Here is a 113,358-nt window from a genome sequence, read left to right as displayed (position 1 = left end):
AGCCCACGCCCGGATTGCCGAGGAGTACGGCGGCACTTGGAATGACGAACTCGCCGCCGGGATGCACGGCTTGGCCTGGCCGGCCGCGGCCCGGTACCTGCTGGACTGGGTCGGAGCCGGCGACGAACCGGTGCAGCAGGTTTATCAGCGATGGCTGGACATCGTCCCGGCCGGGCTGCGCGAGGGCGTCACCTGGGTGCCGGGTGCCCGCGAACTGCTGGCCGAGATGCGTGCCGAGGGCATCACCTGCGCGGTGGTCTCGGCCTCCTACCGCGAGATTCTGGACGCGGTGGTGGACGGCATGCCGACCGACACCTTCGCCACGATGATCGCCGGCGATGACGTCACCCGGGGCAAACCTCACCCCGAGCCCTACCTGCTGGCGGCCGAACGCCTCGGCGTCGACCCGCGCGATTGCCTGGTGATCGAAGACTCCGTGGGTGGCTGCGAGGCCGGCAATGCCGCCGGGGCGGTCGTACTGGCCGTTCCCTCGGAGCACCCGGTGCCACCCGCACCACGCCGCGTACAGTTGCCTGATCTGGCCGGGGTTCGGTGGCGCGATGTTCTCGCCACCACCGCACCGGCCTGGGACGAGTGATCAGGAACCGATGAGATTCAAGCGTGTGGGCATGCTGGCGGCCGCGATGGCGCTGGCGTTATCGGCCTGCACCGACGAGCCCGGCCCACCCGAACCGCCGCCCTCGCAGGAGCCACCCGCTTTCGTGGTGGCCACCACCGTGCCGGTGCGCAATACCGACCCGGTGACGGCCGCCGGTGGGGCCGACCAGGATTTCGTGGTCAACGTCTTCCAAACCCTGATGAAGGTGCCCCCCGGAGCCCAGGTGTTGAAACCCGACCTGGCCACCGACTGCGGCTTCTTCGACGGCGTGTTGATCTACACCTGCACGCTGGATCCGGAGGCGAAGTTCGCCGACGGCAAACCGCTGACCGCCGACGATGTCGCCTTCTCGATCGAACGATCCCGCCGCCTGCACCCCGTCGACGGCCCCGGTTCACTGTGGGGCTCGCTGGACAAGATCGAGGTGGTCGACAAGACCACCGTGCGGTTCCGACTGACCCGGCCCGACTCCCAGTTCGGTTTCGCCCTGGCCACCCCCGGTGCGGCGATCGTGCCGAAGGCGGTGTATCCGCCCGACAAGGTGCTGGACAACCCGGCCCAGACCCTCGGGTCGGGGCCCTACCGGGTGACTTCCTACCGGGCCGACCGGGTCGAGTACGAGGCCAACGAGCATTACGCCGGCGACACCCCAGCCCGGGTGTTGCGGGTCGAGGTTCCGGTCTACCCCGATTCGGCCTCGGTCGAGGAAGCGATGCGGGCCGGCGAGGTGCAGGCGGTCTGGCGCGGGTTGAGTTCCCAGGCGCACACCCGAATGGCACGCCAGATCGAGGCCAATGGTGAACACACCGACGGTGGCTTCGCACGCATCACAATCGCCGGGGGACGGGTGCACCGGCTGATGTGGCAGGACTCCTCGTCCCTGGGTGGTGACCCGGTGGTGCGCCGACTGGTGCGAGACGCCCTGCAGGACGAACGCACCCTCGACTCGATCGTGCCACCCCAACTGCCCGGCCACCGCAGCAGCTTCGTCGAAGGCGGGCAACCCGACTTGGCGGTGCCCCCCGGCGAGCCCCGCGAACTGCGGCTGGTGGTCGAACCGACCGCCCCCGACGCCACCGACCAGGCCTCCACCGTCCGCAGCCGACTCGAGGAGACCGGGGCGCTGCGGGTGACAGTGGTCGATCCGGGGGAGCCCGCCGACCTGGTGCTCACCGACGACCCGGCCCCCAACTCCACCGCGATCGCGTGGGCGCGTCCGTACCTCGACCGTCCCACGCACACCACGGTGACGCCGTTGATGCTGCTGCGCATCGCCTACGGTGAGGCCACCGACGAGGCCACCCGAGACACGTTGATGGGCCGGATTCAGGCGATGGCTGCGCTGGATGCGACCGTGGTGCCGGTGTGGCAGAGCGATGAGCACCTGTACATCGGGCAGGGTTATGTCTACGACACCGGGGAGATCCAACCCGGGTGGCAACTTGGATTCTGGGGGTTCCGCACCATTGGCTGAGCAGGACTGGACGGGAGTACGCACCGGAGACCTGATGGCCGGCGAACGGGTGACCCTGTCGGACAACAAGGGCCGCACCCACTCGGTGGTACTCGAACCCGGGGGGGTCTTCCACACCGCCAAGGGTGCAATCAGCCATGACGACCTGATCGGCGGATCCGAAGGTGTGGTGGTGACCTCCAGCGGGGGGTCCTGGTATCTGGTGATGCGCCCCTTGCTGGAGGAGTTCACCGTCACCATGAAACGTGGCGCCGCGGTGATTTATCCCAAGGATGCGATGCACATCCTGATGCAGGCCGACATCTTTCCCGGAGCGCGAGTGCTCGAGGCCGGGGTCGGGTCGGGAGCCCTGACGATCAGCCTGCTGCGTGCGATCGGGGAACGCGGCACCCTGTATTCCTACGAACGTCGCGACGACTTCGCCGCGATCGCCGCCCGCAACGTCGACGGCTTCTACGGTGGCCGGCATCCGGCCTGGCAGTTGCGAGTGGGCGACCTGAACGAGGCGATCGGCCCCGAACCGGTCGACCGGGCGATTCTGGACATGCTCGCCCCCTGGGAATGCATCGACGCGGTCGCCGAACGACTCGTACCCGGTGGGGTGCTGTGTTGCTACGTGGCCACCACCACCCAACTCGGTCTGGTGATGGACACCTTGCGGGCACACCGGGGATTCACCGAACCGCAGGCCACCGAAACCACCGTCCGCCGCTGGCATGCCGAAGGTCTGGCGATCCGACCGTCCCACACCACATCGGGGCACACCGGTTTCCTGATCTTCACCCGTCGGCTGGCACCGGGAGTGCATGCTCCGGCGCGGCGCCGCCGTCCGGCCCCCGGCGCCTACGGCCCCGACTACACCGGCCCCCGACCGCCCGGGGTGGAGGCGGTCGACACCGAGGACGGGGAACAGCAGTGAGCCGCGAGACCGAACTGTCGGCGCAGGTGTACCGGTTGAGCGAGGAACTCGATCAACTGCGGCTGCGCGACGAGCGACAGCGCAGCGAGATCGACCGGCTCGAACGACGCCTCGCCGAGGCCCGGGAGAAGGCCCGCGCCACCGCCAACCGCGGCGATCGGCTCCAGGAACTGCTCACCGAGGCCCGGGAACGGTTGGTGAAGCTGCGCGAGGAGGTCGAATCCCTCGGTCTGCCGCCGAACACCTTCGGCACCTTCCTGGGGCTGGTAGCCGAAGGGGTCGCCGACGTGTGGTCGCAGAGCCGCAAACTGCGCGTGCAGATCGCCCCCGACCTGGACACCGCCGAGTTGGAGCCCGGCCGGGAGGTGCTGCTCAACGACACCATGTTGCTGGTCGGGGTGCTGCCGACCACCGAGGTCGGGGAGGTGCTCACCTTGAAGGACACCCTGCCCGACGGCAAACGCGCGGTGGTGGTGGCCCCCGGCGATGACGAGACCGTGGTGCGGCTGTCCGAAGCGGTGCTGGCCGGGCCGTTGCGTCCGGGGGATTCGCTGTTGGTCGACCGCAAGGTGCAGATGGCCTACGAGCGGGTACCGAAGATCGACGTCGAGGATCTGGTCCTCGAAGAGGTGCCCGACATCGGCTACGGCGACATCGGTGGCCTGGGCACCCAGATCGAAATGATCCGCGATGCGGTCGAACTGCCCTTCCTGCACCGGGAACTGTTCGCCGACTACGACCTGGAACCCCCCAAGGGAATCCTGCTGTACGGGCCGCCCGGATGCGGCAAGACGATGATCGCCAAGGCGGTGGCCAACTCGCTGGCCACCTCTGTGCGCGACCGGGGTCAGGCCAATGCCCGCTCCTTCTTCTTCAACATCAAGGGCCCCGAACTGTTGAACAAGTACGTGGGGGAGACCGAACGCCAGATCCGGTTGATCTTCCAACGGGCCCGGGAACGTGCCGCCGACGGCATGCCGGTGATCGTGTTCTTCGACGAGATGGACTCGCTGTTCCGCACGCGCGGCACCGGGGTGTCCTCCGATGTCGAGAACACCATCGTGCCGCAGTTGCTCAGTGAGATCGACGGGGTGGAACGACTCGCGAACGTGATCATCATCGGTGCCTCGAACCGTGAGGACATGATCGACCCGGCGATCCTGCGCCCCGGTCGCTTGGACGTGAAGATCAAGATCGAACGCCCCAACGAACCGTCGGCCCGCGACATCATCGGAAAGTACCTCACCGACCGGTTGCCGGTGGCCGAGGGCCACACCCGCGAGGAACTGATCGACGCGGTGGTGAATGACATCTACGCCGAATCCGACGAGAACCGCTTCCTCGAAGTGACCTACGCCAGCGGTGACAAGGAAGTGTTGTTCTTCCGGGACTTCGCCTCGGGGGCGATGTTGCAGAACATCATCAGCCGGGCCAAGAAGATGGCGATCAAGGATCGCCTGGAAACCGGCCGGGGCGGCATCTCACCGACCCACCTGCGTCAGGCCTGCCGCGACGAGTTCAGCGAGAACGAAGACCTGCCGAACACCACCAACCCCGACGACTGGGCCCGTATCTCGGGCAAGAAGGGGGAACGGATCGTCTACGTGCGCACTCTGGTTTCCACCGGGGGTTCGGGACGCACCATCGACACGGTGGGCAACACCGGCCAATACCTCTGAGCCACCCCGGGGTGGATGAAAACGCACCCCTCGGCCCGGTATGCGGTGCGTTTGAGGTCTGTGGGAGGTCGTGGGGTGCGTTTTCATCCGGGCAGGTTGGTTCATCCAGGCAGGTGGCGCATTCCGTCACAGAGTGGCCGCGAAGACCATCAGCGCGATGGCAATGCCCATCAGGCTGAGGGCGAAGCCGATCATCACCGAGAAGAAGACGATCCCCTTCGGCTCCTGCTCGACCAACCCCATGTTGCCGTCGGTGAACTGGTGCAGCGGCGGGGCGTAATAGACCCTCACGAGTTCACCGGGTCGCACATCGACATCCAGCGCAGCCTGGCCATAGCGGCGCAACAATCGGGTGTGGGCCTCGATGCGGTGGCGACCGGGCGGTACCGGAACGGTGACCGGGGAACCGAGGCGTGCCCCGGAGATGCGGCGGCCGTCGATGGTGACCACCGGAGGGATCATGCTGGGCGCGAACACATTGCCCTGTACGACGAAATCGATATGGCCGACCGGTGCAACCTGCCCACCGGGCACCTGTCCGTAGGATGCCGGTCCACCCGGTACCGATGGTGCGGGTACCTGTGCGTAGGGCGGTTCTGGGTAGGGGGTTTGTGCGTTGGGCGCCCCGCCGAGCCAGTGGTCACCGGGCTGCTGGGCAGGCGGAAAACCCGGGCCCTGGGGAGGCTGTGTCATGGTCGTGATCGTACTGATGGACGGGTCCGGGTCCGCCCGGTGAAGCTAGGTCGTGGCCGCGGCGCGTCGGCGCAGCAGGAGCAGCGCGATCAGGCGCCAGCCGGCCAACAGCGCGGCCAGCACCAGCACGGTGACGGTGATGAAGGTCCAGTGGGTGGAGTCCTGAGCGACGAAGACCCGCAGCAGGTTGCCGAGCACCACCGTCACCACCAGCAGCAGCACGGCCCGGTTCAGCCGCAGGGGCGCCTGCCAGACCCGCACCACCAACCAGCCGATCACCAGGGCGGCCAGGAAAGGCCACGTGGTCTGCGCGATCCCGCCGGGGGTGAGCGCTTCGCTGTGGGCGGCGCGACCGAGCACGCCGAAGACGACGACGGCAAGCAGGTCGATCAAGAGGGCGATCGGCCAACTCAGGACGGGGGTACTACGCATGGGCGCGACTTTACCGTCGTCGCTTCGCGCCGATCACGACAGCAGGAACGGAATCAGGACGACCGCCAACACGGCCACAACGATGAAGAGGATCACCGCGATCAAACAGCCGAGGCCCTTCATCTCCTGCCGCTCCAGCCCCATGTTGCCGGTGGCGAACTGGTGCAGGGGCGGGGCGTAGTACACCCGGACGAGCTCGCCGGGGCGCACGTCGACATCGAGGGAAGCCTGGCCGTAGCGGCGCAGCCACTGGCTGTACGCCTCGATGTGGCGGCGTCCGGGTGGCACCGGAACGGTCACCGGGGCGGAGACACCCACCCCCTGAATCTTGTGCCCGTCGATGGTGACCGTGGGCGGCACGAAGTTGGAGAGCAGCACGTGACCCTGCACGGTGATCTCGATGTTGCCGGGTGCGCCGGGACCACCGGGCGGCTGCGCACCGGGGTGCGGGGGAGGCTGGTGACCCGGCGGAGGAGGCATGCCCGGGCCTTGGGGAGGAGGCATACCCGGGCCTTGAGGAGGCTGTGTCATGGCAGTGATCGTACTGATGCGGGGGTCGGGCGCCGGGGCGTCCTCAGACGTTCAGGTAGTTGAGATAAATGACGAACACCGTTGTCACCAGCGCGACGATGCCGATCAGACCCACGATGATCGGGGTGCTGTCGCCGGACCGTGGCGCCGGCGGCTGGGCCTGGGCCGGTGCGGTGCCCGGCCAGGCGGGGCCGGGTTGTTGCCCCTGCGGCCATTGGGGGCCGGGCTGCTGTGGCGCCGGCTGACCACCCCAGACACCCGAAGACGGCCACTGTGGTGCAGGTTGGGACACTTTTGCCTCCGTCGGGTCGCGTCTATCGGTCATGGTAGACCGGGGCCGGGGCTACAGTATCCGGCAGTAGTCCAGAAGATTTTGAGGTTTCGCGTGTCCGGTTCGAATCCTTTCGACTTCAGCGAGTATGGGATGGGGTCGGCATCCGGGGGAGGAGCCCCAGGCGCCGATGACCCTTTTGCCCGACCCGCGGCCCCGTCGAGCGCCCCCGCACCGCAGGCACCCGCGGCACCTTCGGGACAGCCCTCGGCTCGGTCTGCCGGCAGCGACCCGTTCGCTTCGGGGGGTGGCAACCCCTTCGTCCCGGCCGGCAGCGATCCCTTCGCTTCGACCGGGGGAGACCCCTTCGCCGCCGCCCCGGCGAGCACTGATCCCTTCGCGCGCACCCCCGAGCCCGCGATGCAACTGGTCGGTGCGGGCACATCCTCGTCGCTGGTGGCCGCCACACCGCCCTTCCCGATCCTGCTGGTTGCCCTGGTGCTGGCCATCGCCGCCGGAGTGGTGGCGTTACTGGTGAACCAACCCGTGGTGGCCGGAATCTGCTGGCTGGTGGCCGGACCGATCGGAATCGGCCTGATTGCGATGTATGTCCGCAAGGACACCTACGCCCGCTCGGCCGGGCTCTACGCAGCACCGGGCTTCGTCCGGCCGCTCTACTGGCTGGCCGTGGTCGGTTGCCTGCTGGCGATCCTGGCCCCGGCCTGGCGGATCGCCGATTGGGTGGGACGCCTGTGAACCGCACACACTCGCGGTGGGCCCTCCCCGCCGCGCTGGCCTGCGCCCTGCTGATGGTGACCCAGGTGCTGGCCGGCGTCTTCGCGCCCAGCGCCCGGGCGGCCGACGAATCGGCCGTCGACAACTACGGGGCCTGCCTGGCCAAGGAGAAAAAGGGCGACTTGCTGGTGCTGGTCGACACCTCGGCCAGCCTGAAATCCACCGACGCCGCCGGCGCCCGGGTGAAGGCCGGCAAGTACCTGTTGAGCCAGTTGGCCGACTTCGCCGACCAGGCCGATGTCGAGTTGACCGTCAACGTCAGCGGGTTCGCCAACCGCTACGAGCCGGGCGGAAGCTGGGACGCCCTCAACCCCTCCAGCGTCGACAAGGCACTGGCCAAGGTCGATGCCTTCGCCGACCGCAACACCGGCGAGGGCACCGACTACTGGCTCGGTCTGGACGGGTCCCGCCGCGACCTCGCGACCCGCGCCCAACAGCGCCCCACGAAGTGTCAGGCCATCCTGTTCTTCTCCGACGGCACCCTGGACATCGACCGGGCCCCCGACGAGGCCGACAAGCCGATCGACCGGCCCTACGACCCGGAGAACCGACTCAACAGCGACCAGGACCGGGCCCGGGCGAAGGAACGCGCCGCCGCCGACATGTGCCGCGACGGTGGTCTGGCCGATCAGATTCGGGCCGGACATGTCGTGATCCTGGCCGTGGGGCTCACCCCGGACGAAGCCGGCGCCCAGGACTTCGACCTGATGAAACGGGTCGCGACCGGTCAGGGCGAAGCCGGGCCGTGCGGCAAGATCCAGAAACCGCCGCCGGGCAAGTTCACCCTGGTCTCCGACATCGACGACATGCTCTTCGAGTTCGACAAGTACACCAATCCCGGCCAGGAGCCCCGGGTGCAGGAACGCAAGGTGTGCCAGGGCGGGGTGTGCCCCGACGGCGCCCACGCCTTCGTGTTGGACGATTCGATCACCCGAATCCGGATTCTCGGACAGGCCACCATCGACCAGGCCCAGGTATTCCTGGTCGCCCCCAGCGGCGCCGAGGTCGAACTGAAACAGAGCCAGGCCCCGGTCAAGGCCGAACTGGACGGGGCAACCCTGAGCTACCAGTGGCCCTCGCAGCGCAGCTTCGCGCTGACGGCCGATCGCGGCTCCTCCAAGGCGTGGGCGGGGCAGTGGCAGGTCGTGTTCGTCGACCCGAAGTCGGATTCACCGACCGGGGTCTCGCGCACCAGCCTGCACCTGTACGGCGACCTCTTCCCGGCCTGGCCCAAGGCCGAGGAGACCGAGATCCGGGCCGGGGAACCCACCGAGATCATCCTGGGCCTGCAGCGCAGCGACGGCACGGCGGTGGACCCCACCACGTTGTTGGGCAAGGTGAGCATGGACGTCTCCCTGGTCAGCGACGGCCTGGTCAAGGACCTCGCCACCGGGCTGACCAAGGACCAGATCACCAAGCCGTTGAAACTCGACGGCGAGGACCTCACCCCCGGTAGCTACAGCCTGCGGCTGCGGCTGAATGTGACCACCGCCGACAGCAAGGACGGCCAGGGCAAGGCGATCCCGGGCACCCAACTGGCACCCCAGGTGGTCGATGTGCCCCTCGAGGTACTTGCCCCCTACGGCTACCCGACGGTCGCCGAATCGGTGAACTTCGGGGCCGCCGATGGTGAGGTCAATCTGAGCGGCACTTTATCGGTCAACGGCCCCGGCTGTGTCTGGGTGGGCAGCCAGCAGCCGGAGATTTTGGCCGGCCCCGAGGGTGTCACCGAACTGAACGTCTCGTCCCAGCACGGCCGGGCCGAGGACTGCCTGCGGGTGGAAGAGGGCCAGACCGCCGAACTGCCGGTGCAACTGACCTCGCCGCAGACCGGCACCGGCGGACTGTCGGGCACCTTCGTGGCCCGGATCGCCCCGCTGGATGCCCCCGACCGGGCCGAGGACGTCGAGGTCGAGTACCGCGCCGACCTGACCCGTCCGTTGAACACCCGCAACTTCGTGCTGACGCTGATTCTGGCGCTGATTCTCGGCCCCGGCATTCCGCTCGCCCTGCTGTGGCTCACCAAGCGGGCCAACGCCAAGATTCCGGATCGGCCATTGTTGTACCAGGAGATCCCGGTGCAGGTTCAGCGCGATGTGCAGCGCGACGGCGGTCCGCTGGCCTTCGCCGACGGTGATCTGCGACAGATGGCCCAGATTCCCAGCGGCGGCACCCGTAACCTGCCCCTGGGCGGGGTGGAACTGGTTGCGAAGACCGGTGCCTCACCCTTCGGGGAGGGCTCGGTGCAGGTCAGTGCGCCGCCGCGTTGGGTGGGAACCACCGAAGGGGTGGGCGCGTCGGCCTCACTGCCGTTGGCGGTACACAACAACTGGGTACTGCTGCACGATCCGACCGGCCCGGCGGATCAAGCGGCCCTGCTGTTCCTGGTTGCCGGTGAGGCAACCCCGGCCCGCCGCGAGGAGTTGCTGATCGATGCCAGTCGCAAGGCACCCGATCTGCTCGCCCGGATCCGGGCCGCGGCGGCCGAGGCCGGGATCGCGGGTCCACCCGCACCACCACCCGGCGGCGGCACACCCTTCGGCGACGGCCCCGGGCCGGCCGCGCCCAACCCCTTCGGCGCGCCGGGTGACCCCAACGCCTTCGGCGGGCCCGGTCCTTTCGGCGGACCCCCGGGATCGGCACCCCCGTCCGGAGGTCCGACGGGTGGCTCGCCCTTCGGCGGATGATGAGACAGTGACACGGCGGGAACAACCCGGAAATGAAGGAGAAGGTCGATGAAGCGGTTCCTGGTACTGGGCTACGGCGGCTCAGGCGGATCCACCTTGGCGTACATGATGGATCAACTGCGCTCCGACTTGGCCGCGGAAGGCATCGACCGGATACCCGCCGGCTGGCAGTTCGTGCACGTCGACGTCCCCAGCGGTGAAGAGAACGGCCCCGACGGGCTGGGCAATGTCGAACAACAGGGCGGTCGCTACATCGGCCTGGGCCCCAAGGCGGGCTCCTACGCCGATCTCGACCACACCGTGAGCCGCCGCCTCGGCGGCAACCGCGCGCTGGACACCATCGGTACCTGGGCCCCGCGCAACCCCGCCTCGATCGCCACCCCGATCTCGGTCGGCGCCGGCCAGTACCGCGCGGTCGGCCGGATCATCACGCTGTCGAAGGTGGAGCAGATCCGCAACGATCTGCAGGCCGCCTGGGATGACCTGCACCGCAACGAGACCCACACCGAGATGGCTCAGGCGGCACGGATCCTGAACATGGACGGCTACTCCCAACAGGAGGTGCCGATCGTCCTGGTGGTGTCGTCGATGGCCGGCGGTGCCGGTGCCTCGATGGCGCTGGACGTGTGCCGCCTGCTCACCACCATCCCGGGCCTGGACCCGAAGCTGATGGCGGTGTTCATGGTCTCGGCCGACATCTTCGATTCCTTGCCCGAATCGGCCCGCAGCGGGGTGCGCTCCAACGCCCTGGCCATGCTCGGTGAGATCGTGGCCAGTCAGACCGGTGTGGCCGCCGCCCACGACATGCGGATGCTGGACGCCCTGGGCGCCACCTTCGGGTCGATCCCGGAGATCCCGTTCGCCCGCGTGTTCCCGGTCGGACGTTTCGTCGGCTCCCAACGCACCATGTTCGGCGACGGCTCCCCGAAGGCGATCTACCGCGGCCTGGCCCGCGGTTTGGCCGGGATGATGATGTCGGAACAAGCCACCGGCCAGTTCGTCTCCTACGATCTGGGCAACACCGGTTCGGTACCGCCGGATTCGCGATACCTCGGCTGGGGCGCCCAGGCCGACGCGCTGCCGTGGGGATCCTTCGGGTTCGCCTCCCTGTCGATGGGACGCGACCGCTACGCCGAATACGCCGCCCAGCGCATCGCCCGCTCGGCGGTCGACCGTCTGTTGGACGGGCACCTCCAGGAGGGCAACACCGCCTCGGGCACCGAACAGGTCAAGGCCCTGGTGCACAGCCAGTGGCGCCGCACCTGCGCCGATTTCGGTCTCTTCGAGGGATCCGGGTCGAAGGACTTCGGACCCCTGGCGAACTGGTTGCAGTCCTCGGCGCTGCCGCGCCAGACCGTCGACCAGGTCGGCCGTGGCGTGATCTCGTCCTACGTGATCGGGCAACTGCCACCACCGGACGGGCACGAGGCCCAGCAGTGGGTGCCGATTCTGTCGCAGGTATTGGCCGCCCAACGAGGCGCGCTGACCGAGGCCACTGCCCAACAGGCCTACACCTGGAGTTTCGAGTTCGCCCAGGGCCTGCAACAGCGCACCGTGCACGCGGTGGGCCAGGCCATCGCCCAACTCGGCCTGACCTATGCCGCCGCAGTGCTGCAGCGGATGGAAGCCCACCTCAAGGAGTCGGTGATCCCGGCCGCCCAGGAACTCAGCCGCTTCGATAACACCGACATCGTCGCCCTGCCGCCTGAGGTCACCAACGCGATCGCCGGGATGCGCGGCAAGATCGTCAACGGTGGGCAGATCATCGACCGGATCGCCTCGGCGCTGCTGAACAACTTCCACAACCACATGTACGCCAAGGCGTCCGGACGCCTGGCCGAGGTGCTCGGGTCGTACTGCACCGACGTGATCGGCCCGCTGTTGGAGGCGATCAACGAACAGCGGCGGTTGCTGGAACAGGCCCGTGATTCGGCGGTGCGCCACGACGGGCTGGCCCGGTTGGCCACCGACCAGTACAACGCCTGGCCCTCCGACGAGGACATCCGCGCCCCGGAACGCTTCGACGAGGCCAACAACGAGGTGCTGCTGACCAACTCGGCGCAGTTCCTGGGCCAGTACGTCGCCGACCTGCAGGCCTCGGTGCAGACCCAGACCCAGGGCTTCCCGGCCGCCCGCAGTGCGGTCACCCAGCGGGTGATCCAGGGGCTGTGGGAGACCACCGGTGGGGTGCAGCCCCCGGGTGGGCTGATCGAGATCACCACCGGCTGGCAGTCGCGGGTGTTCTCCACCAACCCGCACAACGGCGAATCGATCGTGCCGAGCCGGGCCCGGTTCGACGTGCACGCCCGGCCCGCCGAACTGTTGGAGCGGGCCCGGTTGTTCGTCGCCCGTCCGGAACAGTCCTTCCACCGTTTCTGCTCGCTGTCACTGCGCGACTACGTGCGCGGGGTGGGGGCGATGGAGTCGGAGCGTGCCCAGCGCAGTACCGACATCTCCGACAAATTCCAGCAGGCCCTCACCCTGGCCCTGCCGTTGATCAGCGCCAACGACGGGCTGGTGCAGTTGCTGCATGGCGGCAATGCCGCCGAATACCGGTTCAAGTTCTCGTCGGTGCCGTTCGCGAACCTGCCGGTGGCCGAGGACCTGGAACGGGTGCTGGTCAACAACCCGCAGATCGACCAGTCGAGCCGCGACAACTACCTGCGCTCGGTGGGCGACTCCGATCAGGTGCGCCGCATCGACGTGTTCGGGTCGTACCCGCTGTACGCCCCGGTGTGTTTCGATTCGATGCTGCGGCCGGTCTCGGAACAGTGGGCGACCACCCCGCCGGCCGCACGGGAGGCCTTCTGGGCGAACCGGCGCACCCGGCCGCTGGACGCCGCCCTGCCGATGGGCACCGAGGAGCGTCGAGCGATGGTGGCCGGCTGGTTCCTGGGCCAGGTGGTCGGTGCGGTGCAACTGCCCGAACCGCCCTTCGACCAGGCCGCGCAGGTGTTCGACATCGAGAAGCGGGCCTGGCAGCCCTTCCCGCACCCGCTGCTCACCCCGCCGGAACGATTCAAGGCTCCCTATGACTGGTTGCCGGCAGTACTGGAATCGATCCTGCTGGCCCTGTCGCGCAGCCACGAACGTCCGGTGATGGGTTCGATGGCGCCGTACCATGCGCTGCGCAGCCTGTTCGACGCCAGCCCGCTGGGGCCGGCCTCGGGCATCGTGGAGCGATCGGGCAAGCAACTGCTGCTCACCTGGCTGCGCGACGGTGACATCGGATCGGGCCGCACCACCCGGGTGGCTGCCGCGGCGGCCGCGTCGACCCCGGAGGAGCGGGCCGAGGCGGCCAAGGAGTTCCTGCACAACATCTCCGAGCTGGCCTCGGTGCACTTCATGGCCCCCGGCGAATCGGGCGCCCCCGGTGGCGGCACCTTCTCGGTGATCGAAGACCGCGACACCGCCTCGCAGACGCCGATCTTCCGGGACCTGGCACCGGACGTGTTCTGGGCGACCCGGCAGTTGTCCGGCATGGTCGACGAGGCCTTGGCCCGGGTGAACGCCCCGGCCGGCCAACCCCTGGGCGGCAGCGGTCCGGCCCAGCCGGAACAGAAGACCGTGCACATCCCCGATGGTGGGGTGTTCTGAGTGAGCGACAGCCTGGTCGTGCTGGTGGCACCACCCGGCCCCGCCGACGGCGTGGTGGAAACCCTCGTCGACTGGTCGGCGGCCGGGCTGGTTGCTCCCTTCGCGGTGGTCGACCCGAGCTCGATGGGTTCGGGCATGATCGCGGCGACGGTGGTCGACAACGGTCACCGCACCGGCATGGGCCTGGACGATGTGGTGACGGTACGACGCTGGCGCCGGGTGCGACTGTGTGTGCTGGTGCCGGTGCTCGGCGAAGCCCCCGCGGCCTCGTCCCGGATCGAGCACGCCGTGCACGAGGTGGTGTTGCGCACCGGCGCGGTACCGCAGGTCGAGCTGTTGCGCTGCCTGATCACCCGTCCCGCCTCGGGTACCGGACGCGGTGAGTTCGCCCGGGAGGGCTGGCACAACCTGCTGATCGCCCCCGAGGAATCCCGCGGCCCCGGACGCGGCCAGACCCTGCTCGACCCGGCCACCGACCCGGTCACGATCGGCCCCGACGCGGCCGCCGCGATCGCCGGGGTGACCGGCCTGTGGTCGGGACTGAGCGAAGCACCCCTGGACGGGGTCACCCCCGACCCGGGCCGCACCATCCGGCTGGTGCGTTCCTTCCACCGCCGGCTCGATGCCCGTGAGGTCGCCGACCGGGTACGCCAAGAGGTGATCAACACCGGTGAGGTGCCTCGGCCCCGGCTGCACGGCACCGAGGCCGTCTACATCGACGACGCCGCGATGGCCACTCATGACATGGCGATGGCGGTGTTGCGCAAGCACGCCCCCTTGTTCCGGGGCCAGCGGGTGCAGCCCGCGGCGACTCCCGCCGAGAAGGTCGGCATCGGACGTGCGCTGTCGATGCTGTTCTCGTTCATCTGGGCCTCGATCACCCTGGCCCCGATGAAGTGGTACTCGATGGTGGTGGGCAACGTCTCGGCCGCTGCCGCCCGCGGCGCGCAGGCCCTAGTCTTCGGCTCGGATCCGTCGGCCTTCAACGTGGTCGCCAAGGGTGAACTGGCCAGCGGCGACGCCGACTGGCAGGACATCGCCCGGGCCTCGGCCGATCTGGAGAACGCCCTGGAAGGCGGCGGCCCCCGTCGCCATGAGTCCAGCGGCGACTTCTCCCCGGTGTGGCGTGACTATGTCGAGGTCGGCCTGACTCTGATCGACGCCGGTGACCGCTCCCACGCGTTGCCGCCGGTGCAGGTCGGTACCGACCGTGGCGTGCTGCGCCACCCCGGCCTGGTGGCGCCGTCCCCGGACGATGCCTTCACCGCGATCCCGCCGCGGGTGTCCAATGCGGTCAAGATCACCACCGTGCGCGCCGGCGATCCGCTCGGCACCCACACCCTGCAGCAGCGGCTGCTGGCGCTGTCGAATCAGCCCAGCCTGGCCCGTGAGGTCGACCAGACCCTGCGCGACCTGGCCGACTGGCAGCAGCGCCACAACAACTCTTACGCCGCCCGCACCGGCGCCCTGCTCGGTAAGCAGTTGATGGACACCAGCAACGAGGTGCGCACCCTGATGTCCAAGGCCTCCCAGGCCGCCCCGGTCGACCTGGACACCGGCACCGCCGAACGCCAGAAGTCGATCGCGGCCTGGATGCGCGCGGTACTGATCGTCTTCCTGGTCTCGGTCGCCGCCCTGATCCTGGGTGGGGCCCGGGATTGGCTGAACTGGCTGCCGGCCGGCATCGGCATCGCGATCAACCTCGTGCTGTGGGCGGTCACCTCGATGGTGCTGTTCATGCTCAGCCAGCGCGAACTGTTCCGGGATCTGCACCGACGCAAGGTCGCGGTCTCCCAGGCCGAAGCCGACCGGGAGAACCTGCGGATCGCCACCCGTGACCTGCGCCGCCAGACCGAGGCCTACGGCCAGCTCCAGGAATGGACCCGGGTGCTGGGCGTGGTGGTGCACGAACCCTTCGGACGCAGTGGGGGACGCGATGCCGGGGTCGCCGCCCTGGAATCCGGTCTACCGCTGAACGCCCAGGTCGGCTTCGCGGTACCCGAACCGCGGGCCACCGGCGAGGTGGTCGCCCACCTGCGCCGAACCGTGTTCGTGCCCGGTTGGCTCTCCGCGCCGTGGGAGCGCGCCCTGGCCGATGCCGGTGCCCGACTCGGCCCGCAGGCCTTCGACCTCAGCGAAGATCCGCGCCGGATGTTCGGGCAGCGGGCCGGGGTCAGCGAATCCTGGCTGACCCGCTGGTCGGCGCTGCTGGAACGCGATGGGGCCGGGGAGGCAGCCGCCGAGGAACTGTGGCGCAGGGTATTGGACGAACTCAGCCACGGCTCGTCCGACCTGCGTGGCCGACTGATCTCCGATGTGCGGGTGATCGGGCAGCGTGACCCGGTTCCGGTCGCCGACTTCCTCGGCGGCCTCGGTGACGAAGCCGACCAGACCCGCCGCTTCGACGAACGCGTCCTGAGCCGCGAGGCCCGGCTGGCCGACCGGGCCCGGGTGGCCACCCGCTGGCCGCGCAGCGTGGCCGACGGCCTGTCCAGCGCGGTGGTGCTCACCGAGTTGTCGGCCGGAATCGCAGAGTACGACATCGACCTCACCGGGGTCGCGACCGCTCCCGCGTCGTCGGCCACCACCGACTGGGCCGAGCCCGCCCCGGTAGCCTCCGAATCGTCGGTCCCGGCCCCGGGAACCGACCGGACGAACCCGCCGCCGCAGATGCCGGGGGGTTCGGGGATGGTGTTCTGAGTGATGACCCCAGCCGAACGCCGACGTCAGGTACTGCTGCAGTGGGCCGCGGAATCCCGGGCCCGGGGCATGGCGGTGCCCAACGACCTGGAACTGGGCCGCATCGCCCTGCACCGCGGCATCCCGGCCGGCGCCAACTCACCCCTGGTCGCCCGCTGGCGTCAGGTGATGATGGATCTGATGTGGCTGGCCGACACCGGCCACCGCGACCCCGTGGGCCAGGTGCGGCAACGCTCCACACCACCGCCGCCCAGCTCCGGCCCGGGGTATCCGCCGCCCGGTCCGCAAGCGTGGCCACCACCGACCGGGCAGCCCCGCCAGATGCCCTCGGCCGGCCGCCCCCAGATGCCGGGCCCCTATCCCGCCCCCGGTCCCGGACTGGGACAACCGCCGTCTGCCCGGCCACCCCAGGTGCAGGTGCCGCCACCCAGCCCCGGTGGCCCGCCCCCGGGCAGCGCCGCGTCCGCCCCCGGATGGCAGTTGGTCGGTGGTCATCCCAGCAGTGGCAGTTCCGCCTCGATGCCCTCGGATGCGGTGATGCCCTCCGGCGGATCGCTGATCGTGCCGAACCAGGGCCGTCCCGGGCCGGGGCAACAGCCCGCCCAGCCGCCGGGACAACAGCCACCACCGCAGCAGCAACCCCCAGCACAGACCGGGGGAGACCAGCAGGTCGCGCCCCGTCGGGGCACCGAGCCGGCACCCGCACCGGACACCGATGACGGCGAGGACGACCTGATCACCCGGCTGCGGGCCTGGCGCGACGACGAGAACGTCGACGAGGTCAAGGACCGGCATCTGCGGATGGTGGTCGCCAACGACAGCCGCACGGTGGAGGAGATCGCCGCCGTACTACCGGCCTCGGCCCGCGCCCGGGCCACCGACATCCTGCGGGTGGTCAATGCCTTCCACGCCACCGCCCGCCGGGCCAAACCCGAACCCACCCCGGCTGCCGCCGCACCCGCAGTATCCGGGCTCTCGGCTCCCGAGCGACCCGCCGACCCCAACGAGGTACACGTCTCCTGGGACGAGCCGGACAAGATCGCCCCCCTGCTGGACAGCTTCGCCCCGGTCGACTTCAGCGAGGAGATCAACCCCGATCCGCTGCCGATCCGTGCCAGCGGCCAGGGCAACGAGTTGTTGTTGCGCTGGCCCGCATGGCGCAACACCGACCGCGACCGCGACGGGCGTCCTGATGACGACAGGCTGGCCAAGGCCGATTGGTTCGTGATCTACCGGCTGGTGGCCAGCGACGACATGACCCCCTACTCACCCGATGTCGGCCAGGTGGTCGCGGTTACCACCCGGCTGGGTGCCACCGACGTGCGCCCACCCACCGGCCCGGTGCGCCGATACCAGGTATGGGTCAACGACGGCCCGACCCAGGAGGATGCCTGGGCCAACCAGCCCCGCCTGCACGCCCAGGCCGCAGTGGTGGCCAAGCCCACCGCGGTCGACATCCGTGAGGACGAGGGCCGGGTGATCGGCCAATGGGGTGTCGCCCCCGGTGTCCGCGGGGTACGGGTTTTCCGGGTGCCCGCCGACATGGCCCACGGCGGCACCGGCGATCCCCAGTACCGGATTCTGACCAACGAGGCCAATATCGGCGGCTTCGTCGACGACGGCGCCGAACCCGGCCGCCACTACGTCTACCAACTGCTGGTCGAAGCCGATGTGGACGGGGCCCTGCAACTGTCGCTGCCCACGGTGGTGCCGCTGACCACCAAAGCGATCCTGGATCCGATCAACGACCTCACCTGCACGCTGGAGGAAGGCGAGGACGGCGCCAAGTTCGACCTCACCTGGACCCCGCCCAAGATCGGCCGGGTGGTGATCTTCCGCACCACCCTCGGCCCGCTGCCCGGTGCCGAGGCCGAAACCGTGGCCGCCGACGCCCTTCCCCAGATGCGGCTGCCCGCCGACGAACGTTTGGCCCATCCGATCGCCGCCACCGCCGACGGCAAGGCGATCATGCAGGACGTGCCGTGGCCGCGCGATTGGGTACGCACCTACTTCACCCCGGTCGTGCTGCACGGCGACCAGGCCCGGGTGGGACGCACGATCCCGCAGGTGCGCACCCGGTCGGTGCGGGACGCGAAGATCTTCGAGCGGGTGACCCAGCAGGTGCTCACCATGCCCTGGCCGGACGGGGCGGCCACCGTCCAGGTGTTCATGTCCCCGCCCGGGGAGCCGGCCGAACTGGCGATCGGCGGCACTCCCTTCGCCGAGATCTCGGCCGCTGCCTACAAGCGGTTCGGCGGGCTGCATTTCCCCCAACTGCTCGATGCCACCGGCTGCGACCTGCACCTGGTGCCGCTGTCGTTCGCCGGCGGCGAGAAGATCGTCGGACGCCCGACCACGGTGCGATACCCCGGCCTGATGCGCCTGTACTACGGCTGTGAACAACTGGGCAACGGGCTGATGATGGTGCGGGTGCGCAGTGAGTTCGACAACCCGACCGCGCCCCCGTTCGTGCTGGTACACAACCCGACCCGCCTGCCGCTGGACGTCAACGACGGCAGCACGGTGCAGGTGCGGGCCGAGATGGCCGGCCCCAACGGCCCGCTGATGGCCAGGTTCGCCCCGGCCGGATTGAGTTCTCAGTGGTCGACCGGCTGGGTGGCCGAGATCGCCTCCCTGGGCCCGGGCTACCTGCGGGTGTTCGCCGATGTGCGCGTCGACGACCTCAAGGCGGTCGCCGTGCTCGACCCGCCGATGGAGTATCTGCGCCTGGGTGGTGTTCGGTGACCCGGTACGGCCAGCTCACCTACACGTCCTTCGACGCCCGCAATGGTCTACCCGGCGGCTGGCAGGTGAAACAGACGATCGGCGGGCTCAACCCCGACGAGGTGCAGTACCTGAGCGCCCGCGTCGCCACCCAACTCGATGCCGGCGCGGAGTTGCCCCGGTTCCCGACTCCGGAACAGATCGCCGCCCTGCCACGGCGGATGCGCCATGCCGGGGCCGGGGCGCTGGCGCCGGGCACCATCACCTGGCACACCGCCCCGGCCGGTTTCGACGCGTCGGGACGACCCGGCAATGTCTTCGCCCACGTGCTGCTGGATCGCGACGGAACCCCCGCTGGGGTCCGGCCGATCCTGACCTGGCGCAGCCCCGACTGGCTCACCCCCTACGGAGCCGAGCAGGTGCTGGCCGCCGAACTGCAGCGGCCCGAACCACCCCGTCCCGGTGTGCTCACCCCCGAGGCGGTCGCCGACCTGTTGTTCGCCCCCCGCACCGGACACCTCGCCGTGCTGCAGGTGTTGCTGGACGCCACCATGGCCGCTCTCGAAGGTGGCCCGATGGTGGTGTTGGGGGTGTCCGACCTGGAACAAGCCGCCACCTGGATCGCCGCGGTACAACTGATGATGGCTCCGGGCACCGCGGCACGGCACGGGTTCTCGACCCTGGAACGGGCCGACACCCTGACCGATGCCCGCGTGCTGGGCCTGCATCTGGTCGCGGTACCGGTGGCCGACCTGGACGCCCTGGAACGCACGAAGAACCTGGTGGTGCTGGACGCCGGGGAACCGGTCGAGGTCGGTGACCTCGACGGGGCCCCACACCGCACCGACCGCGGTGACGCGGTGCGGGTCACCCCCTGGTCGGTGATGGTCGCCGAGGTGCTGGAGGATGCAGATGCCTTCGTCCGGGTCACCGAAGCCATCGACCGGGCCTGCACCGGCATCGACGACGGCACCCTGCACCCGGCCTGGCCGCTGGCCAAGCTGGTCGCCGATGGTTGGGACCTGGACGTGCTCACCGAAGCACACCGCGTTCTGGAGTGGTATTCCCCGGCCGGTTTCGTCGACGAATCCGACCTGCGATCCCGCACCGGCCGGGCCCTGCGCCGGGCCGCCGGTGGCGACCTGGAACGAGCCTGGGCCGCCGCGACGGCCGACGGGGCCACCACCTTGGACGCCGAGGTCTACGCAGACCTGGCCTTCTGCGACGACGCCTGGCTCACCGCTCCCGGACCGACCCGAATCCCACCGGCCACCGGGTCGAAACCGGCGCCCGAGATGGCCGACACCACCGCCGAGGCGGCGCAACGGGTGATGCGCCTCGACACCGACCCCGTCACCAGGCTGAGCGCCGGTCTGCACGTGCTGGAGTTGGCGCTGGCAGTGGGCGCCGGCTGGCATGACAAGGCCAACCAGGCTCTGGTGCGGTTGTGCACCGACCTGTTGTTGCCCGGCCTGTTGTCCGACGACGCGGCCGGGCTGCTCGCGGCGGTGCAGTACACGATCACCGACCCGGCCCGCACCTGGTTGTGGACCCTGCTGGACCGCAGTGAAACACCGGTCGAAGGAATCAACCCCGACGTGGTCGAGTGGCTCGCACCCCGTCCGGAACTGGGGGAGCCCGACCCGTTGCCGACAGCCTCGCCCTTCGACGACCCGGACCACCGTCCGTCCGCGTTGACGGTGGAGTTGATCCGGTCGCGGCTACGGCACGGCCAGGCCACCCCCGAGCAGGTGGCCTGGCTGGTGGTGACCGACCTGGATCGGCACCCGAAGGCTTCACCCGGTTATTTGCCGGACACCGTGGCCGATTGGCCACTGCCCTGGGTGCAGGAGCTTGTCGTCCGGTACCCGCACCTGCCGGCCGACGGGTTCACTGCGGTCGCAGTGCGCCATGACGACCCCCGACTGTGGCAGGCCCTGGCCGAGCGCCGCGACGGCAAGGTGGCGCGCAGCCGCCTGCGGCTGGCCGATGCCGCCTGGGTGACCGGTACCGATCCCGACGAGGTGGTGCGGATGCTCGGGCGGTTGCTGGAGGCCGTCCCGGAACTGCCGCCGGGCACTGTGCACCCGATGCGCAACGACGCCGGACGTGCCCTGGCGATCGCAGTGCTGGCCCGACGCCCGGTCGACCCCGCCTGGTTCACCCGCATCGGGGCTGTGCGGATTCGTGGCTTCGAGGCCGTGAACCGGTGGGCCGAGCCAAGGCTTCCCGAGGCGGTCCTGTTGTGGTGGCTGCTGCACGGCCAACCGGATCTGGACCTGCCGCATAGCGCCGAGGCACGTTGGCTGCACGGGGTCGAGGTGGCCGATGCCGAAACGGGTGAGGCGTCCCTGATCGAGGCGATCATGGTCCGACGTTGGCAGCAGGAACCGCGCACCCCTCAGCAGTACGCCGAGCACCTGCTGTCCGAGGCCGATCAAGCCGGTGCCAGGCTCGACCGACGCACCGACCGCTGGTTGCGGGCCTGGGCTCAGCAACGCCACCGAAAGGAAGGTTCCGATGCCCACGTACGTACTTGAGGGTGGCGCCCATGCGATGTTGCCGGCCCAGCCACTGACGGTGCGCATTCGGGGCGCCCAGGTTCAGGCCCGGGCCCGACGCGCGGACGGCTCGGATGCCCCCGGGGTGCTGAATCCCGGCGGCGGCATCCTGGTCATCCCCACCCTCACCGACGAGGTCGTGGTGCGGGCCGAACCCGGCAGCGGACAGTTCAGCCCCGGCAGCGTGCTCGACATCTCGGTGGCGCCCGAATCCCGCGCCGAGATCGACCCCGATCAGGCCACCGTCAGTGGGGTGGATGTCTCGGGACTGTCCGGCCGCGACCTGCTGCGGCTCGAACCCCACAGCGGACGGGTACGGGTCACCGCCCTGGGAATCCGCGTGGACACCCCACTGCCGCCACTGGCCGCCGCGGTGCGGGACGCCGCCCGCCGGTTGCTGCGGGTGGAAGCGGTCGCCGATCACGAGGCGGTCGGCCTGCAGGTGGTCGTCGACGCCTCGGCCTCCACCAGGGCGCTGGCCGAGGCCGGTGACCTCACCGCGGCGATGGAAGTGCTGCTCGGTCTCTCCCGGGTGATCAGCGGCGACCGCGAGTTCACCGCGATCGTCGGCACCACCGGACACACCCCGGCGACGGGGGAGGCGGTCACCCTGCCCGGCACCGTCACCGACCTGGTCGCCGGTGCCGCCCTGCGCACCGGTTTCCGGCCGCCGGCCTCCGCTCCGTCCGGAACCGTCCAGATCGTCCTCAGCGACGCACCCGCCCTCACCGCACCCGACCCTGGTACCCGCCGGCACGGGGTACTGATGGCTCCGCGCAGCACGTGGCCGGCCCTGCACGGGCGTCGCAGCGGACACACCCTGGTACCGGTCGCCGAACACATCGGCCCACACGCCGGTGGGCCCGGACTGGCCGATCAGTTGTTGCAGGACGAGAATCTGCTGCACTCGATCACCGAAAGCCTGGTGCGCGGCATCGTCGGCAACCACACCGTGGACGCGATGGCGGGGGTGACGCGGTGACGAAATGCCCGCACTGTTTCGTCAACCTGCCGCCCCAACAACTCACCTTCATGTGCGTGGGGGCGTGCAAGCCCGAACCCGACCAGATCGCCAGCCGGTGGCACGGCGCCCCGGTGACCTGGCGTCCGATGCTGAACGCCGCCCCGCAGGCCGCCGTCCGCGGTGTGATCTGCCCACGCTGCCAGGGCCCCACCCGGGAGTGCTGCCCGCGCTGCCACTACCACCTGCCGGACGAATGGCGGCACGGTCAGGCCACCTGTGTGGCGCTGGCCGGCGCCCGGGCCACCGGCAAGTCGATCTACATCGGTGTGCTGATCAAGCAGTTGGAGTTGCTGGCCGAGGCGATGGAGACCACGGTCAGGTTCGTCACCAGCACCAGCCGGGAGATCTACGAGCGGGTCTACGAACGTCCGTTGTACGAGGCGCGCGGCATCATCCCGCCCACGCCGCGGGCGAACCTGTCCGACTCCTATCAGCGCGAACCGCTGATTCTGGGGCTGGGCACGATCCGCGGCGTGCCGCGGTACCTGGTGCTGCGCGATGTCGCGGGGGAGGACCTGGAGAATCCGCCGGACAATCAGCCTCACCTCGGTTTCTTCCAGGACGCCTCGGCGGTGTTGTTCCTTTTCGACCCGACCCAGGTCTCGGAAGTGCGCGACCAATTGCGCGACCTGATTCCGGCCCAGTTGCACGAGGGTGGTGATCCGGCTCTGGTGTTGGAGAACCTGCACCGCCTGATCGGGCCGGGCCAGCCCCGGCTCGGGGTGGTGTTGTCGAAGTTCGACACCATGCAGGCCCTGCGCGATGTGGAGGGCACGCAACTGTCGCGGATCATGTCGAACTCCGGGGCGGCCTTCATCCGTGACTCCGGCCTCACGCTGGGGCCCGCGCTGAACCCGGTGGATGCCGATCAACTCCACGCCGAGGTGCGCTCCCTGCTGCAACGCCTGGGTGCCGGTCACATCGTGACCGCGGTGGAACGTCCCCATTCGGGCCGCAGCCTGGATCACCGCTTCTTCGTGGTGTCGGCACTCGGTGCCCCGACCGACGGTCAGAACCTTCATGATCACGGCATCGCCTCCTTCCGGGTGCTCGACCCGATCCGCTGGGCCCTGCAACGCGAAGGCGTGTTGTGAGCGTTCCCGCCGGAGGAATCGAAACCGAGTACGGCATCGCCCTGCTCGGGGACGACCCGAGCGACCCGCTGCACCCGATGTACCTGTCCCACCACGTCCTCAAGGCCTGGCTCGACGCCCACGCCGCGGGCCGCACCGGCTGGGATTTCAGCTCCGAGGAACCACTCAGCGACGCCCGCGGTCACCGGTTGGGCCGCAGCGAAGCACATCCCGATCAACTCACCGACATCGAAACCGGGCTGGTGAACACGATCCTGCCCAACGGGGCCCGGCTCTATGTCGACCACGCCCACCCCGAGTACTCCGGACCCGAGGTGACCACCGCCAGAGATGCGGTGGCCTGGGATGTCGCCGGGGACACGATCGTCGCCGAGGCCGGACGGCTCGCCGAGGCCCGGCTGGGACGTCCGGTGCGGTTGTACAAGAACAACACCGACGGCAAGGGCCAGGCCTACGGGTGCCACGAGAACTACCTGTTGCACCGCGAGACGCCCTTCCACCGGGTGGTCACCCAGTTCACGGGTTTCCTGGTCACCCGGCAGGTCTTCACCGGTGCCGGACGGGTCGGGATCGGCCAGGGCTCGGAGGTCGCCGGCTTCCAGATCGCGCAACGCGCGGACTTCTTCGAACGCGAAGTGGGCCTGGAAACCACCATGTTGCGCCCGATCATCAACACCCGCGATGAGCCGCACGCCGACCCGAAGATCTACCGACGGCTGCATGTGATCACCGGTGATGCCAACCGCAGTGAGGTGGCCACCTGGTTGAAGTTCGGCACCGCGGCCCTGGTCTTGCGCGCGATCAGTGCCGGCCTGCTGCCGCGCTCGCGGGCCGAGGAACTGAAACTTGCCCACCCGGTCGCGGCGATGCACCTGGTGAGCCACGACCTGACCTGTACCGCGCCGCTGGAACTGGCCGACGGCAGCACCTGCACCGCGCTCGACTTCCAGCAACGCTGGCTGGAACTGTGCCGGCAGTATCTGGCCGACCACGCCGCCGATCTGACCGACGCCCAACGCAGCGAATCAGCCGAGGTCTGCGACCGCTGGCAGCAGGTGCTCGACGGTCTGCGCGCCGACCCGTACACGTTGTCCGATCAACTCGACTGGGTGGCCAAGCTCCGCCTGTTGGAGTCGTACCGGGCCCGCGACGACCTGGCGTGGGATGCGGCCAAACTCGCTCTGATCGACCTGCAGTACGCCGACGTCGATCCCGCCCGCAGTCTGTACCGGAGGTTGACCGAACGCGGCCGGATGCAACGGATCGTCGACGATGCCGCGGTGCGGAACGCCCGCGACCATCCGCCTCCCGACACCCGGGCCTGGTTCCGGGGCCGGGTGATGGCGAAGTTCGGTGACCGGGTGCGCGCCGCGTCCTGGGATTCGCTGATTCTGGCAACTGGGGACGGAGCTCTGCACCGGGTGGAGATGATCGAACCTCTGCGCGGTACCCGCGAGCTCACCGAGCAGCTTGTGCATCGTTGTGACACGGTCGAGGAACTGCTGCGGGCGCTGTCCGGCGGCTAACCCGGGTAGGCTGGCCTGCGACATCGACAGGAGGTGGGGCAGTGGCGCAGGAATATCAGCAACGGCCGCGGCGCGGCGACGATGCCGACGAGCAGGCCGATCAGCAGCAAACCGTGCAGGCCCGGCCCAGTGACGAGGCCTTCGACAGCTTGTTGGACGAAATCGATGACGTGTTGGAGTCCAATGCCGAGGAGTTCGTCCGTTCGTTCGTGCAGAAAGGTGGCCAGTGAGCCGTCCCGAAGTTCTGCCCGCCGCCTACCTGCGCGCGGGCACCTCATCGTTCAGCGAGTTCGTCTCGCAGGTGGCACCCGAGGTGCTGCCCTTCCGGCATGCGGGGCAACCCATGGGTGAGCTTTCCCCACACGGCACCACGATCGTGTCGGCGACCTTCCCCGACGGGGTGGTGATGGCCGGTGACCGCCGCGCCACGATGGGCAACCTGATCGCTCAGCGCGACATCCAGAAGGTCTACGCCTCCGACGAGTACTCGCTGATCGGCATCGCCGGGGCGGCCGGCCTGGCGGTCGAAATGGTGCGGCTGTTCCGGGTCGAACTGGAGCACTACGAGAAGATCGAGGGCGCCCCGCTGTCGTTGGACGGCAAGGCGAACCGGCTCTCGGCCCTGATCCGGCAGAACCTGCCGATGGCCCTGCAAGGGTTGGCCGTGCTGCCGCTGTTCGCCGGCTGGGACCACTCCGCGGAGTTGGGCCGGATCTTCTCCTACGACGCCACCGGCGGTCGGTACGAGGAGACGTCCTTCCATTCGGTCGGCTCGGGCTCGATCTTCGCCCGCGGCACGCTGAAGAAGCTCTACCGTCCCGATCTGGACCTGCGCGGGATCGCCACCGCGATCGTGCAAGCCCTGTTCGACGCGGCCGACGACGATGCCGCCACCGGTGGGCCCGACCTGATGCGCAAGATCTACCCGATCGTGATGGTGGCCGGCCCCGACGGGGTGAGCGAGTTGTCCGAGGACCTGATGACCGAGATCACCGATGAGGTGATCGCCGGGCGTCGCGAACGTCCCGATGGTCCCGCCGCACCCCTGACCTGACAGGAAAGAAGTACCCATGAGCTCGCCGTTCTACGTCGCCCCCGAACAGCAAATGAAAGACCGGGCCGACTTCGCCCGCAAGGGCATCGCCCGAGGTCGTTCGGTGGTGGTGTTGCAGTATGCCGACGGCATCTGCATGGTGGCCGAGAACCGTTCGCAGACCCTGCACAAGATCTCGGAGATCTACGACCGGATCGGCTTCGCCGCGGTCGGCAAGTACAACGAGTTCGAGAACCTGCGGATCGCGGGCATCCGGCACGCCGACATGCGCGGCTATTCCTACGACCGGGCCGATGTCACCGGCCGCGGGCTGGCCAACGCCTACGCCCAGTTGCTCGGCACGATCTTCTCCAGTGGTGGTGAGAAGCCCTACGAGGTCGAGTTGATCGTCGCCGAATTGGGCTCCGATCCCGGCCACGACGAGATCTACCGACTCACCTACGACGGGTCGGTGGCCGATGAGGCGAACTTCGCGGTGATGGGCGGTGCCACCGAGGCGATCAGCGCGGTGGTGGCCGAGGGTTACCACGACGACATCGCCCTCGACGACGCGGTGCGCCTGGCGGTACATGCTCTGGGCAGCGACAGTGCCGAACACCGCACCCTGGACGTGGATTCCCTCGAGGTCGCCGTCCTCGACCGCACCCGGGTGGCCCCGCGCAAGTTCCGCCGGCTGAATGACCGGACCCTGGCCGAGATGCTGGAACAGGCCTCGTGAACCAGCCCGCTCTGGGCCCGGTGGTGGTGATCGGTACCGGGCTGTTGGGTGCCTCGGTGGGTGCCGCGCTGACCGAGTTCGGCGAACGCGTGCAATTGCGCGATCGCATCGTCAGCCATGCCCGGGTCGCGGCCACCCTGGGCGCCGGATCACTGGTGCCGATCCCCGAGGGTGAGGTGAAGCTGGTGGTGGTCGCGGTGCCGCCGACCGCCCTGGCCTCGGTGGTCGCCGAGGCGCTCCTGGAGTACCCCTCGGCCGTGGTCACCGATGTCGGATCGGTCAAGGGCACCGTGCTGCGGCAACTCGCCGAACACTTCGGTGATGTCAGCCTGACCCGCTACGTCGGCTGCCACCCGATGGCCGGTTCCCACCTGTCCGGGCCGGTCACCGCCCGTCCCGACCTGTTCGTGGATCGCACCTGGGCGATCACCCCGCACCGGGAAGCGACCCCGGAGGCCCTGGACACCGTGCACCGGCTGGGGGAGGCCTGCGGTGGACGGGTGATCTTCCTCGACCCCGACGATCACGACGCAGCCGTCGCCCGGATTTCGCATCTGCCGCATCTGATGTCGGTGCTGATGGCCGATCATCTGCTGGACGTACCGCGGGAACACCTGTGGTTGGCCGGTCAGGGGGTGCGTGATGTCACTCGGATCGCCGGTTCGGATCCGGTGCTGTGGGAACAGATCATCACCACCAATGCCCGGGCCCTGCGTCCGGAACTGGAAGGGGTGCGCGAACGCCTCAACGAGGTGATCGAGGCCCTGGACAACCCGCCCTCGGACCGGGTGCGTAGCGTGTTGGAGGGAGCCCGGGCCGGAACCCGGCGAATCCCCGGCAAACACGGCGCCCCGCTGGTCGATTACGCCCAGGTCGTGGTGGAGATTCCCGACAGCCCGGGTGCGCTGGCCAAGCTGTTCACCGACATCTCCCAAGCCGGGGTGAACATCGAGGACGTGTCGATCGAACACGATCCGGTGCGTCGGGTGGGTTCGCTGTCGGTCGCGGTCGACCCCGAACGCCGGGGCGAGTTGGAGCGGCTGATGCGCGAGGCCGGCTGGTTCGTCGGCTGAACCGGCCCCCAGTGGACCGCAGCCTGTTACCGACACGTTGCCCGGACGCCACGGTTTCTTCGATTTGCCGGTTGTAGTGTGACTTTCGTGAGTGAACTGGTCGTGGCCATGGACGGCCCCAGCGGGTCGGGTAAATCATCGACGTCACGCGGGGTGGCGACCAGATTCGGATTCGAGTACCTCGACACCGGCGCAATGTACCGGGCGATGACCTGGGCGGTGCTGGAGGCGGGACTGATCGACGCCGGTCCCGAGGAGATCACCCGGGTGGTGCGCGAGGCCGACCTGGTGATGACCCGCGACCCGAACAATCCCCGGGTCGAGATCAACGGGCACGACGTCACCGAAGCGATCCGTGACCCGCGGGTGTCGGAGTCGGTATCGGTGGTGGCCACCATCCCGGCGGTGCGCGAGATCCTGATCGCCCGCCAGCAGGCCGAGATCGCCGAAAGCCCCGGCGGCATCGTCGCCGAGGGCCGCGACATCACCACGGTCGTGGCACCCGACGCCGATGTGCGGGTGCTGCTGGTCGCCGACCCCGAGGCTCGGGTCGCGCGCCGGCAGGCCGAACTGGACGGGGTCGACCAGGCCGACGTCACCGATCAGGTGCTGCGTCGCGACCGGGACGACTCGAAGGTCGCGGAGTTCCAGACCGCCGCCGACGGCGTACACGTCATCGATTCCACCTTCATCAATCTGGATCAGGTCATCGACCTGGTCTCCGAACTGGTTAGCGCAGCCCGCGACAGAAAGACGTAACCCGACCATGAGCCTCCTGACCCACCCCCATCAGCGCTCACTCGTCACCACCCGCCCCGCAGGAACCGGTCTGTTGACCGCCCTGCGTCCCTGGGCCGACTTCGGCCTGCGCCGGTGGTTCGACATCAGCACCGAAGGCACCCATCTGGTGCCGCCCGAGGGCCCGGCCCTGCTGGCGGTCAACCACCTCGGCGTGCTGGACGGCCCCCTGGCGGTGATCACCGCACCCCGGCCGACGATCGCCCTGGCCAAGGCCGATCTCTTCCGTGGCCTGGTCGGCCGAGTACTGACCTCGATGGGGCAGATCCCGGTGGACCGCAACACGCTCGACGTGGGCGCGATCCGCCGCTGTCTGGACGTGCTCGAGCGCGGCTACGCGTTGACGATCTTCCCCGAGGGCCGCCGCGCCACCGGTGACATGACCCGGCTGATGGGTGGCATCACCTACCTGGCGATGGTCACCGGTGCCCCGATCATTCCGGTGACCCTGCTCGGTACCCGGCTGCCCGGCCAAACCGCCAAGGAACTCCCCGGCCGCGGGGCCCGGATCCACATCGAGTACGGCGCGCCGATCACCGACGTACCCGAGCTGGCCTGGCCGCGCACCAGGCAATCGGTGGCGCAGTGGACCGGTGTGCTGGCCGACCGCCTCTCGGCCGAGGTGCGCCGGGTGGAGCTCAGCAGCGGGATGCGCTTACCGGGCGAACCCCTGCCACACTGAGCCGTACCGGGGTCAGTCGAGCTCGGTGGACTGCACCTTGCGGAAACGCTCGAGTTCGCCCCTCCAGTGCTGACGTTCTTCGTCGCTGAGGTCGTCGGCGGCGAGCATCTTCTCGATCCGGTCGGCCTCACGCTTGCTCAGGTCCTGCAACTGCTTGTTCAGGGCACGCAACTCCGCACCCAGGTCACGGCCGACAATCGGGGGAGGAATACGCGGATCCATGACCGCGAGTCTAGGCAGCGGATGGGTCGCAGCGGGCGTGTAGCCTGAGGGGTCGATTCGATCGAAGGAAATGTGATGAACGACAACCTGGACGCCCCGGGCTGGCACGACACCGAAGAAGCGGGCGCACTCGCACTGAAACCGGTCGTGGCGGTGGTCGGGCGTCCCAACGTCGGCAAGTCCACCCTGGTGAACCGCATCATCGGACGCCGCGCCGCGGTCGTCCAGGATGTGCCGGGAGTGACCCGCGACCGGGTCTCCTACGACGCGAACTGGAACGGACGCGAGTTCGTGCTGGTCGACACCGGAGGCTGGGTCTCCGATGCCCAGGGGATGGCCGCCCAGATCGCCGAACAGGCCGAGTTGGCGATCGCCGCCGCCGATGCGGTGCTGTTCGTGGTGGACGCCACCGTCGGCACCCTCGATGAGGACGAGGCGGTCGTCCAGGTGCTGCGCCGCTCGCACAAGCCGGTGGTTCTGGCTGCCAACAAGGTCGACGACCAGCGCACCGAGGCCGAGGCCGCGTCCATGTGGAACCTCGGCCTGGGGGAGCCGCACCCGGTTTCGGCCCTGCACGGGCGCGGGTCGGGCGACCTGCTGGACGCCCTGATGGAGGTCATCCCCGACGCCCCGACCGAAAGCGCCCCGGCCCCCGGTGGCCCCCGGCGGGTCGCCATTGTCGGTCGGCCGAATGTGGGCAAATCGAGCCTGTTGAACAAGCTGGCCCGCCAGGAGCGTTCGGTGGTCTCCGATGTCGCCGGCACCACCGTCGACCCGGTCGACGAGCTGGTCGAGATCGCCGGTGAGACCTTCCAGTTGATCGACACCGCCGGCATCCGGCGCCGGGTGAAGGAGGCCTCCGGGCACGAGTACTACGCCAGCCTGCGCACCGCGGCTGCGATCGAACGCGCCGAGGTGTGCATCGTGGTGATCGACGCCTCCGAACCGATCAGCGAACAGGACACCCGCATCCTGTCGATGGTCGAGGACGCCGGCCGTGCCCTGGTGATCGCCTTCAACAAGTGGGATCTGACCGATGAGGAACGCCGCCGCTACCTGGAACGCGAGATGGAACGCGACCTGGTGCAGTTCGGCTGGGCCGGACACGTGAACATCTCCGCGCTCACCGGCCGCAATGTCGACAAGCTGCAACGCGGCATCAACGAAGCCCTCGAATCGTGGGGCACCCGGATCACCACCGGCAAACTCAACGCTTTCCTCGGCCGGGTGGTGGCCGCCCACCCGCACCCGGTGCGCAGCGGCAAGCAACCTCGGGTGCTGTTCGGCACCCAGGCCCACGCCTGCCCGCCCACCTTCGCCCTGTTCACTTCCGGCACCATCGAACCGGGCTACCTGCGCTTCATCGAACGCCGCCTGCGCGAAGATTTCGGCTTCCGCGGCACCCCGGTGCACCTGGAGGTCCGCGCCAGGGAGAAACGCGGCAACAAGTCCGGAGGTAACCGGTGACCCCACAGGAGGATTCACAGATGGACGCACACGCCTGGGACGATCGCTACGCCGGCACCGAATCGGTGTGGAGCCCGATCCCCAATGTGTGGATCGCCGAACTGCTCGGCGAGCGCACCCCCGGCACCGCGGTCGATCTGGCCGCCGGTGAGGGCCGCCACGCCCTGTGGCTGGCCGGTTTGGGCTGGACGGTGACCGCGGTCGATTTCTCCGCCCAGGGCCTGACCAAGGGACGCGAAACCGCCGAACAGGTCGGGCTGGCCGACCGGCTCGACTGGGTGGTGGCCGATGTGGTGCACCAGGACTGGCCGGCCGGCCCCTACGACGCCGTGGTGCTCAGCTACCTGCAGGTACCGGCCGCCGAGCGGGCCATCGCGATGCAGCGGGCCGCTGCAGCCGTCGCCGAAGGGGGAGTCATGGTGGTGGTCGGCCATGACACCGCCAACCCCGAACACGGTCACGGTGGCCCGCAGAACCCCGAGGTGCTCTACAACGCCGACGACCTGTTGGCCGACCTGGCCGATACCGGCCTCACCGTGCAGATCGCCGAGATCCGCAAACGCAGCATCGAGGGGGCCCCGCGTCCGGCCCTGGACGTGGTGCTGCTCGCCACCCGCTGAGGTTCGATCGAGTTCAATCCGCAGCAGTGTCGAACTGGCTGCGGTACAAGGTGGCGTAGACGCCGTCGGCGGCCAGCAGATCGTCGTGACTGCCCGACTCGACCACATCGCCCCGGTCGAGCACCAGAATCCGGTCGGCGTCGCGAATCGTCGACAGCCGGTGCGCGATCACGAAGGACGTACGGCCCTCGGTCAACTCGGCCATCGCCTGTTGCACCAACACCTCGGTGCGGGTGTCGACCGAACTGGTCGCCTCGTCCAGGATCAGCATCGGGGCGTTGTGCACGATCGATCGCGCGATGGTCAGCAACTGCCGTTGCCCGGCCGACAGGGTGGTGGCATCGGTGAGCACCGTGTCCAAGCCCTCGGGCAGGGTGTTCACGTAGTGGTCCAGACCGATGTCGCGGCAGGCGCGTTCGATCTGTTCCCGGGTGGCGCCGGCGGTGTTGAAGGCGATGTTTTCTTCGATGGTGCCCTCGAACAGCCAGGTGTCCTGCAGCACCATGTCGAACATCGACCGCACCTCGGCCCGGGTCATCGCCGTGATCGGAACCCCGTCGATCCGGATCTCACCGGCATCGACCTCGTAGAACCGCATCAGCAGGTTCACCAAAGTGGTTTTCCCGGCCCCGGTGGGTCCGACGATCGCGATCGTCTCGCCCGGGACGAAGGATTCGGTGAAATCATGAATCACCGGACGGTCGGGGTCGTAACCGAAACGGACGTGGTCGAACTCCACCGCGCCGCGCACCGGGTCGGGCCGGGTCGCAGTGGGGTGTTCGGGCGGAAGCTCCTCGGCGTCCAGATACTCGAAAACCCGCTCCGAGGCCGCCGCGGTCGATTGCAGGTTGGTCGCGGCCTGGGCCAACTGCATCATCGGCTGGGTGAACAACCGGATGTAGAGCATGAAGGCCACGATCGTGCCGAAGGTGATCGACCCATCCAACACCAGCACCGCGCCGACCACGCAGACCGCGACATAGCCCAGGTTGCCCATGAACATCATCAGCGGCTGCATCAGCCCGGACACGAACTGCGAGCGCCATTCGGCTTCGGCGACCTCGTCATTGAGCCGGTCGAACTCGGCCCGTTCCCGGCCGACACCGTTGAAGGCCTTCACCACCAGATGCCCGGTATAGGTCTCCTCGACATGGCCGTTCAACTTGCCGAGCCAGCGTTGCCGGCCCCGGAAGTACTGCTGGGAGCGGCGCATGATCACCGACATGAAGGCGAAGCCGATCACCGAGGCCCCGACCGCGGCCAGGGTCATCCGCCATTCGGTGAAGGCCATCGCGAAGAACGCGCCGACGAACAGCACCGTCGAGGACACCAGGCCGATCAGGCTGTTCTGCATCGTTTGGCCGATGGTGTCGATGTCGTTGGTCAACCTCGACAGCAGATCACCGGTGCTGGAACGTTGGAAATACCGCACCGACAGCCGATTGGTCTTGGTCGCGATGCCGGTGCGCAGCGAACGGGTGGCGCGTTGGGTGAGCTGGGTGAGCAGCAAACCGCTGACCAGACTGAACACCGCACCGATCGCGAAGATGATCACCAGGAACCGGACGATGTCCATGATCGAGGGCATATCGATGTCGGCGCCCAACCCGGCCACGATCAGGTCGGTGATCTCGCTGATCTTGCCCGGCCCGATCAGGCGGGTGATCATGCTGACCGTCTCCAGGATCAGCGCCGCCACCATCATCGGCAGGAACGGTCGGGCGAAACGCACCAGCCGACGCATCGCGGTACCGAAACTCTTCGGTTTCTCACCACCCATCGCCATGCCGTGCGGGCCCCGACCGAACTGGCGGTCGGGTTCCTTCTGCACCTTCTCCGGGGCACTCATCGATCCAGCTCCTCGGCGCTGAGCTGGGACTCGGCGATCTCGCGGTAAACCGCGCAGGTTTCCATCAGCTCGTCATGGGTACCGACCCCGACCGTCCGGCCGAAATCGAGCACCACGATCCGATCGGCATGACGGATGGTGCCGATCCGTTGGGCCACCACCAGAGTGGTCACATCACCGGTCTCACGTTCCAGGGCGTCGCGCAACCCCCGTTCGGTGCGAAAGTCCAGCGCCGAGAAGGAATCGTCGAAGAGGTAGATCTGCGGATCGGAGGCCACTGCGCGGGCGATCGACAGGCGTTGGCGCTGCCCACCCGAGAAGGTGGTGCCGCCCTGGGCGACCTCACCGTCGTAGCCGATGTCGTCGCGGTCGACCAGATCGCGGGCCTGGGCGATCGCCACGGCCCTTTCCAGATCGGCCCGGGAGGCATTCGGTTTGCCGTAGCCGACGTTGTCGGTGATCGTGCCGGCGAACAGCACCGCCTTCTGCGGGACGTAGCCGATGGTTTCGCGCAGCGCCTCCTGGGTGTACTCGCGCACGTCCACCCCGTTCACCAACACCTGCCCGGAGGTGACGTCGTAGAACCGCGGCACCAGGTTCAGCACGGTGGTCTTGCCCGAGCCGGTGGCCCCGATGATCGCCACCGTCTCGCCCGGGTGGGCGATGAACGAGATGTCGTGCAGCACGTCCTCGGCGGCGCCGGGAAAGCGGAAACCGACATTGCGGAACTCCACGGTTCCGGCTCGATCGGGGTTCCCGGCGGTACGGGTGCCGTCGACGATGGTGGCCCGGGTGTTGAGCACCTCACCGATCCGGTTCGCCGACACCAGAGCACGCGGAGCCATCATGAACACCATCAGCAGCAGCATGAAAGCCATCACGACCTGCATCGCGTAGGCCATGAACACCACCATGTTGGAGAACACCGTCAACCGGTCGTTGAAGTCGGCGGGGCCGGTGATCGCGATGTCGCTGATCAGCAGCGCCCCGATCCAGTAGATGCCCAGGGTGAGGCCGTTCATCACCAGGAACATCGTCGGGTTCATCACCGTCAACGCCATATTGGCCTGCAGGGTGTTGCGGGTGAGGCGCTTGTTGGCGACGTCGAACTTCGCCTCCTGGAAATCCTCGGCCCGGTAGGCGCGCACCACTTGCAGGCCGGTGAGGCTTTCGCGCGCCACCCGGTTCACGTCGTCGGTGAGGGCCTGGGTGCGGCGGAAGCGGGGGAGTGCGTAGCTCATCATCGTCCCGATGATCACCAACATCACCAGCACCGTGGCGGCGGTCAGCGCGGTCCACTCCCAGTGGGTTCGACTGATCTTGGCCAGGGCCAGGATCGCCATCATCGGGGCTCGAATGATCACCATCATCGCGATCACCACCAGCAACTGCACCTGGGTGATGTCGTTGGTGGTGCGGTTGATCAGCGAGGGGGTGGAGAAGTCGCCGATTTCCTTGAGCGAGAAGTCCATCACCTTCGCGTAGACCCCGTGTCGCAGGCGCCGTGATACCGCGGCTGCCACCCGGGCGGCGGTGAAACCCACCACGATCGAGCAGGCCAGCGACCCCAGCGCGCACAGCAGCATCCAGCCGCCCTCGCGGAGCACCTGGGAGACCGTGCCACCGGGGGTCTGGATGATGACCGTCAACTCGGTCATGTATTCCGGGATGCGCAGATCCAGCCAGACCGCGCAGTAGATCAGCACCGCGTTGACGGCGATCAGCCCCCACTCGCCACGATGCAGGCTCCGCAGAACGGTTTTCACCACAATCTCCTGTCACTGGCCGACAGGCCATGGCAGAACGTGGTGGTGCCGGTCCATCGGGCGTCCATCATGACACCCCCGGAAAGCCCGCGGCCACCGGCGGCCATGGTGTGCCGTTGGTGGCCGGCCGGTGATCAGTCGGACGGGTCGGTCATCTCCATCGGCACCACCCATCGGTCGAAGTCCTCACCCGAAACCAGGTCCAACTCCAGTGCGGCTTCCCGCAACGAACCACCGGTGGCGTGCGCATGTTTGGCGATCTTGGCCGCATTGTCGTAGCCGATGTGCCGGTTCAGGGCGGTCACCAACATCAGGTTGGTCTCGAGGTTGTGCTCGATCCGCTCGGTGTTCGGCTCGATGCCGACCGCACAGTGATCGTCGAAGGCCGCACAGGCATCGCCGAGCAGCCGGATACTCTCCAACACCGCATGGGCCATCACCGGCTTGTAGACGTTGAGTTCGAAGTTGCCCTGGCTCCCGGCGAACCCGACCGTGGCGTCGTTGCCGAAAACCCGGGTGGCCACCATCGTCAGCGCCTCGGCCTGGGTCGGGTTCACCTTGCCGGGCATGATCGAGGAGCCGGGTTCGTTCTCCGGAATCAGCAACTCACCGATGCCGTTGCGCGGGCCGGAGGCCAGCCAGCGCACGTCGTTGGCGATCTTCATCAGCGCCATCGCCAGCACCCGCAGCGCCCCGCTGAGGGACACCAACTCGTCGTGGGAAGCCAGGGCACGGAACAGGTTCTGGTTCTGGACGAAGCCGTGCCCGGTTTCGGTGGCGATCAACGCCGCGGCGGTCCGTCCGAAGTCGGGGTGGGCGTTCAGGCCGGTACCGACCGCGGTGCCACCGATGGCCAGGCGCAGCACGGCCTGTTCGGCGTGCATGATCTGGGCCAACGCGAAGTCGATCTGGGCGACCCAGCCGGAGATCTCCTGGCCCAGGGTGATCGGGGTGGCGTCCTGCAGGTGGGTGCGGCCCACCTTCACCACATGCGAGAACTCGGTGGCCTTGGCGGCCAGGGTGTCGCGCAACTGCCGCACCCGGCGGTACAGGAACTCGTGCAGGTCGAGCACCACCGCGATGTGCATCGCGGTCGGGAAGGTGTCGTTGCTCGACTGCCCCCGGTTGACATGGTCGTTGGGGTGAATCGGGGTCTTGGAGCCCAACTCGCCGCCCAGGATCTCGATCGCCCGGTTGGCGATCACCTCGTTGGCGTTCATATTCGACTGAGTGCCCGACCCGGTCTGGAACACCACCAGCGGGAAGTGATCGTCCAGGTCACCGGAGATCACCTCGTCGGCGGCGCTGATGATGGCCTCGATCTCGTTCTCGGCCAGGGGCAGTTGGCCGAGCTGGGCATTGGCCCGGGCCGCGGACTTCTTCAGGATGCCCAACGCCCGCACGATCGAGCGTCCCCACACGAAGGTGTCGCGGCCGATCGGGAAGTTGTGGATGCTGCGTTCGGTCTGTGCGCCCCAGTAGCGGTCGGCGGGCACCTCGACGGTGCCCATGCTGTCGGACTCGATGCGGGTCTCCATACCCCGAGCCTAACCAGCCACCCATGAGGGAGTCCCGGGGTGGGTGATGGGGCTGGCTCAGGGTGCGCTCAGGCCCGTGCCAGGGCTGATCCCGACGTACCCGACCGCAGGCGGCTCCTAGGTTCGGCACCGGGACACACGAACGGAGCAGAGATGGTGTTTCGGATGGTGCGCGCGGACGTGCGCCGCAACCCGGCCCTCACCGGCACCCTGGTGGTGCTGATGATGATGTCGGTGATGCTCGCCTGCGCCAGCGCCGGACTGTTGGCCCGGGCCGTCGGAGCCGGTGATCGACTGTTGGCCACCGCCGACGCCCCGGACGTGGCCCAGATGCACGCCGGCCCGATGCGGGCCTCCGACATCGAAGCCTGGGCCGGTCGGCGCGACGATGTCGCCGCCCACCAGACCCAGTTGTTGTTGGGCATCGACAACGCCCAACTGTGGTTCGACCAGGAATCACAGGCCCAGAGCATTCAACAGAACTCCCTGGTGGTGCCCAACGGAGAACGCGACCTGCTGCTCGACCTGCAGGGACGCCCGATCACCGAGGTGGCACCGGGCACCATCTGGCTGCCGGTGATCTACCAGGTCGAGCACGGTCTGCAACCCGGCGCCACGGTGACGGTGACCGCGCCGGACGGATTCCGTCATGAGTTGCGGGTCGCGGGGTTCATGCGGGACTCGATCATGAACACCGGCATCGCCAGTTCGAAGCGCCTCGCGGTGCATCCCGACGACCTGGCCGCGGTTCGGGCCCACACCGGCACCCCCGAGTACCTGATCTCGTTCTGGCTCACCGACCCGGCCGAGCTCGAACCGTTCAAGAAGGCCTACCTGGACTCGGGCCTGCCCCATGTCGGCCCGATGATCGATTCGGCGGCCTTCCGGGCCTTCAACATGATCAGCGAGGGCCTGGTCGCCGGAGTCGTGATCCTGGGGGCGTTGATGCTGATGATCGTCGGACTGTTGTGCCTGCGACTGGCCTTCCGAGCCGCCATCCACAACGACCGACGCGAGATCGGGGTGCTCACCGCGGTGGGCGTGCCGACCCGGGCGATCAAGGGCATCTACCTGGCCAAGTACGGCTCGATCGGTGCGGCTGCCTCCTTGTTCGGCCTGTTCGCCGGCTGGGCGCTGGCGCCGGCGATGTCGCGCAACCTCGACCGCTACCTCGGTGAGAGCGGGGGATTCGCGCCGGTACTGGTGCCCGTGTTGGTGGCTGTGGCGGCTTTCGGACTGATCATGGTGTCGCTGCACACTCTGTTGCGTCGGTTCAACCGGCTCAGTGCGGTCGAGGCGCTGCGCTCGGGCACCGTTGGTTCCGGCGGCGGTCGCGCACCGGTGTCACTGCACTCCTCGGTGTTGCCGACCCAAGTCACCCTGGGCGTGATCGACCTGCTGAAGCGGCCGCTGATGTACGTGCTGCTGTTGGTGGTGTTCATGGTCAGCGCCTTCATCGTGGTGGTACCCACCAGTGCCGCCACCACTCTGCGCGCACCCCAGTTCATGACCAACCTGGGCGTCGGCGATGCTGACCTCGGCCTGACCCTGCAACACGCCGGGCAGCAGAGCGCGTCCACCTACGCCGAAGTGCTGGCCCGCCTTTCGGAGGATCACGATGTCGCCGAGTACGCAGCCCTGATCACCACCAGGCACGACCTGACCACCAGCGAGGGGGAGCCGGTCAGCCTGTATGTCGCCAACGGCGACCACGCAATCCTGCCGGTGACCTACGCCGAGGGACGGGCCCCGACCGCCGAGCACGAAATCGCGGTCTCATTGCTCGCCCTGGCCCAACTCGGCCACCGGGTCGGCGACACGATCACCCTCGATGTGGACGGGCACCCTCGCGACCTGACCATCGTGGGCAGCTACCAGGACATCACCCATGGTGGCAAGACCGCACGAGCGATGCTGCCGACAAAAGGCGCCGAGGTGATGTGGTACTCGTTCGCGGTCAAACTCCAGACCGGCGTCGATGCCGAGGCCAAGGCCACCGCGTATCGGGTCAGCGGTACCGGCCTGCGGTCCTGGACGATGAGCGAGTTCCGCGACCAGCAACTCGGGCCGATCAGCAGGCAGGTCACCGGGGCCGCGGTCATCTCCGTCGGGGTGGCGGTGGCTCTGGCAGCGATGATCACGGTGATGTTCACCCGCATGTTGTTGGCCGGTGACACCGCCCCGATCGCGATCCAACGGGCGCTCGGGGCGGGTGACTCCGGAATCCGCACCCAATACCTGACCCGGATCCTGGTCGTGTTGCTGCTTGGGGTTCCCCTGGGCATCGTCGCGGCCCTGACCGCCGGCCAGGCCATGTTCAACCTGATGTTCGAGGGCATGTTCGGCGGCCTGGAATTCCTGTTTCGGGGCACCAGCCGCATCGAGTTCGTCAGCAACCCGCTGCTCAGTGCGGTGGCCCTGCCCGCGGTGCTGCTGCTCACCGTGGCCGCCGCCACCGTGGCGAGTTGCACGACCATCACCCGCACCACCATCAACTCCCTGGTCCGCGAATGACCGCCACGACAACCGGAACGAAAGAAGACCCGATGAGCACCGTGCTGACCGAACCCGGCCACACCGACAACCCCGCCGGTGAGGCGATCCTGCAAGCCCGCGGGGTGGTGAAGACGTTCGGTGCGGCCACCGTGGTGCACGGGGTCGACCTGGAAGTGGCTCGCGGCGAGTTCGTCAGCGTGATGGGCCCGTCCGGGAGTGGGAAGTCGACCCTGCTGTACTCGATCAGTGGGATGGATGCCCCCAGTTCGGGCAGCGTCACCCTGGCCGGCACCGAGCTGACCGGGCTGAAACCCCGTCGGCTGGCCGAACTGCGGCTCACCGAGATGGGCTTCGTCTTCCAGCACGTGCACCTGCTGCGCAACCTGTCGTTGCTCGACAATGTGGTGCTGCCCGCCCGACTCGCCAAGACGGGCAACCGCGAGGAAATCACCCGCCGCGGGCTGGAGTTGATGGAACGCACCGGGGTGGCGGCGCTGGCCGACCACGACATCACCCAGGCCTCCGGTGGCCAGTTGCAACGGATCGGCATCTGCCGGGCGCTGATCAATCGGCCGAGCATCATCTTCGCCGACGAACCGACCGGCGCCCTGGACTCGGCCGCGGCCACCGACATCATGCAGATCCTCGGCGACCTGCACGCCGAGGGCACCACGATTGTGGTGGTCACCCACGATCCCGCCGTGGCGGCCCGCAGCCAGCGCCTGGTCTACATGCGTGATGGTCTGATTCGGGCCGAACTGGGTCTCGGCCGGTTCGAACCGGGCGCCGATGCCGAAGAGGAGCTGTATGCCCGCCGGGTGCAGGTGCAGAACTGGCTTCAGAGCCAGCACCTGTGAACCCGCCGTCCCGGTGTTGGCAATCGAATCTCTCAGATGCGTCCCGAACCATGCCGCGCCGGAAGCAGTTTCGGTTGCCGATGGCAACGAATTCTCGACCCGATAACACTTGTGCCAACTCCGAGAACTTTTTTCTTGGTACTTAGGGTCGCCTGACTAGTGTTGAAATATGTCGACTCGAAATGTGGCCGACCGGACGACGCTGATTCTGCTGGGGGCCGGGGGTGATTTGACCGAACGTCTGTTGCTGCCCGGATTGGGGCAGGCCCTGACCCGGCAACCGGACATGAATCTGCGCTTGATCGGTGCCGCGCGCAGCGACCACGAGGATTGGCGCGACCACGTGCGCGGGGCCCTGGAGTCGGCCGGGATCGACCTCGAGGTGCCGTCGGTGCAACGCTTGGTGAACGACACCGTGTACATCCCCACCGATGCCACCGACCCGCAAGAACTGGACGAGTTGCTGGAAGGCCGCACCACCGACCGGACGATCATCTACTGCGCCCTGAGCCCGAGAGTCACCGAGGATTTCCTCGATGCCCTGCTCGAGGTGGAGTTGCCCCAGCGACTCGAGCTTGCCCTGGAGAAGCCGATCGGTATCGATCAGGCGGCGGCCCGGCGGGTCAACCTGAAAGCCGAGCAACTCGTCGGTGCCGGCTCGGTGTTCCGGGTGGATCACTTCCTGGGCATGGCGGCGGCCCGTGACCTGCTGGGGCTGCGGCTGACCAATCGCGTCCTGGAACCGGTGTTGAACTGCGAACACGTGGCCGGGATCGAGATCGTGTTCAACGAATCGATCGGCCTGGAGGGGCGTGCGGAATTCTACGAGCAGACCGGCGCGATCGTGGACATGCTCCAATCGCACCTGCTGCAGGTGATGGCGCTGCTGCTGGTGCCGCCACCCAACAGTCTGCTGAGCGATGAGTTGCCCACCCAGATCGGGTACCTGTTGGAACAGACCGAACTGGCCGGTGCACCGAGCGAGGCAGTGGTGGCCGGCCGCTACACCGCCGGTGAGGTGGACGGTCGGCAGTTGCCCGGCTACTTGGAGGAGGCCGGCACCGACCCCGACGGGAAGGTCGAAACCTACGCCCGACTCGCGTTGCGGGTGAACAACTGGTGCTGGTCGGACATCCCGATCACCATCGAATCGGGCAAGGCGATCGGCTCATCCCGAAAAGAAGTTCTGGTGCGTTTCAAGCCCGCCCTGCACGAGTACCCGAACTTCGGTGCCGTACCCGTCAACACGCTGCGGCTGAGTTTCGAGGACAGCGCGATGGCCCTGCGACTCAACACCGCCTCACCGGACGGCGAGGTCAACACCCTGGAACTGGCCTGTCAGGGTGTCGGACCGGAATGTTCGGCCTACGGGTGGGTGATGACCTGGCTGCTGGAGAACAATCGATCGTTCTCGGTGGCGGCTCGGGCCGCCGAGCAGGGCTGGCGGATCATCCAGCCGGCACTGGACGCGATCGCCTCCGGGGAGGTTCCGATTCAGGACTACCCGGCAGGAACCGTCGACCCGCTGCGCTGAGGCCCTTTCAGCCCTCGCTGTCGAGGTGCGCCTCGACCCGTTCTACCTTGGCGGTGAGTTGCCCGGTGTAGCCGGGGCGGATGTCGGCCTTCAACACCAACGAGACCCGGTTGCCGTACTTGGCGCAGGCCTCGGTGGCGCGGCGCACCACGTCCATGCACTCGTCCCACTCACCCTCGATGGTGGTGAACATCGCATCGGTGCGGTTCGGCAGGCCGGATTCACGCACGATCCGGACGGCCTCGGCGACCGCCTCGTGAACCGATTCGTGACCGGCGGGGGCTACGGAGAAGGCAACAAGCATGGCCTCATCGTGTCAGGCTCCCCGCCCGGTTCTCGGGCAGGGCGGCGCGCTCGGCGAGCCGCACCCGCAGGTTGCCGAGCAGGTGCAGCACCAGCGACATGACCAGGAAGGCGATCAACACGATGCCGGTCACCACCAGCACGGTGTTCCAGTTGCTCGGCGGTCGCGGGTCGAGAAAGCTGTAGGGGTACCAGTGCACGATCGCCCCGCGAATCCAGGTGTAGGCCAGGAAGGCCGCCGGGTAGGCGACCCAGGCCAGCACCCGCCAGAGCCGGGCGCGAACCCACATGGTGACCAGCACCCAGTCGAGGAAGGCGAACCATGGTGCGAGCCGGTGCAGGGCCAGGTTCGTCCAGGTGATGTCCCAACTCCACACCTCGCTCGCGGGTGCGACCAGGAGCGCGTAGACGATGCCGGTCATCACCAGGTAGAAGGCCAAAGCGCCCCGCAGGTGATCCCACCAGTGGGGGAGTCGTGCCCGGGCGACCAGGGCTCCGATGATCAGCACCGCCGCGAACACCAGGTTCGATTGGATGGTGAACATCGAGAACAGTTGCACCACGGTGGAGTCCCCGGCCCCGGTGGCCGACTGGTAGGTGTTGTAGCCCACCGCAGCCAGCGCGAAGAGCCCCATCAGTAGTCGCAGGATGCGCACCCAGGGACGGTCGGGGGAGAGGACCCGGTTCACCGTCGATTCGGTGGCGGGTCGAGTCAGGTCGCCGGACATGGGCACACCTTAGCCAGCACCACGCCCACCGAGCGGTAACCCGACGACAGAAGACCGCTCGTCCGGCGCTGTCTCAGGCGTCGATCACCTGCAGTGTTTCGTCCTCGAGTTCGACCTGTACATCGATCCGCAACCGCCGCAGGAAAGCGTCGTCGTGGCTGACCACGATCAGTCCACCCCGATAGTTGTCCAGGGCCGAGACGAGTTGATCGATGCTCGCCAGATCGAGATTGTTGGTCGGCTCGTCGAGCACCACCAACTGATTCGGCGGTTCGGCGAGCAGCAGTGCAGCAAGGGCCACCCGAAAGCGCTCGCCACCGGACAGGGTCGCGACCGGGCGGGTGATGCTGTCGCCACGAAACAGGAACCGGGCCAGGTTGGCACGCAGTGTTTCGGGTTCGGTGTTCGGGGCGTGGGCCCGGACACTGTCGATGATGCTGAGGTTGTCGTCCAGGTGGTCGAGTCGCTGCGGCAGGTAGCCGATTCGGTCGGTGTGCGCGATGGCGGTGAGGGGTCCGACGGTGGCCCGAGCGGGGTGGATGAGCTTCTCCATCAGGCGGGTCTTGCCGGCGCCGTTGCGTCCGATCAGGGCCAGTCGTTCCGGACCCTGCACGGTGACCGTGGTGCCGTGTTCGTCCCAGAACTCGGCCAACCGGCGCGAAGCATGTACGCCGGGGTCCGGCAGGTCGATCCGAATCCGGTTGTCGCGGCGGATGCGCTGGTGCTGCTCATCGACGTCCCGGCGCGCAGCCGCGATCTTCTCGTCGTGTTCGCCGCGCAGCTTGCCGGCCGACACCTGCGCTTCGGTCTTGCGTTGGTTCATGACCATTCTCGGCTTGCGCTTGTTCTCGAAGTCGGTGCGGGCGTATCTCTGCCGACGGGCCAGTTTCGTTTCGGCCTCGATACGTTGGCGTTGCTCGGTCTTGAGCTTTTGATGGGCGTTGCGCAGTGCCTGTTCGGCTGCTGCCTGTTCCCGGGCGAGGTATTCCTGGAAATCGGTGAAGCCACCGCCGAAGACCGTCAGGGCGCCGGCGTGCAGTTCTGCGGTGTCGTCCATCAGGTCGAGCAGGGTGACGTCGTGGCTGACCACGATCAGTGCGCCAGGCCAGACCTGCAGGGCGTCGTAGAGACGGTGGCGCGCCGGTCGGTCCAGATTGTTCGTCGGCTCATCGAGCAGCACCACCTGATCGCCGCTCAGTTGCAAGCCCGCCAGGGCGACCAACAGGGTCTCGCCACCGGAGAGCGTGCCGACGCGGCGGTCGAGTTCGATGCTGGTCAGGCCGATCGCGTCCAGGCATGCCCGAGCCTTGGCCTCGACGTCCCAGTCGTCGCCGATGGCCTCGAAGTGCCTCGGGCTCGGGTCGCCCGCCTCGATGGCATGCAGCGCCTCGACCGTGGCACCGACCCCCAACAGATCGACCACTGTGGCGCGGGTGCGCAAAGTGAGGATCTGGGGCAGCCGGCCAACCCGGCCGGATACGGCGATGGTGCCCGAGGTGGGCCGAAGCTCGCCGTGGATCAACCGCAGCAGGGTGGTCTTGCCGGTGCCATTGGCCCCGACCAGGCCGGTGCGTCCCGGGCCGAAAGCGGCAGTGATGCCGGTCAGGGCCGGTGTGCCGTCCGGCCAGATGAAGGAAACGTCGTCGAGGACGACGGAAGGATGGGAGAAATGCATGAGGCTCCTGGATTGTCAGCGGATGGCGCTGACAGCGGAGCCTTCGGACGGGCTGCTACGACGTCAGCGCACGGGGTGCGGGAAGACGGTCGTGAATCAGCACGATGAGAAGTCCTTGTTCGGGGATGCTGTGTCTCATCGTAGGTCGAGCCCTGCGTAGGTGCGAGCCATTTATTGGCCCCGACCTTCAAGGGCGCTGAGCGGTGCGGCACATGTGCGCAGTTGTTCGTGGGCGACAAAGCGGTCCTTCCGCTACGACTCCCGGTTGCTCCGGCACTTCCTAGAGTGACGGCGCGCAAGCGCAATTGTGCCCAGCAACGAACGGAGGCACTTTCATGGTCGTAACTGCTTCGGGGTCGTCTGTTTGGTCCGATGGGTGGGTGGATTCATCCCTGCAGCGCCAGGTGCTCGAAGACTTCGCCGACTTGATCGTGAAGCACTATGTCTTCAGCGACCTCGCCCGGGTCTGCGCAGACGAGCTGCGGGCCACGGCCACGAACGAGGACGGAGTTCGTGCCTCACGGTTCGCAAAGCACCTCACCCACCGGCTGCGTCTCCATGACCGTCACTTCTCGGTCATGTGGGGTCAGCCGGACCGACCCGGCGTCACGACCACTGAGCAACAGGCGGCGGAGGCGATGAGCTTTCAGCGTCGCGGACGGGGAGGTGTCCTGGCGATTCACCGGTTCGATGACATCGCTGATCCGGCCTGCGCGGACCTTGCCCGTCAATCGCTCGGGTACCTGGGAGATTGCGATTATGCGGTGATCGATGTTCGTGACAATGACGGCGGCTGGCCCTCCATGGTCGAGTATCTGCTCGCTCCGTTGCTCGGTGCCGATCCGGTGCATGTCCTCACCTACCGGAGTGCTGGGCGATCTCGCGTCGCCATGACCCGCCCCGATCCCTCCATCAGGAGTCTGGCGACGCTGCCGGTCGTGGTCGTGGTGAACAACCGCACCGCATCGGCGGCCGAGAGCCTGGCCTACGCCTTGCAGTCGTTGTCACGTGCCACGATCGTTGGCATCCCGAGCGTCGGTGCAGCGAATCCCGTCGATCTGTTCGCGCATCCGTCCGGCTTCCACATCTACATCTCGACCGGGGCACCCATCGATCCTCGAACCGGGACCAACTGGGACCAGGTTGGTGTGCTGCCAGATGTTGTCATACGGGACGAAGCGTCGGTGCTCGACATCGCCCTGGAGATTGCGTCCACGGAATGCTGATGGGCGTTCCGGTCCATCAAGCGGCGCCGAAGGTGTGGTCGAAGGTGAACCAGGCGTTGTCGAGATAGGGCTTGCCAAGGATGGGGTTCGTGATGCCGAAGGCCAGATCCTCAAGCCATCGGCAACGGGCGTGGAAGCGGACGCGACGGAGCTCATCATCGGTCAGAGGACCGTTCAGGGTCTCGCTGACAAAGCCCGCCGCGGCGGGTCCGAGATCTCGGTAGATGGAGCCGATATCGCGCGCAGGGTCGGCCAGCGCCACATCGGACCAGTCAAGAATGCCGCTCAGCGCTCCGCGGTCGTTGATGAGGATGTGTTCCGCGCCCAAGTCATTGTGCTGAGCGGATGCCAAGGCTCGGGAGGGTGGCGGCGGTTCGTCCAGGAATGCACCCACGAGGCGAGCTTGGCTGTCGGTGAGTCGAGGCCGCACCGTGTGGTACGTGTGCAAGGCGTCTGTGTGCCACTCCTGGTTGGGATACCGGTCGATCAGAAGTCGAGAGGCAGGAAGGCACTCTCGGAGAGCGGACAATGCGTCGATGAGCGCCGCAAGGATGGCCGGGGACGTCCGCTGGGTCAGGTGCATCAGGGGTGTGCCACGAAGACGTCTGTAGGCGAAGATCCCCAGATCCGCCTCGTGTAGATCCGGTGTTGGCGTCGGGGTCGAGGTCGCCCGCGCAAGGGCGTTGAGCAACTCGACCTCGCGGCTGACGGATTCAACATCATCGGAGTACCGAACTATGTAGTCCTCGACAGCCCACGTCGTGTTCTCGGCCCCACGGGAGATCAGGGTTGGCTCAGCGCTGGGCGACCACAATCGACCGCGTCTTCCGACCTCCGACAACAGGGCTCGGTCCCGTGGGCTCACTGCAGATGTCATGGGCTTCCTCTACCGGCCTCGGCACACTCTGACGGCGACGATGGTGATGTGGCCAATGGTGGGCCCGTCTTCTTCAGCAGCCGCGTCATGCCAGCCGCTGCTGCAAAGCGAAGTCGTCGGCCACCGCGTCCTCCTCCGTCCAGGGAACCCAGGTCTTGTGCTGCAGGTGCCAAGCCACAGATTGCGATACCCGTTCCCGGAGGTCCGGACCGCCCCGAAACAGGAGTTTCTCCGCCAGGCGGGTATCGGCAACCACGTGCTGTTTGTGCGTCCTCGTCAGCACAAGATCGGGTGGCACGGCATCCTCCGCGACGGCAACGAGGTCGACCTCGAGGCTCATGGCCGCGGCGATCTGGGACATCCACTGTTCGATGGAAGGTGTCACCGATTCGGCGATGTTCATGATCGTTCCCTGTGTTGCGGGGTTCTCGATGGCCCTCGTGACGACCTCTGCGACATCGTCGACGTGCGCACGACTCCAGAGCAGGTTTCCCGCGCCGATCGGGATCTCACGCCGACCCGACGCCAGGCGGCGGAGAAGGAAGCCTTCGCGGCATTGCGGGTCCCGTGGGCCATAAACCATCGGCAATCGCAGGATGCAGGCTCCTCGCTCGGACCAAACCGCTTCCACGTCGATCTTCTCGTAGTCGTCCGACACTCCCGGCTGTGACTCACCGCGGTAGAGGTAGCGACGCGAGCGGAGCGCGGAATCTTCTCGCAGGGGTAGGGGAGCGACGGCACGGCCGGCGAGGAAGCCATCGAAGGCTTCGTAGACGTCCAGGCTCGACAGGACGACCGCAGGGATGTCGGCCGGCAGATTGGCGACGGCCACTTCCGCGTCGCGCCGCGTGAGTGCATACGTGTCGATGAGTGCCTCCGGGCAGAAGGATGCGAGCTCGCGCCGGACGGCGCCGAGATTCGACCGATCGGTGTGAATGTGATGTGTCCGGTCGAGATCGGATGGCTCGGTTCGGCCCCGGTGGCAGATGGCCACGGTGTGTCCGTGATCGATCAGGGTGCGTGAGATTGCGTGGCCGATGAACGATGTCCCGCCCAGTACCAGGATGCGCACTGTTACCGCCTTTCGGCGCGCCCTCGTGGCGGGCCTTGGTACTGCGGATGGTGGGGCCTGCTGCCCTCTCTCGGCGATCGCCCCGGGGCAGCAACTTCGTCGCCCTGGCTCGACTGTACCGCGCGCACCCACCGCCTAGCTTGGAAAACCGAGCTCTCGGGGCAGCAGCTCTCAGGGCCGCACGGTTCCCGCTGATGTGATCGGCACCGCTGGGTGGGCCGTTGCCATCTCATCGGAGGAAGGGCCATTCGTGCAGAACCACGCCATCATCGTCGGTGCAGGCATCGGGGGTCTCGCGACCGCCATCGCGCTCGGCAAGACAGGCTGGAGTGTGACCGTCCGGGAGCGGGCTGACATACCAACCACCGGTGGAACCGCGGTGGGTATGTGGCCCGAGGCGATGCGCGCGCTCGATGCCATCGGCGTGGGCGACACGGTGCGTCGGCACAGCGCCCTCAGCCACGGCGCAACCATTCTGGACCCGAGTGGACGGCTCATCGCCCGCGTCCCTTCTTCTCGGAGTGCTCACCTGATCGCGAGGGAGCGCCTCGTGCGCATATTGCTCGACGCAGTGCCACCCAACACCATCCACTGGTCCCGCGAGGTGAAACCAACCGACTCCTTGCCGGAGTCGGATCTCGTGGTCGGTGCCGACGGCATACACAGCGCTGTCAGACTGCGCACCTGGGGGTCACCGGTCGAGCGTCCGCTGCCCACGATCGCCTTCAGGGGAGTCGTGGACCGGGGAGTGGAAGCGGTCACCGAGACATGGGGGCGCGGCGCCTTGTTCGGGATCACACCGACCGGTGACGGACGGACGAACTGGTTCGCGTGCCTACGGCACAGCCACCTCGAACAGAGCGGTGCCGATGACGTGCAGACGCTTCGCCGGCGCTTCTCCGAGTGGCATCTGCAGATTCGTCGGGTTCTGGACGGGATCAGCAGTGGGGACGTCGACCGACGATGCTTGGCCGATGTGTCATTGCGACACCCCTATTTTCGTGGCAACACCGTTCTGGTCGGCGACGCCGCTCATGCCATGGCACCGAACCTTGGGCGTGGAGCCTGCGAAGCCTTGGTCGACGCGGTCGTCCTCGCTCAAGCGCTCCGCAGCAGTGGAACCATTCGCCAAGGCCTGCGCCGCTATGACAGAGCCCGTCGCGCGCCGACTCGTCGAATGGTTGCCATGGCGAGGATCCTGAACAGAGTTGCCACCGCCGACCAAGGTGCTCCAGCCCGAGATCGAATGCTCAGGCTCGGGCTGCGGAGCTGGTAGCGGTGCGCTCGACGGAACCCGACGAGGATCATGAAGAAGTCGCTCTCCGACGACTCCCAACCTTTTCCACGCGGTCATATTATGACTCCATGACGGCGGACGCGTCAGCTCCGGAGCCTGCCTCACGTCCCGCTCCCTGGGTGCTCGATGGCCTCTTGGGCATCGGCGTGACTCTCGTCGTGTCCCTGTTCATTGCTGCCGATATCGACAGCGCGGACCCCGACGGGTGGGCCTACCTGTGGGCGGTCGGCCTGGGTGCACTCATGCTGGCCCGACGGCGCTACCCGTTGATCGTGGTACTCCTGACTGCAGGCGGTGTCATCGCGTACTACGCGTCCGGCTACCCGGCGATCGGCGTATCGGTGCCACTGGCGGCGGCAGTGTTCTCGGCCGCCGAGTACGGCCGAGCCGCAGCAGCGATCGTCGCGTCCGCGTCAGTGTTGGCCATCTCCATCGGGTACCGACTCGCCATCGGACAGGCCCCGGCCCTGGTGGTGGGCTATGAACTGCCCGGACACGCGCTGCTGCTGGCCGGGGCAATCGCGTTCGGGGACAACGTGAGGTCGCGCAGACAACTTCGTCACAAATCCTCCCGGATCGCGGATCTCACCTTGGACCGCTACGCACGCCAGGCCGAGCAGCGGGCGATGTCCGAACGTCTCTCCATCGCGCGAGAACTGCACGATTCGGTCGGGCACGCCTTGACGGTGGTAACGCTCCATACCCAGATCGCGGAGGAAGCTATGGAATCCGCCAAGCTCTCCGAAGCCGACAATGCGGTGGCCCGCGAAGCGCTGGCGGTCATCGCGAGCACGACCTCAACAACCTTCGAAGAAGTGCGCCGCACCGTCGCCAACCTTCGGAAGGAAGAGTCCGCCGGCCGGCCACTCCTTCGGATCAGCGATCTTGAGTCCGCCGTCCTGCCGGCCAAGCAGGCCGGCCTGGAGGTCCACGCGCGCGTTGACGTTCATTCGCAGTTGCCACCCCCTGTCGAAGCCGCAGTGTTTCGAGTCGTACAGGAGTCCATCACCAATGTCGTGCGGCATGCAGCGGCCGCACGTGTGGACGTGGATGTCAGACAAACAGCCGACGCGGTGACCGTCAGCGTCGTCAATGACGGCAACTCTGGCTCGGCCCGGCCCACCGAGCATCGAAACGACCGAGGAAGCGGCCTGGCCGGCATGCGGGAGCGCACCCAGCTTCTCGGCGGCACTTTCGACGCGGGACCACAGGAGGCCGGATTCGCCGTGCGCGCGTCCTTTCCGGTGGTGGTGCAGACATGACTTCCGTCGTTCTTGTGGATGATCAGGATTTGGTTCGCGCCGGCCTGCGCACCCTGCTTTCGCGAGATGACAGCATCCGAGTTGTTGCGGAGGCCACGGACGGCCGCAGCGGTGTCGAAGTCGTCCGCAGGTACAGACCCGACGTGGTGTTGATGGATCTTCGCATGCCGGTGATGGACGGCATCGAGGCGACAGAGGTGATCCGCGCCGACGAGCAACTGGAAGACACCCACGTCGTCGTCCTGACGACCTTCGACGCTGACACCGACATCGTCCGTGCCATCCGAGCCGGCGCGGTCGGTTATCTGCTCAAGAACACAACCCGTGACGACCTGCGCGACGCCGTTACCCGGGCCGGCCGAGGAGAGAGACTGCTCTCGCCGGCGATCATCGAACGGTTGATGGGCCTGGTCGCATCCGGACGCGCCGCCGCGACTCCGGACCCCCGGCTCGCTTTGCTCAGTGCCAGGGAGATCGAGGTTCTCACCAGGATCGGGCACGGGGACACCAATGATGAGATTGCGGCCGTCCTACACCTCAGCCCGGCGACCGCCCGCACGTATGTCAGCCGAATCCTCGCGAAGATCGGCGCCCGGGATCGCCCGGAGTTGGTGGTGATTGCCCACCGATCCGGGCTGGTCACGTCCTGAACGCCGCTGCATCGCCTCTTGCTCGCTGACGTAGGGGCTCGGATGTTGATCGGGATGTCTTCCGAATGCGACCGGGATTGTCGTTCCAGCACGGACGATCGGCACCGGCCCTGCTGCCTACCTTGTGGCCCATGAGCTATGAAACACCTCGTCCAAACACCATGTCCGCGCGACGAAACCGCCTCGGTCTGCCGATCGTGGCACTGATCGGGCTGGCCGCCGTCGGAGTCATCAGGGTCGTCCTGCATGACTTGCATGTGATCGAAGAGGGCAGCGGGATCACCTGGATTCTTGCGATCGGTCCGGTGGCGCTGTGGGTCGCCGTCGCTGTCATCAAGAAAGTCCCCAGCCCATTTCTCACGGTGTTGGTGATCGGAGTGATCTTCGGGGTCATGCTCGTCACCACCCATCAGGTGCTCTGGGACTTCGCATACCGGGGCAATCCGCCGTCCCTGGGCGATGGGCCGGGTGCACGGGTGATTCCACGTATCGCCGCCATTCCGAGCGGCCTGTTCGTCGGAGCTCTGATCGGCGCCATTGGTGGCATGGTCGCCTGGGGAATCCAGGCGATCTCCGGCCGTAAAACGTGCTGATGCGTCCCTCGACGAACAAGGAATCTCAGATGAGTGAATCTCCCGAGGACGCGCACACCGACGAGGCGTACCCGCAACCCGCACAGTCTCCGGAGCCGGCACAGCCTCGCCCCACCAAGCCCCCGAGTACCTGGCGGTCCATCGGTGTCGGTGCGCTCGGCTTGGTCGCGGGGTTGTTGGTGGCACTGCTCCTTCAGGACCTGATCGCCATGGTCTTCGCGCTGAGCGGAGGTTCTGCCCCGGTGGGTGCCGCCGTGGTGATCGGTTCGTTCACGCCGATCATTGCGGTGACCGGTGTCATCGTTGCCCTGTTCATCGACCGACGAATCCGCACGCGTCGTCGGGAGGGTGCTTAGGACGGATCGGACCTTGCGACGCCAACCGGCAATATCTTGAGGTTCTGCACGGTGTGGGTCCCAACCATGTGTGACCAACTTTTGTGACCAGTGTTTGTGACCAAAGACAGGAAATGCCGATCTCTCACCATCGGAGAGATCGGCATTCGCCGTTGTCGGAGCAAATTTCGCTCGGTCGGGCTGACAGGATTTGAACCTGCGACCCCTTGACCCCCAGTCAAGTGCGCTACCAAGCTGCGCTACAGCCCGCCGGTGTCGCTGACACCGAGGAGACAATGTACACGTCTTCGGGGGTGGGGCGCATCTCGGCACGCTCTGCGGAAAGTCCCACACCACGCCCGGGACTGACCATCGATCCGTGCGGGCGATCCCTCTACGTTGATTTCCTGATCGCTTCCGCATCGGCGGCGGTCGTCCAGGGCCGGCACCAGGCGTGCGCCGATGTGTGGGCCTCGACATCGAGGAGGACTATGCGCACCGGAATCAGCAGCCCGATCCTGGCCCTGTCGGGTGGCCGGCCGCAGTGGGAACACGATGCCGGTCCGGCCGAACTGGTCAAGGTTTTCGGTACCGCCGACCGGCTCGGCTACGAGTTCATGACCGCGCCGGATCACATCGCGGTGCCGCCGGGAGTCGAACGTGGTGAACGGTTCTACGACGCCTTGGCGACGTTCTCCTTCCTGGCCTCGGTCACCGAACGAATCCGCTTCCTGCCCTATGTGCTGGTGATCGGCTTCAGCCATCCGCTCGAGTACGCCAAGCGCTGGGGCACCCTCGACCACCTGAGCGGGGGCCGGGTCACCCTGGGATTCGGGGTCGGCAACCTCCGCGAGGAGTTCGACATGCTCGGCGTGCCCTTCGACGACCGCGGCGCACGGGCCGACGATGCCCTGAAAGCCCTGCGCGCCTGCCTGGGCAAGCGACAGGTGAGCTACCACGGTGAGTACTTCAGCTTCGACGAGATGGTGATCGACCCACACGCCGCCCAGGAGCACCTGCCGATCTGGATCGGAGGTCACAGCAAACGCGCCCTGAAACGAGCAGTGACTCTGGCCGACGGTTGGTGCCCCGCACCGGTCGCCTTCCGCGGGCCCGAGTTCACCGAGCTCAAATCCATGCTGGATCAGGTCGAGATTCCCGAGGGCTTCGATGTGGTGGTCGGGCCGAAAGGCTCGCTCGACCCGATCGGCAATCCCGAAGAAGTCCATGAGGTACTCGGCACTGCCGCCGAGCACGGTGGCACGGTGTTCCGGTTGAACGTGCGGCACAACTCGATGGCCGAATACCTCGACCAGATCACCGCCTACGCCGAGTTGGTGGGCCTCGACATTCAGTCCTGACGAGGCGGCTCGGGGTACAGCAGCCGGAACTCCTCCAACACCACCGGGGCGTCCCCGGGCAACTCCGCACCACCCAGGCTGTGGGTGCTGAAGAACTCCCGGTGTACCCGGCGCCAGTAATCGAGTGAGCGGTCACCCTCGCCCTCGGCGTGGGCATGTTCGGCCGGCACCCGGTCGAACTCGACGATCCGCACCGCGGTCGTGGCCACCAGCGCACGGGGGTGCCCGGCCCCGTCCAGGACGATCCCCATCGTGCCCACCTCGGGCACTGGGTCCTCTTCGGCGTCGTAATCGGACAGCAGTGAGGCGGTGGCGGTTTTCGTGCCGTTCAGCACCAGTTCCAGCAGCGCGTCGGCCTGCTCGAGGGTGGCCCCGAAGCTCCACGCCGGGGGTTGCAGTGCCGCCACCGGGGTGACAGCACCGAAACCGGGCAGCCAGTCCAGGCGCGCCCGGCGACGGGCCTCGTCCCAGAAGGTGTCGATCTCGGCCTGCTGGTCGTGGGGTTCGTCGGCGTGCATGGGGCCCATTCCATCACGTACCCCCGGCGACTCACCGGCGCTGTCGGGCGAGTTCGCGGGTCAACAGGGGCAGGGAGTACAACAACTCCCGGCGGTCGTCGGGGCGTGGGACGTTTCCGAACTGCACCTGTCGCCAGCCGGTGCGCATGAACACGATGGTCCAGATGGTGCTGACGTAGACCCGGTACCAATCGACGTGTCGGGCCCGGTACCCGGTGAAACGGTAATACTGCTCCAGCACGTCCTCGGCCGCCATGAAGTCCGGCAGCCCGGGCAGGCCCTTCGCCTGCGCGACTTCCTGACAGATCTGGTGCGACGTCACCATCCACAGCAGGTCGATCTCACGCGGCCCCAGGGCGGCCATCTCCCAATCGATCACCGCCTCGGGGGTGAAGTCGTGGTACAGGATGTTGCCGATCCGGGCGTCACCCCAACTGACCACCGCCGAGTCATCGGACGGCAGGTGCTCACCGAGCCAGGCCAGGGCCTCCTCGACCACCGGGACGGGGCCGAAGTCGCCGGCGGCGAACCGGTACCAGCGCTTGGTGTGGGCAAGATGCCTGGCCAGGTGTGTCTCACCGAGGGTGTCGTACTCCAAGAAACTGAAGTGCTCGGTTGGGTCGGGCAATTCGTGCAGTTTGGCCAATACCTCCACCGAGGCTTCCTGCAGAGCGGCGCGCTGCTCCTGGGTGCCGTCGAACAACCAGTTGTCGCCCAGGGTGTAGGGCCGCACGTCGGCGGGGGCTTCCCCCTCGACCCGGCGCATACAGAAGAAAGGACTGCCCACCACGTTCCCGGAATGCTCCACCCAGTGCACCTGGGGGATCGGCAGGTCGCTGAGTTCGCCGACCACGCGCATCACCTCGTAATGGCGCCGCAGTTCGTCACAGCCGTGCAGGGGAGCCTCATCCGCGGCGGGACACAGCCGCACCGCGAGCGGTTCGACCACCTCGTTGATGCCATTGCGCCACACCAGCGTGCACAGCACCGTGACACTGGACAGCCCGTTGCTGGTCAGCACCTCGTCGATGGTCAGTTCCGGGTCGGCACCATCGGGCAACTGGGTGCGCAACCAGTCGCGCAGGGTCCCGACGAAAGCATGGGGGTCGCGAGCAGTGCGCTGAATGCTCATTGCCGAGCGGTCACCGGCATCCTGTTCACTCATCGAGGCCTCCGCGGACTGTGACTTATGTCACAAGCTTCAGTGTGGGCAGCACAATAGCCAACCCGGTCGCGGTGTTCCTGGTCAACGGGATCGAAGCTCAGTCGTCGACGGCGTCGCGGCCCCGCCTGATGATCAACGGATCGGCCGGGAAGACCACCTCGGGGTCCTTGTCGTCGTAATCGAACTGGTTGAGGAAGAACCGCATCGCGTTGATCCGGGCCCGCTTCTTGTCGTTCGACTTCACCGTCCACCAGGGCGCGAAGTCGGTGTCGGTGCGCAGGAACATCTGCTCCTTGGCGTCGGTGTAGGCGCCCCACTTGTCGAGCGACTGCAGGTCCATGGGGGAGAGCTTCCACTGCCGCACCGGGTCGATCTGACGGATGGCGAACCGGGTGCGCTGTTCGCGCTGGCTGACCGAGAACCAGAGTTTGGTCACCGAGATACCCGAGTCGACCAGCATCTTCTCGAACAGCGGTGCCTGCTGCATGAAGACCTCGTACTGCTCATCGGTGGAGAAGCCCATCACCCGCTCCACGCCGGCCCGGTTGTACCAGGATCGGTCGAACATCACGATCTCGCCGCTGGTGGGCAGGTGCTGGATGTAGCGCTGGAAGTACCACTGACCCAACTCGGTGCGGGTCGGCTTGGCCAGCGCCACGACGCGGGCGTAGCGGGGGTTGAGGTGCTGGGTGAAGCGCTTGATCGTGCCCCCCTTGCCGGCGGCGTCGCGTCCCTCGAAGACGATCACGTGTTTGAGGTCGTTGTCCTGGGTCCAGTACTGGAACTTGAGCAACTCGATCTGCAGTTGGTACTTCTCGACGTCGTACTGGGCGCGGGTCATCCGCTCGTCGTAGGGGTAATCCTGGCGCCAGGTTTCGACCGCGTTGCCGCCCGGATCGATCAGGTCGGGGTCCGAACCCTGGTCGTGACGCACGCTGTAACCGCTGCTGCGAATCCTGTCGATGTAGGCCCGCAGGTCCTGGTGCGGATCGTCGATTTCCGGCCACCAGCCCAAGTTGTTCTCCACGGAAAAAGCCTATCGGTCGGTGCGTGACGAGACTCACGTGGTCACCGGATTGGAAGTTCGGTGATCGATCTGTGAAGATATCTCAGGCTGCTGTGACCAAAATGAGACCTTTGGGGGACGACCTAGTGGATGCACCCGCACCTCGACGCGCGATCGACGTGCCGCGCAGCGCGCTCCCGCGCCGCGCGATGGGCGCCGAGTCCAGCCGTGCGTTCCCGCTGCGCCGCATGCTGGTTGGCTCAGCAGTGGCACTGGGCATGGTCGGTGGTGGGATCGCCATCCCGTATGTGGACGCCCCCGGCCTGAAGACCGAACACGTCGAGACCGTCGCGGCTCCGCACCCCAAGGGCGGCCTACCCGATACCCCTCCCGATGCAGCACCTTCGCCACATCCGGAGCCTCCGATCAGCACCCCGGCCACCAAGCCGTCCACTCCGGCGAAAGCGGCCCCGGCCGGCAAACCCACGGCACCGGCATCGTCGGCACCCAAGCCCGCCGCGAAGCCTTCCCAGGCGGCACAGCAGGCCCGCGAGCGCGCCTCGCGCCAGGGCGCTCGCCCGGCCGCGCCGGTGGCGGGGATCGTCAGCCCTTGCACTGTCGACCAACAGTTCCCCGAGGGCTCCTCGATGTCGCAGATCAAGGCGGCGATGGAGAAGCGTTGGGGCCTGAAGCTGATCGGCCCCGGCTGGGAGGATCCGCAGTACCTGCCGGTGGTCAAGGTGATCTGGCAGACCCTGGACGCCGTTGACTGCACCCCCTATCTGGACAACATCCGCGAGAAGGTGGGCGGGCCGATCCGGATCAACGCCGACAACCTGCGCGGTTACGCCTGGGGCGACTGGGGCCTGTCCAAGCCCAGTGTGATGTCGGTGGACTTCGCCAAGATGTACGGCGGCTACCAGAACGGTGACGTCTCCCGGATCTCCCGGGTGTTCATCCACGAACTGGCCCATGTGCACAACGTCGATCGCGGCGGCTCCCCGAAGTACTGGCGGGAGTTCAACCAGCTCTACAACACCGAGGGCAGTGTCGCCGAGTACGACAAGGGCAAGGACATCACCGAGACCTACGCCGAGTCGGTGGCGCATTACGTGGTGCGGTGTTCGACCGACAACCCCTACAGCACGCCCGGCAATGCGAAGTACTACGACTTCGTCCGGAAGAATCTCTTCAACGGACGCGAGTTCGGGCCGACCTCGGGGCAAAGCCCGACCTGCGGCTGATCGCCGAACCGGGGATAAATCCCCTCAGATGGTGAGACCTGTGGCCCGGGTTGGTGCCTGCCCCTACCGTGATGCCTACCTGTCACGAAAGGGCCACCACCGATGAACTACCGCCCCGAAACCCTGGCCGTCCACGCCGGCCAGGAAGAGGCCGATCCGGCGACCAACGCGCGCGCCGTCCCGATCTACCAGACCACGTCCTACGTCTTCGACTCGGCCGATCATGCCGCCGATCTGTTCGCGTTGCGCGAGCCGGGCAACATCTACACCCGGATCATGAATCCGACCCAGTCGGTGGTCGAAACCCGGATCAACGCGCTCGAGGGCGGGGTCGGGGCGTTGGCGACCGCGAGCGGGGCATCGGCGATCACCTACGCGGTGCTGAACCTGGTCAACGCCGGGGACAACATCGTGGCGCTGTCGACCCTCTACGGCGGCACCTACGCCCTGTTTGCCCACACCCTGCCGCAGTTCGGTATCGAAACCCGCTTCGTCGACCCCGAGAAGCCCGAAGACCTGGCCCGCCACGTCGACGACAAGACCCGGCTGGTGTTCGGCGAGACGATCGGCAACCCCAAGCTGAACGTGATCGACCTGCGCGCCTGGGCCGATGCCGCTCACGCCGAGGGCCTGCCCTTCCTGGTCGACAACACCGTCCCGACCCCGATCCTGTCGCGGGTGTTCGAGCACGGCGTGGACGTGGCGATCCATTCCGCCACCAAGTACATCGGCGGGCACGGCACCTCGATGGGTGGCCTGATCGTCGACTCGGGCAACTTCGACTGGGCCGCGCACAGTGACCGGTTCCCGGGACTGACCAAGCCCGACGGTGCCTACCACGGCGTGGTGTGGACCGACGCCGCCGGCCCGGCCGCCTACATCATGCGCGCCCGCACCGTGCTGCTGCGCAATACCGGTGCTGCGATCGCGCCGTTGAACTCGTTCCTGTTCCTGCAGGGCCTGGAGACCCTCCACCTGCGCATGGAGCGGCACTCCAGCAATGCCCTGACCGTGGCCGAGCACCTGCAGCAGCATCCGGCCGTCGCCTGGGTCAACTACCCGGGTCTGGCCGACTCGCCCTACAAGCCGGTGGCCGACCGGGTACTGCGGGGTGGATACGGTGGCCTGGTGGCATTCGGATTGAAGGCCGGCCGTGACGCCGGACGTCAGGTGGTGGAGAACCTGAAGTTGTTCTCACATCTGGCCAATATCGGCGACGTCAAGTCCTTGGCGATCCACAACGCCTCGACCACGCACTCCCAGCTGACCGAGGACGAGCTGGAGCAGGCCGGCGTGCCGGCCGAGATGATCCGGCTGTCGATCGGCATCGAGCACGTCGACGACATCATCGCCGACCTCGATCAAGCCCTGGCCACGGTAACGGCGTGACCGAACAGCTGCGCAGGTTCGACCCGGTGGACCTGAACCTTCAGGCCCACCGGGTTCAGCTGTTCGATGCGCAGCATCCGCTCACCCTGGCCAGCGGCGCGCAGTTGGACGAGGTGCACGTCGCCTATGAGACCTACGGCACCCTGTCGCCCGAACGCGACAATGCGGTGTTCATCTGTCACGCGCTCAGCGGGGACGCCCATGCCGCGGGGCAGTACGAGGGCGACAAACACCCCGGTTGGTGGGACACCCTGATCGGGCCGGGCAAACCGGTCGACACCGACAAACTGTTCGTGATCTGCCCGAACCTGTTGGGCGGCTGTCAGGGCACCACCGGGCCGGCCTCGACCAACCCGGCCACCGGGCAGGCCTACGGGCTGCGGTTCCCGCTGCTGCAGATGGCCGATTTCATCACCGTGCACCGGGCCTTGCTCGACCATCTGGGCATCGACCGGTTGCTGGCCGGTATCGGTGGTTCCCTGGGCGGCATGCAGGTGCTGGAGTGGGCGCTCAGCCACCCCGACCAGATGGCCAATGCGGTGGTCATCGCCGCGTCCAGCAGACTGACCGCGCAGAACATCGCCTTCTCGGCCGTGGCCCGCGAATCGATCATGCGCGACCCCGGCTTCTCCGGTGGCGACTACCTGACCGACGGCACCGCCCCCGATGTCGGCCTGTCCATCGCCCGGATGATGGCCCACATCACCTACCTGTCCGAAGAGGCGATGGACACCAAGTTCGGTCGCCGCTTCCAGGACGCCGAAACCCCCAAACTCGGTTTCGGGGTCGACTTCGCCGTCGAGTCCTACCTGAACTACCAGGGCAAGGCCTTCCTCAGCCGCTTCGACGCCCTGAGCTACCTCTACCTGACCCGGGTGATGGACTACTTCGACGCCTTCGCCGACCCCGCCCGGGTGAGCGCCCTGGCCGAATCGGGGATGCCGGTACTGGTGTTGTCGTTCGACACCGACTGGCGTTTCGACACCTCACATTCGCGCCGGATCGTGCGCGAACTGGAACACGCCCGGGTGCCGGTCACCTTCCGCGAGATCCGGTCCCCGTGGGGCCACGACTCCTTTTTGCTGGACCTGCCCGAGTACCACACCACCTTGCGGGCCTTCGTCGACCGAGCGATCGAGGTGCACCGATGAGTACCCAGCCCACCACGGGGGAGTCCCGGCCGGCCCACAAGCCGTTGCGCCGTGACCTGGTGCACGTCGCCGGGCTGATCCCGGACGGCAGTCGCGTTCTCGACCTCGGCTGTGGGCCGGGCAAGTTGATGCAGCACCTGATGGAGCACAAGCAGTGCACCGGCACCGGTGTCGAGATCGACCCGGTCGCGGTGGTCAAGGCGATCCGCCGTGGGGTGCCGCTGATCGAACTCGACATCGACGAACAACTCGACCAGTTCGGTGACAACTCCTACGACGTGGTCGTGCTCAGCCGGGTGCTGCAGGCCACCCGCTTTCCGGCCACCGTGCTGCGCGAGATGGCCCGGATCGGACGCAGTTGCCTGGTGTCGGTGCCGAACTTCGGTTACTGGCGGCACCGCTGGGTGCTGATGCGTGGCCGAATGCCGATGTCGAAGGAACTGCCCTACGCCTGGTTCGATACCCCCAACATTCACCTGTCCACCCTGGCCGATCTGGAGGACCTGTTCGAGTTGGTGGGGTTGAGCATTCAGCAGCGCGACCTGTTCGCCCCCGACGGACGGATCCACCCCGGTGCGCGACGAGCCCCCAACCTGCTCGCCGCGAACGCGGTCTATCTGCTCTCGCCGCGCTGATCCAGGCGGGCCAGTTGTGCCCGGCTGGGCGGGTAGGGCTTGAACCGCAGCGGCATACCCGCCTCATCGGGAGTGCGGTTGGCCTTGCGGGTGTTGCAGGGGCTGCACGCGGCCACCGTGTTCATCCAGGTGTTGCGACCCCCACGTGATTGGGGCAGCAGGTGGTCGACGGTGCCGGCCGAGCCGCCGCAATAGGCGCAACTGTGCCGGTCGCGCCGCAGCACCCCGCGCTTGGTCCAGCCCGGGGCCCGGGTGTACATGAAGGCGGTCTTGACGTACCGCACCAGCCGCAGCACCAGGGGATAGGGATAGGGGCCGAGATTGAGGCCCTCACGCGCCCGCTCCACGATCGCCACCTCACGCACCAACATCCCGATGGCATGCTGCAGGGTCACCGTGTGCAATGCCGTGTTGTCGGTGTTCAACACCAAGACCGCGCTCATCGTCCACCCCCGATACGCCCGCTCCGAACCGGTCCGAAAACAAGAAAGCCGCCTCGCACGGACGCGAGACGGCCACCACCGGACAGCACAGGAACACTCCTGCCGCTGTCACCGGCTATACACCCGTCGATCGCGCTGCGCCGCCACACTGCCGGACGTGGGCCACCGCACATCTCACCGCGCTGGGCGAGCGTGCCCACGGGGGCACCGAACACACACGTCGACATGCTGGCCTCCTCCCGGCAATGGTGCTTGGCATCCAGTGTGAATCTGCCAGCGTCAGCGTAAGGGAGGCCACGCACAGTTGTCAGGGGTTTATTGCGTGACCATTCGGTGTCGCGCCGGTTTCATCAGGGCATCACCCGACCCGCGGGATGCGCGGGTCGGGGGCGTTCTCGTCGTGCGTGACCCCACCGGTCAGGCGATTTTGCTCAACTCGTGCACGTCCGCATGGGCTTGCTCGAGTTGCACGATGAGGCCGGGCCGCGGGCCCTGGCCGCGCCAGCGGCGACAGCCGGAACGCGTGGGCATCTCGACGAACCGCACTGATGGATAAGCATCGAGTGCGTCGTCGAAGGTCGCGAACTCACCCACGAACCGAGAGGGGTGCGTGGCGTCTGCGACATCCCACGGGCGACCCGCGAATGCAATGAACGAGTTCTCCATCGCCGATCACCTCCGTTTCAGTGAAAGCGGTTGCCGGATATTCGACAACCGTTATCTCATTGTGACCGGAAACGCCGAGAATTACCATTGAGAAAGGCTATGAAATCCGCTTCCCAACGGCCTTTTCGGTTACTGTCGAGTAGTTTTCCTGGCTTTTCTTCAGTGATTTACGAAAAGTGCTTTTCGTACCCGATCCGCACTACCACCCAGACCGTATTCGGATGCCAATTCGTTGAACCGTGAGTCATCCACCGGCGCCGACGGCAGCACCAGTTCGCCCAGTTCCGGAACGTCCAGGTCGTCGACCACCGACACCACCTGAGGGGCCACCGCCAGGTAGTCGATCGCGGCATGCAGTTTGCTGCGCACCCCGGCGGCCACGCCACCGTCGGGTTTGCTGCCGGCGGCCAGAATGCCGTCCAGGGAACCGTGCTCGGTGAGCAACTTCGCAGCGGTCTTGACCCCGATCCCGGGCACCCCCGGAATACCGTCGGAGGGATCGCCGCGCAGCACCGAGAAATCGACGTAGGCCCCCGCCTCGATGCCGTAGGCCTGCCGTACCCAGGCCTGATCCACCGACTCGGCCTTGCTGATACCCCGGCCCACGTAGATGACCCGCACCCGGGCCGCATCGTCCACCAGTTGGAACAGGTCCCGGTCGCCGGTCACCACATCGACCGCCGCGGCGCCGGTGGCCGAGACCTGTCGGGCCAGTGAACCGATCACATCGTCGGCCTCATGATCGGCCACCCCCACGATCGGCAGGCCCAGGGCGTCGAGGACGGCCCGGATCATCGGCACCTGGGGCGCCAACTCGTCCGGCGCCTCCTCGACGGCCGCGCCGTCGGCCACGGCGGCCACCCGGTGAGTTTTGTAGGAGTCCAACAAGGCCACCCGCCAGGCAGGTCGCCAATCGTCGTCCCAACAACAGGCCAGGTGGGTGGGTCGATGATCGGTGACCAGCCGCGCGATGAAATCCAACAGCCCGCGCACCGCGTTGACCGGGCGGCCATCGGGGGAGCGCAGTGTGTCGGGCAGCCCGTGAAAGGCCCGAAAGTAGAGGGATGCGGTATCGAGAAGCATCAGCCGCGATTCAGTCACCGCCCCATCGTGGCAGGTGCGGGCAATCCACAACAGAGCCGCCGATCGGGGCCGGTTACGACGAGCCGTTCGGGGAGCCGTTTAGACTGGGCCCGTGCCGATGTCGGATCAGTCAGGAGGCGCCATGTCCAACCCCGAGCTGCAGCCGGGATTGACCGTTACCCACAAACGTTATGTCGGCCACCGCGACACCTTTTTTCTCGGTGGCATGGTTGACGGCTCCTTCCTGATGGGCTTGTTCGGTCAGGTCGCCGCCGAGATCTGCATTCGCACCGATGGTGACGAGGGCCAGTTCGTCGGCTACTCCGAGGTCGATTTCACCGCCCCGGTGCATCCGGGCGACGTGCTGGAGATCGAGGGCAAGCTCATCCGGATCGGCAACACCAGCCGCGAGATGCAGTTCGAGGCCCGGGTGCTGTGCCGCAGTCGGGCCCGGCTGGAGGACGACCCGCAGATCCGCAGCACCGCCGCGAAGGTGTTGGACGAGCCGCTGGTGGCGGCCCGCGCGATCGGTACCGCGGTGGTGCCGGTGGAGCGTCAGAAGAAGTACTGGCCGCAGTCCGACGGGGGAGAGCGTTGGCCCAGCTGGGGCCGCCGCCGGCGCGATGAGCCGATGGACCCCGCCGCCGAAATCGAGTGATCGGGCTGCCCGGGCCGCTGCGGATTCTCGCTGCGGCGGCCGCCGGGGTGCTCACCGCGGTCGCCTTCGAACCCTATGGCCTGTGGTTTCTCGCGCCCTTCACCGTCGCCCTGTTCGGAGCCCTGACCAGTCAGGTACGACTGCCCCTGGCCGCGGTCACCGGCTTCGCGTACGGAGCGGGGCTGTGGGGGCTGGGCATCGAATGGCTCGTGGTGTTCACCGCACCCGCCTTGATCGGGGTGGTCTGTCTCGAAGCGCTCTTCTTCGCCCTGCTCGGAATGGCCGTCAATCGAATCCAGCCCCGCGCTGCCATCGGCAAGACCCCGGCCCGACCGGGGCTGCCGGGCTGGCCGGTATGGCTGGCCGCCGCCTGGTCGGCCTGTGAGTTCTGGTTCTCGCGCCAACCCTGGGGTGGGTTTCCCTGGATGCGGTTGGGCTTCACCAGCGTCGAATCACCCTACGGGGGCTGGTTACCGCTGCTCGGGGTCGCCGGAGTCGGTTTCCTGATCACCCTCACCGGCACCACGCTGCTGTGGCTGGTGCGCCGGGCGCCGGCCCGTCCGAAACTTGCCGTGGTCATCGCGGTCGGCCTGGTGGCGATGCTGGCGGTCGGCCAGGGCCTGCGGGTCTGGACCCCCGGGCTGCCGCCGGGCGATGAACGGGTCAACGTCGCGGTGGTGCAGGGCAACGTCTTCGGGGTCGGCATCAACGCGATGGGACGGGCCCGGTCGATGCCGAACAACCACCTGGCCGAAACCACCAAGCTGATGGCCCGGGCCCACGCCGGTCAGGTGCCGATGCCCGACCTGGTGGTCTGGCCGGAAAGTTCCACCGACGCCGACCCCACCCGCGATGCCCGTACCCGGGCCTCGGTGCAGGCCGCCACCGAAGTCTCCGGCCTGCCGGTGCTGGTCGGTGCGGTGATGGACGGCCCCGGCGAGGGGGAACGGCAAACCAGCGTGCTGTGGTGGGACCCCGAGGACGGCATCGTCGACCGCTACGACAAACAAGACCTGGTGCCCTTCGGTGAGTGGATCCCGATGCGCGAGGTCTTTCTGCCCCTGGTGCCGATGCTCGCCGCGGTCGGCAAACAGTCGGTTCCCGGCACCGAACCCGGCCTGATCAGCGGGCAACTCAACGACGGCCGGCAGATCCTGGTCGGCGACGTGCTGTGTTACGAACTCGCCTACGACGACACCGTCGCGACGATGTTCGGCGGAGACCCCGACATCGTGGTGGTGCAGTCGAACAACTCGATGTACGGCTACTCGGGCCAGATCGAGCAACAGTTCGCGATCACCCGGGCCCGGGCGATGGAGGGACGCCGCGAGATCGCGGTCAGCACCACCTCGGGGGTCTCGGGCCTGATCGACCCGCTCGGACGGGTTCTGGACCGCACCGAGGAGTTCACCGCCGACCACCGGGTGTACGAACTGCACAGTGGGCCGGTGCGCACCCCGGCCGGAAAGCTGGCCGGACCGGTCTCGATGGGTCTGATGCTGCTCGGTCTCGGAGCCACCCTGGTGGCCCTGGTGATTCGACCCCGGGTACGGACGGTTGCGGCCGGAGAGCATGATGGAACCAATCCAGAAACGAAGGAAGAACAGTGAGTAGTGCAGAGTTCGCCGATTCCTCCGACAACGGCGTGGGCCGGGTGCTGGTGGTGATCCCCACCTACAACGAGGCTCAGAACATCGAATCGATCGTCGGTCGGATCCGCAAGGCCGAACCCGAGGTGCACGTGCTGATCGCCGATGACAACTCGCCCGACGGCACCGGCGCGATCGCCGACCGGCTCGCCGCCGACGACGACCACGTGCACGTGAACCACCGTCGCGGCAAGGAAGGGCTGGGGGCGGCCTATCTGGACAGCTTCCACTGGGGCCTGGATCACGGCTACGACGTGCTGGTCGAACACGATGCCGACGGATCGCACCAGCCCGAGGAGCTGCACCGCCTGCTCGATGCGTTGGCCAACGGCGCCGACATGGTCAAGGGCTCGCGCTGGGTGCGGGGCGGGCGGATCGTGAACTGGCCCAAGTCGCGTGAGCTGTTGTCCAAGGGCGGCAACTTCTGGACCCAACTGATGCTGGGCATTCCGATCAAGGACGCCACCGGCGGGTTCAACGCCTTCAAGGCCGAAACCCTGCGGGCGATCAACCTCGACGAGGTCGCCTCGGCCGGCTACTGCTTCCAGGTCGATCTGACCTGGCGGGCGCTGAAGGCCGGCTGCCGGGTCGACGAGGTGCCGATCACCTTCGTCGAACGCGAACGCGGCGACTCCAAGATGAGCCGCTCGATCGTGATCGAGGCCCTGATCCGCACCACCCTGTGGGGAATCGATCACCGGCTCGGCCAACTGCGCCGGTTGGCCGGACGGGTGCGTCGCAAGGGCCTCACCCAAGGCCGCGACTGAGGATCGTCCAAGAATCCCCGGTAATCCGGTCACGTCCCTTCGCCGGGGCCCCGGCAGGTGGCAGGATTGATTGATTCTCGTTTCCCGGCACAGGAGCAGTGATGTCCGCCGACCCCACCCACCCGAGCCCGCGAGTACAGATCGGAGCCGCTCCGACCCCCCGACGATGGGCGCTGCGCAGCCTGATCGTGGCAGTGCTGATCCTGGTGCCGTTGACCGAGGCGTGGGCCCTGTCGACCGTCGGCCGTCAGATCGGTGTGCTGGCCACCATCGGGGTGGTGCTGCTCACCAGCATTCTGGGCCTGGTGCTGGTGCTGCGGGAAGGATCCAAGGCCTGGCGCTCGCTGCTGGAAGCCCTGCGCGAGGGCCGGATGCCCAGCCGGGAGTTGGTCGACGGCTCCCTGGTGGTGATCGGCGGGCTGGCCCTGCTGGTACCCGGACTGCTGTCGGACCTGCTGGGTCTGGTACTGCTGATCCCGTTCACCCGCAGCCTGGTGCGTCGGGTGATCGGGGCGAAGATGGCCCGCCAGATGGCCGAGGACCGGATCCGCTCCGGGGTGATTCCCGGGGAGGCCGAGAAAGCCGAGACGAAGAAGCCTGACGAGAACGACGAGGGCGTCGTGGTGGGGCAGTTGCTTCCCTGACGGGAACAAATACAGGTTGCTCCACGTTGTACCGCTAGATCACCTGCGAGGGGGAGAATATGGCTGAGCGAACACTGCGCGGAGCGGGCTTGGGTAGCAAGAGTTTCGAAGACGAGTCGGGTATCGAATTCGCCGCCCGTCGAGAGATTGGTTTCGACTGCACCAACGGGCACCACTTCGATTTGGTGTTTGCCGAAGAGGCCACCTTGCCCACCGAATGGGAATGCCCGCGGTGCGGCGTGGTTGCCCGGCGTACTGATGGCTCGATGCCGGAGGAGAAGGAAGTCAAGCCGGTGCGAACCCACTGGGACATGCTCCTCGAGCGCCGATCGGTCACCGAACTGGAGGAGTTGCTGGCAGAACGCCTGGAGTTGCTGCGTTCGGGACAACTCAGCCGATCCGCCTGACCCACAACACACCAGGGCCCGTCACCATCCGGTGGCGGGCCTTCGTCATCACCGGGCGATGATCGGGGCCGGGGTCACCACCACAGGCCGCGCTCGACCAATACCTCGCGCAGCACGTCGATCCGGTCGCTGATCAGCCCGTCCACGCCCATGTCCAACAGGGCGTGCATCTGGTGCGGTTCGTCGATCGTCCAGACATGCACCTGACGACCGGTGTCGTGCGCGGTGCGAATGAACCCCGGGGTGACGATCCGCACCTCCCGTCCGGCGATCGTGCTGGTCACCGGCACCTGCAGAACCACTCCGGGTGCCGGACGCAGGCGGGGGAGAAACGGCACGAAACGGGTCCAGGCCACTTCGGTGCGACTCGTTCCGGTGGCCACCTGGGTACCCATCCGGCGCCGGAAGGCGTTCAACCGGTCGGGCCCGAAGGAAGTGACACACACCCGGTTCTGGGCGCGATGGGACGCGATCGCGTCGGCCAGCGGAGCCACGGCACCGGCGGCCTTGAGATCGATGTTGAACCGGCTGTCGGGGAAGGTCTCGAACACCTCGTCCATGGTGGGGATCGGTTCCAGCCCGCCGATCCTGGCCTGCTGTACCTCCGACCACGGCAACTCGGCGATCAACCCGGTGCCGTCGGTGGCCCGGTCGAGCCGGTCGTCGTGGAAGGCGATCAACACCCCATCGGCGGTGACATGGACGTCGGTCTCCAGGTACCGGTAGCCCAACCCCACGGCCTGCCCGAAGGCATGCAGACTGTTCTCCCGTCCCACATTGCCCGGCAGCAGTGGCCCGCCACGGTGGGCGAAAGCACAGAAGGGTGCATCGAAATAGGGATAGTCCTCGGCCCGCATGGGCGCAGTATGGCACCGGCCGGTAACGCATCGGCAACATGGGGCGATGACCTACAGTGGCGGGGTGAGTACCCAGCAGCGACGTCCCGACGCGTCGATGACGTTGCTGCGCGAAATCACCGAGCAAGCTCTCGACCCGGCCTATGCCCGCGCCGCAGCCGGTCCGCACCGTCCCAGGGCCCGGGTGATGCTGATGCTGGTGCTGTTGCTGGCCGGAGCCCTGTTCGCGGTCGCGGCGGTGCAAACCACCAAGACCCGGCCGGCGATCGCCGCCGAACGCGAGGAACTGATCCGCCACATCGAGGCCGCCCGGGCCCGCCAGAACGAGCTGCGGGCCCGGGTACAGGAAACCGACTCCGAGGTCACCCGACTGCAGAACGAGGCAATCGGCCACGACCGCGACCTGGAGGACCTTCGCCTCGAACTCGACCGCTTGGAACCCCTCGCCAGTGGGGTGGCGGTGCAGGGCCCGGGCGTGGTGCTGACCGTCGATGACGCCCCCGGGGATCAGAACCAGCGGGTGGTCGACACCGACCTGCAGCAGTTGGTCAACGGGTTGTGGTCCAGTGGTGCGGAGGCGATTGCGATCAACGGGCACCGGTTGAGTTCGTTGACTGCCATCCGGGGTGCCGGGGAATCGATCACGGTGGACTATCGTTCCCTTAGCCGGCCCTATGTCGTCGAAGCCATCGGCAACCCGAAGACGTTGTTGGCGGACTTCGCCGATTCCTCCGGCGGCCGGTGGTGGGCCTATGTCACCCAGAACTTCGGCCTGCGGTTCGATTCCCGCACCGCCGACGTTCTGGAATTGGCGGCCGACCCCGGTCAGGACCTTCGATACGCAGGAAGGAGCACCACCCGATGATCGCGATCCTGGGCCTGATCGTGGGCATTGTCCTCGGCGTGCTGCTCGAACCCTCCATTCCGTCCTGGGTCCAGCCCTATCTGCCGATCGCGATCGTCGCCGCCATGGACGCCCTCTTCGGCGGGTTGCGGGCCTTCCTGGAAGGCACCTTCACCGACCGTGTTTTCGTCGTGTCCTTCCTGTCCAATGTGCTCATCGCCGCCCTGATCGTGTGGGTCGGCGACCAGATCGGGGTTGGTTCCCAGCTCTCCACCGGCGTGGTGGTCGTCCTCGGTATCCGGATCTTCACCAACGCCGCCGCGATCCGAAGGCAGGTGTTCCGTGCCTGAGGACGAACGCCGCCCACCACGGCCCCGCTCCCGCTTCCGGCAGACCGGGGTGCTGGCCCGCCGCGCCCAACAACGCCGGGAACGCGCCGAAGCCGACCTGGCGGCCGGACGGCCGGGCGATGACGACGAGACCCTCGCCGCGCTGCGCGGTGGCAGTGCGACCCCCGGTAGCAAGGTCGAATGGGGGCGCCTACTGCGTCCCGGAGCCGGACAGGTGATCGTGGCGATCATTCTGGCCCTGTTCGCCATGGCCGTGGTGATGCAGATCCGGGTCGCGACCCAGGATGAGACCTATGCCTCGTTGCGCCGCTCGGACCTGGTGCAGATGCTCGATTCGCTCACCCAGGAGACCCGCCGGCTGGAATCGGAGTTGGCCGAACTGGAGAAGACCCGCGACGAACTCGCCACCGGTCAGGACTCCGAACGGGTCGCCCGGGAACAGTCGCACAAGCGCCTCACCACGATGCAGATCCTGGCCGGCACCGTGCCCGCGGAGGGCCCCGGGGTGGTCATCCGGATTTCCGACCCCCAGGGCAAGGTCGGGGTGGACGTGGTGCTCAACGCGATCAGTGAGATGCGCGATGCCGGTGCCGAGGTGATCGAGTTCAACGATTCGATCCGGCTGGTCACCACCAGCTCGATCGCCCAAGGTCCGGACGGACTACTGATCGACGGACAACCGTTGACCACCCCGATCAAGATGGAGGTGATCGGTGACCCGCACGCTCTGGAGGAAGGTGCCCGCTTCCGTGGCGGTCTGGTCAGCGAGATCACCAGCCCCCGGGTGGGTGGTCAGGTCACCGTGACCCGCAGTGAACGCATCGAGATCAACGCCTTGCACGAGCCCCGTGAGAATCAGTACGCCGAGCCGGTGCGATGAGCAGGATTGCTTGCCCTAGGGTGAGAAGCGCGCCACACAAGGAGGACAGATGGCCGAGTTCCCCGAAGATCTGAAGTACAGCAGCGACCACGAATGGGTTCGCGACGGTAACGGTGCCACGGTGCGGATCGGCATCACCGAGTATGCCGCCGAGCAACTGGGTGACATCGTGTACGTGTCCCTGCCCGAGGTGGGCGATGAGGTGAGCGCCGGCGATTCGGTCGGCGAACTCGAGTCGACCAAATCGGTGTCGGACATTTTCTGTCCGGTCAGTGGGGTGGTGACCCAGGTCAACGCAGTGGTCGGTGACCGTCCGGAAGTCATCAACAGCGACGCCTACGGTGACGGCTGGCTGTTCGAGGTCGAGGTCACCGACGACTCCGAGATCGAAGACCTGATGGATGCCGATGCCTACGCCACCGAAGTGGGTGGCTGAGGGGTATCGCGGTTTTCGTTTCGATTCATGAAAGACTGGTGGACATGCCGTTCTGTTCCCAATGCGGGTATGAGTATCAATCCAATGCTCGCTTCTGCTCCCAGTGTGGACGTGCGGTGAGCACCGACGCGATGGCGAATGCCGACACCACCCGGGTCATCCCGAGTGTGAACGAGGAGCCATTGCAGGCCGGCCCCGAACTGAGCCCGGACGAGGAGCAGGCGATCAACGCCCTGCCCCAGGGTTCGTCGCTGTTCCTGGTGCGCCGCGGCCCCGATGCGGGGTCACGGATTCTGGTCGACAAGCCCGAGACCACCGCGGGACGTCACCCCGGCTCGGACATCTTTCTCGATGACGTGACGGTCTCGCGTCACCACGTGCGGTTCGTCCGGCAGGGCAACAACTTGGTGGTCTCGGACGTCGGCAGCCTCAACGGCACCTATGTGAATCGAGACCTGATCGATGGGCAGGTCACCCTGCGCACCGGAGACGAGGTTCAGATCGGCAAGTTCCGGTTGGTCTACTTCGCCAGTCCCCACGACATGAGCTGATGGCGAGCGAGGTACGTCGGATCGGCCAGGTGCTGGCCATTCTGAAGAAGGATTTCGCCGACATCTCCATCTCGAAGATCCGATTCCTGGAGAGCGAAGGCCTTCTCACGCCCGAACGTGCCCCGTCCGGTTACCGGCTGTATTCCGAGGACGACATCGCCCGGTTGCGCTACATCCTGAGAATGCAGCGCGATCACTACCTGCCCCACAAGGTGATCCGCGAACACCTCGACATGATGGATCGGGGTCTCACCCCGCCCGCGGTGAACCAACCGGCTCCCGGACCGCAGGCCGTCTCGGGCACCCCGCAGCCACGCCCGCCGCAGCGCAAGGAGATGCGGCTGTCGCGCGGGGAGTTCCTCAAGGCAACCGGTCTGCCCGAAGCCTTCCTGGCCGAGTTGGAACGTCAACACATCATCACCTCGCGTCGCGGGTCCCGGTTCTACGGACGCGACGCGGTCACCATCGGCCTGGTTGCCCGGCGGCTGGCCGAGTACGGGATGGATGCCCGGCACCTGCGCGCCTTCCAACTGGCCGCCACCCGGGAGGTCGGGCTGATCGAACAGGCCCTGGCGCCACATCTGCGTCGGTCCGGTAACCGCAAGCTGGCCGCCGAGGTGGTGCAACTGGCCGCCACCGCACACGCTGCGATGATGCGCCAGGCCATGGACCGGTGACGTTATTGCCTCGGCTCGTTAGGCTGGAGGCATGCGCGAGCTTGATGTCGTCGGAGTACGAGTCGAGATGCCTTCCAGTGCGCCCATGGTGCTGCTGCGGGAGGTGGGCGGAGCGCGCTATCTGGCCATCTGGATCGGAGCCAACGAGGCGTCGGCGATCGCCAACGTCCAGGAGGGGAACGTGCCACCGAGGCCCCTCACCCACGACTTGATGGTCACCACCCTCACCCAACTGGGCCACAACCTGCGTGAGGTGCACATCACCGAGATCAGCGGCGGCACCTTCTATGCCGAACTGATCTTTCCCGAGGTCGAGATCAGTGCCCGTCCCTCGGACGCGATCGCCCTGGCATTGCGCTGCGGCGTGCAGATTCTGTGCGCCGAGGAGGTTCTCGACGAGGCCGGGATCGCGGTGCCCGAGGAGGAACAGGACGACGAGGTGGAGAAGTTCCGGGAGTTCCTGGACCACGTCTCGCCCGAAGATTTTGTCACCGATCCCGAGTCCGATGACCCGGATCAGTCGTAACGGCGTTATCATTTCGGAATCAGCCAAGCCGCGACGCACGGCGTTGACCTCATCGGGCAACCGTGTCGGACGCAGTAGGGTCAACGTGACCCGGGCGGCCCGCAGCCGCAACCGATAGCAGCAGAATGCGAGGGTACCGTGACGTATCAACAGCAACCTGCCGATGAGGCGAATCCCGCAGCGGCACAGGACTTGTTGTTCGACGGCGACTTCGCGCCGCTGCCCGAGGACGTCGGGTTCCGCGGCCCGGTGGCCTGCGACATCGTGGGCATCACCTACCGGCAACTGGATTACTGGGCACGCACCAAATTGGTCGTGCCCACCGTTCGTGAAGCCACCGGATCGGGCACCTCACGGCTGTACAGCTTCCGCGACATCCTGCTGTTGAAGGTCATCAAATCGCTGATCGACGCCGGCATCTCGCTGCAGCAGATCCGCACCGCGATCGACCACCTGCGCTCGCGCGGGGTGGATGATCTGACCCAGGTCACGCTGATGAGTGACGGAGTGTCGGTCTACGAATGCACCTCCGACGATCAGGTCGTCGACCTGTTGCGCGGGGGACAGGGCGTGTTCGGTATCGCCCTGGGCGGGGTGTGGAAGTCCATCGAGGGCAAGCTGCTCACCCTGCCGATGAGCAAGGCCGAACCCGAGCCCGTGGTGGCCGACGAGTTGGCCGAGCGCCGGGCGCGCAAGCACGCCTGATTTCACCACCTCTCGGTGGCGGTGCCGCACCGTCGACCGCCCGGCGGTAGTGTCGGTCAGCAGGCAGCCATCGACACCGAAAGCGAGACGCCGTGCCCTCCGACGCCTTCATCGATCGTCATCTCGGACCCCGCGAGAGTGATATCGAGCAGATGTTGAACGTGGTCGGCGTCGACTCGATGGATGCGCTGATCGATCGGGCGGTTCCGGCTGCACTGCGGGTCGATGCCGACCCCGAGCTTCCCGAGGCACTCACCGAAACGGCTGCCCAGCAGCGTCTGGCCGAACTGGCCGCCACCAACAACCCGGGCCTGGCGATGATCGGGCTGGGTTACCACGGCACCATCACCCCGGCGGTGATCCGACGCAATGTGTTGGAGGACCCGTCCTGGTACACCGCGTACACGCCCTATCAGCCCGAGATCAGCCAGGGCCGACTCGAGGCGCTGTTCAACTTCCAGACCCTGATCAGTGACCTGACCGGGCTGCCGCTGGCGAACGCCTCCCTGCTGGACGAGGCAACCGCGGTGGCCGAGGCCATCGCCCTGGCTCGCCGGTCGGTGAAGAAGCACGAGGTCGCGATTCTCGACCCCGACCTGTTGCCGCAAACCACCGCGGTGGTGCGCACTCGCTCCGAGGCCGCCGGCTGGGAGATTACCGCCGGCAGTAACGATCTGGTGGCCGACCTGCAAACACATGACGCCTTCGCGGTGGTGGTCCAGGTTCCCGGCGCGTCCGGCCGTCTGCGCAGCACCGCCGAGTTGCGCCGGATCGCCGAAAAGGCCCACGACAACGGCGCCCTGGTGATCGCCGCAGCCGATCCGCTGGCATTGACGCTGATCACCCCGCCGGCCGAGTGGGGTGCCGACATCGTGGTGGGTAGCGCCCAACGGTTCGGCGTCCCGCTGTTCGGCGGCGGCCCGCACGCCGGCTACATCGCGGTGCGCGAGGGCCTGCAGCGCAGTCTGCCCGGCCGGCTGGTCGGGCTGTCGGTCGACGCCGACGGGGTACCCGCCCTGCGACTGGCCCTGCAAACCCGCGAACAGCACATCCGACGCGAGAAGGCCACCTCCAATATCTGCACCGCTCAGGTACTGCTGGCCGTGGTGGCGGCGATGTACGCGGTCTACCACGGCCCGGACGGGTTGCGGCGGATCGCCGGTCAGGTGCATGACCGGGCCACCCGGCTGGCCCGGAACCTGGTCGATCAGGGCTGGTCGCTCACCCACGAACACTTCTTCGACACCATCGCCGTCTCAACCCCGGCAGCAGCCGACACGATTGTTGCCGCAGCGCGGGAACGGGGCCTGCACCTGCGCCGCATCGACGCCGACCGGGTCGGCATTTCGATCGGTGAGGACGTCACCGACGACGACCTGGCCGGCGTGCTGGCCGCCTTCGGAGAATCCGAACCCCACGGCGCCGGCCCGGCACCGGAGGGGCTGGGAGACCATCAGCGACAGACCCCGTTCTGCACCCACCCGGTGTTCAACAGCCACCACAGCGAAACCGCGATGATGCGGTACCTGCGCACCCTGGCCGACCGCGACATCGCCCTGGATCGAGGCATGATCCCGCTGGGCAGTTGCACCATGAAGCTGAACGCGGCCGCATCGATGGAACCGATCTCGTTGCCGGGCTTTGCGAACATGCACCCCTTCGTCCCCGCCGAAGACCAGCAGGGCACCGCCCAGTTGGTCGCCGACCTGGAACAGTGGCTCGCCGAGATCACCGGTTACGACGCGGTCAGCCTGCAACCGAACTCCGGGGCCCAGGGGGAGTTCGCCGGGTTGATGGCGATCCGGGCCTATCACCACAGCCGTGGCGAGACCCAGCGCGACGTCTGCCTGATACCCAGCTCGGCCCACGGCACCAACGCCGCCTCGGCGGCAATGGCCGGAATGCGGGTGGTGGTGATCGCCGCCGAAGCCGACGGTTCGGTCGACCTGGCCGACCTGCGCGCCAAACTCGATCAGCACGGCGACCGGGTGTCGGCGGCGATGGTGACCTACCCGTCCACCCACGGGGTGTTCGAGGAAACCATCACCGAACTGTGCGAGTTGGTCCATGCCGCCGGGGGGCAGGTCTACGTCGACGGGGCCAACCTGAACGCGATGATGGGGCTGGCCCGTCCCGGCAAGTTCGGCGCCGACGTGAGCCACCTCAACCTCCACAAGACCTTCACCATTCCGCATGGGGGCGGTGGTCCCGGAGTGGGGCCGATCGGGGTTCGTCAGCATCTGGCCGAGTTCCTGCCCGGCCACCCGATGACCCACCCGGATGCGCCGGTCGGACCCATCTCGGCCGCCCCGCAGGGCTCCCCGGGGGTACTGCCGATCCCGTGGGCCTACATCGCGATGACCGGGGCCGCGGGGCTGCGGGCATCCAGCGAGTACGCGATCCTGTCGGCCAACTACGTCGCCCAACGGCTCGCCGACGCCTACCCGGTGCTCTATGCTGGCCGCGACGGCCTGGTCGCCCACGAGTGCATCCTCGACCTGCGTCCGTTGACCAAGCAGACCGGCATCACCGTCGACGACGTGGCCAAGCGGCTGGTCGACTTCGGATTCCACGCTCCGACGATGTCCTTCCCGGTGGCCGGCACCCTGATGGTGGAACCCACCGAATCGGAGAGCCTGGCCGAGATCGACCGGTTCTGCGAGGCGATGTTGGCCATCCGGGCCGAAGCCGACCGGGTCGCGGCCGGTGAATGGCCGGCCGACGACAACCCACTGGTCAATGCGCCGCATCCGGCCGCCCGGGTGATGGCCGACGACTGGCCGCATCCCTACCCCCGCTCGGTCGCGGCCCACCCCGACGGGCAAGCGCCCACGATCGCCGCCCGGGGGTTGATCGGCGGCGCCGGACCCAACAAGTACTGGCCGCCGGTGGGCCGTATCGACGGCGCGCGCGGCGACCGCAACCTGATTTGTTCCTGCCCACCAATCGAGGCTTATGCCGAGGAGGAGAGCGCCCATGGGTGACTTCATCGAGAAGGTCAAGACCAACCCGATCGTCGCCCACCTGTTGCGCGCCGCTCAGCGGTTCAACACCCGCTTGGGCAACCAGTTCGGTGCGGCGATCACCTACTTCTCGGTGCTGGCGATGGTGCCGATCCTGATGTTCGCCTTCGCCACCACCGGATTCGTGCTGACCGAGCTGCGTCCCGAACTGCTCGACCAGGTCAAGGATCAACTGCTCAGCTCGTTGAGCGGCGTCCCCGAGGGTGTCGGCGGGCAGGTGTCGGAGCTGATCGAGAGCTTCCTGACCAACTGGCGGGGCGTCGGCATCGTCGGTCTGCTGTCGGCGATGTATTCCGGTGCCGGTTGGGCGGGCAACCTGAAGAGCGCGGTGCGGGCCCAATGGCGCCCCGAGTTCGACATGAGTGAACAGAAGCGGTTCATCGTGGTCGAGGTGCTGATCAACCTGCTGATCCTGGTCGGACTGCTGGTGTTGGTGGTGTTGACTTTCGGTTTGGCGACCACCTCGACGTCCATGGCCGACACCATCATCGGATGGCTGGGTTGGCAGGATGTGCCGGGGATCGGCTGGATTCTGCGCCTGGCCCCGATCCTGGCCTCGGCGCTCGCCGGTTGGGTGCTGTTCGTCTATCTGTACAAGGTGTTGCCGCAGACTCCGGTGCCGTTCAAGCACATCGCCAAGGGGGCGTTGATCGGCTCCATCGGCCTGGCGGCGCTGCAGTACCTGACCACCTTCCTGGTGTCGTCCTTCACCGGTAACCCGGCGGCCGCCCTGTTCGGCCCGGTGATCGTGCTGATGTTGTTCTTCAACCTCTTCGCCCGACTGATCCTGTTCGTCGCCGCGTGGATCGCCACCAGCGTGCAGCCGGTGACCCCCGTGGAACTCACCGACGTCGACAAGCCGCTGGTCGATGTTCCGGAATCCGATGTGGAGTCCTGGCAGTTCGACGACGACCAGCCCCAAAAGCCCGGGGTGGACTACCGCACCCCGGCCTCCGCGGCCTGGCAGGGCCAGCAGGCCCGCGAGATCGGGCCGGACGAATGGGTGATTCCACCCGAGCCCGACGAGAGCATTCCGGTCAACCAGAAGGTCGCCGCCCAGGCGGTCAAGGTCGGTTCGGTCACCGGCTGGGTGGTCGGTGCCGCCACCGGCATGGGTCTGGGGGCGTTCATCACCAGGTTCATCACCAACCGCACCAAACGGAAGAAGTGACGAGATGGATCTTCGGGTTTTCATCGAGGCCCAACAGGGTGCCTCCTACGCCGACCAACTCGCAGTGGCCCGGCGGGCCGAGGAATGTGGGTACTCCGCCTTCTTCCGCTCCGACCACCTGGTGGCGATGGGTGTCGAAGGACTGCCCGGCCCGACCGAAACCTGGACGACCCTGGGTGGCTTGGCCCGCGAAACCAGCACGATCCGGTTGGGCACCCTGGTCACGGCGGTGACCTTCCGTCACCCTGGCATGCTCGCGCTCACGGTCGCCCAGGTTGACGACATGTCCGGCGGACGGGTGGAGTTCGGGCTCGGGGCCGGCTGGTTCGAGGCCGAGCACCGCGCCTACGGCATCCCGTTCCCAGACATCGGCGGCCGGTTCGACCAACTCGAAGAGGCGCTGCAGATCATCACCGGGCTGTGGAACACCCCGGTGGGGGAGAAGTTCGATCATCCGGGCCCGCTGTGGCCGATCACGGATTCACCGGCGCTTCCCAAGCCCGTCCAAGAACCGATCCCGGTGATCATGGGTGGCCGCGGCAAGAACCGCACCCCCCAACTGGCCGCGCGCTATGCCGGCGAGTTCAACCTGCCGTTCGTGACCCGGGAGCAGGCCGCCGAGCAGTTCGCGCGGGTTGCCGATGCCGCCCGTGCGGCAGGTCGCAACCCGGACGAGATCACTTGGTCGAATGCGCTGGTGTTGTGCGTGGGCAAGAACGAGGCACAGATCAAGCAACGGGCCGACGCGATCGGACGTGAGGTCGACGAAATGCGCGCCAACGGGCTGTGCGGCACCCCCGACGAGGTTGTCGACACCCTCGGTCGATGGTCCGAGATCGGCACCCAGCGGGTGTATCTGCAAACCCTCGACCTGAGTGATCTGGACCATCTGGATCTGGTTGCTGCCGAGGTCATGCCGCAACTGTGATCGCGTCGGCCGTGTCGCGGAGTTCGGCCGCGGGCCGGGGTAGGAGCGCGTCGAGCGCTACTCGACCCTGAAGCCGACGTGGGTGTCGACCTTCCCGAGGCCCCACGACTTGATGGTGGTCACCAGGGCATCGAAGCGGCGTTGCTCGGGCGGGGTCAGGGGAGTGGATTCGTCGGTCATGGTGCGGTGGTCGAGTTCGACGTGGAAAATCACGCCGTCGGTCCGGTTGTTGGCATCCATCCAAATCCGGCCGACCGAGGGTCCTTCCACGAGCTGTTGGAGTTCGTCCCCGAAACCCGCCATGTTCTCGGGTGCGGTTGAACCGGGCGGGATCGGCAATCCCCAATTCACCTCGTCCGGGTGCGTGATGCTGATCTGGCCCGGCCAATCGACCACCGACGCGATCTTCTCGACCCTGTTCCAGGCCCGCCCCACGCGGGGGTCGAGGTCCTCGGCGCGAGACGGGGCATCGGGCTGGGCGATCAACCGACGATGGTCAATGGGGATGTCCCGGTAGTCCTGACCGGGCTCCAAGGACACGTTGAAGGTCACGTCACTGGTCTCATCGTTGGCAGCCCCGGCCAACTCGGTGGCGAGGGCTTCGTTCATGGCCGACACGTGTTGGGAGATCCGCAGGTCCAGGTGGCCGTACTGCACCAACAGCCCGGCACCATTCGGGGCGATGGCCGCGAGGTCGTCTCGCTCGGAGAAGCCGCGCACGGTGTCGATCAGTTTCACCAGGTCCTCGGCCGAAGTGGTCGTGGTCTCGCTGATCTCGATCACGTACCGGTTCCTCGGCTCCGGGTCCGCGTCACGGCAGGACGAGGAGTCGATCTCGACCTCGATCGCATCCCGCTCGGCATAGGGCAGCAGGGCGTCGGTCATCTCGGCGGCGATCGAATCGCAATCAATCTCGCCCGGTGACGGCGGTGCAGGGGGCGGTTCCGGGCCCGGGCCGGAGCACCCCAGCAGCAGCCCGGCCACAGCCACCGACACTGCCAGACCCACCGACGGCCGCGACGCGAACCTCCCCAACGCGGTATCCCTTCGGCTGTTCACTCGTACATCAGACCCACGAAGGTGTCGACCTCCCCGAGCCCCCACGACTCCATGGTGGCCACCAACGCCTCGAAGCGCCGCTGCTCCGGTGGGGTGAGCCGCTGATCATCGTGGGAGACCGTGCGGTGGTTCAGTTCGACCGAGAACCTCAGCCCGTCGCGGTCGTGCTGGGGCCCCAGCCAGAGTCCGATCACCGAGGGGCCGGACGCGAACTCATGGAGTTCGTCGCCGAAGCCTGCCATGTTCTCGGGCGCGGTGGAGCCCGGTGGAATGGGCAGCTGCCACTTTCTTCCATTCGGATGTTTCACCGACATTTCGCCCGGCCACTCCACCACCGACGCAATTCTCTCGGTCGTGACCCAAGCCCGTTCCACGCGGGGGTCGAGTTCTTCGGCCCGGGTCGGGGCATCGGGCTGGGCAATCAACCGACGACGGCTCCTCGGGGTGTCCCGGTAGTCCTGACCGGGTTCCAGGGTGACGTTGAAGGTCACGTCACTGGTCTCATCGTTGGCAGCCCCGGCCAGCGCGGTGGCGAGGGCTTCGTTCATGGACGGCAGGTGTTGTTTGATCCGCAGGTCCAGGTGGCCGTACTGCACCAACAGCCCGGCACCATTCGGGGCGATGGCCGCGAGATCGTCTCGCTCGGAGAAGCCGCGCACGGTGTCGATCAGTTTCACCAGGTCCTCGGCCGAAGTGGTCGTGGTCTCGTTGATGGTGATCGCGTAGCTATTCCTCGCCTCCGGGTCGGCATCCCGGCAGGACGAGGAGTCGATCTCGACCTCGATCGCATCCTTCTCGGCATACGGCAGCAGGGCGTCGGTCATCTCGGCGGCGATCGAATCGCAATCAACCCCACCGGGCGACGGTGGAGCAGGGGGCGGTTCCGGGCCCGGGCCGGAGCAGGCCACCAACAACCCGGTCAGTGCGACCGACATCGCACCCACCACGCACGCCCGGAACGAGTACTTCATCGAGCCATTGTCTCCCGGAGGGGGCCGACCGATCCGGAGGAGCCCCGAACGAGCGGGTGCCCGGCTCCACCGAGGAACCGGGCACCTGCTTGTTCGGAGATCAGTGCTGTGTTTGTGGCCCAGCCAGCTCAGTGCTGATTCGGCTTGGCCTGGGGCTGACCGATCTGGTTCAGCATGTCGACGAACCACGGGGTGTTGATGTCGAAGGGCTTGCCACCGGCGATCCGATCGAACTCGATCACCCGCAACTCGTCACCGCGCTCCTCGTCGTTGCCGACCACACCGGCTTCACCGCGCAGCGCGGCGTCCACGGCCAGATCGCACATCGAGCTGATCAGGTCGACGTCGTATTCGACCGGGGCGGCCGAACGCGAGTAGTAACCCGACTTCTGCACCATCACCTTTTCGGCTTCGAGACGGTGGGCGAACTCTTCACCGAACCAGGCTCCGGGGTTGATCTTGTCGAGCTTCACGTGTCCGAAGGGGTCGCGCGGCACTTCCTTGCCGGCTTCCTCCATCTCGGCGACGATGCCTTCGACCCCGGCACCCTCGGACAGGAAGATCGTCACATTGCCCACGGTGTCCATCACCTGCTTCAGCCGGACGGCTTCGGCGTCGAGGTCGAAATCGTCCTCGGGCACGTAGACCGCGTGCACCTCGCGCTTCTCACGGGTCAGGCCGATGTCGGGCAGCCAGGCCCGGGTGTCGAGCCAGTTGCGGTACTCGTGAGCGGTGGCAGCGGTCAACCAGCCGCAGTTGCGTCCCATCACTTCGTGAATGATCAGCATCCGGGAGCCGGAGTTGTGCTCCGAGACCACGTTCTGGGCGAACCGGGCACCCATCTCGGCCGCGGTCTGGGCACCCAGCGATTGGCGGATCGGGACGACGTCGTTGTCGATCGTCTTGGGCAGGCCGACCACGGTCAGGCCGTAGTCGTGGCGGGCCAGGTAGGCGGCCAGGTCGGCGGCGGTGGTGTTGGTGTCGTCACCGCCGATGGTGTGCAGGACGTCCACCCCGTCGGCGACCAGCCTGTCGGCGGCCACCTGCAGGGGGTCGGCACCCTCTTCGACCAGGCCACGTTTGACCAGGTCGGCGGTGTTGGTCAGTTTGACCCGGGAGTTGCCGATCGGCGAACCACCGTAGGTGTGCAGCAATCCGGCGCTGGCGCGAACCTCGGGGGTGACGGTGTAGTACTCACCTTGCAGCAGGCCCTGATAGCCGTGCTTGTAGGCGATGATTTCCGTCTCGGGGGAGGTTTCGGTGTAGCGCTGAATCAACCCGCCGATCGCCGAGGAGAGGCACGGGGCGAACCCACCGGCAGTGAGCAGGGCGACCTTGTTGACCATCGAAGAAACCTTTCTGGTGACTGTCGGATACCACCCTACGACGGGCTACAGGCTGGCGGTGATGCGGCCGATCGCTTCGGTGATGATCTGGGGTGAGGTGGCCAGGTTCAGCCGGACGAAACCGGCGTGGTCGGGCCCGAAGGTGGCGCCGTCGTTGAGGGCCACCCGGGCGTGTTCCAGAAAGTGGCGCGAGGGTGCGGCCAGGCCCAGTTCGCGGCAATCCAGCCAGGCCAGGTAGGTGGCGCTACCGGGGCGGTAACCGACCTGTGGCAGTTGCTCGGCCAGCAGCCGGCTGAGCAACTGCTGGTTGGCCTCGATCTCGGCCAGCAACTGGTTGAGCCACGGTTGGCCGTGACGCAGGGCGGCGGTGTGGGCGATCACCGCACCATGGGAGGCCGCACCCCGGGTGGCACCGTAGGCCAGGCCGGCAAGGTCTTTCCGGGCCCCGGCACCGGCGATGATCAACGCGGCCTTGTAGGCGGCCAGGTTCCAGGCCTTGGACGCCGAGGCCACCGCGAAATCGGTCTCGGCACCGGGCACCGACACATAGGGCACGAAGGTGTCCCCGGAGTGCACCAGGGGAGCGTGGATCTCGTCGGAGATCACCCGCACCTGGTGTTCGCGGGCCAGGGCGGCCACCTGGGTCAGTTCGTCGCGGGTGTGGGTGGTGGCGGTCGGGTTGTGCGGGTTGCACAGCAGGTAGGCGGTGGGCTTTTCGGCGCTCGGACCGGCGAAGGCGGCTTCCAGGGCCTCGAGGTCGAGCCGTCCCTTGGCGGTCAGCGGCACGTCCAGCACCCGTCGTCCGGCCTCGGTGATCACCGAGTAGAACGGCGGATACACCGGGGAGTTGAGCACCACCAGGTCACCGGGCACCGTCATCGCGTGGATCAACGCCGAGATCGACTGCATCACGTCCGGGCCGAGCACCAGTTGGCTCGGGTCGGGGCGCCAACCCCAGTGCCGGGACGAGTAGTCCGCCCAAGCCTCTTCGTAGTGATGTCCCTCGGGGTAGCCGGTGTCGCCGTTGCGAATCCCCTGGATCATCGCCTCGGCCACCGGCGCGGCCGGATCGGCGTCCATCTCGGCCACCCACAGCGGCAGTACGTCGGCGTCGTAACGCTGCCATTTCATACTGGTGCGGGTGCGCAGCCTGGCCAACGGGATGTTCAGGATCGAGTACTCCACGCGCGACACTCTAACCACCCGTGCTCATCGAAGTGCGGTGCCCTACACTCCGGTCATGGCGCGTTATTTCGATGTTCACCCGGACAATCCGCAGCAGCGATCGATCCAGCAGGTGGTCGACATCATCCGCGACGGGGGGCTGATCGCCTATCCCACCGATTCCGGTTTCGCCCTGGGCTGCCAGTTGGGCAACCGCGACGGCCTGGATCGGATTCGATCGATCCGCAAACTCGACCAGCACCACCACTTCACCCTGGTGTGCGCCAACTTCGCGCAGTTGGGGCAGTTCGTGCAGATGGACAATGACGTGTTCCGGGCGGTCAAGGCCGCTACCCCGGGGCAGTACACGTTCATCCTGCCCGGCACGCGCGAGGTGCCGAAACAGATGCTGCATCCGAAGAAGCGCACCGTCGGGGTTCGGATCCCGCAGCACACCACCACCCTGGAACTGTTGAGCGTGCTGGGCGAACCGTTGATGTCGTCCACGCTGATCCTGCCCGATCAGGACGAGCCGTTGACCGACGGTTGGCAGATCAAGGAAGAGCTCGACAATGTGCTCGACGCGGTACTCGACTCCGGTGATGTCGGCGTCGAATCGACCACGGTGGTGAACTTCACCGGCGACGAGGTCACCGTCGACCGGATGGGTGCCGGTGATCCGGCCCCCTTCCAGGGCTGAGGTTCGAGCTCAGGACTGTTCGGTGGCCGGGCGGGGGACGGGCCGGCCACCACCGAGCAGCGGGTTGTACCGCAGCGAGTTGGGTCGGCATTCGCACTCGGTGGCGATGCGCATGTCGGCGATCTTGCCGGCCTCGCGCAGTTCGTAGAGCTTGGGCACCACCCGGTCACGGATCGCCCAGGGGTCGAGGGTGTTGAGGTAGATCTTGGTGCCACCCTCGAATCCGGCCAGGGTCGATACCCGCCACTTCAACATCACCCGCCACGGCATCGCCACATCGGAGTCGAGTGGGCGGTAGTACCACTCCTCGTTGCAGGGCACGTCGGTACCGGTGGCGGCATGGCAGGCGTGCACCAGGTCGCTGACCCCACGAATCTCGGCGTCGGTGTGCTGCCACGGCATGATCGCGGTGGAGCGGGAATAGATCTCCAGGGTGGGGTAGCGGTGCCCGAAACCGGCGAAGGCGATCGCATGCTCGTTCTCGGCGATCACCAGATTCTGGTAACCGGCGTAGTTGGTGGCCGCCTCGTTGTAGATGTTCGCGTTGTTGCGCACCACCTGCAGTTCGTGTTCGTTCTGCACCCCGCGCTCATCGATCGCCACCAGTTGTTTGTGCAGGTGATCGAAGGACGCCCCGGCAGGCTTCAGCCAGTTCTGGAACACCGCGACATAGCGGACGTACCGGTTCTGTGCGTACAGCGATTCGGCGGCGCCGGCGGTGAACTTGATGTAGCGATAGTGCTCCTCGGGCGTGAGCGTGCCCGAACCGGCCAACTCGTCGTCGGTGGTGGCACCGTCGACGTAGTGCCGACGGGCCACGATCACATCATGGCCGCCACCGAAGAAGCCGGTGGCATACTCCAGCAACTCCTCGTCGGTGAGTTCCTCGATCTCGGACGGGGTGCGCCCACCGGCGGCCAGCCGTTGCCGCACCACCCCCAGCACGTGCTCACGTCCGGCGGGGTCGGCCAGGTACCGGTCGCGGGCGGTGATGTTGTCGGTGGCCAGTTCGTAGCCGTAGTTGGCGTGCCAGTAGTCGTAGGACAGGATCTCGAACAGGTTCGGGATCCGGCGGAACTCGGCGGTGCTGTTGGTCAGTTCTTGCCGCGACACCCAGTCGTGTTGGGTCCACTGGCCACGCTCGAGCACCAGGCGGGACTTCTCCGGCGGGGTGTCGGGGTAGCGATCGCTGCAGAAGGCGCAGTACCGGCCCTCGTCGGCCGGGTCGAGCTTCTTCGGGTCGGCGCGCACGATGCCGAGGGGACGGTGACCGCGTCCGGGCACGGTCCACACCTGGGTGCCGCTGAAGGGGTTCACCTGTTTGACCGTGCCGTCGGCCAGACGGGCGAGGTATTCGGGGGTGGGAATGCGGGACACGCTCATGGGGATTCCTGAACAATCGGTGGGTGGTTCACGCTCAACGGTCAGCTCGACAGCGAGAAGGTGCGCCGGTAACCGGTGAAGGTGTCGTGCAACTCCACGGTGATGATGCCGTGCCGGTCGATCACGTACTTTTCCTCGATCATCGGGCCCTCGTGCTCCAGTCGGGTGACCGCGACCCGGTCCAGGCGGCGGCCGTCCTGCAGCTCGGGGGTGAAGCCGAAACGGACCTCGGCGAACGGCACCAGGTCACCGCGGGGTTCGCCGTCGGCCAGGGAGGCGTATTCGACGAAGCGGAACACCCCAACGTTGTGGGCGGCCCGGTATTGCCGGGTGATCACGGTGTCCTCGGCGGGGGAGACGATCTCGCTGTTGCGCAGGATCGGATCGAAGCTGACCAGATGCCCGCCCTGCTGTTCCCGGAAGACCCCGAAGCCACGCGAGAGGCGGTCGGTGAGGCGGTAACCGGCCTCGGAGTCGGTGGCGATGGCCAGTCCGATCGCGGTGGAGGCGGCCGGGAAGGGGGAGCGGTGCACCCGGCGTCCGAAACGTTCGCGCAGCACCCGGGGCACCAGCGGCAGGCAACTGCCACCACCGACGAGGTAGAGGCCGGCGACCTCGGCCAGGTCGGCCCGGTCACCCAGGTCACCGACCAGCGGGGTCATCGCCTCGACCGTGCGCAGTACCAGGTGCTCGGCCTTCTCGTAGAAGGTCGGTACCGGCACCAGCACCACCTCGTCGCAGACCTCCAGTGCCATCCGCTTGGTCTGCGGTGACAGGCGTTCCTTGGCGTCCCGGGCGTCGTCGATCAAAGCGGCCCGTTCGGTGTGACTCAGCGAGTCGTAGCGGCGGTTGGCCAGCGCAGCGGCCACCACGGCGAGCTGGTGGTCGAAGTCGTCACCACCCAGCCGGTTCACCCCGACGCTGTTCTCGACCGTGTGATCGGTGCCCTCGATCCGCACCAGGGAGGCGTCGAAGGTGCCGCCGCCCAGGTCGTAGATCAGGACCCGGTTGCGCCGCGAGGTGATCGTGCGCGACTGGCGGTGGGTGTATTCGAAGGCCGCCGCGGAGGGTTCGTTGATCATCGCGGTGACGGTGAAACCGGCCCGACGGAATCCCTCGAGGGTCAGGAAACGCTGGGCTCCGTGGGCGTGGGCGGGTACCGCCACCGCGCAGCGTTCGGGTCGCTCCCCGATCGTGGAGGCACGGCCGAGGGCGGTACCGAGCGCGGTCAGAAATCCGGTGAGCACATCGAGCAGAACGAAGTCGTCGGAACCGATGCGTACCGTGCTGCGATCGGTGACCCGGGCATCGGCGAGTTCACGCTTGAACGACCGGAGGATCGGGGCGCCCTCGGCTGCGGCGTCCAGGGCTTCGAAGCCGAACACCAGCCGTCCGTCGACGTTGGCGGCCGTACTGGGGAAGTACTCCTGGGTGTCACCGTTGGTGTCGATGAAACCGACGACCGGGTAGTTGCCCCGGTCGGCATATGCGACCACCGTTCTGGTGGTTCCGAAGTCAACGCCCAGCTGCATGCCGTGAGCGTAACAGTGCTCGACGCCTACTTCGTGTCCGGAGTGGACCGCTCAGTTGCGGCTCACCAACCGGGAGTTGGGCAGTGGGGGTGCCGCGATCGGGGCGGGCGTATCGGGCGGGAACGGACCGAACAGTTCGGTGTCACGGGCCGAGTCGATGTCGGCTGTCATCTCGGCCTGCCACCGGGCCCGATAGGCGACGATCTCGTCATGGCTGCGGCCGATGAAGTTCCACCACATCACGATCTTCTCGGCGAAGGGTTCACCGCCGATGACCAGCAGGCGGGCGCCGGATGCACCTGCCTCGATGGGCAACTCCGCACCGCCGGGGGAGACGTAAGCGAGGTCGTGTTCGTCAAGGGCTCGGTGCGAGATTCGTACCGTCCCGGTATCCAGTAGGAAGCCGTATTCGAAGTCGGGTGACAGCGGAGCATTCCATCTTGCGCCGGGGTCGAGGACGATCTCGGCACCCACCACGGGCACCGGGTACTCGATCGGGCTGCGCGCACCCAGCCAGTCGCCGAGGAAGACCCGGGCCGTTCCGCCCGCGATGGGTGTCGGTTCGGGGCGATAGTGATCGAAGCGGGGTTCCGCGTCACGAGTGTGGTTCGGTGCGGCCAACCAGAGTTGTGCCCCGTGCAGCACGGTGGTGTCGGTGGTGGAGAACTCCGAATGTGAGATGCCTCGTCCGGCGGTCATCAAGTTCAGCTCACCGGGACGCACCCGGGCCCGGTTGCCGGCCGAGTCCAGATGGTCGATCTCGCCGGTGAACAGCCAACTGACGGTGGAGAGGCCGGTGTGTGGGTGGCGGGCGACTGCCATCCCGCCGGTGCTCGCGACGTCATCGGGGCCGTAGTGGTCCAGAAAGCACCAGGCGCCGATCATTCGCAGTTCGCGGTGCGGGATGGTGCGTCGCACGGTCATCGCCCGCACTCCACCCAGTGGCACCTCCCGAGCGCCGAGCACCTTGATCGGTGCCTGGTGGTGCGGTGCCCCACCGACGAACTCCTGGGGATGCTCCTCCGGATTACTCATCGATTCAGAATAGTGACGACGCGGCCCGGGCGACAGCGCGACAAGACATGCGCATCGCCCGGGCCGGGTGGGATTCGTCGCGCTACTCCGACTTCCAGGCCTTTGCGAAGTCCATCATCTGCTCGTTGGCGGGGCGAATACCGTGAACGTTGTCCTGCCAGGGCACGAAGGGTGCCGTCACGCCGATGTTCGCGGCCGGATGCACCTCCTGGAATCGTTCCTCGATGCGCTTGATCACGTCCTGGCGTTCATCGCCCGGGGCCGCACGCAGTTCCTCGATCAGGCCGTCCATCTCGTCGTCGGCGAACCCGAGGGCGTTGGTGAACGACTGGGAGTGCATGGTGCGGTACAGGCCCAGGAACGGGTCTTCCTCCGAGATCGAGTTGCCACCCTTGGCGAAGTCGAAGTCGTGATCGACGGCCACCTTCTTGGTCTGGTCGGCCGGGCTGCGCTGGCCGTCGGAGGTGACCTCCATGCCGGCGGCCTCCAATTGGGCGACCACGGTCATCGCCTCGTCCTGGCCGACGCGGTCGGTGGTGTGGGTCAGGACGATCTTGCCGTCCCAACCCTCAGCCTTGGCTTCTTCGACGAGTTTGGCGGCTCGCTCGGTATCGGCCGGTTCGGGTTCGACATCGACGTGCCATTGCGACAGCGGGCCGAACAACTGCACCCCGGCCAGATCGACGGTGTCCTCACCCTGACCACGTTCATAGACCAGCGCCGGGTTGATCGCTGCTGCCACGGCGGCGCGCACCTTGGGGTTGGAACCGGGTCGCTCGGCTCGGGAGTTGATCTGGACGAAGTTGCCCTGATTCTGCAGGCTCACGTAGCCGTGGGTACCCCCGTCACGCAGTTCCTTCACGATCCGCGGTGAGCGAAGGAAGGCGGCGTCGACCGACTTCTCGGCGAAGGCCTCCGAACGCACCTGGTCGGTGTTCAGCCACACGAATCGCAGGTTGTCCAGGTACGGCTTGCCGCCGTAGTAGTTCGGGTTCGCCTTCAACAGGAGTTCTTCGCCGGGCCGGTAGCTCTCCAGCATGAACGGGCCGGCGCCGATCGGGGTGAAATCCTCGCCCTGATCAGCGGTGGGGGAGACGATCATGCCCATCCCCAGGCCGAGCATTGCGGGGAAGGTCGCCCACGGTTTCGAAAGAGTGAAGACCACGGTCAGGTCGTCGCTGGCCGAAACGCCCTTCCAGTGGGGGCCGATCACGGCGAAGTCCATGCCGCGGTTGGCGATGTAGCGCTCCACGCTCTTCACCACGGCCTCGGCATTCAGCGGGGTGCCGTCGGAGAACGTGGTGTCGGGGCGCAGTGTGACCGTCCACTCGGTGAAGTCGTCGTTCGGCTCGATGCTCTCGGCGAGCTTGGGCTCGAACTCCTTGGTGTCGGCGTTGTATTGCACCAGGGCGTCGTAGATGGCCAGGTCGGCGGTGCCGCCGGAGAAGCCGGTGATGAAGTGCTTGCTCGGGTCCAGTGAGCGACCGTCGGCGTAGTCGGCGAAGGTCAGGGTTCCGCCCTGCACCGGTTCACCGGGTTCATCCTGGCGATAGACACCGGGCGACCAGGACGAGGAAGCCGCTTCGCCGCCGGCGGGGGTGGATTCGCCGGGATCGGTCGGATCCCCGGGGGTTCCCCGGCCGCAGGCGGTCAACAGCAGGGATCCGGCCAAGGCCACACCCATCAGCTTGGCCAAAGTTCTTGCGTTTCGCACAGGCTCTCCTTTGAGCAAATGATCTCGCTGACGCGATGTCCAGCGAACCCGGATGCCTCATATTGACAGCAGGAAAGCCGATGCAGGAACGATGATCCTACAGACCGGGTACCGTGATTACTGCTGGATGACTTCGGTCGCTGCGGCGGGCATCGGGCCATCGAGGCGGGCGACGCGCAATACCATCAACCCCTCCCGGTGGCCGAGTGTCTGCAACCAGGTGTGACCGGGCAGGCCGGGATCGTGCTCGGCCAGAGCCAGCCTGACGTAGCCGTCCGCGTCCGCAGTGGTGTCGAAACTGCTGGCGTACACCCGGGCGTCGAAACGCCACTCGAACGATTCCATCCAGTAGTTCATCGGCACGAAACTCCAGTAGCAGCCCGCCGGGGGACGGAACTCCACGGTCAGCACCTCACCGTCGGCCAGCTCCCAATAGCCGTCCAGATAGCTGTGCCCCTTGGGCGTATAGATGTCACCGGCGTCGTGCAAACTCGCCAGGACATTGCGCTTGGTGGCCTTGATGTTGTCGGCCCACTTCGACCACAACTCGACGTTGTGGGCGGCGAACGCGACCGCCCGGCCCACGCCGGCGTCCAGGTCCTCGCCGGACAACGGAGCCGGCGGTGGGGCCGGTGAGGTGCGCTCGATCTGCAACGGACGTGGCCGATCCGTGCGCGGGTCGCGCAGGTAGCGCCGCACCGACAAAGAACTGGCATCGGGTTCCATCAGCAGGGTGTTCGGTGCCCGCTCGGAGTTGTCGGCGGCGCTGTGCAGGTGAAGGGTGAAGGTGCCGTCCGCGGCGATCTCGAGTTCCTCCTCGGTGAGGGCGTCGATCAGTCTGCGTGGGGTGGGGTTCTGACCGCTGAGGTCACCGGAATACACCCCGAACTCGATCAGTTCGGTCTCGGCCATGCTGCCGGTGATCACGTAGCTGTGCTCGGCCGAGATTTTCGCCGAGTCGTAGAGCTGGGTTGGGCTGTCGCCGGCAAACTTGCGCACCCCGTCGCGGGTGTTCTGATGAAATGCCGGGTGCGCCGGGTCGGTGTACTCGACGAACTGCTCCAAGCCGATGGTGAAGTAGCGCCAGAACAACCGGCGTCCCTCGGCGTGGTCCAACGCGTTGTCCGGTATCGACAGATTGTCGAAGATCTCCGCGAATGACGAGATCGCTCGGCCCACGGCGTGGAAGGACGAGGCCGGTGCTCCGGTGGGTTCTGAGGTGGTCACTGAGGTGTCCTTCCGCGGGTGGTCAGATATCCGGCTGGGCGTTTCGTCGGCCGAAACAATCGCGACGTTAGCGAAGCCCGATGGATCGGTGATTGAACTTCCTGCCCAGCAGGCCGAAGCGCTCCGGAACAGGGCCGGGGGACGTCGAGCCGCCGCGTAGCGACCGGAATCACCCGAAATTCGTGATTCCGAGTACTTTCCACCGAGCGCCGTGCTAGACAAGAGCCATGGCAACCACTGCATTCAAGGGCAACACCGTCAACACCGTGGGTGAGCTCCCGGAGGTCGGCTCGGCCGCTCCCGGCATCGCCCTCACCGGTACCGATCTCTCCGACATCACCAGCGACCAGTACGCCGGCCGCCGAGTGGTACTCAATATCTTCCCGTCGGTCGACACCGGGGTCTGCGCCGCCAGCGTCCGCCGGTTCAACGAACTGGCCGCCGGACTGGACAACACCACCGTGATCAACGCCTCACACGACCTGCCGTTCGCACTCGGCCGCTTCTGCGGGGCCGAGGGCATCGAGAACGTGGTCAGTGGCTCGGGCTTCCGCACCGACTTCGGTTCGGACTTCGGCGTCACCATGACCGACGGCCCGCTGGCCGGCCTGCTGGCCCGCTCGGTTGTTGTTCTGGACGGCGACGGCAAGGTTCTGCACACCGAACTGGTTCCCGAAATCACCCAGGAACCCGATTACGACGCCGCGATCGCCGCGCTGTCGTGAACTAACCCAGCAGCGGCAGTACTTCGACGAGCTGGTCGGTGACATGGTCACTGGCCAGCTCGTTCGGTAATGGCAGCCCGGCAGTAGTCAAAAAGCACGTTGCCATGCCCGCTGCCCGGGCGCCGGCGGCGTCGATCGCCCGGTCACCGACCCCCAGGCAGGACGAGGGTTCGAGCCCATGCCGCTCGGCCATCAGCCGATACATCTGCGGGTCGGGTTTGCGGCGGTGGCCGTCGGGGGCACACACCATGTCGTCCACCACCAGACCGGTGGCCTCCAGCAGATGGGTGGCGCTTTCGCGGTCGCGGTGGGTCACGATCAAATTCAGCCCGCCGTGGGCCCGCACCGCGTCGATGACTTCGCGGGCACCCGGCATCACCGGCGGGGGATCGCTGCGCCAGCGCTGCTTCAAATCGGCGTAGGCGCGGGTGAGTTCGTCCACGGTCACGTCGAACCGCTCGGCCAGAGTGGACATCGCCCGCGAGGTGGAGAGCCGAGTCAGCCGGGCCACCTCGGACACGTCCACCCGTGCCCCGGTGGCGGCCACCCGCTCGGCGAACAGCGCGTCGATCTCGGGATAGGTGTCCAACAGGGTGCCACCCATATCCCACACGACGTTGCGGTAGCTCATCACCGCATTGTGGCAGGAACCTCCCGCGACAGCAGTTCGGTGTCCCCGGCAAGGTCGTCATCGGTCAAAGCGGTGACCGACTCGACCGCCAACAGCCGCTGCTCGAGCTTCTCCCCACCGGGGCCGACATAGCGGTAGCTCTGATTGCGGCCGCGCAACTGGGCACGCTCCCGCGCCGCGGTGGGGGAATCGGCCCGCACCAACAAGAAGTCCTCATGCCGGCGCGCCCGGTCGCCACCGGTGGTTTCGTACAACAACACGGCCAAGTAGGGCTGATCGGTCATGTCCCCAGTGTGCGTCGGCGGTGCGAACCTCACCATCAGGTGAGTCCCTGGGATGTCACCGATCGGCGGGGGCTGTTCACCGATGGCCTAGATTGGACCACATGGATGGGGGAGTGCGGTGACCGAGTTACTGTCTGCGTCCCCCTTGCTGACAATCATGGTGGTCGTCGCTCTGGGCGCGGCCGTGGGCATGATCAAGTTCGGGCCGCTGCGCTTCGGTGCGGCCGGCGCTTTGTTCGTGGGCCTGGCGATTGGGGCCCTGGATCCGGCACTCGGCGGGGCTCATCTCGGCTTGGTGCAGACCTTGGGGCTGGCCCTGTTCGTATACACCGTCGGGCTCGCCGCGGGGCAGACCTTCTTCGCCGACCTGCGCAGCCAATCACCGGTGATGCTGTTGGGGCTCGGCGTGGCCGCGGTGGTGGCGGTGGTCGCGATAGTGCTGGCCAAGGTCTTCGACATCGATGCGGGCATGATCACCGGTATCTTCGCCGGCTCACTGACCTCCACCCCGGCCCTGTCGGCGGCCACTGCCGCCACCGGTAGCCCCGATGCCGCGGTCGGCTATTCGCTGGGATATCCGGTGGGTGTCATCCTGGCGATCATCGCGGTGGCCCTGGTGGTGAACCGCAACTGGCCCGGACGCCGTGACTCCGCATCGCTGGCCGGCGAGGGACTGATGGCCCAGTCGGTGAAGGTCACGACCGGCGTGCCCGTACGGTCGGTGCCCGGGTGGGCGGACGAGTCGATCAAGATGTCGTACCTGATCCGGGACGGACACACCCGGGTGATTTCCCCGGGTGAAGACCTGCACCCCGACGACCGGGTCTTGGTGGTGGGCACGCCTGCCGCGGTGCAACGCGCCATGGAGTTCCTGGGCGAGAAGATGAGCGGCCAACTCACCGACAACCGCACCGATGTCGACTTCCGCCGCTTCGTGGTCTCCGATCCCTCGGTTGCCGGCCGCACCGTGGCGCAGTTGAATCTGCCCGGTCGCTTCGGTGGCGTGATCACCCGAGTGCGCCGGGGCGACACCGATCTGCTCGCCCGCGACGACCTCGTCCTGCAGTTGGGAGACCGGGTGCTGGCCGTGGTGCCGCACGACGAAATGGACGCCATCACCGACTACCTCGGCGATTCGGAACGCAAGGTGTCGGAGGTCGACGCTCTGACGCTCGGGCTGGGCCTGGCCCTGGGTCTGCTGCTCGGGGCGATCACCGTCCCGCTGCCGGGTGGGATCGCATTTTCCCTCGGTGCTGCCGCAGGGCCGCTGATCGTGGGCATGATCCTCGGCGCGGTACACCGCACCGGCCCGCTGATCTGGCAGATCCCGTTGTCGGCGAATCTGACTCTGCGGCAGTTGGGCCTTTTGCTGTTCCTGGCCACCGTCGGACTGGCCTCGGGCCAGAGCTTCGCCAGGCAGGCGTTCACCGCCGTCGGCCTGCGCGCCGGACTGATCGCGGCTGCGTTGGTGCTGACCGCCACAGTGCTGCTCTTGGTGGGAGCCCGGCTGATGGGCCGCAGCGCCCAACGCGCAGTCGGTGCCTTCGCCGGATTCATCGGGCAGCCCGCGATCCTGGCCTTCGCCACCGACCGGGTCGATGACGAACGCATCGAATCCGGCTACGCCACCCTCTTTGCGCTGGGCATCATCGTCAAGATCATCGCCGTCTACGTGATGGCAGCGCTCATCTGACCAGTAGGCTGCCACGCCAGTGCAGGATTATCGATCTGCGTGCTTCGACCTGCCGACCTCCACAGCGTCGACAACACCGGCGACGGCGCTGGAGATCACGGGCACCCCGTGCTTCTCCTCGAGGATCTTGGTTGCGCCCAAGGTACGCAGGCCCCCGCAAGAAATGAGCATTGCGTCGGCCTCGGGCGCCGATGCGTGCAGTTTGTCCCCCAGAGCAACGATTTCCTCGGTATCAACGCTGAGGACGCGTCCGACATTGGTCAGATCCATTCTCTCTGCCGCAACAACGTTGAACCCGGCCTCCGTCACGAAGCTATGCAGACGCGTTTCCAAGTCCTGGTGGTATGCACATCCAACGGCGACGTTGCGAGCGCCCACCTTTCGAAGGCCCTTGACCACGGCGTCTGCCATGGTCGTGACCGGCACTTCCCCGGCGGCAACGCGCATTCGCTCCAAGAGTCGTTCGTGACCTTCCCACCCGTGATAGAAGCTGATGGATGTCCCCATCATGCTCACCACGTCCGGATCATGGCTGCTGAGAGCTTCGATTGCTTCCACCAACCCCTGCAGGGCGACATCGAATGCTTCTGCCGAAACAGAAGAGATGCTCAAGCTCTTGGCGAAGAAGTCGATCCCGGACGGATAGATTTCTGTGGCCTCCGGAGGCACTTGATCCCCGGCTGGGGGGACGATCATCCCCACGCGCAGATTCGACATCCAACTCACCTTTCAGCTTGGAACGATCAGGAGAAGAGCCACGAACATGAGGGGACCCACCACAACCATGGACAGCCCCCATGTCAGGAGCCGGGAGTGAATTCGGCCCCGCGGCCACTCTGGTGCGGTGGCGGCCATGGTGGCTCCCATCGTCGAGAATGGAGCGACATCGGCCAGAGCCGAGCACAGGGCCAGACCGCAGACGACCACCCAGGCTGAAAGGTCTCCGCTCATGGCCAACGGCACCGCCAAGGGGACGACGGCTGCCAAAGTCCCTGTGGTGGATGCAAACGCAGAGACCAGTCCGCCGACCACGAACAGCAACACCGCGGCCAGAATAGGTGCGCCCAGCCCCATTGCCGCCGTGGCGAACAGGTCGACTGCACCCATGGCCTGCAAAACACTGACAAATGTGATGATGCCGCACACCAAGAGAATGGTCGACCAGTCGATATTCTTGACGGCGGACTTGCCGATTCCAGGATCGACCAACAAAAGTATGGATGCGAACAAGAAGGCGGCAAGACCGATGTCGGTCTTGAAACCAATGATTTCCAGTGAAATCACGGTTGCCACAAAGGCGATAATGGCTGCGATCGTTACATAGTGGATGCGTTCGAACTTACGGACCTCGGTGGGAAGACCCGACTCTTCGTCGTTCTCGCTAACTTCTTGCCCTGAGGCCATCAAGCCACCTTTACGGAACAGGCCCCCATAAATCACGTGGCCGACCACCAGAAGGATGACGTTGATCACCAACGCGACGACGAACAGCGTGATCGGGTTGAGGTCAATTCCCGCGTCCACCGCTGTGCCGTATGTGATGATGCCGAAAAGCCCGATCGGTGCGAACATTCCAACGGTGAGTCCGGTTCCAATCGAAACGCTCATCAACATCGGGTCGATTCGATACCTGCGTGCAACCTGCATCCCCACCGGGATCACCGCCAGGGCCGCCGTAGCGGCCATCGCGGCCACAGCAGCCGCCAGAACGAAGAACATCGTGGGGATGATCGGGCGGACGTGCCCATAGCGAGCGAGTACTCGATCGATGATCGTGTCGATCGTCCCGTTCAATTGGGCTATCCCGAACAAGAGGGTGACACCTGCCAGGAGAATGATCAGGTTTACCGGCACTCCCTTGAGAACATCAGAGAGCTCCATGTTCGCTAGCAGCACACCCACCAGGGCGGCAGCGGACAACGCCAGGACGCCAACATGCACTTTGCGGATCTCAGCAATCGCGAAAACCAGCGCAAATATCACCAATGCTGCAATTTGGCTCACCATAGGATTTGGTCTCCTTGAATTCCAGGAACCACACAGGGGTTTCTCTGTTGACTTGCCCGGCTTCGCCGTGGGTCAACAGTAGGGAAAGCGGCACCAGCCACCAATCGGTGAAACCTTTACTCCCTGTCTTCGGAAAGCGTCGAGTTGCCTCTCGCAACGCAAGGTACGGTGCCCTTCCGCCTCGTCCTACTGCCCACGTGGTGGTCACGCACCGCTATCGCCCCTCCATCGCTGTCAGTTGCGCTCTGAGGCTGGTGTCCATCGGCGATGGCTGGCAGGCTGTTCGTCCATGGAAACGGTCAGCATCGAGATGTCCGAAGGTGCCTGCGACGCCCTGCTGTGGCTACCGGAAGCACCCCGCCATGCGGTTCTGTGGTGCCCCGACGCGTTGGGGATTCGGCCGGCGAACATCCGTCAGTGCGAAAAACTCGCCGAGTGGGGTGTGGCCGTGCTGATGGTGAATCAGTTCTGGCGCTACTACCGCCCGCCCTTCATCACCGAGGGCTCACAGGTCGGTGGCGAGGATCAGGAGTTCGCCGAGCAGGGCATGCGCAACTACAAGCAGTTCGACTTCACCGGCATCGACGCCGATGCTCCGATCTGGGCCGAGTACCTGGCCGAACGGTCGGGGCTGGACACCTTCTCGTATGTCGGCTTCTGCATGGGCGGCCGGGTCGGCATCCGAGTGGCTGCCGCCACCGGTGAGCGTTGCACCCACGTCACCGCATTCCATCCGGCCTACTTGATCCAGGACAACCCGAACAGTGAGCACCTGCTGCTCGACCAGGTGCAATGCCCGGTGCACTTCGAGTACGCCGATGACGATCCCGGAGCCAACGCCGAACAGCGGGCCGAGTTCGCCGAGGCTGCTCTCGAAGCGGGGGGCACGCTCACCGACGACCTGCATCCGGGAGCCCTGCACGGGTTCATGATGGAAGACCGTCCGGTGTACGCCCCTGAAGCAGCCGCCCGGGGCTGGGAGTATCTGGCCGGGCTCTACCGCGACTGAACTGTCAGCGGCGGGTCCAGTCCGAGTACCCCTGGCCGGACGGTGGCGGCGGATAGTGGCCCTGGTACGGGGCCTGCTGAGGCATCGGCCCTACCGGGTTCAATAGGCCGGCATTGCGGGCGTAGTGGTTCTGCTTTTTCGTGTCGTCTGCCATCCGCACCAGCCCCACCAGCGCGAGAAGGAAACCGATCGCACCGACGGCCACGCCCAGACCGTAGCTGAACGGACTGAACTCTCCGTCCGCGCCGAGTCCCGTCACCGTCACGAAGGCCAATACCCCGGCAGCGATCGGGGCGGCGACAGCCGTGCTGATCGTGAAGAGAGTGGTTCCGGCGGTCGGCAGGCCCCCACCGAAGATCTCCCGCCTGCGCGCGATCGACATCCAGTTCATGATCAGACCGACCAGGAACACGGGGAATGCCAGCGCCAGCAGGACGGCGCCGGTGATGAGCAAACGCTCCATCCGCGACCAGTTCTGGTGATAGGCGAGCAGGGCATCGCTGTCTCGGAACACATCCACGAATGAGCTACCGGTCTCACTCGGCCGGCAGGTCAGCTGGTGCAGACCATTCTGATCGGCCCGGAACCGGTACCAGTACTTCTCCTGCACCAACTCCACCGGCCCCGCTGGGCCTTCCACTGCGCAGGCCGGAAGCTTCGGCGAACTGAAGATTGCGCGACTACTCGCGGTGAGGAAGTACTCGGTCGGCGCATCGGAGACCTCGATCTCGGTTTCCGACACGACCGCCTGCTCGGCGGACGGATAGGGATGTTCCTGCTCCAACTTCATCGTCACGGTGATCATGGCCAGGCCGAGAGCGGGCATGAAGGCACCCAGGAGCATCAACAACAGGGGCACCACACGGGGCCGCAACTTCTTCACCGTAGCCATCCCATCTCACAATCCCGGCCGACAGCCTACGCCGACATCGGGGCGGCCGGGCTCAATCCGCGGGCTTGGTGGCGCGAATGAAAGCGCTCGCGAAAGCCCCGTCGAGGGCGTCGACCACGTCATCGCCGGTCATCCCCTCCGGCAACTGCGCGGCATCGAGACGTTCGGCCAGCTCGATCAACTCATCGCGGGTGTAGTGCCGGGTCACTTCAACCGAGGCGTCCTCGAAACCGGCGGCGCCCAGCTTGGCGAGGTAGTCGCGGTCGAGCAGAGCACCGGAGATACAGCCGGTCCACAGTGCGACCACACCGGTGAGGGCCGGGGGTACCTCCCGCAACAGCACGATGTCGGAGACCGCGAACCGGCCGGACGGGCGCAGTACCCGGTATGCCTCGGCCACAACGGCGTCCTTGTCTGGGGAGAGGTTGATCACGCAGTTGGAGATCACCACATCCACCGACGAGTCGGACAACGGCACATCTTCGATCTGACCCTTGAGGAAGGTCGCATTCTCGATGCCGGCCTCGGCTTGGTTGCGGCGGGCCAGGGTGAGCATGTCGTCGGTCATGTCCAGGCCGTAGGCAGTGCCACCGGGGGATACCCGACGCGCCGAGAGCAGCACGTCGAGGCCACCGCCCGAACCCAGATCCAGCACATCCTCACCGGGCTTCAACTCGGCCAGCGCGGTCGGGTTGCCACAGCCCAGGGAGGCCGCCAGAGCGGCGGTGAACTCGGTGTCCTGGTCGTAGATGTCACGGGTGATCGCCGAGGCAGCCGCCTGGTCACCGCCGCAGCAGGAGGATTCGGACGGTGCGGCCGGGGCGCAGCAGTCGCCACCGGTGTCGGTGATTGTCAGGTGGGTCCGGGCGGCAGCGGCGTAGCGCTCGCGTACCGCTTGGTGAACCTGTTCGCCGGTGCTGGGGGTGGTGGCCATGCGGGCTCCTTACATAGATGCTTGTCGATCTATGCTAACGCGCGGTCTGCCATGCCGGCTCAGTCGTCCAGCAGGACCACGACCTTGTCGGTGGCACCCGGGGTGCCGGACAGTTCGATCGCGTCGAGTACCTCGGAGTAGGGCATCACGTGGCTGATGATCTGCCGGTACTTGTCGGCCTGGGCGATGATGTCGTCGGTCACTTCGAAGATCTCGGTGGGGTAGGCCATCGACATCCGGATATCGGGCTCGGCCGGCAACAGGCCGAGCAGGTCGATCTCGACCTTCTCCTTGTACACCGCCGGGATGCTGACGACCGCGCCGTATTTCAGGCAGCCGAGGATGGTGTGCAGGCCGGCGGGGGAGCCGGCCGCGTCGATGAAGCCGTAGGTGTCGGGTCGGGGGTCGCGCAACATGCCGCGGGTACCCTCACCGTGCAGTTCGATCAACCGTTCACGCACGTCGGTCTCGGTTGGGTTGATCACCGCATCGGCGCCGATCTTCAGGGCGGTCTCCAGCCGGGCCGGCTGTACGTCGACCACCACCACATGCCCGGCACCCACGACCTTGGCGCTCAACAGCGCACCCAGCCCGATCGGGCCCGCACCGAAGATGCAGATCTTGGCGCCCGCGGGCATCTCGAGACGGTTCACCGCATGCCGGGACACAGCCATCGGCTCGTTCAGGGCGGCGACCTCCCAGGGGATCTCGGCCGGAATCACCCGCAGTTGCTTGCCGGGGGCGGCTTCATGCACCACCACGTACTCGTTCAACCCGCCCTGATCACCGCCGGAGCCGAAACTGCCGTCCAGGAAAGCCATCGGGTCCAAGACGACATGGTCGCCCACCCGGAAGTCGGACACCTCCGAGCCGACCTCGACGATCTCGCCGGCGGCCTCATGGCCGAGCGGATGGCGTCCGGGATTGTTCCCCAGGCCACCCTTGGCGATGTACATGTGGTCGGAGCCGCAGATTCCGGACGCCTTCATCTTCACCTTGACGTCTCGGGGGCCGCAGGACGGTTCGGCAACCTCCCGAACTTCGACCTTGCCGGGTCCGGTGATCATCACGCTGCGCATCGATTCCTGCCTTCCCTTGCGGTTTGGCGGTCATCGTAGGAAGAATCCCCAAGCAAGCGGGCAAGATCCCCGCCCACCGAGATCCCGGCCACCACCATCGGACGGGACTTGATCTCAATGAGGAGACGTCCGGTGATGAATGACCTTTTGCCTACAGCATCCAACGGTTTGGCGCCCGACCGGCCGCCTCTGCACACCCCGGAGAACCCCATCCGGGTCGTGACCGCCGCCAGCCTCTTCGACGGGCATGACGCGTCGATCAACATCATGCGACGGATCATGCAGTCCCAGGGCGCCGAAGTGATCCACCTGGGCCACAACCGGTCCGTCCGGGAGGTCGTCGACGCCGCGCTGGACGAGGACGCCAACGCGGTCGCGGTCTCGTCCTACCAGGGCGGGCACGTGGAGTACTTCGAATACCTGGTCGACCGGTTGCGGGCCGCCGGCGCCGATCACGTCAAGGTCTTCGGGGGCGGCGGTGGGGTGATCGTGCCCGAGGAGATCGAGCGACTGCGGTCGGCCGGAGTGACCATCTTCAGCCCCGAGGACGGACAGCGACTCGGGCTGCCGGGGATGGTCAACAGCGTCATCCAAGCCGCCGATTACGACCTCTGGGAGGTCGCGCCGGCCCCGGTTGACCGGGTGCTGGCGGGGGAGCGGACCGCGATCGCACGAGCCGTCACCGGTGCCGAAACCGGCCGGCTGCCCGAGGCGGACCGGCAGCGGTATGCCGAGGCTGCCGCCCGCAGCACAGCACCGGTACTGGGCATCACCGGCACCGGCGGCTCCGGCAAGTCCTCGCTCACCGACGAGCTGGTCCGCCGCTTCCGGCTGGACCAGGGCGATCGGCTCCGAATCGCGCTGCTGGCGATCGACCCGACCCGCCGCAAGGGCGGCGGAGCGCTGCTCGGCGACCGGATCCGACAGAACTCGCTGACCGGGGACAAGGTGCAGTTCCGATCGATGGCCACCCGGGGCAACAAGGAGGTGCCCGAGGCGCTGCCGACGGCGATCGACATCCTCAAGGCGGCCGGCTACGACCTGGTCGTGGTGGAAACCCCGGGTATCGGCCAGGGCGATGCCGGAATCGTGCCCTATGTGGACCTCTCGCTGTATGTGATGACGCCCGAGTTCGGCGCCGCCTCCCAGCTGGAGAAGATCGACATGCTCGACTTCGCCGACGTGGTCGCGATCAACAAGTTCGAGCGACGCGGGGCGATGGACGCGCTGCGCGACGTGGGCCGGCAGTTGGTCCGCAACCGGGAGGCCTTCGGCAAGAGGCCGGAGGACATGCCCGTGTTCGGCACCTCGGCGGCGACCTTCAACGACGACGGGGTGACTGCGCTCTACCAGGAGCTGCGCGGGCTGCTGGCCGAGCGGGGGCTGTCGGTCGAGGACGGGGCATTGCCGATCGTCGAGGTGCGGCATTCCTCGATGATCCAGCAAGTCGTGCCGCCGCGGCGGGTGCGCTACCTGGCCGAGATCGCCGACACGGTGCGCGACCACCACGCCCGCACCGAGGAGTACGCTCAGGCCGCCCGACGGGTGGAGCGCCTGACCGCGGTCAATGACGAGCTCACCGCGCGCGGGCGCACCGACCACGGCGTTGATGAGCTGCTCGACGAGGCCCGCCGGCAGGTGCCGACCGAGATCGGGGAAATGATCGAGGGCTGGCCGGCCCTGGTCGAGTCCTACTCCGGCGACGAACAGGTCGTGCGGATCCGGGATCGGGAGATCCACACCCGGCTGACCAAGGAGTCACTGAGCGGAAACCGCATCCCCCGGGTTGCTCTTCCGCCCTATGACGAGGCCGGTCAACTGGTCCGCTTCTGGCGCAAGGAGAACCTGCCCGGCTTCTTCCCGTACACGGCCGGGGTGTTCCCCTTCAAGCGGGACAACGAGGACCCGGCCCGGATGTTCGCCGGGGAGGGCGACCCCTTCCGCACCAACCGCCGGTTCAAGCTGCTGGCCGAGGGGCAGCCGGCGACCCGGCTGTCGACCGCTTTCGACTCGGTGACGCTGTATGGGCACGACCCGGCGGAACGGCCGGACATCTACGGCAAGGTCGGCACTTCGGGGGTCTCGATCGCCACCGTGGACGACATGAAGGCCCTCTATGACGGCTTCGACCTGGTCGACCCGACGACGTCGGTATCGATGACGATCAACGGCCCGGCACCAACGGTGCTGGCCTTCTTCCTCAACACCGCGATCGACCAGCAGATGGACGCCTTCCGGGAGCGGGAGGGGCGCGAACCCTCCGGCGCCGAAGCCGAGGAACTACGGGCCCATGCCCTGCAGAACGTGCGCGGCACCGTCCAGGCCGACATCCTCAAGGAGGACCAAGGGCAGAACACCTGCCTGTTCAGCACCGAATTCTCGCTGCGGATGATGGGGGACATCCAGCAGTGGTTCATCGAGCAGGGTGTGCGCAACTTCTACTCGGTGTCCATCTCCGGCTATCACATCGCCGAGGCCGGGGCGAACCCGATCAGCCAGCTCGCCTTCACCCTGGCCAATGGCTTCACCTATGTGGAGTCGTACCTGGCCCGCGGGATGGACATCAACGCCTTCGCGCCGAACCTGTCCTTCTTCTTCTCCAACGGAATGGACGTGGAGTATTCGGTGATCGGCCGGGTCGCGCGGCGGATCTGGGCGGTGGCGATGAAGGAGAAATACGGCGCGAACGAGCGCAGCCAGAAGCTGAAGTATCACGTCCAGACCAGTGGCCGGTCGCTGCACGCCCAGGAGATGGCCTTCAACGACATCCGGACCACGCTGCAGGCGCTGATCGCCATCTATGACAACGCCAACAGCCTGCACACCAATGCCTATGACGAGGCGATCACGACCCCGTCGGCGGAGTCGGTGCGGCGGGCCCTGGCGATCCAGCTGATCATCAACCGGGAGTGGGGCCTGGCGATGAACGAGAACTCGAACCAGGGCTCGTTCATCATCGAGCAGCTCACCGACCTGGTCGAGGAGGCGGTGCTGGCCGAGTTCGACCGGATCAGCGAACGCGGCGGTGTGCTGGGCGCGATGGAGACCGGCTATCAGCGGGGCAAGATCCAGGACGAGTCGCTGCTGTACGAGCACCGGAAGCACGACGGCAGTTTGCCGATCATCGGCGTCAACACCTTCCGCGCACCCGAGGCCGAGCGGGAGGTCGTCGAGGTCGAACTGGCCCGCGCCACCGAGACCGAGAAACAGTCGCAGTTGAAGCGGGTCGCCGACTTCCAGCAGCGGCACGCCGACGAGGCGCAGGTGCAGCTGGCCCGGCTCAAGGAGACGGCGATGGCCGGCGACAACGTCTTCGCCGCGCTGATGGACGCGGCCCGGGTGTGCACGTTGGGGCAGATCACCGAGGCATTCTTCGAGGTGGGCGGTCAGTACCGGCGCAACGTCTAGCCCCTGGTTGTGGATACCCGGGGTGGACGGACGCGCCTCACAGCGTCCCGGGGCCCCGTTCGGCCGCTGCGGCTTCGGCCTTGGCGTCATCGACCGCGGCCCGCGCCATTTCGGCTGCCTCATCGGCGGCGCTCGTGGCGGTGCCGGATGGCGCACCCGAGGTCAGGGCTGCCGGCCCGTCCGCGTCTGGGCGGTCCAGTTCCTGGGAGGGTGCCTCGGGTTCGGCCGGGGGTTCCGGCGGGGGAGTGACACCGCGGTCGGCGAAAGCCTTGCTGATCGTGGAGACCGCTTCGGTGAGCTCGCCGGGCAGTACCCACAAGGTGTTGTTGTCGCCGGCGGCGAGTTCGGGGAGGGTCTCCAAGTATTTGTAGGCCAGCACCTGGGGGTCGGCCTTGTTCTGGTGCACCGCCTGGAAGACCAGACCGATCGCCTTGGCCTCACCGTCGGCGCGCAGGATCGCGGCCTGCTGGTCACCCTGGGCCTCCAGGATCGACTGCTGACGAGTACCTTCGGCGGTCAGAATCTTCGACTGCCGGTCACCTTCGGCGTGCAGAATGGCCGCCCGCTTGTCGCGTTCGGCACGCATCTGCTTCTCCATCGCCTCCTTGATCGTCGGCGGGGGATCGATCGCCTTGATCTCGACGCGGTTCACCCGGATACCCCATTTGCCGGTGGCCTCGTCGAGCACACTGCGCAGTCGGGCGTTGATCTCCTCGCGCGAGGTGAGGGTTTCCTCCAGGTCCATCGAGCCGATCAGGTTACGCAGGGTGGTGACGGTGAGCTGGTCGATCGCTTGGAGGTAGTTGGCGACCTCGTAGACCGCGGCCCGCGGGTCGGTGATCTGGTAGTAGAGCACCGTGTCGATGTTCACCACCAGGTTGTCCTCGGTGATCACCGGCTGGGGCTGGGACGGGAAGACCTGTTCGCGGATGTCGAGTTTGCTGTTGATCCGGTCGACGACCGGGATGATGAAGTTCAGGCCGGGTTGCAGGGTGGTGCGGAACCGGCCGAAGCGTTCGATGTTGTAGCGGTGGGCCTGCGGGACGATGCGCACGCCGCTGATGATCAGGAACACCACCAGCAGCACGGCGATCACGATCAGGACCGTTATCGGGTCGGGCACGATGACTCCCTTTCGGGGTTGAGTTCAGGGCAGAAGTTCATAGGGGTAGACCACCGCGCTGGCGCCTTCGATCTGCATCACTTCGACCTTGGCGCCCACCGGGATGGTGTGGCTGTCGTCGAACGGGCGTGCCGTCCATTCCTCACCGGCCAGTTTGATCAGGCCGCCGTCGGCACCGACTTCTTGCAGCACCACCGCGGTCTGTCCGACCAGGGCATCGACGCCTTCACGCATCAGCGGGGCCCGGCGGCGCTGCAGCCTGGCGATGGGACGCATGATCACCAGCCCGAGGCTGCCGGCCAGGGCAAAGCCCAACAACTGCAGCACCAAGCCGCCACCGAACCCGGCCACCACCGCGGCGACCAGCGCTGCGCCGGCGAGTATGCCGAAAGCAAGGGTGAGGGTGAAACCTTCGGCCACACCGAGTCCGACGGCCAGCAACAGCCACAGGAGCCAGTGCATGGTCTCGTCCCCCTTCGGTACGCCGCTCCGGTCAAATCTACCGGGTTCGGCCAAGAATGTGGGCTCGCGCGCCGCTAGCATCGGGCCCGTGCGAAGGATGAGGGTGGCGGTGGGCCTGGGCATCACGTTGGTGATGCTGCTGGTCGGCCTGTTCACCGACGCCTTCGATCAACACGATGGGCAAGGTGTTGCCTCGGTGCACCCGGGGGAGTCGTGGACCACCTCGCTTGCCGACGTCGAGATCCACAGCCATGCGGTGGACCCCGAGGAACGCACCGTCAGTGTCGAGGTGACCGTGGTGACCCGGGTCGACCACCCGGTTTTGGTGCGCGAGGTGTTGGGCTTCGAGGTGGACGGCGAGACGATGCCGTTTCGAAGCAGGGCGGGTGATGTCGACCTGACCGTGCTGAACCCGCGGGTGCCGGTGCGGCTCACGGTGAGCTACCGACCCAGCGACGACGAGATGCACGTGCAGTCGGTGCTGGTGGACGGTGAGTGGCAAACCCAGGACGACAATGCCCTGCTGCTGCCCGACCACCAAGTGCTGACCCGCCCGGTTGCGGTGATCGAGCCATGAGATCTCGCCGGATCACCAGCGAACACTGGACCCCACTGCGGCTGCTGGCGGCGGTGCTGATAGTCGCGGTCGCAGTGATGTTGCACGCGCTGACCCCGGGCCCGGCCGGGTTGCGGGCGAACCACACCGTGTCCGCCTTCGCCTCGGCGTCCTCGGGGTCGATATCGGTGCGCGAAGGCTCGATCACCGTGACCCGATCGGCCACCTTTGCCGGCACCGAGTGTCCCGAGGATGGGGTGTTCCTGGTGGTCACCGCGACCTATCGGTTCACCCGGGCGGGCAACACCCTGCGCCGCGGACTTGAGATCGGTGGCACCCGGTACGCCCCGTCGGCCTGCCAGAACGACCTGGCCAATGCCGTCGCCGTGCCGGGGGAGGAGTACACGATCGACACGGTGTTCGTGATCGACGAGGACACCTGGGCGCGGGTGCGGGGGAGCCGGGTGGCGCTGCGGGTCGGCTACATCGACCCCTGGTACGAGAACCTTGGGCCCCGTGCGGTGTTGCGCCTGGCAGTGCCGGTGGAAATGTCCGAATCGGTCGAAGCGCAGGCCCGCCGATGAGGTTCACGGTGGCGTGGCGCCTCATCGCCGTGCTGGTGGTAGTTCCGGTGTATCTGCTGGTGGCCGGCTGGGCCGACTTTCAAGACCTGCGCACGACCGAACCGGTGCGCACCCGAACGGTGGCTGTCGGTGAGCCTGTTGCCGTCCGGGACGCGACCGTGACGGTGCGACGGACGCGGATCACCGACAGCACCACGATGGACATCTCGGGTGTGGACGATGCGACCCAGCAGTTGCTGGTGGTCGAGGTCGACCTCCAGGTGCATCGTCCGATGCCGGATCTGACCGCCTGCACCGCGCGTCTCGACGCCGATGTGGACGGGGTGTCGGCCCACCACCAGGCACGATTCTCGGCCTCGAAGATTGCCTGTGACGGATCCAAGACCGGCGTGCAGCATTCGACCTTCGTGTTCGTGGTGCCCCGCGGTGAGGTGCGACAGGCCTCACTGTTCCTGCAGGTCGGCCCCGACTCGCCGACCTGGCTGTTGGCCGAGGTCGCCTGAACCGGCCTGCAACACCCGGAAGGCATCGAAGGAGGCCAATGCGACCACGACCGTCGCAGCCAGGGTGAGTTGGCCACCGAAGCTGATCAGGGTCTCCCCAATCAGTCGCCCATAGGGTTCGGTCGGGCCGAACAGGTGCGCCAGACCGTAGGTCAGCCAACCGCCGGTGAAGGTGGTGAGCACGCCGGCGAACACCGCTCCGGCCATCGCAACCGCCCCGGAACGCACCATGGTGGACAGCGCGCCGATCACCGGTATCCACCGGTCTTCGAGGTCGATCACGAAGTCGGCGAGCAGATCGTTGATCACCGGCGGCATCCGATCGACCCATGCCTGCATCCGGGTGCTCAACCGGCTTTCGTCGAAGCTACCGCGCACCACCGTGATACCGGCCAGGGTGACCCACAACAGGGGAATGAAGATCACCACCAACACCGTGGACACGAAGCCCAGAACGGCGGTGGCGAGGTTGGGCCACGGCAAACCGGCGACCGCTCGGTCCATCCAGACGGCCAGGTTCGTGGTGCCGGCGCCGGCGACCATAGTGCTGACGAGTTTGCCGATGAGCAGTGCGGCGAGAAATGCCCAGACGGCTTCGAGCAGCAGGGCCAGCACCGTCCGCAGCACCCCGGCGCGCAGGAAGCGGCGCACCAGAATCCGGCCCAGAAAGGCGGCGACGATGATGGCGATGGTGATGCCGGTGAAGCGCACGTCCACGATGCTGCCTGCACCGCCCTGCCCCTGGGAGAAATCGAGGCTGTTCAGGGCCGCACGGGCGTAGTGGCGTACGTCGGCTTCGAACAGGCCCCAGGCCACATAGGTGAGGAAGAAGGGCAGGATCGAGGCGGCGAAGATCTCACCGATCCGCTTCCATCTGGCCCGGCCGTCCCCGGGCAGGTTTTCGGTGGATTGCAGGGTGCCGTGGCACACCACGCAGATCGCCACCAGTCCGGCGACCGCGACCAGGGTGCCCATCCCGTTCAGCAACAGGCCCTGCACCGCGTCGGATCGTCCCAGGTCGACGGCGAATTGCTGGTGCAGGGTTTGCAGGATGCCGGCCGTCAATTGGATCAGCAGGATCGCGGCCCAGTGCTTTTTCAGGACACGGCCCAGTGTCCTACCCAGTTCGATCCCGAAACTCACGTGCAGAGGCTATCCACAAATAAGGCCGACTGCGCCCCGTTGCGCCGGATGCTGCGTCCGTCGAGTGGTCGGAGGCGTCCGTCGCCCCACACGTCGAGGGCTCTCTCGGTGGCCGCCGCTCAGTGCGCGCGGCGTCGTAGTGCTTCGTCGCGATAGGCGGAGAGTTGCTCGACCCACTTCTCCACGGGTTGGTTCAGCGTCATCGCCGCGAACAGCAGATCGAAGCCCTGATTGGCGGTGCGGGCCCAGCCCATGATCTCCAGCTCTTCGCGCTCGGACTCAGCCGGCTCGTCGATATTCGCCTGCAAGGCTTCGGCATCGACGTCGCCCAGTTCGGGGATGACCGCTCGCGCGCCCTTGGCGAAGCGGATCGCATCCCGACGCTGCTCGGGGGTGAGGGAGTCGAGGTAGGGGAGGATGTTCAGGATCTCGACCCCAAGACTCTTGGTTCCGCCGGCCATCGACACGCCGATATGCCCGATGTTCTCCCATGGCACGAACCCACCATTACCGGGACGCAGGCCCTGCTCGTCAGCGGTGAACGTCATGCCCGCCTTGCGCATCCGGATCAGCGCGAAGACCCCGCCGACCCCGAAGAACAGAATGGCCACGACCCCGATCAACTTGTTGAGCCACGAGTCGCTGAACAACATGAAAAAGCCCCCGATGGTGAACACGACGATCGCGCCGATCAGGAAGGCGAGACGTCCGGCCGAGGGCTTGGCTACCAACTCACGCATAGTCGGATGATAAAGGGATTGGGGTTCTTTCGCCGGACGCGCCCTCACCGAACTGTTTCGTCGTTAGGCGTGATAGTTCACAAGCTTTAGCAGCGCCGCGCATTGGCCGGAAGCCAGGGGCTTGCCGGGGAAGCCAGGTGCGCTTCAGTGTCCGCGACGGCGCAGGGCTTCGTCACGATAGGCCGATAGCCTTTCGGCCCATTCGGCGACCGGCCGGTTCAGGGCCAGGGAGGCGAACTGCAGGCTGCAGCGCTGGTCGTCGGTGCGGACCCAGCCCATGCTTTCCGGTCCTTCACGTTCGGTAGCGCCTGGCTCCACCACATCAGCCAGGGCACGGTTACCGAAACGGCTCGCGGCCCGACGACGTTGTTCGGGGTCGAGCGATTGGAGGTAGGGCCGGACGTCGAGGATCTCGACTTTGAGTAAGGCGTTGATTCCGCGGAGCACGATGACGCTGATCTCTCCGACGTTTTCCCAGGCCACGAAGCCACCGTTACCGGGGTGGAGGCCGTGCCCGTCGGCGATGAACGTTATGCCGGTCCTGCGCGTTCGGATCAGCGCGAAGACCCCGCCGACCCCGAAGAACAAGATGAAGAACGCCCCGATCAGCTTGATGAACCACGGGTCGGCGAACAACATGAGAATGCCGCCGATGGTGAACACGATGGAGGCGCCGACCCATAGGACCACCCGTCCGGCCGAGGGCTTGGCCACCAATTCGCGCATTCTCGCACCCTAAAGGAGCCCGGGCATCCGCGTGCACGGGTTGGGTCGGCACAGTAGGGTCGAGAGGCGGGTCCCACCAACCAGCCCGCCCTGAGGGATCATGAATCGCGATCTGTTGCGTCAGCTCTGGGTTACTGCCTCCGCTCTGTTCGGCATCTACGGCACCCTGCTGGGGGTGGGCGTGATCGGTACCCGGGTTGAGGACGCCATGTCGGGCAACTTCGCGACCCAAGCCGCGCTGTTGACCCCGGGTACCACGGCCTTTTCGATCTGGACCGTGATCTACATCGGCCTGCTCGCCTACGTAGTGTGGCAATGGCTACCGAAGCAGCGAGCATCCGAGCGGCAGCGTGCCATCGGGTGGCTGGCCGGATGGTCGATGACGCTGAATGCGGCGTGGTTGCTGGTGACCCAGCGGGACTGGATCTGGGTCAGCGTGCTGGTCTCCGCCGTGTTGGTGGCGGTATTGGCGATCTTGATGGTGAGGGCCACCAGGATCGGCGCGAACTCGCTGCTGGAGAAGATCGTGGTCGACGGGACGTTCGGGCTCTACCTGGGCTGGCAGTGCGTGGCGATCTGCGCCAACATCACTGCGGCCGGAACCGCGAACGATTGGAGCATCGGCCCACTGGCAGATCAGATTCTGGCGGTGGTGGTATTGGCCGTCGCCGCCGGCATCGGCGTGGCTCTGGCATACAAGCTGGGAGCCCGCTGGGCGGTGGCGGTGGCGATCGCCTGGGGGCTCGGCTGGATCGCGGTGGCTCGGCTGCTCGATGAGCCCAATTCCGTGATCATCGGCGTCGGTGCGGTTGTGGCTGCGCTCGCCGTGCTGGCTGCACCGCCGGTTTTTCGCAAGGCTCAGGTCTAGTAGGCCGAGGCCTTCGTCCTGGAGTTGTCCAGGGCTTGCGCCGGAGCCCGGGGGAGAGCGCTGCTAGCGTGACCCGATGCCTGTCGAAGTGGTGCCGTATTCGGAGTCGTGGCCCGAACAGTTCGAACTCGTTGCCGCCGACCTGAGGCGAGCCGTCGCCGGGATGACCAGTGCACTGGTCGAGCACGTGGGTTCGACCTCGGTGCCGGGACTTGCCGCCAAACCGGTTATCGATATCGACATAATTGTCGACAGTGGAGAAGTGCCGGCAGCGATCGCGGCCCTCGAGGCAATCGGCTACGTACACCGCGGCGATCTCGGGATTGCAGGCCGGGAAGCCTTCTTCCCGCCCGACGAGAACCCGAAGCGCAACGTCTATGTGTGCACCGACGGCAGCCTGAACCTACGGAACCACCTTGCGGTTCGTGATGTGCTGCGAAAACGCCCGGATCTTCGCGACGAGTACGGGGACGTGAAGCTGGCCTTGGCCGCCGACCCGGAGATGGATATCGACACCTACCTCGACGCGAAATCTCCGACCCTTCAACGAATTCTCGCTGAGGCCGAAATGAGCGAGGACGACCGCGACCAGATCCTGCGCCTCAACCAGCAGTCTTTCGATCGCGACGATCCGGACGCGTGATGCGCCGGATCAATCGCGTACTCGTGGTTTCGCCAGGGGAGTACAACGCCGCAGCCCAAAGGGAAGAACCATGGCGATACCAGGTTTAACGAAATGTCATAATGTTGATTATCGGCCATGTGTCAGCGGCAGGCGCCAGAACCATGCCTACTCCCGCCAAGGTCGACTGCGGGCGTACGACTTGGGGCCTGTTCGCCCCGCATCACACTGATCGACCAGCCATCAGACTCTGCTGTGTAGACCACTCGCAGGTGGCGTCGATCGGTCGCGGCCTGAAAGAACTCCACCCGGGTCGGACACAAGCGCCACAGACGCCAATCACCCTCGGCCACTGCAACTCGCGCCGCTTCACTGCGCGCAGCGAGATCGGCTTCACACTCGGCCGGTGATGCTTCCACGACCTCGCCTCGAGCACGCACCGCGCGCATCAGCGGCTGCCAGTACACGTCGAGGGCCGCCACGGGGTTGGCCGCCAGTTGGCGTCCTTTGGGTGACGAAGCCGTGCCGGCGAAGGCCCAACCCCGGTCATCGACGTCCTTGAGGATCAGTGTCCGCGCATCCGGTACGCCGTTGGCGTCGACGGTGGCAAGAGTCACGGCATGGGGTTCGGGCACTTGCCGACCCAACGCTTCCTCCAGCCAAGCATGGAACAAGGCCACCGGTTCACCGGGCAGGTTTTCCAGATCGAACGTGGGCGCCGCACCTGTCAGGGACGGAATCTCACGCAGCCGGTCGGCGATGCTCATGCCCCGAAGGCTACCTTCAACTACTATTTCAAGTTTCAACTAAGAACACAGTAACCCACCGCGACTCCTACCCGAACCATGCGGCGTCGGTCATGATGGGCACATGACACGCGCACTGCTGATCGTCGACATTCAGAACGACTTCACCGAGGGCGGCTCCCTGGCTGTGGCCGGCGGCGGCGCGGTGGCGGCCGGCATCACCCAACATCTGGAGGAACACGGCGACGACTACTCGCTGATCACGGCCTCACGCGACTGGCACGACGCAGATTCGGACAACTCCGGCCACTTCTCCGACTCCCCCGACTATGTCGACACTTGGCCGCCGCACTGTGTGGCCGGCACGCAAGGCGCGGAATACCATCCGGCGCTGAACACCGAGCCGGTCGATGTGCATGTCCGCAAGGGCCAGGGCATCCCGGCCTATTCGGCATTCGAGGGCACCACCGACAAAGGTGATCGCCTCCTCGAAGCCCTCAACGAGGCCGACATCAAGCAGGTGGATGTGGTGGGCCTGGCCACCGATCATTGCGTGCGGGCTTCCGCCTTGGACGCCAGGGCTGCAGGTCTGGAGGTACGGGTGTTGCTCGATCTGTGTGCCGGCGTGGCCGCCGAAACCACCGAGAAAGCTCTCGCCGAGCTTCGTGCAGCGGGCGTCGAGGTGGTCGGTGCGGTGAGCAACTGAGCCTCAGCCGATCGAGAAGCCCTTGAACTCACCCTGGGCTTCGCTCAACTCGGTTTCGACCTTGGTCACCTGGCCGGGCCCGGCTCCCCCACGGATCGATCCGAGCAACTGACCGAGATTCTCGCGGGTACCTTCGGCGACCACCTCGACCGAACCGTCCAGCAGATTGTGCGCATAGCCCAACAAACCCCGCGGCCGGGCCTGCGACTGCACGAACCAACGGAAACCGACACCCTGGACGTGCCCGTACACAATCGCCTTCAACCGCACCGTTTCCAAGTCACCCATAAGTCGAAAGTACCCCGCCGGATCGCTGTGGTCACGGATGAGTTCCGCCTGTAGCCAGAAGTTCACCACTCCGTCACAACCGCGACGGCCTAGGCTTGGCGTCATGACCGATCCCGGCAGCCAGGCGGAGCGATGACCACTCCGCACCCCTGCCCCTGCGACACCCTTCGGGCCTACCCCGACTGCTGCGAGCGTTTCCACCAGGGACGCCCGGCCCCGATGGCGGTGACCTTGATGCGTTCGCGCTACAGCGCCTTTGCCTTGGGCCTGGAGCAGTATCTGCTCGACACCTGGCATCCCAGCACCCGTCCGGATCGGATCGACCTGGACACGAACACCGTGTGGACCGGGCTGACGATCGAGCACACCGAGGCGGGCAAGGCGTGGGACACCGAGGGCATCGTGCAGTTCTCCGCCACCTGGTGCTCCCCCGCCGATGAAGGAGTCCTGCGCGAACGCAGCAGGTTCACGATGGTCGATCAACGCTGGTATTACGTCGGCGGCCTGCACAGCACCAGTAGTTGAACAGTAAAACAGTAGCTGGGTAGTAGTACAGCTCAGCGCACTACCGATATGTGCCAGTCGCTCACCGCGACCGGGTCCTTGCCGCAGGAGGCCGGTAGGTCCGGCCAGTTGCCGCGTTCCTCGACCTGCACCAGCCAGGTGTGCCCACCCGGACGAGCCACCTCGACCAAGCCGTCGTGACGCACCTGGGTACGGAACACCCCGAGCCGCAGTTCACCGACCAGTTGCCGGATGTAATGCTCGGCCGACTGGGCAATCGGCGCCAGCCCCGACAGGCCCCGATTGTGGGTGTCGTTGAGCAGTGCCGGGGCGAACTCCTCGCGTCGGGCGGCATCGATCGCCAGCACGGCCAACTGCGGGTCGAGCCGGGCCAGGGTCAGCCCCCAGGGCAACATCACCCCGGTGGGCGCGAACCGATGTCCCCCGGTGTGGTTGGTTTCCCACACCATTCCGGGACGTTGTTCCGCGGCCGCCAACGCCACCGGACGGCCCCGCAGGGCACAACACAGGTCGCGTTTACCGTTGGTGCACACCAGCAACACCGGCTCGGTGGCCACCGACAGTTCGGGCAGTGCGGCCAACAGTCCATCGGGGGTGGGGGCGGTCAACAAGGCCCAGTCGAAGTCCAACAACCGGGCCGGGTCATCGATCGAACCGGTGAGCATCCACGGGGTCGCGTCCAACCCGCCGGCGAGGTACACCCGGCGTGGTTCCTCGGCGACGTCGGCGTGCTGGCCCGGGTTGCGCAGCAGGGCGATCCGGGCACCGATGCGGGCGGCGCGGTCCTCCAGGGTCGCCCCCAGTTCGGGGTCCAGATGTGATTGGGTCGGCGCGAGTCGTCCCCAGGCACCGTTCTGTTCCAGGGCGACCCAGGCCACCGCCCGCGCTGCGGTGCCGACCGCCGGGACGCGGGCACCCTCGTGCAGCATCGAGCACGATTCGGCCAACGGGGGTGCGGGGGTCATTCGACCAGCCTAGCCAGTCGTCGGCCGGGGCCGTAGTTCACTTCGGGGCACTGGGACCAGCTCACTGCCCAGCCACGGGCTCCTCGCCGAGCACCCGCTGCACCTCCTGCACGATCGCCACATCGGCCGGCAACCAGTCGAGGTCCCCCAGCTCGGGCAGGTCCTGCCAGGCGACCTGATCGTGGGCCGGGCCCGGGTGTACCTCGTGGTCGACCTCGGCCAGCCACACCCGCAGCGACCAGCCGTGGGTGATCGG

General features: G+C 66.8%; 107 protein-coding genes, 1 tRNA gene and 1 pseudogene (2 of these 109 only partly in view). 63 read left to right on the top strand and 46 right to left on the bottom strand.

The genetic code is table 11. The annotated features are described in order from the left end of the window. From ACR4XW_RS13330 to arc, 4 genes and pseudogenes are all read left to right on the top strand, one after another. Positions 1 to 598 carry the 3' portion of an HAD family hydrolase gene (locus ACR4XW_RS13330; protein WP_434761050.1) on the top strand. The gene continues 74 nt to the left of window position 1, outside the view, so 598 of the gene's 672 nt are visible here — the last part of the coding sequence; the start codon falls outside the window, past its left edge; the stop codon is at positions 596 to 598. Between the two features lie 10 nt (positions 599 to 608). Beyond that, complete coding sequence (locus ACR4XW_RS13325; protein WP_434761049.1) at positions 609 to 2,093, top strand: ABC transporter substrate-binding protein; 1,485 nt, start codon at positions 609 to 611, stop codon at positions 2,091 to 2,093. A 25-nt stretch (positions 2,094 to 2,118) separates the two neighbouring features. Further along, positions 2,119 to 3,012, top strand: a pseudogene (locus ACR4XW_RS13320) (tRNA (adenine-N1)-methyltransferase); the annotation flags it as partial. Beyond that, positions 3,009 to 4,691 (top strand): proteasome ATPase, encoded by a 1,683-nt coding sequence (arc, locus tag ACR4XW_RS13315; RefSeq protein ID WP_434761048.1) that lies wholly within the window; start codon positions 3,009 to 3,011, stop codon positions 4,689 to 4,691. The pseudogene ACR4XW_RS13320 and the gene arc, both read left to right, overlap by 4 nt. Before the next feature lie 126 nt (positions 4,692 to 4,817). Here arc and ACR4XW_RS13310 read toward each other — a convergent pair whose 3' ends face one another. The 4 genes from ACR4XW_RS13310 to ACR4XW_RS13295 all read right to left on the bottom strand — a co-directional run bounded on the left by ACR4XW_RS13310 (position 4,818) and on the right by ACR4XW_RS13295 (position 6,639). Further along, positions 4,818 to 5,384: a hypothetical protein gene (locus tag ACR4XW_RS13310; protein WP_434761047.1), complete on the bottom strand. Its 567-nt coding sequence runs from the start codon at positions 5,382 to 5,384 to the stop codon at positions 4,818 to 4,820. Positions 5,385 to 5,429: 45 nt separating this feature from the next. Beyond that, positions 5,430 to 5,816: a DUF3054 domain-containing protein gene (locus tag ACR4XW_RS13305; RefSeq protein WP_434761046.1), complete on the bottom strand. Its 387-nt coding sequence runs from the start codon at positions 5,814 to 5,816 to the stop codon at positions 5,430 to 5,432. Between the two features lie 33 nt (positions 5,817 to 5,849). After that, positions 5,850 to 6,296 (bottom strand): hypothetical protein, encoded by a 447-nt coding sequence (locus ACR4XW_RS13300; RefSeq protein WP_434761045.1) that lies wholly within the window; start codon positions 6,294 to 6,296, stop codon positions 5,850 to 5,852. A gap of 94 nt (positions 6,297 to 6,390) precedes the next feature. Next, the gene (locus ACR4XW_RS13295) at positions 6,391 to 6,639 is read right to left on the bottom strand and encodes a hypothetical protein (protein ID WP_434761044.1); all 249 of its coding nucleotides are present in this window, start codon (positions 6,637 to 6,639) and stop codon (positions 6,391 to 6,393) included. 435 nt (positions 6,640 to 7,074) lie between these two features. Between ACR4XW_RS13295 and ACR4XW_RS13290 the strand changes: the two genes are divergently transcribed. The 15 genes from ACR4XW_RS13290 (at position 7,075) to ACR4XW_RS13220 (ending at position 29,651) form a co-directional block, all read left to right on the top strand. Further along, complete coding sequence (locus ACR4XW_RS13290; RefSeq protein WP_434761043.1) at positions 7,075 to 7,374, top strand: hypothetical protein; 300 nt, start codon at positions 7,075 to 7,077, stop codon at positions 7,372 to 7,374. Further along, positions 7,371 to 10,100, top strand: a complete 2,730-nt coding sequence (locus tag ACR4XW_RS13285) for a vWA domain-containing protein (protein ID WP_434761042.1) — start codon at positions 7,371 to 7,373, stop codon at positions 10,098 to 10,100. The genes ACR4XW_RS13290 and ACR4XW_RS13285 overlap by 4 nt, the downstream gene beginning before the upstream one ends. Before the next feature lie 48 nt (positions 10,101 to 10,148). Then, positions 10,149 to 13,697 carry a tubulin-like doman-containing protein gene (locus ACR4XW_RS13280; protein WP_434761041.1) on the top strand — a complete coding sequence of 1,183 codons (3,549 nt, stop codon included), beginning with the start codon at positions 10,149 to 10,151 and terminating at the stop codon, positions 13,695 to 13,697. Further along, on the top strand, positions 13,698 to 16,397 hold the full coding sequence (locus tag ACR4XW_RS13275) for a hypothetical protein (protein WP_434761040.1): 2,700 nt from the start codon (positions 13,698 to 13,700) through the stop codon (positions 16,395 to 16,397). Between the two features lie 3 nt (positions 16,398 to 16,400). Then, positions 16,401 to 19,142, top strand: a complete 2,742-nt coding sequence (locus tag ACR4XW_RS13270; protein WP_434761039.1) for a SaeA-related protein — start codon at positions 16,401 to 16,403, stop codon at positions 19,140 to 19,142. Then, positions 19,139 to 21,661 carry a GAP1-N2 domain-containing protein gene (locus ACR4XW_RS13265; RefSeq protein WP_434761038.1) on the top strand — a complete coding sequence of 841 codons (2,523 nt, stop codon included), beginning with the start codon at positions 19,139 to 19,141 and terminating at the stop codon, positions 21,659 to 21,661. Before ACR4XW_RS13270 ends, ACR4XW_RS13265 begins: the two co-directional genes overlap by 4 nt. Then, entirely contained in the window at positions 21,642 to 22,664 is a 1,023-nt protein-coding gene (locus tag ACR4XW_RS13260) for a hypothetical protein (protein WP_434761037.1), read from the top strand. The genes ACR4XW_RS13265 and ACR4XW_RS13260 overlap by 20 nt, the downstream gene beginning before the upstream one ends. Next, positions 22,661 to 23,800, top strand: a complete 1,140-nt coding sequence (locus ACR4XW_RS13255; RefSeq protein ID WP_434761036.1) for a hypothetical protein — start codon at positions 22,661 to 22,663, stop codon at positions 23,798 to 23,800. The genes ACR4XW_RS13260 and ACR4XW_RS13255 overlap by 4 nt, the downstream gene beginning before the upstream one ends. Next, positions 23,797 to 25,326 carry a depupylase/deamidase Dop gene (dop, locus tag ACR4XW_RS13250; RefSeq protein WP_434761035.1) on the top strand — a complete coding sequence of 510 codons (1,530 nt, stop codon included), beginning with the start codon at positions 23,797 to 23,799 and terminating at the stop codon, positions 25,324 to 25,326. The genes ACR4XW_RS13255 and dop overlap by 4 nt, the downstream gene beginning before the upstream one ends. 41 nt (positions 25,327 to 25,367) lie before the next feature. After that, a complete protein-coding gene (locus ACR4XW_RS13245; RefSeq protein ID WP_434761034.1) occupies positions 25,368 to 25,556 on the top strand; it encodes a ubiquitin-like protein Pup in 189 nt (62 codons plus the stop codon). Beyond that, complete coding sequence (gene prcB, locus ACR4XW_RS13240) at positions 25,553 to 26,380, top strand: proteasome subunit beta (RefSeq protein ID WP_434761033.1); 828 nt, start codon at positions 25,553 to 25,555, stop codon at positions 26,378 to 26,380. The genes ACR4XW_RS13245 and prcB overlap by 4 nt, the downstream gene beginning before the upstream one ends. 16 nt (positions 26,381 to 26,396) lie before the next feature. Continuing rightward, positions 26,397 to 27,098 carry a proteasome subunit alpha gene (gene prcA / locus ACR4XW_RS13235; RefSeq protein WP_434761032.1) on the top strand — a complete coding sequence of 234 codons (702 nt, stop codon included), beginning with the start codon at positions 26,397 to 26,399 and terminating at the stop codon, positions 27,096 to 27,098. Next, on the top strand, positions 27,095 to 28,171 hold the full coding sequence (locus ACR4XW_RS13230) for a prephenate dehydrogenase (RefSeq protein ID WP_434761031.1): 1,077 nt from the start codon (positions 27,095 to 27,097) through the stop codon (positions 28,169 to 28,171). Before prcA ends, ACR4XW_RS13230 begins: the two co-directional genes overlap by 4 nt. A 108-nt stretch (positions 28,172 to 28,279) precedes the next feature. Continuing rightward, positions 28,280 to 28,930 carry a (d)CMP kinase gene (gene cmk / locus ACR4XW_RS13225; protein ID WP_434761183.1) on the top strand — a complete coding sequence of 217 codons (651 nt, stop codon included), beginning with the start codon at positions 28,280 to 28,282 and terminating at the stop codon, positions 28,928 to 28,930. A 7-nt stretch (positions 28,931 to 28,937) separates the two neighbouring features. Further along, complete coding sequence (locus ACR4XW_RS13220) at positions 28,938 to 29,651, top strand: lysophospholipid acyltransferase family protein (protein WP_434761030.1); 714 nt, start codon at positions 28,938 to 28,940, stop codon at positions 29,649 to 29,651. 12 nt (positions 29,652 to 29,663) lie between these two features. Here ACR4XW_RS13220 and ACR4XW_RS13215 read toward each other — a convergent pair whose 3' ends face one another. Beyond that, on the bottom strand, positions 29,664 to 29,873 hold the full coding sequence (locus ACR4XW_RS13215; protein ID WP_434761029.1) for a hypothetical protein: 210 nt from the start codon (positions 29,871 to 29,873) through the stop codon (positions 29,664 to 29,666). A 75-nt stretch (positions 29,874 to 29,948) separates the two neighbouring features. Here ACR4XW_RS13215 and der point away from each other — a divergent pair, with 75 nt between their 5' ends. Together der and ACR4XW_RS13205 are read left to right on the top strand one after the other, a co-directional pair. Then, positions 29,949 to 31,340 (top strand): ribosome biogenesis GTPase Der, encoded by a 1,392-nt coding sequence (der, locus tag ACR4XW_RS13210; protein WP_434761028.1) that lies wholly within the window; start codon positions 29,949 to 29,951, stop codon positions 31,338 to 31,340. Between the two features lie 20 nt (positions 31,341 to 31,360). Beyond that, entirely contained in the window at positions 31,361 to 31,960 is a 600-nt protein-coding gene (locus tag ACR4XW_RS13205) for a class I SAM-dependent methyltransferase (protein WP_434761027.1), read from the top strand. A gap of 13 nt (positions 31,961 to 31,973) precedes the next feature. Here ACR4XW_RS13205 and ACR4XW_RS13200 read toward each other — a convergent pair whose 3' ends face one another. The 3 genes from ACR4XW_RS13200 to fumC all read right to left on the bottom strand — a co-directional run bounded on the left by ACR4XW_RS13200 (position 31,974) and on the right by fumC (position 37,113). Continuing rightward, positions 31,974 to 33,809, bottom strand: a complete 1,836-nt coding sequence (locus ACR4XW_RS13200) for an ABC transporter ATP-binding protein (protein WP_434761026.1) — start codon at positions 33,807 to 33,809, stop codon at positions 31,974 to 31,976. Next, entirely contained in the window at positions 33,806 to 35,575 is a 1,770-nt protein-coding gene (locus ACR4XW_RS13195) for an ABC transporter ATP-binding protein (RefSeq protein WP_434761025.1), read from the bottom strand. Before ACR4XW_RS13195 ends, ACR4XW_RS13200 begins: the two co-directional genes overlap by 4 nt. Positions 35,576 to 35,709: 134 nt before the next feature. Continuing rightward, entirely contained in the window at positions 35,710 to 37,113 is a 1,404-nt protein-coding gene (gene fumC, locus ACR4XW_RS13190) for a class II fumarate hydratase (protein ID WP_434761024.1), read from the bottom strand. 153 nt (positions 37,114 to 37,266) lie between these two features. Between fumC and ACR4XW_RS13185 the strand changes: the two genes are divergently transcribed. From ACR4XW_RS13185 to ACR4XW_RS13175, 3 genes are all read left to right on the top strand, one after another. Next, positions 37,267 to 39,627: an ABC transporter permease gene (locus tag ACR4XW_RS13185; protein ID WP_434761023.1), complete on the top strand. Its 2,361-nt coding sequence runs from the start codon at positions 37,267 to 37,269 to the stop codon at positions 39,625 to 39,627. 32 nt (positions 39,628 to 39,659) lie between these two features. After that, positions 39,660 to 40,466, top strand: coding sequence for an ABC transporter ATP-binding protein (locus ACR4XW_RS13180; protein WP_434761022.1), 807 nt, complete (start codon positions 39,660 to 39,662; stop codon positions 40,464 to 40,466). A gap of 169 nt (positions 40,467 to 40,635) precedes the next feature. Next, positions 40,636 to 42,000, top strand: a complete 1,365-nt coding sequence (locus ACR4XW_RS13175; protein ID WP_434761021.1) for a glucose-6-phosphate dehydrogenase — start codon at positions 40,636 to 40,638, stop codon at positions 41,998 to 42,000. 7 nt (positions 42,001 to 42,007) lie between these two features. Here the strand turns inward: ACR4XW_RS13175 and ACR4XW_RS13170 are convergent, their stop codons facing one another. From ACR4XW_RS13170 to ACR4XW_RS13160, 3 genes are all read right to left on the bottom strand, one after another. After that, positions 42,008 to 42,304: a thiamine-binding protein gene (locus tag ACR4XW_RS13170; protein ID WP_434761020.1), complete on the bottom strand. Its 297-nt coding sequence runs from the start codon at positions 42,302 to 42,304 to the stop codon at positions 42,008 to 42,010. Positions 42,305 to 42,308: 4 nt separating this feature from the next. Then, a complete protein-coding gene (locus ACR4XW_RS13165; protein ID WP_434761019.1) occupies positions 42,309 to 43,031 on the bottom strand; it encodes a Pr6Pr family membrane protein in 723 nt (240 codons plus the stop codon). A 73-nt stretch (positions 43,032 to 43,104) separates the two neighbouring features. Further along, positions 43,105 to 44,706 (bottom strand): ABC-F family ATP-binding cassette domain-containing protein, encoded by a 1,602-nt coding sequence (locus tag ACR4XW_RS13160; RefSeq protein WP_434761018.1) that lies wholly within the window; start codon positions 44,704 to 44,706, stop codon positions 43,105 to 43,107. A gap of 380 nt (positions 44,707 to 45,086) precedes the next feature. Here ACR4XW_RS13160 and ACR4XW_RS13155 point away from each other — a divergent pair, with 380 nt between their 5' ends. Next, positions 45,087 to 45,932, top strand: coding sequence for a S41 family peptidase (locus tag ACR4XW_RS13155; RefSeq protein ID WP_434761017.1), 846 nt, complete (start codon positions 45,087 to 45,089; stop codon positions 45,930 to 45,932). 16 nt (positions 45,933 to 45,948) lie between these two features. Here the strand turns inward: ACR4XW_RS13155 and ACR4XW_RS13150 are convergent, their stop codons facing one another. Beyond that, positions 45,949 to 46,809, bottom strand: coding sequence for a phosphotransferase family protein (locus ACR4XW_RS13150; RefSeq protein WP_434761016.1), 861 nt, complete (start codon positions 46,807 to 46,809; stop codon positions 45,949 to 45,951). A gap of 85 nt (positions 46,810 to 46,894) precedes the next feature. Then, positions 46,895 to 47,881, bottom strand: a complete 987-nt coding sequence (locus tag ACR4XW_RS13145) for an NAD-dependent epimerase/dehydratase family protein (protein ID WP_434761015.1) — start codon at positions 47,879 to 47,881, stop codon at positions 46,895 to 46,897. 250 nt (positions 47,882 to 48,131) lie between these two features. Between ACR4XW_RS13145 and ACR4XW_RS13140 the strand changes: the two genes are divergently transcribed. From ACR4XW_RS13140 to ACR4XW_RS13120, 5 genes are all read left to right on the top strand, one after another. Next, a complete protein-coding gene (locus ACR4XW_RS13140) occupies positions 48,132 to 49,157 on the top strand; it encodes an FAD-dependent monooxygenase (RefSeq protein WP_434761014.1) in 1,026 nt (341 codons plus the stop codon). An 89-nt stretch (positions 49,158 to 49,246) separates the two neighbouring features. Further along, a complete protein-coding gene (locus tag ACR4XW_RS13135) occupies positions 49,247 to 50,440 on the top strand; it encodes a sensor histidine kinase (protein ID WP_434761013.1) in 1,194 nt (397 codons plus the stop codon). Further along, positions 50,437 to 51,090 carry a response regulator gene (locus ACR4XW_RS13130; RefSeq protein ID WP_434761012.1) on the top strand — a complete coding sequence of 218 codons (654 nt, stop codon included), beginning with the start codon at positions 50,437 to 50,439 and terminating at the stop codon, positions 51,088 to 51,090. Before ACR4XW_RS13135 ends, ACR4XW_RS13130 begins: the two co-directional genes overlap by 4 nt. Before the next feature lie 131 nt (positions 51,091 to 51,221). Further along, a complete protein-coding gene (locus ACR4XW_RS13125) occupies positions 51,222 to 51,683 on the top strand; it encodes a hypothetical protein (protein ID WP_434761011.1) in 462 nt (153 codons plus the stop codon). A gap of 29 nt (positions 51,684 to 51,712) precedes the next feature. Next, positions 51,713 to 52,039 (top strand): hypothetical protein, encoded by a 327-nt coding sequence (locus tag ACR4XW_RS13120; RefSeq protein WP_434761010.1) that lies wholly within the window; start codon positions 51,713 to 51,715, stop codon positions 52,037 to 52,039. 175 nt (positions 52,040 to 52,214) lie between these two features. On the opposite strand, the gene ACR4XW_RS13115 is transcribed toward ACR4XW_RS13120, so the two are convergent. After that, a tRNA-Pro gene (locus tag ACR4XW_RS13115) sits at positions 52,215 to 52,288 on the bottom strand. Between the two features lie 221 nt (positions 52,289 to 52,509). Here ACR4XW_RS13115 and ACR4XW_RS13110 point away from each other — a divergent pair. Then, the gene (locus ACR4XW_RS13110) at positions 52,510 to 53,379 is read left to right on the top strand and encodes a TIGR03619 family F420-dependent LLM class oxidoreductase (protein ID WP_434761009.1); all 870 of its coding nucleotides are present in this window, start codon (positions 52,510 to 52,512) and stop codon (positions 53,377 to 53,379) included. Here the strand turns inward: ACR4XW_RS13110 and ACR4XW_RS13105 are convergent. The 3 genes from ACR4XW_RS13105 to ppk2 all read right to left on the bottom strand — a co-directional run bounded on the left by ACR4XW_RS13105 (position 53,370) and on the right by ppk2 (position 56,089). Continuing rightward, the gene (locus tag ACR4XW_RS13105; protein ID WP_434761008.1) at positions 53,370 to 53,906 is read right to left on the bottom strand and encodes an ASCH domain-containing protein; all 537 of its coding nucleotides are present in this window, start codon (positions 53,904 to 53,906) and stop codon (positions 53,370 to 53,372) included. The genes ACR4XW_RS13110 and ACR4XW_RS13105 overlap by 10 nt on opposite strands. A gap of 22 nt (positions 53,907 to 53,928) precedes the next feature. Continuing rightward, positions 53,929 to 55,062 (bottom strand): phosphotransferase family protein, encoded by a 1,134-nt coding sequence (locus ACR4XW_RS13100; RefSeq protein WP_434761007.1) that lies wholly within the window; start codon positions 55,060 to 55,062, stop codon positions 53,929 to 53,931. Between the two features lie 97 nt (positions 55,063 to 55,159). Continuing rightward, the gene (gene ppk2 / locus ACR4XW_RS13095) at positions 55,160 to 56,089 is read right to left on the bottom strand and encodes a polyphosphate kinase 2 (RefSeq protein WP_434761006.1); all 930 of its coding nucleotides are present in this window, start codon (positions 56,087 to 56,089) and stop codon (positions 55,160 to 55,162) included. Positions 56,090 to 56,214: 125 nt separating this feature from the next. Between ppk2 and ACR4XW_RS13090 the strand changes: the two genes are divergently transcribed. The 4 genes from ACR4XW_RS13090 to metW all read left to right on the top strand — a co-directional run bounded on the left by ACR4XW_RS13090 (position 56,215) and on the right by metW (position 60,487). Further along, positions 56,215 to 57,312, top strand: coding sequence for a hypothetical protein (locus ACR4XW_RS13090; RefSeq protein WP_434761005.1), 1,098 nt, complete (start codon positions 56,215 to 56,217; stop codon positions 57,310 to 57,312). A gap of 102 nt (positions 57,313 to 57,414) precedes the next feature. Further along, positions 57,415 to 58,701, top strand: a complete 1,287-nt coding sequence (locus ACR4XW_RS13085; protein ID WP_434761004.1) for an O-acetylhomoserine aminocarboxypropyltransferase/cysteine synthase family protein — start codon at positions 57,415 to 57,417, stop codon at positions 58,699 to 58,701. Further along, positions 58,698 to 59,852, top strand: a complete 1,155-nt coding sequence (gene metX / locus ACR4XW_RS13080; RefSeq protein ID WP_434761003.1) for a homoserine O-acetyltransferase MetX — start codon at positions 58,698 to 58,700, stop codon at positions 59,850 to 59,852. The genes ACR4XW_RS13085 and metX overlap by 4 nt, the downstream gene beginning before the upstream one ends. Next, positions 59,849 to 60,487 (top strand): methionine biosynthesis protein MetW, encoded by a 639-nt coding sequence (metW, locus tag ACR4XW_RS13075; RefSeq protein WP_434761002.1) that lies wholly within the window; start codon positions 59,849 to 59,851, stop codon positions 60,485 to 60,487. Before metX ends, metW begins: the two co-directional genes overlap by 4 nt. Here the strand turns inward: metW and ACR4XW_RS13070 are convergent. The 3 genes from ACR4XW_RS13070 to ACR4XW_RS13060 form a co-directional block, all read right to left on the bottom strand. Then, on the bottom strand, positions 60,466 to 60,930 hold the full coding sequence (locus ACR4XW_RS13070) for an HNH endonuclease (protein WP_434761001.1): 465 nt from the start codon (positions 60,928 to 60,930) through the stop codon (positions 60,466 to 60,468). The two genes, metW and ACR4XW_RS13070, sit on opposite strands and share 22 nt — an antisense overlap. 417 nt (positions 60,931 to 61,347) lie before the next feature. Then, entirely contained in the window at positions 61,348 to 61,596 is a 249-nt protein-coding gene (locus tag ACR4XW_RS13065; RefSeq protein WP_434761000.1) for a hypothetical protein, read from the bottom strand. 159 nt (positions 61,597 to 61,755) lie between these two features. Beyond that, the gene (locus ACR4XW_RS13060; protein WP_434760999.1) at positions 61,756 to 62,697 is read right to left on the bottom strand and encodes a 5'-3' exonuclease; all 942 of its coding nucleotides are present in this window, start codon (positions 62,695 to 62,697) and stop codon (positions 61,756 to 61,758) included. 124 nt (positions 62,698 to 62,821) lie between these two features. Between ACR4XW_RS13060 and ACR4XW_RS13055 the strand changes: the two genes are divergently transcribed. From ACR4XW_RS13055 to ACR4XW_RS13035, 5 genes are all read left to right on the top strand, one after another. Next, the gene (locus tag ACR4XW_RS13055; RefSeq protein WP_434760998.1) at positions 62,822 to 63,337 is read left to right on the top strand and encodes a hotdog fold domain-containing protein; all 516 of its coding nucleotides are present in this window, start codon (positions 62,822 to 62,824) and stop codon (positions 63,335 to 63,337) included. Beyond that, positions 63,334 to 64,947, top strand: a complete 1,614-nt coding sequence (gene lnt, locus ACR4XW_RS13050) for an apolipoprotein N-acyltransferase (protein WP_434760997.1) — start codon at positions 63,334 to 63,336, stop codon at positions 64,945 to 64,947. Before ACR4XW_RS13055 ends, lnt begins: the two co-directional genes overlap by 4 nt. Next, on the top strand, positions 64,944 to 65,753 hold the full coding sequence (locus tag ACR4XW_RS13045) for a polyprenol monophosphomannose synthase (RefSeq protein ID WP_434760996.1): 810 nt from the start codon (positions 64,944 to 64,946) through the stop codon (positions 65,751 to 65,753). The genes lnt and ACR4XW_RS13045 overlap by 4 nt, the downstream gene beginning before the upstream one ends. 101 nt (positions 65,754 to 65,854) lie before the next feature. Beyond that, the gene (locus ACR4XW_RS13040) at positions 65,855 to 66,397 is read left to right on the top strand and encodes an FxsA family protein (protein ID WP_434760995.1); all 543 of its coding nucleotides are present in this window, start codon (positions 65,855 to 65,857) and stop codon (positions 66,395 to 66,397) included. Positions 66,398 to 66,456: 59 nt separating this feature from the next. After that, on the top strand, positions 66,457 to 66,804 hold the full coding sequence (locus tag ACR4XW_RS13035) for an RNA polymerase-binding protein RbpA (RefSeq protein ID WP_434760994.1): 348 nt from the start codon (positions 66,457 to 66,459) through the stop codon (positions 66,802 to 66,804). Between the two features lie 74 nt (positions 66,805 to 66,878). Here the strand turns inward: ACR4XW_RS13035 and ACR4XW_RS13030 are convergent, their stop codons facing one another. Continuing rightward, the gene (locus ACR4XW_RS13030; protein WP_434760993.1) at positions 66,879 to 67,661 is read right to left on the bottom strand and encodes a glycerophosphodiester phosphodiesterase family protein; all 783 of its coding nucleotides are present in this window, start codon (positions 67,659 to 67,661) and stop codon (positions 66,879 to 66,881) included. Positions 67,662 to 67,725: 64 nt separating this feature from the next. Between ACR4XW_RS13030 and ACR4XW_RS13025 the strand changes: the two genes are divergently transcribed. The 11 genes from ACR4XW_RS13025 (at position 67,726) to ACR4XW_RS12975 (ending at position 77,752) form a co-directional block, all read left to right on the top strand. Continuing rightward, positions 67,726 to 68,526 carry a DUF881 domain-containing protein gene (locus tag ACR4XW_RS13025; RefSeq protein ID WP_434760992.1) on the top strand — a complete coding sequence of 267 codons (801 nt, stop codon included), beginning with the start codon at positions 67,726 to 67,728 and terminating at the stop codon, positions 68,524 to 68,526. Further along, positions 68,523 to 68,855: a small basic family protein gene (locus tag ACR4XW_RS13020; RefSeq protein WP_434760991.1), complete on the top strand. Its 333-nt coding sequence runs from the start codon at positions 68,523 to 68,525 to the stop codon at positions 68,853 to 68,855. The genes ACR4XW_RS13025 and ACR4XW_RS13020 overlap by 4 nt, the downstream gene beginning before the upstream one ends. After that, positions 68,848 to 69,735, top strand: a complete 888-nt coding sequence (locus tag ACR4XW_RS13015) for a DUF881 domain-containing protein (RefSeq protein WP_434760990.1) — start codon at positions 68,848 to 68,850, stop codon at positions 69,733 to 69,735. The genes ACR4XW_RS13020 and ACR4XW_RS13015 overlap by 8 nt, the downstream gene beginning before the upstream one ends. 49 nt (positions 69,736 to 69,784) lie before the next feature. Beyond that, complete coding sequence (gcvH, locus tag ACR4XW_RS13010) at positions 69,785 to 70,171, top strand: glycine cleavage system protein GcvH (RefSeq protein ID WP_434760989.1); 387 nt, start codon at positions 69,785 to 69,787, stop codon at positions 70,169 to 70,171. Between the two features lie 44 nt (positions 70,172 to 70,215). Continuing rightward, positions 70,216 to 70,722 carry an FHA domain-containing protein gene (locus ACR4XW_RS13005; protein ID WP_434760988.1) on the top strand — a complete coding sequence of 169 codons (507 nt, stop codon included), beginning with the start codon at positions 70,216 to 70,218 and terminating at the stop codon, positions 70,720 to 70,722. Continuing rightward, positions 70,722 to 71,399 (top strand): transcriptional regulator FtsR, encoded by a 678-nt coding sequence (ftsR, locus tag ACR4XW_RS13000; RefSeq protein WP_434760987.1) that lies wholly within the window; start codon positions 70,722 to 70,724, stop codon positions 71,397 to 71,399. Before ACR4XW_RS13005 ends, ftsR begins: the two co-directional genes overlap by 1 nt. A gap of 31 nt (positions 71,400 to 71,430) precedes the next feature. After that, positions 71,431 to 71,925, top strand: a complete 495-nt coding sequence (locus ACR4XW_RS12995) for a bifunctional nuclease family protein (RefSeq protein WP_434760986.1) — start codon at positions 71,431 to 71,433, stop codon at positions 71,923 to 71,925. 138 nt (positions 71,926 to 72,063) lie between these two features. Further along, a complete protein-coding gene (locus ACR4XW_RS12990; RefSeq protein WP_434760985.1) occupies positions 72,064 to 72,630 on the top strand; it encodes a MerR family transcriptional regulator in 567 nt (188 codons plus the stop codon). A gap of 92 nt (positions 72,631 to 72,722) precedes the next feature. Next, positions 72,723 to 75,614 (top strand): aminomethyl-transferring glycine dehydrogenase, encoded by a 2,892-nt coding sequence (gene gcvP / locus ACR4XW_RS12985; RefSeq protein ID WP_434760984.1) that lies wholly within the window; start codon positions 72,723 to 72,725, stop codon positions 75,612 to 75,614. Next, entirely contained in the window at positions 75,607 to 76,824 is a 1,218-nt protein-coding gene (locus ACR4XW_RS12980) for a YhjD/YihY/BrkB family envelope integrity protein (RefSeq protein WP_434760983.1), read from the top strand. The genes gcvP and ACR4XW_RS12980 overlap by 8 nt, the downstream gene beginning before the upstream one ends. 4 nt (positions 76,825 to 76,828) lie before the next feature. Next, the gene (locus ACR4XW_RS12975; RefSeq protein WP_434760982.1) at positions 76,829 to 77,752 is read left to right on the top strand and encodes an LLM class F420-dependent oxidoreductase; all 924 of its coding nucleotides are present in this window, start codon (positions 76,829 to 76,831) and stop codon (positions 77,750 to 77,752) included. 57 nt (positions 77,753 to 77,809) lie between these two features. Here the strand turns inward: ACR4XW_RS12975 and ACR4XW_RS12970 are convergent, their stop codons facing one another. The 4 genes from ACR4XW_RS12970 to ACR4XW_RS12955 all read right to left on the bottom strand — a co-directional run bounded on the left by ACR4XW_RS12970 (position 77,810) and on the right by ACR4XW_RS12955 (position 82,313). After that, positions 77,810 to 78,637: a hypothetical protein gene (locus ACR4XW_RS12970; RefSeq protein WP_434760981.1), complete on the bottom strand. Its 828-nt coding sequence runs from the start codon at positions 78,635 to 78,637 to the stop codon at positions 77,810 to 77,812. A gap of 170 nt (positions 78,638 to 78,807) precedes the next feature. Next, entirely contained in the window at positions 78,808 to 79,782 is a 975-nt protein-coding gene (locus ACR4XW_RS12965) for a hypothetical protein (protein ID WP_434760980.1), read from the bottom strand. A 128-nt stretch (positions 79,783 to 79,910) separates the two neighbouring features. Next, positions 79,911 to 81,128, bottom strand: a complete 1,218-nt coding sequence (locus ACR4XW_RS12960; RefSeq protein ID WP_434760979.1) for a pyrophosphate--fructose-6-phosphate 1-phosphotransferase — start codon at positions 81,126 to 81,128, stop codon at positions 79,911 to 79,913. A gap of 45 nt (positions 81,129 to 81,173) precedes the next feature. Next, the gene (locus ACR4XW_RS12955; protein WP_434760978.1) at positions 81,174 to 82,313 is read right to left on the bottom strand and encodes a MalY/PatB family protein; all 1,140 of its coding nucleotides are present in this window, start codon (positions 82,311 to 82,313) and stop codon (positions 81,174 to 81,176) included. 55 nt (positions 82,314 to 82,368) lie between these two features. Here ACR4XW_RS12955 and ACR4XW_RS12950 point away from each other — a divergent pair, with 55 nt between their 5' ends. Next, the gene (locus ACR4XW_RS12950) at positions 82,369 to 82,992 is read left to right on the top strand and encodes an L-threonylcarbamoyladenylate synthase (RefSeq protein WP_434760977.1); all 624 of its coding nucleotides are present in this window, start codon (positions 82,369 to 82,371) and stop codon (positions 82,990 to 82,992) included. Positions 82,993 to 83,001: 9 nt separating this feature from the next. Here ACR4XW_RS12950 and ACR4XW_RS12945 read toward each other — a convergent pair whose 3' ends face one another. The 5 genes from ACR4XW_RS12945 to ACR4XW_RS12925 all read right to left on the bottom strand — a co-directional run bounded on the left by ACR4XW_RS12945 (position 83,002) and on the right by ACR4XW_RS12925 (position 89,883). Further along, on the bottom strand, positions 83,002 to 84,375 hold the full coding sequence (locus tag ACR4XW_RS12945) for a DUF4921 family protein (RefSeq protein WP_434760976.1): 1,374 nt from the start codon (positions 84,373 to 84,375) through the stop codon (positions 83,002 to 83,004). A 41-nt stretch (positions 84,376 to 84,416) separates the two neighbouring features. Next, complete coding sequence (locus tag ACR4XW_RS12940; protein ID WP_434760975.1) at positions 84,417 to 85,907, bottom strand: Hsp70 family protein; 1,491 nt, start codon at positions 85,905 to 85,907, stop codon at positions 84,417 to 84,419. Between the two features lie 51 nt (positions 85,908 to 85,958). Continuing rightward, positions 85,959 to 86,942: a pirin family protein gene (locus tag ACR4XW_RS12935; RefSeq protein WP_434760974.1), complete on the bottom strand. Its 984-nt coding sequence runs from the start codon at positions 86,940 to 86,942 to the stop codon at positions 85,959 to 85,961. 82 nt (positions 86,943 to 87,024) lie between these two features. Further along, positions 87,025 to 88,656, bottom strand: a complete 1,632-nt coding sequence (locus tag ACR4XW_RS12930; protein WP_434760973.1) for an ABC transporter substrate-binding protein — start codon at positions 88,654 to 88,656, stop codon at positions 87,025 to 87,027. Positions 88,657 to 88,773: 117 nt separating this feature from the next. Continuing rightward, positions 88,774 to 89,883, bottom strand: a complete 1,110-nt coding sequence (locus ACR4XW_RS12925) for a hypothetical protein (RefSeq protein ID WP_434760972.1) — start codon at positions 89,881 to 89,883, stop codon at positions 88,774 to 88,776. A 227-nt stretch (positions 89,884 to 90,110) separates the two neighbouring features. On the opposite strand from ACR4XW_RS12925, the gene tpx reads away from it, so the two are divergent. Further along, on the top strand, positions 90,111 to 90,608 hold the full coding sequence (gene tpx / locus ACR4XW_RS12920; protein ID WP_434760971.1) for a thiol peroxidase: 498 nt from the start codon (positions 90,111 to 90,113) through the stop codon (positions 90,606 to 90,608). A 1-nt stretch (position 90,609) separates the two neighbouring features. On the opposite strand, the gene ACR4XW_RS12915 is transcribed toward tpx, so the two are convergent. Both ACR4XW_RS12915 and ACR4XW_RS12910 read right to left on the bottom strand, forming a co-directional pair. Next, positions 90,610 to 91,239, bottom strand: a complete 630-nt coding sequence (locus ACR4XW_RS12915; RefSeq protein WP_434760970.1) for an HAD family hydrolase — start codon at positions 91,237 to 91,239, stop codon at positions 90,610 to 90,612. Beyond that, the gene (locus ACR4XW_RS12910) at positions 91,239 to 91,523 is read right to left on the bottom strand and encodes a DUF4288 domain-containing protein (RefSeq protein ID WP_434760969.1); all 285 of its coding nucleotides are present in this window, start codon (positions 91,521 to 91,523) and stop codon (positions 91,239 to 91,241) included. The genes ACR4XW_RS12915 and ACR4XW_RS12910 overlap by 1 nt, the downstream gene beginning before the upstream one ends. 157 nt (positions 91,524 to 91,680) lie before the next feature. On the opposite strand from ACR4XW_RS12910, the gene ACR4XW_RS12905 reads away from it, so the two are divergent. Continuing rightward, positions 91,681 to 93,216 (top strand): aspartate:alanine exchanger family transporter, encoded by a 1,536-nt coding sequence (locus ACR4XW_RS12905; protein ID WP_434761182.1) that lies wholly within the window; start codon positions 91,681 to 91,683, stop codon positions 93,214 to 93,216. Positions 93,217 to 93,243: 27 nt separating this feature from the next. On the opposite strand, the gene ACR4XW_RS12900 is transcribed toward ACR4XW_RS12905, so the two are convergent. Continuing rightward, positions 93,244 to 93,933: an aspartate racemase/maleate isomerase family protein gene (locus ACR4XW_RS12900; RefSeq protein WP_434760968.1), complete on the bottom strand. Its 690-nt coding sequence runs from the start codon at positions 93,931 to 93,933 to the stop codon at positions 93,244 to 93,246. A 12-nt stretch (positions 93,934 to 93,945) separates the two neighbouring features. Next, the gene (locus ACR4XW_RS12895) at positions 93,946 to 95,223 is read right to left on the bottom strand and encodes an SLC13 family permease (protein ID WP_434760967.1); all 1,278 of its coding nucleotides are present in this window, start codon (positions 95,221 to 95,223) and stop codon (positions 93,946 to 93,948) included. A 289-nt stretch (positions 95,224 to 95,512) separates the two neighbouring features. On the opposite strand from ACR4XW_RS12895, the gene ACR4XW_RS12890 reads away from it, so the two are divergent. Beyond that, the gene (locus ACR4XW_RS12890; RefSeq protein WP_434760966.1) at positions 95,513 to 96,232 is read left to right on the top strand and encodes a dienelactone hydrolase family protein; all 720 of its coding nucleotides are present in this window, start codon (positions 95,513 to 95,515) and stop codon (positions 96,230 to 96,232) included. A gap of 4 nt (positions 96,233 to 96,236) precedes the next feature. On the opposite strand, the gene ACR4XW_RS12885 is transcribed toward ACR4XW_RS12890, so the two are convergent. From ACR4XW_RS12885 to ACR4XW_RS12875, 3 genes are all read right to left on the bottom strand, one after another. Next, positions 96,237 to 97,037 (bottom strand): hypothetical protein, encoded by an 801-nt coding sequence (locus ACR4XW_RS12885; protein WP_434760965.1) that lies wholly within the window; start codon positions 97,035 to 97,037, stop codon positions 96,237 to 96,239. Between the two features lie 139 nt (positions 97,038 to 97,176). Then, positions 97,177 to 98,058, bottom strand: coding sequence for an arsenite methyltransferase (gene arsM, locus ACR4XW_RS12880; protein ID WP_434760964.1), 882 nt, complete (start codon positions 98,056 to 98,058; stop codon positions 97,177 to 97,179). Positions 98,059 to 98,117: 59 nt separating this feature from the next. Beyond that, a complete protein-coding gene (locus ACR4XW_RS12875) occupies positions 98,118 to 99,137 on the bottom strand; it encodes a zinc-dependent alcohol dehydrogenase (RefSeq protein ID WP_434760963.1) in 1,020 nt (339 codons plus the stop codon). Between the two features lie 135 nt (positions 99,138 to 99,272). Here ACR4XW_RS12875 and icmF point away from each other — a divergent pair, with 135 nt between their 5' ends. Then, a complete protein-coding gene (icmF, locus tag ACR4XW_RS12870; protein ID WP_434760962.1) occupies positions 99,273 to 102,545 on the top strand; it encodes a fused isobutyryl-CoA mutase/GTPase IcmF in 3,273 nt (1,090 codons plus the stop codon). Positions 102,546 to 102,582: 37 nt separating this feature from the next. Here the strand turns inward: icmF and ACR4XW_RS12865 are convergent, their stop codons facing one another. Beyond that, entirely contained in the window at positions 102,583 to 103,668 is a 1,086-nt protein-coding gene (locus ACR4XW_RS12865) for an SPFH domain-containing protein (RefSeq protein ID WP_434760961.1), read from the bottom strand. Between the two features lie 24 nt (positions 103,669 to 103,692). Continuing rightward, positions 103,693 to 104,130, bottom strand: a complete 438-nt coding sequence (locus ACR4XW_RS12860) for an NfeD family protein (RefSeq protein WP_434760960.1) — start codon at positions 104,128 to 104,130, stop codon at positions 103,693 to 103,695. An 88-nt stretch (positions 104,131 to 104,218) separates the two neighbouring features. On the opposite strand from ACR4XW_RS12860, the gene ACR4XW_RS12855 reads away from it, so the two are divergent. The 3 genes from ACR4XW_RS12855 to ACR4XW_RS12845 are packed head-to-tail and all read left to right on the top strand — an operon-like array spanning position 104,219 to position 105,773. Continuing rightward, the gene (locus ACR4XW_RS12855) at positions 104,219 to 104,707 is read left to right on the top strand and encodes a hypothetical protein (protein WP_434760959.1); all 489 of its coding nucleotides are present in this window, start codon (positions 104,219 to 104,221) and stop codon (positions 104,705 to 104,707) included. Further along, positions 104,704 to 105,270, top strand: coding sequence for a hypothetical protein (locus ACR4XW_RS12850; protein WP_434760958.1), 567 nt, complete (start codon positions 104,704 to 104,706; stop codon positions 105,268 to 105,270). The genes ACR4XW_RS12855 and ACR4XW_RS12850 overlap by 4 nt, the downstream gene beginning before the upstream one ends. Positions 105,271 to 105,278: 8 nt before the next feature. Then, complete coding sequence (locus ACR4XW_RS12845; RefSeq protein WP_434760957.1) at positions 105,279 to 105,773, top strand: hypothetical protein; 495 nt, start codon at positions 105,279 to 105,281, stop codon at positions 105,771 to 105,773. Here the strand turns inward: ACR4XW_RS12845 and ACR4XW_RS12840 are convergent. From ACR4XW_RS12840 to ACR4XW_RS12830, 3 genes are all read right to left on the bottom strand, one after another. Beyond that, positions 105,714 to 106,916: a hypothetical protein gene (locus ACR4XW_RS12840; RefSeq protein ID WP_434760956.1), complete on the bottom strand. Its 1,203-nt coding sequence runs from the start codon at positions 106,914 to 106,916 to the stop codon at positions 105,714 to 105,716. The two genes, ACR4XW_RS12845 and ACR4XW_RS12840, sit on opposite strands and share 60 nt — an antisense overlap. A 119-nt stretch (positions 106,917 to 107,035) precedes the next feature. Beyond that, complete coding sequence (locus ACR4XW_RS12835) at positions 107,036 to 107,656, bottom strand: STM3941 family protein (protein WP_434760955.1); 621 nt, start codon at positions 107,654 to 107,656, stop codon at positions 107,036 to 107,038. A gap of 144 nt (positions 107,657 to 107,800) precedes the next feature. Next, complete coding sequence (locus tag ACR4XW_RS12830; RefSeq protein ID WP_434760954.1) at positions 107,801 to 108,382, bottom strand: STM3941 family protein; 582 nt, start codon at positions 108,380 to 108,382, stop codon at positions 107,801 to 107,803. A gap of 100 nt (positions 108,383 to 108,482) precedes the next feature. Between ACR4XW_RS12830 and ACR4XW_RS12825 the strand changes: the two genes are divergently transcribed. Together ACR4XW_RS12825 and ACR4XW_RS12820 are read left to right on the top strand one after the other, a co-directional pair. Beyond that, on the top strand, positions 108,483 to 109,250 hold the full coding sequence (locus ACR4XW_RS12825) for a TspO-related membrane protein (protein ID WP_434760953.1): 768 nt from the start codon (positions 108,483 to 108,485) through the stop codon (positions 109,248 to 109,250). A 76-nt stretch (positions 109,251 to 109,326) separates the two neighbouring features. Continuing rightward, complete coding sequence (locus ACR4XW_RS12820; protein ID WP_434760952.1) at positions 109,327 to 109,893, top strand: GrpB family protein; 567 nt, start codon at positions 109,327 to 109,329, stop codon at positions 109,891 to 109,893. Positions 109,894 to 110,015: 122 nt separating this feature from the next. Here ACR4XW_RS12820 and ACR4XW_RS12815 read toward each other — a convergent pair whose 3' ends face one another. Further along, on the bottom strand, positions 110,016 to 110,639 hold the full coding sequence (locus ACR4XW_RS12815; protein WP_434760951.1) for a pyridoxine/pyridoxamine 5'-phosphate oxidase: 624 nt from the start codon (positions 110,637 to 110,639) through the stop codon (positions 110,016 to 110,018). Between the two features lie 103 nt (positions 110,640 to 110,742). Here ACR4XW_RS12815 and ACR4XW_RS12810 point away from each other — a divergent pair, with 103 nt between their 5' ends. Further along, positions 110,743 to 111,324, top strand: coding sequence for an isochorismatase family protein (locus tag ACR4XW_RS12810; RefSeq protein WP_434760950.1), 582 nt, complete (start codon positions 110,743 to 110,745; stop codon positions 111,322 to 111,324). Between the two features lie 3 nt (positions 111,325 to 111,327). Here ACR4XW_RS12810 and ACR4XW_RS12805 read toward each other — a convergent pair whose 3' ends face one another. After that, positions 111,328 to 111,612: an acylphosphatase gene (locus ACR4XW_RS12805; RefSeq protein WP_434760949.1), complete on the bottom strand. Its 285-nt coding sequence runs from the start codon at positions 111,610 to 111,612 to the stop codon at positions 111,328 to 111,330. Between the two features lie 132 nt (positions 111,613 to 111,744). Here ACR4XW_RS12805 and ACR4XW_RS12800 point away from each other — a divergent pair, with 132 nt between their 5' ends. Continuing rightward, on the top strand, positions 111,745 to 112,137 hold the full coding sequence (locus ACR4XW_RS12800) for a YchJ family protein (RefSeq protein WP_434760948.1): 393 nt from the start codon (positions 111,745 to 111,747) through the stop codon (positions 112,135 to 112,137). 32 nt (positions 112,138 to 112,169) lie between these two features. On the opposite strand, the gene ACR4XW_RS12795 is transcribed toward ACR4XW_RS12800, so the two are convergent. Then, positions 112,170 to 113,102: a ferredoxin family protein gene (locus ACR4XW_RS12795; RefSeq protein ID WP_434760947.1), complete on the bottom strand. Its 933-nt coding sequence runs from the start codon at positions 113,100 to 113,102 to the stop codon at positions 112,170 to 112,172. A 61-nt stretch (positions 113,103 to 113,163) separates the two neighbouring features. After that, positions 113,164 to 113,358, bottom strand: the end of a protein-coding gene (locus ACR4XW_RS12790; protein WP_434760946.1) for an NUDIX domain-containing protein. 246 nt of this gene lie beyond the right edge of the window; only the last 195 of its 441 coding nucleotides appear in the window; the start codon falls outside the window, past its right edge; the stop codon is at positions 113,164 to 113,166.

It is taken from the genome of Pseudenemella bisphenolivorans (assembly GCF_051133435.1).
Lineage (GTDB): Bacteria > Actinomycetota > Actinomycetes > Propionibacteriales > Propionibacteriaceae > JAAYAO01.
Note: the sequence above shows the minus strand (reverse complement) of the source record. Positions and strands in the feature narration are given on the sequence as shown.

What these genes read in the sequence shown, in the direction of transcription:
- ACR4XW_RS13325 (WP_434761049.1), top strand. Translation starts at nt 609, where the DNA reads ATGAGATTCAAGCGTGTGGGCATGCTGGCGGCCGCGATGGCGCTGGCG.
- ACR4XW_RS13310 (WP_434761047.1), bottom strand. Translation starts at nt 5,384, where the DNA reads ATGACACAGCCTCCCCAGGGCCCGGGTTTTCCGCCTGCCCAGCAGCCC.
- ACR4XW_RS13305 (WP_434761046.1), bottom strand. Translation starts at nt 5,816, where the DNA reads ATGCGTAGTACCCCCGTCCTGAGTTGGCCGATCGCCCTCTTGATCGAC.
- ACR4XW_RS13300 (WP_434761045.1), bottom strand. Translation starts at nt 6,296, where the DNA reads ATGCCTCCTCCGCCGGGTCACCAGCCTCCCCCGCACCCCGGTGCGCAG.
- ACR4XW_RS13280 (WP_434761041.1), top strand. Translation starts at nt 10,149, where the DNA reads ATGAAGCGGTTCCTGGTACTGGGCTACGGCGGCTCAGGCGGATCCACC.
- ACR4XW_RS13270 (WP_434761039.1), top strand. Translation starts at nt 16,401, where the DNA reads ATGACCCCAGCCGAACGCCGACGTCAGGTACTGCTGCAGTGGGCCGCG.
- ACR4XW_RS13260 (WP_434761037.1), top strand. Translation starts at nt 21,642, where the DNA reads ATGCCCACGTACGTACTTGAGGGTGGCGCCCATGCGATGTTGCCGGCC.
- prcA (WP_434761032.1), top strand. Translation starts at nt 26,397, where the DNA reads ATGAGCTCGCCGTTCTACGTCGCCCCCGAACAGCAAATGAAAGACCGG.
- cmk (WP_434761183.1), top strand. Translation starts at nt 28,280, where the DNA reads ATGGACGGCCCCAGCGGGTCGGGTAAATCATCGACGTCACGCGGGGTG.
- ACR4XW_RS13220 (WP_434761030.1), top strand. Translation starts at nt 28,938, where the DNA reads ATGAGCCTCCTGACCCACCCCCATCAGCGCTCACTCGTCACCACCCGC.
- ACR4XW_RS13215 (WP_434761029.1), bottom strand. Translation starts at nt 29,873, where the DNA reads ATGGATCCGCGTATTCCTCCCCCGATTGTCGGCCGTGACCTGGGTGCG.
- der (WP_434761028.1), top strand. Translation starts at nt 29,949, where the DNA reads ATGAACGACAACCTGGACGCCCCGGGCTGGCACGACACCGAAGAAGCG.
- ACR4XW_RS13205 (WP_434761027.1), top strand. Translation starts at nt 31,361, where the DNA reads ATGGACGCACACGCCTGGGACGATCGCTACGCCGGCACCGAATCGGTG.
- ACR4XW_RS13200 (WP_434761026.1), bottom strand. Translation starts at nt 33,809, where the DNA reads ATGAGTGCCCCGGAGAAGGTGCAGAAGGAACCCGACCGCCAGTTCGGT.
- fumC (WP_434761024.1), bottom strand. Translation starts at nt 37,113, where the DNA reads ATGGAGACCCGCATCGAGTCCGACAGCATGGGCACCGTCGAGGTGCCC.
- ACR4XW_RS13185 (WP_434761023.1), top strand. Translation starts at nt 37,267, where the DNA reads ATGGTGTTTCGGATGGTGCGCGCGGACGTGCGCCGCAACCCGGCCCTC.
- ACR4XW_RS13180 (WP_434761022.1), top strand. Translation starts at nt 39,660, where the DNA reads ATGAGCACCGTGCTGACCGAACCCGGCCACACCGACAACCCCGCCGGT.
- ACR4XW_RS13175 (WP_434761021.1), top strand. Translation starts at nt 40,636, where the DNA reads ATGTCGACTCGAAATGTGGCCGACCGGACGACGCTGATTCTGCTGGGG.
- ACR4XW_RS13170 (WP_434761020.1), bottom strand. Translation starts at nt 42,304, where the DNA reads ATGCTTGTTGCCTTCTCCGTAGCCCCCGCCGGTCACGAATCGGTTCAC.
- ACR4XW_RS13165 (WP_434761019.1), bottom strand. Translation starts at nt 43,031, where the DNA reads ATGTCCGGCGACCTGACTCGACCCGCCACCGAATCGACGGTGAACCGG.
- ACR4XW_RS13160 (WP_434761018.1), bottom strand. Translation starts at nt 44,706, where the DNA reads ATGCATTTCTCCCATCCTTCCGTCGTCCTCGACGACGTTTCCTTCATC.
- ACR4XW_RS13150 (WP_434761016.1), bottom strand. Translation starts at nt 46,809, where the DNA reads ATGACATCTGCAGTGAGCCCACGGGACCGAGCCCTGTTGTCGGAGGTC.
- ACR4XW_RS13135 (WP_434761013.1), top strand. Translation starts at nt 49,247, where the DNA reads ATGACGGCGGACGCGTCAGCTCCGGAGCCTGCCTCACGTCCCGCTCCC.
- ACR4XW_RS13130 (WP_434761012.1), top strand. Translation starts at nt 50,437, where the DNA reads ATGACTTCCGTCGTTCTTGTGGATGATCAGGATTTGGTTCGCGCCGGC.
- ACR4XW_RS13125 (WP_434761011.1), top strand. Translation starts at nt 51,222, where the DNA reads ATGAGCTATGAAACACCTCGTCCAAACACCATGTCCGCGCGACGAAAC.
- ACR4XW_RS13120 (WP_434761010.1), top strand. Translation starts at nt 51,713, where the DNA reads ATGAGTGAATCTCCCGAGGACGCGCACACCGACGAGGCGTACCCGCAA.
- ACR4XW_RS13110 (WP_434761009.1), top strand. Translation starts at nt 52,510, where the DNA reads ATGCGCACCGGAATCAGCAGCCCGATCCTGGCCCTGTCGGGTGGCCGG.
- ACR4XW_RS13105 (WP_434761008.1), bottom strand. Translation starts at nt 53,906, where the DNA reads ATGGGCCCCATGCACGCCGACGAACCCCACGACCAGCAGGCCGAGATC.
- ACR4XW_RS13100 (WP_434761007.1), bottom strand. Translation starts at nt 55,062, where the DNA reads ATGAGTGAACAGGATGCCGGTGACCGCTCGGCAATGAGCATTCAGCGC.
- ACR4XW_RS13085 (WP_434761004.1), top strand. Translation starts at nt 57,415, where the DNA reads ATGAACTACCGCCCCGAAACCCTGGCCGTCCACGCCGGCCAGGAAGAG.
- metW (WP_434761002.1), top strand. Translation starts at nt 59,849, where the DNA reads ATGAGTACCCAGCCCACCACGGGGGAGTCCCGGCCGGCCCACAAGCCG.
- ACR4XW_RS13070 (WP_434761001.1), bottom strand. Translation starts at nt 60,930, where the DNA reads ATGAGCGCGGTCTTGGTGTTGAACACCGACAACACGGCATTGCACACG.
- ACR4XW_RS13065 (WP_434761000.1), bottom strand. Translation starts at nt 61,596, where the DNA reads ATGGAGAACTCGTTCATTGCATTCGCGGGTCGCCCGTGGGATGTCGCA.
- ACR4XW_RS13055 (WP_434760998.1), top strand. Translation starts at nt 62,822, where the DNA reads ATGTCCAACCCCGAGCTGCAGCCGGGATTGACCGTTACCCACAAACGT.
- ACR4XW_RS13040 (WP_434760995.1), top strand. Translation starts at nt 65,855, where the DNA reads ATGTCCGCCGACCCCACCCACCCGAGCCCGCGAGTACAGATCGGAGCC.
- ACR4XW_RS13035 (WP_434760994.1), top strand. Translation starts at nt 66,457, where the DNA reads ATGGCTGAGCGAACACTGCGCGGAGCGGGCTTGGGTAGCAAGAGTTTC.
- ACR4XW_RS13030 (WP_434760993.1), bottom strand. Translation starts at nt 67,661, where the DNA reads ATGCGGGCCGAGGACTATCCCTATTTCGATGCACCCTTCTGTGCTTTC.
- ACR4XW_RS13020 (WP_434760991.1), top strand. Translation starts at nt 68,523, where the DNA reads ATGATCGCGATCCTGGGCCTGATCGTGGGCATTGTCCTCGGCGTGCTG.
- gcvH (WP_434760989.1), top strand. Translation starts at nt 69,785, where the DNA reads ATGGCCGAGTTCCCCGAAGATCTGAAGTACAGCAGCGACCACGAATGG.
- ACR4XW_RS13005 (WP_434760988.1), top strand. Translation starts at nt 70,216, where the DNA reads ATGCCGTTCTGTTCCCAATGCGGGTATGAGTATCAATCCAATGCTCGC.
- ftsR (WP_434760987.1), top strand. Translation starts at nt 70,722, where the DNA reads ATGGCGAGCGAGGTACGTCGGATCGGCCAGGTGCTGGCCATTCTGAAG.
- ACR4XW_RS12995 (WP_434760986.1), top strand. Translation starts at nt 71,431, where the DNA reads ATGCGCGAGCTTGATGTCGTCGGAGTACGAGTCGAGATGCCTTCCAGT.
- ACR4XW_RS12980 (WP_434760983.1), top strand. Translation starts at nt 75,607, where the DNA reads ATGGGTGACTTCATCGAGAAGGTCAAGACCAACCCGATCGTCGCCCAC.
- ACR4XW_RS12975 (WP_434760982.1), top strand. Translation starts at nt 76,829, where the DNA reads ATGGATCTTCGGGTTTTCATCGAGGCCCAACAGGGTGCCTCCTACGCC.
- ACR4XW_RS12970 (WP_434760981.1), bottom strand. Translation starts at nt 78,637, where the DNA reads ATGACCGACGCCCTGCTGCCCTATGCCGAGCGGGATGCGATCGAGGTC.
- ACR4XW_RS12965 (WP_434760980.1), bottom strand. Translation starts at nt 79,782, where the DNA reads ATGAAGTACTCGTTCCGGGCGTGCGTGGTGGGTGCGATGTCGGTCGCA.
- ACR4XW_RS12960 (WP_434760979.1), bottom strand. Translation starts at nt 81,128, where the DNA reads ATGGTCAACAAGGTCGCCCTGCTCACTGCCGGTGGGTTCGCCCCGTGC.
- ACR4XW_RS12950 (WP_434760977.1), top strand. Translation starts at nt 82,369, where the DNA reads ATGGCGCGTTATTTCGATGTTCACCCGGACAATCCGCAGCAGCGATCG.
- ACR4XW_RS12945 (WP_434760976.1), bottom strand. Translation starts at nt 84,375, where the DNA reads ATGAGCGTGTCCCGCATTCCCACCCCCGAATACCTCGCCCGTCTGGCC.
- ACR4XW_RS12940 (WP_434760975.1), bottom strand. Translation starts at nt 85,907, where the DNA reads ATGCAGCTGGGCGTTGACTTCGGAACCACCAGAACGGTGGTCGCATAT.
- ACR4XW_RS12935 (WP_434760974.1), bottom strand. Translation starts at nt 86,942, where the DNA reads ATGAGTAATCCGGAGGAGCATCCCCAGGAGTTCGTCGGTGGGGCACCG.
- tpx (WP_434760971.1), top strand. Translation starts at nt 90,111, where the DNA reads ATGGCAACCACTGCATTCAAGGGCAACACCGTCAACACCGTGGGTGAG.
- ACR4XW_RS12915 (WP_434760970.1), bottom strand. Translation starts at nt 91,239, where the DNA reads ATGAGCTACCGCAACGTCGTGTGGGATATGGGTGGCACCCTGTTGGAC.
- ACR4XW_RS12910 (WP_434760969.1), bottom strand. Translation starts at nt 91,523, where the DNA reads ATGACCGATCAGCCCTACTTGGCCGTGTTGTTGTACGAAACCACCGGT.
- ACR4XW_RS12905 (WP_434761182.1), top strand. Translation starts at nt 91,681, where the DNA reads ATGGTGGTCGTCGCTCTGGGCGCGGCCGTGGGCATGATCAAGTTCGGG.
- ACR4XW_RS12900 (WP_434760968.1), bottom strand. Translation starts at nt 93,933, where the DNA reads ATGTCGAATCTGCGCGTGGGGATGATCGTCCCCCCAGCCGGGGATCAA.
- ACR4XW_RS12895 (WP_434760967.1), bottom strand. Translation starts at nt 95,223, where the DNA reads ATGGTGAGCCAAATTGCAGCATTGGTGATATTTGCGCTGGTTTTCGCG.
- ACR4XW_RS12890 (WP_434760966.1), top strand. Translation starts at nt 95,513, where the DNA reads ATGGAAACGGTCAGCATCGAGATGTCCGAAGGTGCCTGCGACGCCCTG.
- ACR4XW_RS12885 (WP_434760965.1), bottom strand. Translation starts at nt 97,037, where the DNA reads ATGATCACCGTGACGATGAAGTTGGAGCAGGAACATCCCTATCCGTCC.
- arsM (WP_434760964.1), bottom strand. Translation starts at nt 98,058, where the DNA reads ATGGCCACCACCCCCAGCACCGGCGAACAGGTTCACCAAGCGGTACGC.
- ACR4XW_RS12875 (WP_434760963.1), bottom strand. Translation starts at nt 99,137, where the DNA reads ATGCGCAGCGTGATGATCACCGGACCCGGCAAGGTCGAAGTTCGGGAG.
- icmF (WP_434760962.1), top strand. Translation starts at nt 99,273, where the DNA reads ATGAATGACCTTTTGCCTACAGCATCCAACGGTTTGGCGCCCGACCGG.
- ACR4XW_RS12860 (WP_434760960.1), bottom strand. Translation starts at nt 104,130, where the DNA reads ATGCACTGGCTCCTGTGGCTGTTGCTGGCCGTCGGACTCGGTGTGGCC.
- ACR4XW_RS12850 (WP_434760958.1), top strand. Translation starts at nt 104,704, where the DNA reads ATGAGATCTCGCCGGATCACCAGCGAACACTGGACCCCACTGCGGCTG.
- ACR4XW_RS12835 (WP_434760955.1), bottom strand. Translation starts at nt 107,656, where the DNA reads ATGCGTGAGTTGGTAGCCAAGCCCTCGGCCGGACGTCTCGCCTTCCTG.
- ACR4XW_RS12830 (WP_434760954.1), bottom strand. Translation starts at nt 108,382, where the DNA reads ATGCGCGAATTGGTGGCCAAGCCCTCGGCCGGACGGGTGGTCCTATGG.
- ACR4XW_RS12825 (WP_434760953.1), top strand. Translation starts at nt 108,483, where the DNA reads ATGAATCGCGATCTGTTGCGTCAGCTCTGGGTTACTGCCTCCGCTCTG.
- ACR4XW_RS12820 (WP_434760952.1), top strand. Translation starts at nt 109,327, where the DNA reads ATGCCTGTCGAAGTGGTGCCGTATTCGGAGTCGTGGCCCGAACAGTTC.
- ACR4XW_RS12815 (WP_434760951.1), bottom strand. Translation starts at nt 110,639, where the DNA reads ATGAGCATCGCCGACCGGCTGCGTGAGATTCCGTCCCTGACAGGTGCG.
- ACR4XW_RS12810 (WP_434760950.1), top strand. Translation starts at nt 110,743, where the DNA reads ATGACACGCGCACTGCTGATCGTCGACATTCAGAACGACTTCACCGAG.
- ACR4XW_RS12805 (WP_434760949.1), bottom strand. Translation starts at nt 111,612, where the DNA reads ATGGGTGACTTGGAAACGGTGCGGTTGAAGGCGATTGTGTACGGGCAC.
- ACR4XW_RS12800 (WP_434760948.1), top strand. Translation starts at nt 111,745, where the DNA reads ATGACCACTCCGCACCCCTGCCCCTGCGACACCCTTCGGGCCTACCCC.
- ACR4XW_RS12795 (WP_434760947.1), bottom strand. Translation starts at nt 113,102, where the DNA reads ATGACCCCCGCACCCCCGTTGGCCGAATCGTGCTCGATGCTGCACGAG.